The following is a 115343-nucleotide window of genomic DNA, read 5'->3' on the forward strand; positions in this document are numbered from 1 at the left end:
CCCACTCCATCCCCACGCGCGACGCCGAAGCAGCCGGCAGGTCCGAGGACGAGCCGCGCGAGTTCGCAGAAGGATCTGCCTACGCGGCACAGCACCTGGCAAACGCCCAGGCCATCATGGATGCCGTTGCCCCGAACGTGGCCTGGGACCTTGTGTACCAATCCCGCTCCGGCGCGCCGCACATTCCTTGGCTGGAACCGGACATCAACGATCACCTCGAAGAAATCGCCCCCGAAGGCGTACGCGGCGTCGTGATCGTTCCCCTCGGCTTCGTCAGCGACCATATGGAGGTTGCCTGGGACCTGGACACCGAAGCCTTGGAGACTTGCAGGAACCTGGAGATGGAAGCCACCCGCGTGCCCACCCCGGGAACGCACGCTGCCTTTGTTTCCGGGCTGGTTGACCTGATCTGTGAACGCACGGTGGATAACAACATCGCCGATCGTCCCCACGTTACGGACCTTGGTCCTTGGTACGACGTTTGCCGCCCCAATTGTTGCGAAAACTTCCGGGGAGCAAAGCCGGTTATTGCCGAGGTCGGCTCCACTATCGGCGTCGGACATGAGGCTTACACCTCCTCGGAGGTCAGCAAGTGAGCATCCGCATTGGCACCCGGGCCAGCAAGCTCGCGCTGACCCAGACCCAGCAGACGGCCGATCGGCTGGCAGCTGTTGGTGGCTTCCCGGTGGAGCTGGTGCACATCAAGACCGAGGGCGATGTCAGGACTGGCTCGCTGTCACAGATGGGCGGCACGGGTGTCTTCGTGGCGGCCCTGCGCGATGCCTTGCTTGCTGAAACCTGCGATGTCGCTGTTCATTCTTTGAAGGACCTGCCCACGGGGGCTGCAGTTGGACTGAGCATCGCCGCTACCCCCAAGCGCGTGGATGTCAGGGATGTCTTGTGTGCCCGGGATGGCCTTACCCTTGCCGAATTGCCCGGTGGCGCCAAGGTAGGTACGGGTTCACCCCGACGTGCTGCGCAGCTAAGGGCGGCCCGGCCTGACATCGAGGTGCAGGATATCCGTGGAAACGTGGACACGCGCCTGGGACGCGTCCCCGGGCTTCCCGGCAACGCCACGGACCAGGTTGTTCCCGGCAAGTCTTGCGACCTGGACGCCGTAGTGCTCGCTGCGGCCGGGCTGGAACGGATGGACCGGCTGGACACCGTGAGCGAGTTCTTCGAGACGGATGTCATGTTGCCTGCCCCCGGTCAGGGTGCGCTGGCCATCGAATGCCGCACGGAGGACGCCCCGCAGGTGGAAGGCTCCAATGGTGTTCTCGCCCAGGCTCTCGCTGCATTGAACGACGACGACACCCGGCTTGCGGTGACAGCTGAACGTGCCGTCCTGGCCCGGCTCGAAGCTGGCTGTGCCGCGCCGGTTGGCGCCTACGCCTTCAGGAAGGGCAGCATGCTGCACCTTGAAGCCGTTGTCTGCGCCGTTGACGGCACCAAGACTGTGCGCGAGAAGAAAGCCACCGATGGCCTGACCGAAGTAGGGGCGACGTTGCTCGGCATTGAAGTTGCGGAGCTTCTGCTCGCTGCTGGTGCCGCGGAGATCGCGGATCTTGCAGCGTCCTGATGTGACTCAAGCATCGGCTTTGGCAGGTCGGCGGGTCCTGATTACCAGGAGCGCCGACCGTGCGCGGCCACTTGCTTCGCTCCTGCACACGCTCGGAGCGGAGCCCTTGGTGCTTCCCCTCATCGATTTCGAGCGGGCGGAGGACCAGGCTTCCCTCGACGCCGCCCTGGACCAGCTCTCCGCTGGATTTTTTGACTGGATGGTGATCAGCAGCATCACCACCGTGCGTGTCCTGCTCGAAAAGGCTGCCGAGCGTGGCACGCTTCCGGCAAACCTCGTGCCGTCGCGGACGCGCGTGGCCACGATCGGTCCGTCCTCACGGCGGATCCTGGAAGCTCTCGGCCTGACCGTCTCCGTGGCACCCACTGATCTTCAATCTGCCGATGGCCTCGTCGCCCTATGGGAGCCGGCTCCTGGACGCGTTCTTCTCCCGCAAGCCGATATCGCAGGCCCCGGCCTGCGTGACGGATTGGCCGCCAAGGGGGCAGACGTAACGTCCGTGACTGCCTATCGCACGGTGGACTATCCGGCCCGGACGGGACTGCGCCTCGAAGCCGAACTGCCCGCCGCCGTCGTTCATTCCGGCAGTTCTGCCTCCGGCAGTTCTGCCTCCGGCAGTGCTGGTTCCCGTACCGGACAGCCGCAGGAGATGACTCCCTCGGAAGCTCGCGCGGCCATTGACGCCGGGATGCTGGACGCCGTCGTGGCCGCTTCCCCGAGTGCCGCCCGGCGGATTGCGGAGACCCTTCTGCCCTTGGGCAGGTGCCGATTCATAGCCATTGGGCGTCCGACGGCGGCAGAGGCCACCCACCTCGGAATCACCGTCGGAGCCACCGCCAAAGAACCTACCCCGGACGGCATCGCGGCCGCCTTGGAAACAGTATTCGCCAACGAAGGGAACCCCAGATGAGCTTTCCGAACCACCGTCCCCGCCGCTTGCGCACAACCCCGGCGATGCGCAGGCTCACGGCAGAAACACGTCTGGCCCCCGCAGACCTCATACTTCCGGCCTTCATCCGTGAGGGCCTCAGCGAGCCCAGCCCCATCAGTTCGATGCCCGGCGTCGTACAGCACACCACCGACACCCTTAAGCGCGCAGCCGCGGAAGCCGTGGAACTTGGCGTGGGCGGCATCATGCTGTTCGGCGTACCGGAGGTTCGGGACGCACGGGGCACCGCATCCTTGGACCCGGAAGGTGTCCTGAACAAGGCCATCCGGGACGTCAAGGCCGAAGTAGGCGATGACCTGGTGATCATGGGCGATGTCTGTCTGGACGAATTCACTGACCACGGACACTGCGGCGTTCTGGATGCCGAAGGATATGTGGACAACGATGCCACCTTGGAGATCTACGGCCAGATGGCCGTTGCCCAGGCGGAGGCGGGCGCCCATGTGTTGGGACCTTCGGGCATGATGGACGGACAAATCGCCGTCATCCGCCAGGCATTGGAGGATTCCGGCCACAAGAACACCGTTGTCCTGGCCTATGCCGCGAAGTACGCCTCAGCTTTCTACGGTCCGTTCCGTGAAGCGGTGGACTCCCAGCTGAAAGGTGATCGCCGAACCTACCAAATGGATGCAGCCAACCGTCGCGAAGCCATTCTCGAAGTGGAATTGGACCTTGAAGAAGGCGCCGACATGGTCATGGTCAAGCCAGCCATGAGTTACCTCGACATCCTCGCGGATATTGCGGCAATGAGCCCGGTACCCGTCTCGGCCTATCAAATCTCGGGGGAGTACGCCATGATCGAAGCGGCCGCTGCCAACGGCTGGATCGATCGGCGGGGAGCCATCACGGAGTCGGTTCTCGGCATCAAGAGGGCCGGAGCCGATACCGTCCTGACCTACTGGGCCTCCGAACTGGCAGGCTGGCTGAAGGAGTCCTGATGACCGCAGTGCCTTCCGAATCGGGATTTCCGTCTGCATCCAGGGCTGACTCCGACCCCACCGCACCGGTGGGCGCTGCAGAAATCCTGCTCGGCCTGAACACCTTCGGGGACGCGGGCCTCGATGCCGACGGTAATCCCAAGGAGCACGCCCAGGTCCTGCGGGAGTTGCTTGAGGAAGCAAAGCTGGCTGACGCCCTGGGCATTCATGCTTTTGGCGTGGGAGAGCATCACCGCCGCGATTTTGCTGTATCGGCTCCCGAGGTCTTCCTCGCGGCAGCTGCCGCAGTGACATCCCGGATCCGGCTCGGATCGGCAGTGACGGTGCTCAGTTCGGACAATCCGATCCGGGTCTTCCAACGTTTTGCCACTGTTGACGCGATCTCCAACGGCAGGGCAGAGGTCATGTTGGGCAGGGGCTCATTTATTGAGTCCTTCCCGTTGTTCGGACTGGACCTTGCAGACTACGACGTCCTGTTCGAAGAAAAGCTTGAACTGTTTGACAAAGTACGGGCCCAGAAGCCGGTTCATTGGGAAGGGCGGACCCGCCCCAACGTGAACGGACTCCAGGTTTACCCGCGTTTGCAGCACCATTTGCTGCCGGCATGGATAGGTGTGGGTGGGACGCCTGAATCCGTGTTGCGGTGCGCGGAATATGGCTATCCCATCATCTTCGCGATCATCGGGGGAGAGCCCCGCCGTTTCGCTCCGCTCGTAAATCTTTACCGTGAAGCGATGGCCAAATACGGTCACCCCATGCGACAAATCGCAACCCACTCACCCGGGTTCATTGCAGACACTGACCAGGATGCCCGGGAAGAACTCTTTCCGCATTGGCTGGAGCAGCGCAACAGAATAGGCGCCGAGCGCGGCTGGGGTCCGGGAAACCGGGGGGAATTCGACGCAATGTGCGGCCCGGAGGGCGCACTCTATGTGGGTTCTCCTGAGACTGTGGCCCAAAAAATCGTCCTGCTCAAGCGCAACCTCGGCGTGGACCGCTTCGACCTCAAATACAGCAACGGCACCCTGCCGCACGGATCCATGATGCGCTGCATCGAGTTGTACGGCACCGAAGTGGCCCCAAGGGTCGCTGAGCTGCTGGCGAACGCCTCATAGCTGCGCCTCTGAATCACCGAAAGACGCTTCTGAATGACTGAAAGAATAGGAACCATGACTTCAAACACCCCTGTGTCCGACCAACTTTTCGATCGAGCCCAGTCCCTCATGCCCGGCGGAGTGAACTCGCCCGTGCGTGCTTTCGGATCCGTTGGCGGCACTCCGAAATTCATGGTTTCGGCCAAGGGCGCCTACCTCACAGACGCTGATGGCAAGGAATACGTGGATCTCGTCTGCTCGTGGGGCCCGGCCCTGCTAGGCCACGCCCACCCCGCCGTTCTCGAGGCCGTGCACGCTGCTGTGGACCGGGGCCTGTCCTTCGGAGCGTCCACCCCGGATGAGGCCAACCTTGCCGAGATCGTGAAGGAGCGCGTGTCCGCCGTCGAACGCCTGCGCATGGTGTCCACGGGCACCGAGGCCACGATGACGGCGGTTCGCCTCGCCCGTGGTTTTACCGGCCGCAACCTGATCATCAAGTTTGCCGGGTGCTACCACGGCCACCTGGACGGCCTGCTGGCAGCAGCAGGTTCCGGCCTCGCGACGTTGGCCCTCCCCGGTTCGGCCGGCGTCACGGCAGCCACCGCCGCTGAGACACTTGTTTTGCCCTACAACGACCTCGCAGCTGTCGAAGCTGCCTTCGCCAAGCACGGCAACAACATCGCGGCCGTGATCACCGAAGCTGCCCCGGCAAACATGGGTGTCGTCACCCCGGGCGAGGGCTTCAACGCCGGGCTGTCCCGCATCACCACGGAACACGGGGCGCTCCTCATCCTGGACGAAGTCCTCACCGGTTTCCGCACCGGTTACGCCGGCTACTGGGGACTCACGGGCCGTCAGGAAGGATGGGCGCCGGACCTGCTGACCTTCGGCAAGGTCATTGGCGGCGGAATGCCGACGGCGGCCCTCGGCGGACGTGCCGACATCATGGATTACCTTGCACCCGTTGGTCCGGTGTACCAGGCAGGCACGCTGTCAGGAAACCCTGTGGCCATGGCTGCCGGTGTCGCAACGCTTACCCATGCCACGCCCGACGTTTACGCCTATGTGGACGCCCGTTCGCTGGAGCTGTCCGCTGCTCTTTCCTCGGCGCTTGATGCCGAAGGCGTGGACCACTCCATCCAGCGTGCAGGCAACCTGTTCTCGGTTGCATTCGGTACCTCGGCCCGCGGTGTGCACAACTACGACGACGCCCAAGGCCAGCAAGCTTACCGTTACGCACCGTTCTTCCACTCGATGCTGGACTCCGGCGTCTACTTGCCGCCGTCAGTCTTCGAGGCCTGGTTCCTGTCCGCAGCGCATGACGACGCTGCAATGAACAGGATCGTTGACGCCCTCCCGGCTGCTGCGAAGGCTGCAGCCGCCGCGATCGCCTAAGTCCGCGGTCGCCTGGGTCCGCGGTCGCCTGGGTCAAGGACAATGCGGTGCCCCGGCCGGCTGGTCGAAGCAGGCTGGCTGTTCGAAGCAGGCTGGGGCACTGACTTCCCGGGGTAGGCTCGTAAGGGAAACCCAACCCCAACGAATTCACGGTTTACCATGCGCAAGATCCAGTCAATTGCATCCCTTGGTGTGAGGGCCGCGGCGGCCGGAATCCTCGTCACAATGGTGCCTGGTTGCTCAAGTGGGAATGAAACCGCCAGCCCCACAACTGCACCGGTTACGCCGTCTTCAACCACCCCTTCGCCGACGAACACCCCTGTTCCGGGCAAGTCCACTCCGGGGGCTTCAACCGAACCCCAGGACTCCCGGGCACCTTCGGCAGCACCTACCCGTGAAGCGCTGTCCACGGCACAACAACAGCTTGCCAAGCTAAGCCTTGAGCAACGTGTCGGGCAACTCTTCATGGTTGCCGCGAAGGCGACGGGTGCAGAGCCGGGCACCATGGAAGCACTCACCAAATACCACGCAGGCAACGTTTACTTGAGTGGCCGCAGCAAGGCCGGCACTGCTGCCACAGCTGCCGTCGTGGCCTCCCTTACCGGGACAGTTTCCGCCGAAACCACCGGTGGGCTGCCTCTCTTCGTGGCCACTGACCAGGAAGGTGGATACGTCCAAGTCCTGGCTGGTCCGGGTTTCTCCGCCATCCCTGCCGCGTTGGTGCAAGCCGGAGCTGGTCCCGCGAAGCTGCGGGCAGACGCCACCGTTTGGGGGAAGGAACTCCGTAGCGCTGGCATTAACGTCAATCTGGCTCCGGTCCTTGACACCGTGACAAGCCCTGAATTCGCGCCGTCCAATGCACCCATCGGACAATTCCAACGCGAGTACGGATTTGTGCCGGGGCAAGTGTCCAACCTCGGAAACGCTTTTGCCCAAGGCATGAAGGACGCGGGGGTTGCACCGGTCGTAAAGCACTTCCCAGGACTCGGCAGGGTAGTTCCCAACACCGATGTCAGCCAGAACGTCAGGGACACTGAAACTACGCGGAATGATCCCGCCCTGGAGCCATTTCGCACAGCCATGACGAACGGCGTGCAATGGGTCATGGTGTCCAATGCCTACTACGACCAAATCGACCCCGCCAACATTGCGCCGTTCTCGCCCGTGGTGATGGGGCAGATGCTTCGCGGGGACGCTGGCTTCAAAGGCATTATCCTCTCGGATGACGTCTGTAGTGCAGCACAGTTGAAGCCGTGGACCACCGCGGACCGCGCCGTCAACTTCTTCGCAGCGGGCGGCACGATGCTGGTTTGCGCGGACCCGGGAAGCATCCCCGCTATGTATGACGCCGTACTCCAGAAAGCACAGTCAGAGCCGGATTTCCGCAATAAGGTAGATGCTGCGGTGTTGACTGTGTTGTCGGTGAAACTTGGGAAGTAATACTGGAAACAAGTCAAGGGGGCGGAGACTGGCCGGTGCCTCACCGCGGTTGCGCCTAATGCAGGAGACCCCGCCCCCTGACTTTTCACCACTAGGGCGACCGTCTGGAGGCGGGGTCTGCTGTTTGGCTGCATTACGGGGACTAGAGGACGTCCGAGAGGAAGCCTTGGAGCCGCTCTGTCCGGGGGCTGTTGAACAGCTGCTCCGGCGGACCGGATTCCACAACTACGCCAGCGTCCATGAACGTCACCACGTCTGAGACGTTGCGGGAGAAGCCCATCTCATGGGTAACCACCACCATGGTCATGCCTCCCTGTGCGAGATCGGTCATCAGGGCAAGTACGCCCTTGACGAGTTCCGGGTCCAGCGCGGAAGTGGCCTCATCGAAGAACATAACCTCGGGCTTCATGGCAAGCGCACGGGCAATGGCTACGCGCTGTTGCTGGCCACCCGAAAGGTTGGCAGGGCGGGCATCTGCCCTGTGCTTGAGGCCGACCAGGTCCAGTTGGGCCAAGGCCTCCTCACGCGCCTGTTCCTTGGACAGTCCACGGATCTTCCGCAGCGCCAGGGAGATGTTCTCGGCCACAGTCTTATGGGGGAAGAGATTGAACTGCTGGAACACCATGCCGATGCGACGCCGGAGTTCGTCCGGATTGTCCTTGAGGACGGAGCGGCCGTCCAACAGGATGTCACCCTGGTCCGGTTCGATGAGCCGGTTCATCACGCGGAGCAGCGTTGACTTGCCGGAACCCGAGGGGCCGATGACCGAAGCCGTGGTGCCCTTCTCAACGTGCAGGTCGATTCCCCGCAGGACATGGTTGGTGCCGAACGACAAATGGATGTTCTTTGCCGTCAACGTGCCCGATGTAAATTCACTCATGCGTGGGCTCCCTTCCCGACGACCGCCGCGGCATCGTCCGGTTCTTTCTTTTCAGGCCTGCCTGAACGGAAGCGGGCATCAATCCAGTTCACGAAGTGCGTGAGCGGAATAGTGAGTACCAGGTAGAAGATGGCCGCAGCCACATAAGGCGAGAGGTTGCCGCTGGTCGCAGCCGCGTCCTTGCCGATCTGGAAGATCTCGCGCTCCGTGGCCAGCAGGCCCAGGAGGAAGACGAGGGAGGATTCCTTGATCAGGGCAATGAATTGGTTGACCAAGGCAGGAAGCACCCGGCGGATGCCCTGGGGAACCACTACCAAGCGCATGGAAGCGCCGTAGCCGAACCCCAAGGCGCGGGACGCTTCGAGCTGTCCCTTGTCCACGCTCTGGATACCAGAGCGGAAGATCTCGCCGATGTACGCCCCCGACATCAAAGACAACGCTGCGATGGCCATCGGGTAGGGGCTCGTGGAACCGGTCAGTTCACGGATGATGGGGCCAAAGCCGAATCCGATGACCAGAATGGTCAGCACCGGCGGAAGCCCGCGGAGGACGTCCGTATAGATGCGTGCAATCCACCGGGCCGCGGCGTTCCGGGAAATCCCCATCAGGGCCAGGGCCATGCCCAGCAGGGTCCCGATGATGCCCGAAATGACAGCGAGCACCAGTGTGTTCGGCAGCCCGACGGCGAACATCTTGGGAACGACTTCGCCCATCGCCTCCCAGTCAAGGAAGGTGTCAGCCAGTTGCTTGAGGATATCCATGGAACGCCCGGGTTACTTGGCCGGGATCTGGACGGCCTTGCTGCCCGGCTTCCAGCCCTGCGGAGTCTGCTCGGCCGCGGTGGGACGGTCGGTGTACCACTGCGAGGTGAGCTTGGTCCACGTACCGTCAGCAATAACGGCGTCCAGGCCGGCGTTCAGTGCATCGAGGAGGGGCTGGTTGTCCTTGTTCACGGCGTAAGCCGTGAAGTTCTGCGTGTTGACAACCTTTTCGGCGATCTTGGTACCGTCGCCGTCCTTGACCTGGCCGGAAGCCTGCTGGGAGGGAGCCACCCAAGCGTCGATCTGACCGTTCTTCACGTTGCCATAAACGGTGTTGTAGTCAGGGAAACGCACGGGCTCGAGCTTGAGCGTGTTGGTGACATAGTCATCCTGAACGGTGCCCTGGACGACGCCGATCCGGACGCCTTCCTTGAGGTCGGCGAAGCCGGTGACCTTGGCGTCGCTCTTGGTCACGACGGCCATATAGCCAAAGTCGTAGCCGTTGGTGAAGCCGACTGTCTTGCGACGGGCATCCGTGGTGGAGATCGAGGAGGATCCGACGTCGAACTGCTTGTTTGCTACCTGCGAGAGCAGGGCGGAGAAGTCAGTCGACGCAAACTCCACCTTCAGGCCAAGCTTGTCGCCGATGGCGCGAAGGAGTTCGTTGTCATAACCGGTGAACTTGCCCGAAGGATCGATGAAGATGTTCGGCGGTGCGTCGGAAAGGGTGCCGACACGCAGGGTGCCATCGGTGACGAGGCCCAACTTGGACTTGTCGATCTTGTCCAGAGCCGTGACGTCCGCGGTGGTGTACTTGTCCAGCGTCTGCTGGTCGCTGCCGGCGAGGGCATCGGTGGGCGAGCCGCTGGGCTGGGAGGTTCCTCCGCCGCATGCTGCCAAGGAGATCACCAGGGCCGCTGCTACGGGAGCAGCAGACAGCCACTTGAGGGCTTTGAATTTCATGAAGAAATCACTTTCGTCGGGTCACAGAGACGTTCGCGGTGGGCGGGGAACGGGGCAGCAAGTATGGGGATGGCTGCCCTAGCAGACTTCAACCCGCCAAACTTAATTATGTCACCAGCCCACTGAAGCGCGGTGAATCGAACAAGTGATTGCTCCGGCTCGTTTTTTCCGAAGAAAGTTCCTGCCTTGACGTCTGAGCTCCCCGAACTATTCCGGCGATGGGCAAAGTGATGGAATCCCTGCGCACAACGCTCGTGCTGGAGGAGCATCGGAATTCTTGTGACTTGCATCCCAACTGCGGGTCGCCAGTGCCGAAGCGTGCCTCAGAAGCCGCCTCGGCTGGCGTCCTCGGGTGGCAGCACGGGCCACTCGCCTTCGATGACAGCGGTGGGTTTGCTTCGGCGCAGATACTGCTGGAAGTCAGCAGCTTGGGATGCGGCCCAGTCCACCTGCAAATGGTGCAGCTTGGAGGCAGGCATTTGCAACTTGGGGAATTTGCCAGCCATGGCATCCAAAACGCGCAGCGTCGCCAAGGCGTCCGCAGCGGAGGTGTGGGCGTTGTCCAGAATCACACCATATTCCTCGCATAAAGCTGTCAAGGTGCGCTTGCCCTTGCGGTACCGGTCCACCTGCTTGTTCATCACATAGGGATCCAGTACCGGGAAACGGGTCAATTGCGGGACACCATGCCGTGCTGATTCGGCAGCGAGCACCGTGAAGTCGTAGCTGGCGTTGAATGCAATGACCGGCGTGTCGTCGTCGAACAATGTCTGAAGAATGGCCGCTACCTCGCGGGTGACCTCGGCCGCCGGGCGGCCTTCAGCGCGGGCTTTCTCCGTAGTCACTCCGTGGACCTCGCTGGCCTCCAGGGGTATCTCCACCCCGGGGTCCGCCAGCCATTCATGCTCTTTGATGAGCTGTCCGTGCGCATCCACCACAGTGATTGAAGCCGTGACGATGCGGGCGGAACGGGAATTCTTCCCAGTGGTTTCGAGGTCGAAGGCAGCGCGGGGGAGGGTATTCCAGGAGCTCATGTTTTCACGCTACCGGCTGGCACTGACAGTACTGGGCACGACACTCCTGCGGCTACGCTGGAGCACATGCGGATGGAGTATGTGACGGCGGTACTGGCCGTCGTGGACCTTGTTCCGCCCGGCGCGGCCGTGTCATATGGCGACGTCGCAGAACTCCTCGGAGCCGGCGGACCCAGGCAGGTGGGCGCGGTGATGAGCCACTACGGCAGTTCCGTAGCCTGGTGGCGTGTCCTACGGGCAAGCGGGGATGCCCCGCCCGGCCACGAAGCAGAGGCCCTGCGCCAGTATGTGCAGGAGTCCACGCCCCTGCATGGCGCCTTTGAGGAATTCCTGCGGACCGGCGAGGGCCGCTGGCGCGTGGACCTTGGAGCTGCCCGATGGGCGCCAACTGATGCTGAGTTCGATCGTCTTGATGTGATCTCGGACCAGTTGGAGCGTCAGCTCCATATTTTGTCGGTACCCGATGATGAAATGACTGTGTGACCGCAACAGCTACCAAAACCCGCCAAGCCCCGGCAGCCCTCCGCCTGCTTCCGCCGCGCGAGATTCATTACGCGGCGCCTGACCTGTCTCCGGACCAGCGTGCGGTTGTGTCAGTCAGGCAAGGAGGCGGACCTGTCCTGGTCCCTGGAGGCCCTGGCACGGGAAAGTCCACAGTGCTGGTCGAATCAGCGGTCCGCCGTGTTAATGAAGACGGCGTGGATCCCGAACGGATACTTATTCTCGCTCCTGGGCGGCACGCCGCGGCCGCCTTGCGGGATACCTTCACCGGTCGCCTGGACAGAAGCCTCAGTACGACGCCGGCACGCACTTGGGCGTCGTACTCCTTCGACGTCATCCGGCGGGCCAAAGCCGAAGGCGTCCTGCCGTTGCCCCGGCCGCCCAAGCTCCTGTCCGGACCGGAACAGGATCTGATCATCAAGGAGTTACTGGAGGGCCACTCCCGCCCGGGCCATCAGTTGCCCTGGCCCGAAGACCTCTCCGCAGCACTGCCCACCCGTGGCTTCCGCCACGAGATCCGCCAATTATTTGATCGCATTATCGAGTCCGGCCGCACTGCAGAGGACCTGGTGGGGCTCGCCTATGAATGTGGGCGTCCGGATTGGATGGCAGCCGCCGAGCTCTACAGTGAGTATCGGGATGTACTGGACCTCCGAATGCCCGAGGCCTTCGATCCCGCGGGGATCATCACCACGGCGCGCCAGATTTTTCAGGACTCGCCCGCTTTCCTGGCCGCTGAGCGCGACCGGCTGCAGCTGATTCTCGTGGACGATGCCCAGGAATCCAATCCTGCCGTGTTTGAACTCCTCGCGGATATTGCCGAGGGCAAAGACGCCCTGGTTACATATTCGCCTGACACGGTGGTGCAGGGCTTTCGCGGAGCGCGGCCGGACCTTGTCGCTGAGCTGCCCTTGCTTCTGGAAGGAAGGTACGGGGTTCTTGAGCGGCCATTGTGGACCACGCATCGTCATCGCCCCGAGGTGGCGCAGGCCTGGACAAGCGTTGCCGCACGTATCTCCCAACGATCCGGGGGCCAAAGGGCGCGGCGCCTTGAACAGCCGGAGTCCATCGAAGGCGTTCAGGAGATCAGCAACGGCGGGCGGGTGGAAGGACATGTGCTGCCTTCTCCTGTCCATGAGCTCCGGTATGTTGCACAGCGGATTCTGGAAGCCCAGTTGCGTGAGGGCCGGGACTTCGGTGATATTGCGGTCATTGTCCGCAATGGTGGATTGATTTCGCAACTCCAGCGCTATCTCAACGGACAGGGAATTCCCGTGCGCGTTCCTGTGGCTGATTCTGCAGTCCGGGATGAGGTGGCCGTCCGGCCCCTCCTGGAGGTCTTCGCCGTCATCCTTGATCCGGCCAAGCTCACTCCTGAAACCGCTGTTTCCCTCCTGACTTCGCGCATTGGTGGAGCCTCCGCCATTGAGCTGCGCCGCCTCCGGCAATCCCTCCGACGCGAGGAGCTACTTGGCGGCGGCGGACGTTCCAGTGACGCTTTGCTGGTGGAGGCGTTGCTTGAACCGGGAGCGCTGACTTCGTTGGGGATTGAAGGCAACCCTGCCCGACGACTTGCACGGATGATTGCTGCCGGCACCGCCGCAGCAGCCGAGCCAGGGGCCAATGCGGAATCCGTCCTCTGGGCGCTATGGCACGCCACCGACTTGGCTTCGCGCTGGTCTGCCGCCGCGCTGGAAGGAGGGAGTGCCGGGGCCCGCGCTGACCGCGACCTTGACGCCATGATGGCGCTGTTCCACACAGCGGAGCGTTTTGTGGATCAACTGCCCGGCTCCGGCCCTGAACAGTTCCTCGATTACTTGTTGAACCAGGAACTTCCGATGGACACCCTTGCGGCGAGGGCCCAGCTTGAGGAATGCGTGGAAATCATGACTCCCGCCAGCGCTGCGGGCCGCGAATGGCCTGTGGTGATCGTGGCCGGCCTCCAGGAAGGTGTTTGGCCGAACACCCGTCTACGCGGAGAACTCCTGGGCAGTACCCTGTTTGCTGACGCCGTGGAGCATGGAGTTGACTACGCGCTGGGCCGCGGCCCCCTCAGCAGGCTGAGGGACATTCGCTACGACGAGCTCAGGAGTTTCTCAACTGCGGTCTCACGCGCCAGGGAGGTCCTCATCTGCACGGCTGTCTCTTCCGAGGACGAACAACCTTCGGCCTTCCTGGATTACGTCGCACCGTTGGCTTCTGGCGAATATCGGCGCGACTACACCCCGGTGGATCGTCCGATGACTCTGCGCGCGCTGGTGGCTGAGTTGAGACAGCATGCCCAGGTTGATGATCAGGACGCCAACGGAGAGTCGTCGACCGCGCGCGAAGCAGCGCGTGTGCTGGCTCGCCTCGCCTCGGTTGATCCACCAGTCGCGGGAGCCCATCCGGATACCTGGTGGGGTTTGGCTCCCTTGAGCTCCGAGGAAGCGGTGGTCCCGGCGGGAGGCACTGTATCGGTATCGCCATCCAAGGTGGAGGCCGTCCACAAGTCCCCACTGGACTGGTTTGTGCAAGCGGCAGGGGGTGAAGCTGCCACTGACTTCGCGCGGAGCCTTGGCACACTGGTCCACACCATTGCACAGGAGCTGCCGGACGCTTCAGGTGCGCAGTACGTTGCGGAACTCGTTCGCCGCTGGCCCACGCTTGGAATGAAAGACAACTGGGAAGGGAAGCTGGATTACCAGCGCGCGGAACTGATGGTTCGTAAATTGGCCCAATACGTACTTATCATGCGCAGCGAGGGCAGGAGCCTGCTGGCGGTGGAGCACGACTTCGAAGTCCAACTTCCTGACGTCCACCTACGTTCTGCACGTCTGGATGAGGATGCGGATGATTCCACCGCCACTCGGCACGCTGTGCTTCGCGGACAGGTTGACCGCTTGGAAATCGACGCCGAGGGCCGTTTGGTGATCGTCGATCTTAAGACCGGGAAACGCCAGCCGGGCAAAGCCGAAGTAGCCAGGCACCCTCAGCTGGGGGCGTACCAGGCAGCCGTGCTCAAAGGTGCATTTGAGGAAGCGGGCAAGCTTGGGGATATCGGCAACCCTGTTCCCGGTGGGGCCGTCCTTGCACAGCTGGGAACCAAGACCAAAAGCCCCGGGGTTCAACAGCAGGATCCGCTCGAGCCCGACGACAACTGGGCAGAGGCTTTGGTCAACGAGGCCGCTGAACTCATGGCCGGCGCAACGTTCGAGGCCCGGCACGATCCGAGCAAAGGGGGACACGGTGGACATGGCTGCCGTCTACCCGATATTTGCCCACTGTGCGCCAGAGGAAAGCAGGTCACTGAATGACTACCGATCTTCTTCAAGGATCCGAGACCAGGGACGCCGGAATCCTGGATGTGGAGTCCGGGCTGCCTGTTCCCAGGTTCTCCCCGTCGGAGTTGGCAGACATTCTTGGCGAAAAGAACCACCCCACCTCAGAGCAGGCAAGCATCATTGCTTCCTCGCTTACGCCACGGCTTGTGATTGCCGGCGCGGGCTCGGGAAAGACCGCCACCATGGCAGATCGCGTGGTGTGGCTCGTGGCCAATGGTTGGGTCCGGCCGGAGGAGGTCCTCGGCGTGACATTTACCCGTAAAGCCGCTGGCGAGCTGGCCAGCAGAATCCGGACAAAACTGGCCACCCTCCAGCGAATAGCGAATGAGGACGATGGCAGCATCGGCTTCCCGGAGGGGCTTCTGGGTGCTGACGACCTCGAGCCCAAGGTGTCCACCTACCATTCGTACGCGAGCGGAATCGTTTCGGACTATGGATTGAGGTTGGGCATCGAGCGGGACGTCGTCCTGCTGGGTGGGGCCCAGTCGTGGCAGTTGGCAAGCGAGGTTGTTGAGGCCTACGACGGCGAATATGAGCATTTCACCGCGGCAAAGTCGACGCTCGTCAATGCCGTCATCCAGCTCGCCGGCGAGTGCGCGGAACACTTGCAGGACCCCGCCACCGTCCGCGACTGGGTGCTGGAGCGCGTTCAGTCCTTCGAACAACTCCCCTATGTGGCCGGCGCAAAGAAGAACCCGACGCAGGCGGCAGGCGAGCTCGCTGCCATGCTGCGGACCCGGGCCAGCGTCGCAGATATGGTTCTCCGGTACCAGGATGCCAAACGACAAAGGGGAGTGCTGGATTTCGGGGACCTCGTGGCCCTTGCGGCCCGTATTTCGCGGGAAATACCGTTGGCTGCGGCCACTGAGCGGGCACGCTACAAGGTGGTGCTGCTGGACGAGTTCCAAGACACTTCGCATGCTCAGCTTGTCTTGTTTTCGCGCCTTTTCGGCCTCGGCCATGCCGTTACCGCGGTAGGGGACCCCAACCAGTCGATCTACGGATTCCGCGGTGCCTCGGCGGGGCAGCTCTTCCACTTTGTGCAGGAGTTCCCTGTGAGGCACAACGATCAAGAGTCAGGCGGCGAGGCCTATTCTGTGGCCCCAACGTCTTACCTGACCACGGCTTGGCGCAACGGCCGGAACATCCTCCAAGCGGCCAACACGATTGCGGCCCCGTTGAACAAAGCCGCGGCCACCGACGGTCCGGCAGGGGAGAGGGGGAATGCAAGTGGCGTTGCTGTTCCGCCACTGGTGCCGAGTCCGGCCGCGGCCGAAGGCAGCGTTGTTATCGGTCGCTTTGGCACTGACGAAGACGAGGCTGGCGCTATTGCCCGCGACATCCGGCGGTACCAGAGGACCGTCTTCGAGGAAGAGAAAGACGGTACTCCGGTCAAGCCAACCATGGCGGTTCTGTGCCGGCGACGTGCGCAGATGGAATGCCTTCGGAGGGAATTCGAACTTCAAGGAATTCCCTATGAGATCGTCGGCCTCGGCGGTCTGTTGGACACTCCTGAAATAGTGGACTTGGTGGCAACACTGCGGGTTCTGGCTGATCCTGGCCGTTCCGATGCTTTGATGCGGCTTCTCGCTGGAGCACGATGGCGCATTGGACCAGCGGACCTTATGGCCTTTAATGATTGGTCCCGTTTCCTTGCCAAGCGGAGGTCAGGACCTGGCAACACTCTTGAGGTCGCCGACGAAGACCCGGCTGCTGTCGTGATGGAAAGCGATATCACTGACGCCGCAAGCCTCGTGGAAGCTCTGGACTTCCTGCCGCGGCCGGGCTGGATATCCGGACATGGGAGAACGCTGAGCCTTTCAGCCCTGCAACGATTGACCAGGTTGTCGGAGGAATTGCGATCCCTTCGAACGTACATCGGGGATGACCTGACTACACTGCTCGGTGAGGTTGAACGTGCCATGTTGCTGGATATCGAGGTGGCGGCAAAGCCGGGAGTAAGCATTCATCAGGCACGGCGAAACCTGGATGCCTTCCAGGACGCAGCCGCCGGATTCCTGCAGACCTCGCAACGGATCGACCTCCTGGCATTCCTCTCCTGGCTGGAAGCGGCGGCCTCCGAAGAGGGTGGCCTGGATATTGCCCCTCTTGAAACCAACCGCGAAGCAGTCCAACTCTTGACAGTCCATGCCTCCAAGGGGCTGGAATGGGACGTCGTCTTTGTCCCCGGGCTCAACGCAGGTTCCTTCCCCAGCAACAGGGACTCACGGTGGAGCAGCGGCGCAGCTGCCTTGCCATGGCCGTTGCGGGGTGACCGAGCCGATCTGCCCCAGTGGGATCTTGACCACCAGGACCAAAAGGGTTGGCTGGACGCAGAGAAGGACTTCAAATCGGAAGTTCAGCATCATGGCGAAGCCGAGGAACGCAGGCTTGCGTATGTCGCCTATACGCGGGCCAAGTTCGTTTTGATGGTGTCCAGCTCCGCGTGGAATGGGTCCAGGTCCGGTATCGCAGGGATGTCGTCGTTCCTTTCCGAGCTGGCGCCACTCGCGGGAGTGCCCTCCTCGTCCGGGGACGCCATCGCCGTCGCGGCCGGGCGGAGCGTTGTGGTCCACCCTGAGTCAGTAGCCGAAGAATCACTGCCCGATAGCAGTCCGCTCACAGCAACGTTGGAAGTGGCTCAATTTCCGTATGATCCCCTCGAAGGCCCGTCCGATCCCCGTACCGGAGCCCGCATCAGGCTCGTTCCCGGCCGCCGTGCCGCCATGGACCGGGCTGCAGCCCGGGTGCTTGAATTCATGGAGGCATCCGCTTCCCAAGCATCACCGGAAGGTTTGACAGGCATCTCGGGCCGGTGGTCACACGAAGCCCAGCTGCTACTGGATCGCCGGCTCCAGGGAAAGCTTCATCAGGACGTGCACTTGCCCAGCCATATCTCGGCGTCCCTGTTCGTTGACCTTGGCGCAGATCCTGCAGCGGTGCTGGCCCAACTGCGCCGACCCGTGCCCCGGGAACCAGGCATTTCGGCCCGAAAGGGCACAGCCTTCCACGCCTGGGTTGAGGAGTACTTCGGAACAACCGGCATGTTGGACATCGACGAAGCACCTGGCTCGGATGCCCATATCGACGAAGCGTACGGCTTGGATCACATGGTTGAAGCGTTCAAGCAATCTGAGTGGGCGCATCGGGCTCCAGCCTTTGTGGAAGTGCCGGTGGAAACGAGGATCGGTGACGTGGTGGTCCGCGGACGTATCGACGCCGTTTTCCGCGACGCTGACGGGCGCTGGCAACTTATCGACTGGAAAACAGGTCGCCGCCCTGCAGGCAAACAGCTCGCAGCGAGAGCCGTGCAGTTGGCTGTGTACCGTCTTGCATGGGCGCGGTTGAAGGGCGTTCCCCTGGAGGAAGTCAGCGCGGCGTTCTATTACGTTGCGGAGGATGCTGTCGTGCGCCCGCATGACCTGGGCAGCGCCGAGGAACTCGAGCAGATCATCGGCAAGGCCCTCAAGAACGATCCCACGGGTGGGAGCTCCAAGTAGAAGGAGTCCTGGAGGCAGGGCCGGAAACTGAGGTCTGGAAGCGCTGGTCTAGGAGCGCTCGCCCGCATGCAGCGGTGTCACATTGACAACATTCAAAGCCGCAGTCGACGCGTCATCCTGAGGCCGGGAGTTGGATTCTTCTGCCACCTTGTCCGACGCGGTTCCGGCATCCGCGTCTGATGCCGCTTCCTTGCCAGGCACTTCCTTGCCAGGCGCTTCGGCGTCAGGCACTCCGGCGTGGGGGACTTCCTTCGAAGACGTGGGAGGCAGGGGCGTCACTGGGACTGAAGTCCCGGCGTCGGGAATCGGCACGACTGTAACGGCGGGCTGCTGGGTGCTCGCCCGTTGCTTCGACGCACCCTGCAGTGCTGCGCTTTCAGCCTCCGCCTCAGCCTCCGCCTCAGCTGCTGCTGCCTGCTCGGCGGCCAGAACGGCCTCGTCCTGCCTCGCTTGCTCTTCGATGTCGTCCGCGAGGGACTGCAGCATTGATACTGCCTCAGACGTCATATCCCCGTGCCCAACGGCCATTGCCTTCACCAGGTACTGTGCCAACGCGAATTCAGCCAGCAGAGCGGCCCGTCGAAGCAGATGGGCGTCAGGCGTGTCCCGGCGCGCCTCGGTATACCGGCTCAGCACGGCCTCAACAAACGAGGCTTCGTTGGACGCCACCAGCCAGGCGAAATCATCTGCGGGATCACCGATGCGGAGATCGGTCCATCCCGTCAAGGCCGTCACGGTATCGTCCTGGACCATCAGGTTGTCTTCGTGGAGGTCGCCATGAACCACCGACGGGTTGAATCGCCAGAGTGCGACGTCCTCAAGGGCATGTTCCCAGCGCCGCAGCAAAATGGCAGGAATCTTGCCGGTAGTGGCCGCTTGGTCCAATTCGTTGAGCTTGCGCTGCCGAAACTCGTTGGCCGAGTAGCTGGGCAGATCTGCGTTGTTGACCAGTGCCAGGGGGAGGTCGTGGATGGCGGCAAGGGCATTGCCAATATCACGGGCCAAAGCCGGGCTGCCAGCGGATAGCTCGTCAATGGACAGCGTGGAACCCTGCAGATGGGCGTACACGAACGTTGTGAGGGCGCCCTGCCGGACAGTGCCGGCCACGGTTGGCACATGGAAAGGAAGCTCGGCACGGATGGCGGGCGCGAAGGCCCGCAGGACCATGAATTCCGTTTCGAGGCGGGTACTGGCCTCGGGATGGCGCGGCGAACGGACGCGCCAGCGCTTGCCTTCCGCGTCGAGCAACAACGCCGAATCGAAGTCGGCGTCGTCGTCGGGGGAATAGGCTGTAGCCGTCGGTGCCAGTCCGGGCACCGCCGCGGTTGCTACAGCGGCCAGTTCGAGCGGTGTTCTTCTCACGTCTTCCACGGTAGATTGAGTGGCGCCCATGGCCATGATGCAGTGCGGCGAGTCTTCAGATCCGCACGAAAACAAGGCAGAAGTGGATCATCGGTCAGTTCAGCGGCCGGCAATGCTGCGATATGCACAAGCGGCCGATCCAAATGTTCTTTGTCGGTGCGAATCAGTACGGTAGATACATGAGTTATGCGGAGTCTCCGGCGCTGGCCAACCACTTGATGGAAACTGTTCTTCCAGTGCGCCCGGCGTTGGTGGACCGAGGCTCCAGTGAGCGCATGAAGCCTGGCATGGTTGAGGACCTCATCGTCTCCGGCAAGGCCAAGGCCATGGTCATTTCCCAACGCAAGGCGCTGGTGAGCAGGGACGGCCTCTGGTTCGGGGACGCTGGTCCACTGTGGGCTGCCCTCGGCGAAGCAAGAGCTGGCGCCCTGACTGCTATCTACCTGGGTACCACCTTGCGCCCTTCTTCCGTGGCCGAGGGTACTCCTGTTTTGCTGTTTACAGTTGCTGAGCCGCCCGTGCCGGGGACAGCCCTGATCCCTTCCGATGCGCAGTGGGCCGGGTTCCGGGAAGTTGCCGGACGCCTCGATGCTACTGACACCGCCTTGTTCATCGAAGCCAGTGCCATCTCCAACTGGCACGCGACACATACCCATTGCCCGCAGTGCGGCACGCCAACTGATATTGAAACCGGGGGCTGGGTGCGGCGGTGTCCCAAGGACAACTCTGAGCACTATCCGCGCACAGACCCGGCGATCATCGTTACTGTAGTCGGCCCTGATGGCCGCCTCCTGCTGGGTGGCGGCGGGCCTGCCGACGCCAGGAACTACTCCACCCTTGCTGGATTTGTTGAACCCGGGGAATCGCTTGAGCAGGCCGTTGTCCGCGAAATCGGCGAGGAAGTAGGTGTCCGCGTTACTGCATGCCAGTATCTCGGTTCGCAGTCGTGGCCCTTCCCTGCCTCGCTCATGTTGGGCTTTACGGCAATAACGAACGACGCCGTTGCCCGCCCCGACGGCGTCGAGGTCACCCGCGCGCGGTGGTTCAGCCGGGAAGAATTGCAGGAGGCCGTGTTGAGTGGCGAGATCACTATCTCCACGCGCCTGTCGATTGCACGCTCGTTGATTGAGCATTGGTACGGCGGCGTCATCGAAGACCTCCAGCCGTGACAGGAGGAATTTTCGACGTCGGGGGCTCACTTGAGGAGCGAATCCTCAGCGGCCTGGATGATGAGCAACGTGAAGTAGCCAGCACTCTGACCGGCCCCCTGTGCGTACTTGCAGGTGCAGGCACAGGCAAGACCCGCGCCATCACGCACCGCATCGCCTATGGAGTGCACTCCGGGGTGTATTCACCACAGAGGTTGCTGGCCGTGACTTTCACAGCCAGGGCGGCGGCCGAAATGCGCAGCAGGCTTCGGGATCTTGGCGTGGCCAATGTCCAAGCACGGACATTCCACGCTGCGGCCCTGAGGCAATTACAGTTCTTCTGGCCTCAGGCGATCGGCGGCACCCTGCCCAGCCTCCTGGACCACAAGGCGAACATGATCGCTGAGGCCTCACGCAGGCTTCGCCTCAGCACTGATCGCGCGTCCATCAGAGACTTGGCTGCAGAGATTGAGTGGGCAAAAGTCTCTATGCTCACACCTGCCAACTACCTGGAGAATGCACAAGGACGCGGGACTCCGGGTGGCTTCGACCTCACGGCTGTGTCCAGGGTGTTCCAGGCGTACGAGGATATTAAGACTGACCGCAACGTCATTGACTTCGAAGACGTCCTGTTGATTACCGTTGGGATCCTCCAGGAGGATCCCAAGGTGGCAGCGACCGTCAGGGAGCAATACCGCCACTTCGTCGTCGACGAGTACCAGGACGTCTCCCCGCTTCAGCAGCGGCTCCTGGATCTCTGGCTGGGTGGCCGTGACGAATTGTGCGTGGTGGGCGATGCCAGCCAGACCATCTACTCCTTTACCGGCGCCTCGCCCAAGCACCTGTTGAATTTCAAGGCACACTATCCAGGTGCCACCGTGGTCAAGCTCATCCGTGACTACAGGTCCACGCCGCAGGTCGTTAAGCTGGCCAATGATCTCCTCGGGTCTCGGCGATCTGGCGGACCGGTTGCCGATGCGGCGTGGGCGCCTCCGCTCAAGCTTGTCGCCCAAAGGCCTGCCGGCCCGGAGCCTCGGTTCATGGAATGTCCGGACGACGAAGCAGAGGCGGCGGTCGTTGCCGGCAGAATCCAAGAGCTACTCAACACCGGAGTTAAGGCCAGCGAGATCGCCATACTGTTCCGCACCAACGGGCAATCCGAAGCTTACGAGCAAGCCTTGGCGTCGGCGGGGATCGGTTACCAGCTTCGGGGCGGAGAGAGGTTCTTCGCTCGCAAGGAGGTCCGGGATGCCATCCTGCAGTTGAGGGCTGCAACCAGGGCTGTGGCGGAAGGCCCTCCGGAGCCCTTGGGCCAGATTGTCCGTGACATTGTTGCCTCGCTTGGCTACAGCGAAGCCGCGCCGCACAGCGGGGGAGCCCTTCGCGAGCGTTGGGAATCGCTGGCCGCCTTGGTGGCCTTGGCTGATGAGTTGTCAGTCACCCGCGGAGAGTCTTTCACCTTGGCTGAGTTCGTCAACGAGCTCCAGGAACGTTCGGTGGCCCAGCATGCTCCCACAGTTCAGGGTGTGACGCTTGCCTCCCTTCACTCGGCAAAGGGCCTTGAATGGGATGCCGTGTTCCTGGTGGGCCTCAGCGAAGGACTCATGCCTATCTCCTTCGCGGACACACCGGAGGACGTCGACGAAGAACGCCGGTTGCTCTACGTCGGGATCACCCGTGCGCGTGAGCATCTGAACCTGTCGTGGTCCTCTGCGCGTACTCCGGGTGGCCGCGCCAACCGCAAGCCCTCCCGCTTCCTCGATGGACTCCGGCCGGATTCGGTGGCGTCCGCGAACGCCAGGAGCCGGGCAGGTTCCACGCGCCGCAAAGCTGCCGCGCCGGCGTCGTGCAGGGTGTGTGGAAGCATGCTTGCCTCCGGAGCCGAGAGGAAAGTGGGTCGCTGCAACCAATGCCCGCCCACCTACGAGGAACAGACCTTCGACGCCCTGAGGCAGTGGCGGCGCGATGAAGCGCAATCTGCCGACGTTCCCGCCTACGTTGTCTTCACTGATGCCACATTAACCGCAATAGCCGAAGCCCGGCCGGCGTCGCTGGAGGAATTGGCCGGACTGGCGGGGGTAGGGCCCTCCAAACTGGAGCGCTACGGTGAAGCCGTCCTCGCCGTCCTCGCAGAGAGCACCAACCTCTGATGCCGCGCTCAACAGCCGGGCAGGCCGACGTTCCGATGCTCACCGACGACGGCGCTCCGGTAGTCGTCAGGCGCTCAGCCCGGCGCCGACGGACGGTAGCTGCGTTTTGGGAAGACGGTAATGCCGTTGTCGCGATTCCGGCAAGCTTTACCAAATCGCAGGAGCGCGAGTGGGTACGGCGCATGCTTGCGAAGCTGCAGAAGCAAGGTGAGCGCCGGGCGGGTAAAACAGATCGGCGCAGGCCTGCCACGGATGAGGCACTTGCCCAGCATGCAGGGCATCTTTCGCGGACCTACCTTGGAGGACGGGCGGTTCCGACGTCGGTCCGCTGGGTGACGAACCAGAACTCACGGTGGGGCTCGGCTACTCCAGCGGATGGAACCATCCGGCTTTCAAACAAGCTTCAGGCGATGCCCCAGTGGGTGATCGACTACGTGCTCCTGCACGAACTGGCGCATTTGTTGGTAGCTGGACACAACGCGCAGTTTTGGCGCTTGCTTGAGGCCTACCCGGAGACACAACGCGCCAAAGCATTCTTGGAAGGGGTCGCGTTCGCGACGTCCCGTGGGTTGAGCGGTGACGCCAACCAACCTGCCGGAACGGACGCGGAGGTAAGGGTCTAGAGACGGCAAAGGCCGCCATGAAATCCATGGCGACCATTTGCTGACTTTAGGTGGACGGTGACTTCGGGTCTGCGCTTCCCGAGTCTGGCCCGGTGTCGTCTTGCGAGTCTTCGTCCTCCGATACGGCGTCCTCAGGCTCATCGTAGCCACCGCTCAAGAGCTTCTGCAGAGCATCGTCAACTTCGGTGTCGCTGGCCTCGGCGAGCCTGCGGCGTTCGGAGAAGCCCTTGGGATCGTCCAGGTCTTCCCCGGTGGGCAGGAGATCAGGGTGGTGCCAGATGGCATCCCTGCCTGCAATACCGCGTTCTGCTTTCAGGGTTGCCCACAGGGTAGCGGCCTCCCGAAGCCTGCGTGGGCGCAGTTCCAGCCCCACAAGCGATGAGAAGGCATGTTCGGCAGGACCGCCGGTGGCACGCCGACGACGGACAGTTTCGCGCAGGGCGGTTGCCGAGGGCAGTACCTTGTCCGTGGCTTCAGCAGTGAGTTCATCCACCCAGCCCTCCACGAGGGCAAGTGCCGTTTCGAGCTTCTCAAGAGCGGCGGTCTGAACTGGCGTCCGCTCCGGAGTGAAGACACCCTGGGACAAGGCTTCCTGGATTCCTTCAGGATTGCCGGGATCCAGATCCCGGGCGAGATCCTCGATTCGGGACATGTCAATGTGGATGCCTCGTGCATAGGCTTCAATGGCGCCGAGCAAGTGGCCGCGAAGCCACGGCACCTGCACGAACAACCGGGCGTGGGCTGCTTCGCGGACGGCGAGGAAGAGCCGGACGTCATTTTCGGGGAGGCTGAGTCCTTCGCCGAACTTGGCGACGTTGGCCGGGAGCAGAGCCATCTCCAGGTCGGCCAAGGGAACACCAATGTCCGTGGAGCTGACTACCTCGGCCGAGAGTGCGCCAATCGCCTGGCCCAATTGCATCCCAAAAATGGCGCCGCCCATGTTCTGGAGCATTGACGAGGCCCCACCCATCATGGACTTCATTTCCTCGGGCATCTGCTGGGTCAACGCGTTGGACAAAGCATTGGCGATGCTGTTGGCAACTGGCTCAGTCAGCCGCTTCCAGGTTCCAAGCGTTGCTTCAACCCATTCCGCGCGGGACCACGCACGGCCAATAAGTCCAGTGGCGGAAAGATCTGTCACCGGATCCAGCCATAGTTCCGCCAGCCGGAGCGCTTCATCGATGTCCCGGGCCTGTTGGGCGTTCACTGAGGGATCGCTCCCGGACGCCGCCACGCGTCGTGCGTTCTCATGGGCCAGTTGCCAGTTCACCGGGCCCTCGGACGTTGAGCTCATCATGGCCTGGACCTGTGCGAACATTTGCTGCAGGAGCTGGGGATCGTTGGGCAGCCCCGCGGCCTTGGCCAGTTCGGCGGGATCGATGTTGCCCAAGCCCTGGCCGCCCATCAGGTTCTGCAGCATTTCCGCCAGCGGGTCCTTGGGCGTCTCATCGTCATCTGACGGGTTGTTGGGATTGGAAGTCATGGTGCCGCCGATCGTCGAACTGGCTGGTGATCACTTTCACCGTACCGCGCGGTGGGAAGGCTGTCTGCCTGTGTGCGGCGTCGTTCGCTGTAGGCAAAGCATCCCCACAACGTCCGACCGCGTAATGTGGATGTTTGGTATGTGCCCGTCGCCGCGGCCAGCGGCAGGAGCCAAAATGCCGGTCGCTCAGTGCCGGTAAAGAGAGGCCTCAATGCTTACTTCGCCCAGCCCGGAGGGCTCGCTCGATCCGCGTCAAACCCACGACGCCGATTCCTCCCCGGAATCTCCGGAACCTCCCGGCAGCGGCCGGTACATGATCATGGTGGTTTCGGGCCTGCTGGCACTGGGACTTGGGATCGGGGCGGCTGCTTTGCCGGTTCCCTACGTTGTTGAGTCTGCCGGACCGACCTTTAATACGTTGGGGCAGGATGGGGACAAACCGGTCATCAGCATTTCGGGACATGAGTCCTTCCCAGCCAAGGGGAACCTGGACCTGACGACGGTGGTGATGGCGGGCGGGCCGAAGACTCCTGCAACCATTTTCGAGGTCTTTCGGGCTTGGTTGGACAAATCGAAAGCCGTTTATCCCGAGGAATTGATCTATCCCAAAGGCACCACAGCGGAGGAGACGGTCCAGCAAGGCGAAATTGCCATGGAGACTTCGCAGGAAAACGCTGTTGCCGCAGCGCTGCGGCAATTGGACATCCCCTTTGAACAGAGGCTCAAGGTGGCGGGCCTCTCGGATCCGTCTCCTTCAGTGGGGAAACTTCAGGAGGGCGACCGGCTGGCCTCCATTAACGGAAAGCCGATCTCCTCCCTCAGCATGGTCCAGGCTGAACTGGCAGCCGGAAACGGCGCCCCGGCGGTCCTCGTCGTGGACAGGAACGGTTCCGCAGTCACGGAAACCATAACGCCCACCAAGAATCCCGCTGGCCGCTATGTCCTGGGCATCCTCCTGGGCAGCGACTTCACCTTCCCGTTTGACGTGAAGATTTCCTTGGACAATGTGGGCGGTCCGAGCGCCGGAATGATGTTTGCCCTGGGCATCGTGGACAATCTCACCCCAGGGGACCTCACAGGGGGAAAGCATGTGGCAGGGACCGGAACCATCACCGCTGATGGGGCAGTGGGAGCCATCGGCGGCATCGCGCAGAAGATGATTGGAGCGCGTCAGCATGGAGCCACCATGTTCCTGGCTCCGGCCGCGAATTGCGCCGACGTCGTAGGGCACATTCCTGATGGCCTGCAGGTGGTGAAGGTGGAAACCTTGGCCGATGCAACCGCGGCGGTGGAACGACTCGGTTCAGGACAGGACACGGCGGGCCTTCCCACCTGCACCAACAACTAGACTGACGGTGGAACTTAGCTCCACCGCCACTCGTGGCATATATGACGGACTCCGCCATCGCCCAGGGGCAGAGATCGTCGAACACACGCACACCGACTTTTAACTGACGACCACCAATGAGGTACAGAGTTTGTCCCGTCCCGCCAGCTCCAACCCGCCCGGAAGATCGCCGCTGAGACGAGGTGCCCTGACTCCGACACTCATCGTCGTGGCAGTGGCCGTCGTTGGATTCATTTTCTTCGCCAATGTGTGGACAGACGTCCTCTGGTACCAGCAGCTCGGCTTCTTCGAAGTTTATGTCCGCGAGAACCTCGCCAGGATCGTCACTTTCCTGGTCGGTTTCGCCATGATGTTCGCTGCCGTCTACTTCGCCATCAGGATCGCGTACCACGCCCGGCCTGTCTACGCTCCGGATGCTGAGTCACGTGACAACCTCAACCGCTACCAGGCCCAGCTTGAGCCTGTCCGCCGGGTCGTCATGGTGGGCCTGCCCATCCTGTTCGGGCTCTTTGCCGGCAGCGCCGCGGCAAGCCAGTGGCAGAAGGTCCTCCTCTTCTTCAACCAGGAACCCTTCGGCCAAACGGATCCGTTGTTCAACCTGGACATCAGCTTCTACCTGATGTCGCTTCCGTTCCTTGGCTTTGTTACCGGATTCCTCATCAGCATCGCTGTAGTGGCTGGCATTGCGGGCATCCTCACGCATTACCTCTACGGAAGCATCCGGCTCATGGAGCGTGGTGTATTCACCAGCCGTGCCGCCCAGATCCACATTGCCGTAACGGGTGCATTCTTCCTGTTGCTGCTTGGCGTGAATTTCTGGCTGGACAGGTACTCCACAGTGCAGAGCTCATCCGGACGGTGGGCGGGTGCCCTGTATACGGACGTCAATGCCGTTGTGCCCACCAAGGCCATCCTGGCGGTTGCCGCTGGCCTGGTTGCGATTCTCTTTATCATTGCTGCGGTTATCGGCCGCTGGCGCCTGCCCGTGATCGGTACAGCGATGCTGATCATCACGGCCATCCTGGCTGGTGGCGTCTACCCATGGGTTATCCAGCAGTTCCAGGTGCGTCCCTCGGAGAACACCCTGGAAAGGGAGTTTATTGACCGCAATATCAAGATGACCAGGGCCGCCTACGGCCTGGACAAGATTGATGTCTCCGCCTATAACGCCACAACAACGGCCACAAGCGGAGCTTTGGCAAAAGACGCCCAGACCGCGGCCAACATCCGCCTGCTGGATCCGAACCTCATCTCCTCGGCGTTCGCCCAGCTTGAGCAGTACCGTCCGTACTACCAGTTCCCTCAAACACTGAACGTGGACCGCTACACGGTGGATGGCAAAGTGCAGGACACCGTCATCGCTGTTCGCGAGCTGAACCCCGACGGACTGAGTGCAAACCAGCAGACCTGGGTCAACCGGCACATCGTTTATACGCACGGCTACGGTGTGGTCGCAGCGAAGGGCAACAAATTCACCGTTGATGGCAAGCCGGAATTCCTGCAATCAGGCATTCCATCCAATGGCGTTCTCGGCAACGACACCTCGTACGAACCACGCATCTATTTCGGTGAGAACTCTCCTGAATATTCGATCGTTGGAGCTCCCGAGGGTGCCCAGCATCGCGAACAGGACCGCCCAGCGGGACGCGAAGGCGGGGGAGAAACCCAGTACACCTTCACCGGGAACGGCGGTCCCGTCGTAGGCAACTGGCTCAACCGCATTCTGTACTCCATCAAATTCCAGTCCTCGGACTTGTTGCTGTCTGACGGTGTGAATGAGAAGTCCCAGATTCTCTACGACCGCAATCCGCGTGAACGGGTTGAGAAGCTCGCCCCATACCTGACGGTGGATGGCAACGCCTATCCGGCCGTCGTCGATGGCCGTGTGAAGTGGATCGTTGACGGTTACACCACCAGCCAGTACTTCCCGTACTCCCAACCCCAGCAGTTGCAGAACGCAACCGTTGATTCGCAGACCAGTGCAGGCCGGACGGTGACCCTGCCCAACAGCTCCGTCAATTACATCCGCAACTCAGTCAAGGCCACGGTTGACGCCTATGACGGTTCAGTCACGCTCTATGCCTGGGATGACCATGATCCTCTTCTGAAGGCTTGGCAGAAGGTGTTCCCTACCACCATCAAGCCCTACACAGAGATGTCCGGCGACCTCATGAGCCACGTCCGTTACCCAGAGGACCTTTTCAAGGTCCAGCGTGAACTTCTGGGTCGCTACCACGTCACGAACCCTGACAACTTCTACCAGAACAACGATGCCTGGAGTGTTCCGAACGACCCCACGGTCTCTGAAGCCGTCAAGCAGCCGCCGTTCTACATGTCTTTGCAGATGCCTGACCAAGACAAGCCTGCGTTCCAACTCACGTCATCCTTCATTCCGCAGACAGTCAACGGGAACGCAAGGAATATCCTCTATGGATTCCTGGCCGCGGATTCAGATGCCGGAAATGTCAAGGGGGTTAAGGCGGACAGCTACGGCAAGCTAAGGCTGTTGCAACTTCCAACGGACACCCAGGTTCCTGGCCCAGGCCAGGCGCAGAACAAGTTCAACTCGGATCCCACCGTCTCCCAGGCGCTTAACTTGCTGCGTCAGGGCGCTTCGGATGTTTTGAACGGCAACCTGCTGACCCTGCCCGTTGGCGGCGGCCTACTTTATGTCCAGCCCGTCTACCTGAAGTCAACAGGCGAGACCTCTTACCCCACCTTGCAGCGGGTCCTCGTGGCCTTCGGCGACAAGATCGGCTTTGCAGCTACCTTGGATGAGGCTCTGGACCAATTGTTCGGCGGTAACTCCGGTGCCAAGGCTGGCGACTCCGAGAACAATGGCCAGACGCCCGCAACGCCGCCTGGGACCACAACGCCTCCTGCCGGCCCGACCGACGCCAAGGCTGATCTCAAGGCGGCTCTGGACGACGCCAACAAGGCAATCGTGGATGGCCAGGCAGCTCTGGCCAAGGGAGACTTTGCCGGTTATGGCCAGCAGCAGACCAAGCTCTCCGACGCTCTCAAGAGGGCGATCGATGCCGAGACCCGTCTCGGCATAACGCCGGAACCGACAGCGACGCCGAGTGCTACACCAAGCGCCACACCGTCGCCTTCACCGAGCAGCTAGTACCCGGTGAATGGTTGACACAGCGTGACTAGAAGGGCCGTTGTCCTCTCCTCCTGGAGCGGACAACGGCCCTTTTCGGTTTACAGGAAATAGTTGCGGAAGCGGGCTGTTGGAAGTCCGGTTGAGCGATATTGATGGGGGAGATGCACATCACGTCGACAGGATTTGGTCTGCCATTCACCGGACGGTAATGTTGTTCTTGCGACGCGGGGTGGAGCAGTTCGGTAGCTCGCTGGGCTCATAACCCAGAGGTCACAGGTTCAAATCCTGTCCCCGCAACTGGAGAAAAGATCCGGATCAGTATTCACTGATCCGGATCTTTTGTTTTCCCCGGATGTTGTGATGTTTTCCCTGATGCTGGGTTCAGTTGATTGAGGGACCAGCGTTTAGGCCCCTGCTCTTTAGTCGCGCCCCCCTCCTCTTCCCGGCCCCATCCGCTTCCCGCGGGAGGCGCGTCCGGACAGGGCTGGAGTTAGCACGGCTCTCGCTGGGCTCCGACCTGTGCCCGGGCATCGGGGTTAGGGGCAGGCTCGTAAGGTCGATTCCGCCGCAGACCCTGGCGACGATTTGCCGGCTAACCCTGGGGGCAGTGATCTGCAGCACCTTCACGTCACTATGGTCATAAGCACCCTGCCTGGTGCGGTAGAGTTGTTCTTGCGACGCGGGGTGGAGCAGTTCGGTAGCTCGCTGGGCTCATAACCCAGAGGTCACAGGTTCAAATCCTGTCCCCGCAACTGGAGAAAGGTCCGGATCAGTTTTCACTGATTCGGGCCTTTTGTTTTGTGCTGCACCAGGCCCTGGAAGTGCCGGTGCTAGCATCAAATCCGGAACGGCTGCATGCCGGGAATGGATGGGAAGGCCGGATGGTCAAGGAAGACTACAACCAGGGCCTGGATCGACAGGCCCTGCAAAGGAACAGCCCCGTAGCGGTGTACCAGCAGGTTGCAGACGTACTGACTGATCAAGTCAGCCGGTTGGAACCGGGCGCACGGATCCCGACCGAAGAATCGTTGATGGACGAGTACGGGATTAGTCGTACTACGGTCCGCAAGGCGATAGAAACCCTCGTTGTGAAGGGGCTGCTTGTTCGCCGGCAGGGCAAGGGCACTTTCGTCATGGCCCAGCGTCCGGTCCGAATGCTGAACCGCTTGGCGCCCTTCATGGAGACGTTCACAGCAGCAGGAATGAAGACTGTCAAAGGCCTGATTGAATACAAATGGATGGAGAAGGACAGGTCGGTGCCAGCCAAGCTGGTGTCCGATGACAATCTTGTCCTCGTGATCCGTCGTTCCTATTCAAGCGGCGGTTGGCCCTATGCCATTGCGGAAATCTTCATTCCCTCGCACATTGGCCGTCACATCAGCCTCGCGGATGCCGAGCGCAATTCCATCTACCAGGTGATCCAGGACAGGACATCCAAGCCCCTCCAGCGTGCTGAAATCACCGTCACGATGCATGCCCCGCCGGAGCACCTCGCCGATGCCCTGAATGTCCGCGAATTCCCCATGGTTCCGCGCTTGGAAAGGACCACCCTGGGAGCGCACGGTGAAGTCCTTGAATGCACTGTGACATATTTCCACCCAAAGGGCTTCGAAATTCGTGCTGAAGTGGCTACAGATGTCAGTCCCAGCCAGGATCCGTTGGAGCCCTCCTCGCTCTAGGCAGGGTTGCCCTCAGAGAACGAGAATGGCCGGATCCCCAAGAGGGATCCGGCCATTTCTCATGCTTCAGCCAACATCAGAGGGCTGCCACGCCCTACCTGGTCAGAGCTTGTCGAAATCGGTTTCGTCGATGGTTGCGCCGCTGGATGCAGGGGCACCAGCCCCGATGGCCGGCTTGTTGCCGCCGGACTTCAGGGCCGCAAGACGCGCGTCGATTTCGGTCTGCTCCCCAAGGTCTTCCAGCTGGTTGAACTGGGCGTCCAAGCTGGATGCAGCAAGTTCCTGCTGGCCCAGGACCTTGGCCTCCTCGCGGCGAATCTTCTCTTCGAAGCGGCCAACTTCACTGGTGGGGTCCATGATGTCGATGCTCTTCAGGGCGTCGTGCACCTGCGACTGCGCAGCAGCGGTCTTGGAACGGGCCACGAGTTCATTGCGCTTCGCAGTGAGTTGGTTGAGCTTGTTCTTCATTTGGTCAAGCCCGCTCTTGAGCTTGTCCACAACCTCGGTCTGGGACGCAATGCTTGGCTCGGCGGCCTTGGCTTCGGACTCTGCCGTCATTTGGCGCTGGATGGCAACCTTGGCCAGGTTGTCGAATTTCGTAGCGTCCTCGGTATCACCGGCAGCACGGTATTCGTCGGCCTTGCGTGACGCGGCAAGGGCTTTGTTGCCCCAGTCCTGGGCGTTCTTGACGTCCTCGTTGTAGTCGGCCTGCAGCATGCGGAGGTTCCCGATGGTCTGAGCCACTGCGGACTCGGCCTCAGCAATGTTGTTCGTGTAGTCGCGGACCATCTGGTCCAGCATCTTCTGCGGGTCCTCAGCCTGGTCCAGCAAAGCGTTGATGTTTGCTTTGGCGAGCTGCGAGATCCGACCGAAAATGGACTGCTTAACCATGGTGTTGCCTTTCGTCCTGCTCAGTGGAAGCCACTGAAATCAGTGATCAGTTGTTGTACCGCTCCTAGACGGGGCATGGACCCCATCTAAACTGTGGGGCTAGAAACTTCCGGAGTCGCCGCCACCGAAGTCGCCTCCACCGCCGCCCCAGTCGCCGCCGCCGCCGGAGTCGCCGCCGAAGAATCCGCCGCCGCCACCGCCGTCGCTGTGGCCGCCGCCCCAACCGCCGCCACCGCTGTTGAAGATGGAGTTAATGAGAATGCCGCCGAGAATCGCGCCTCCAAGACCGCCACCTCCGCCGCCACCCCCGAACATGCCACCGCGGCCGTAGCCTTGGTCGGCATAGCCGAAGTGGTCGACGTCGGCCTGCGCCAGCTGTGCTGCCTGTGCGGCCAGTGAGTGGGCTTGCTGGGCGTATGTCAGAGCCGTCACCGGGTCATTGCGCGAGATCGACAAAGCGTAGTCGAGATTGCGCTGGGCCTCGGCGAGCCGGGTGCGGGCCTCCGTCCCAACGCCGCCCCGACGGGCCGTGATGTAATCCGAGGTCGCGCTGATCTGGGCCTGTGCCGCCATGATGGTTTGCTGCAAGGACGCTTGTGCACGGCGGGCCTGTTCCTGCTGGTCCCGGATGCCGGACAATGACTGATCAAGCGCCTGGTGTGCTGTTTCCACGCGGGTCAACGTAGCAATGGGGTCGATCTTGCCACCTTGGATTTCAGTCTTGACTTGACCCAGGGCCGCCTCCACACCAGCCACCGGGCCAGCGAGCTCAGGATGTTCACCCGACTGGATCATGGCCCTGGCCTGCGCGAGATCCTGGCTGGTCTCCGCAACCGCACTTTCCAGAGAGGCGCGTGCTTCGTCAAGGCTGCCTGCAGTCTTGGAGATCGCATCGATAAGGACGTTCGTCTGGTGCAGGCTCTCTTCGGCAGCCCGAACAGCTACGGCAGCCAGGCTGTTTTCGCCGGCAGCCAGTTTTTCCTGGGCGGTGGTGGCAGCGTTCTGCACGAACGCAAGGCGTTCCTTGGCCTGCAGGATGTTGTCTGAGACCTGCGTCAACGCAGATTCGGCGTACTTACTGCGGAGGCCCTCAAGGGATTGCTCTGCGGTAGCGATCCTGGAGTCGGCCTCCAGGGCGCCGGCCGTGACAGTGGCCAACGCCTGCGGGGCCTTCTTCTCGAGTTCACGAAGGGAGTCGAAGTCCGCTTTCTGGTCGCGCAGTGACGCGAGGGCTGCCTCTGAACGGCGAATAATCTCTCCGAGCCACGTCCGTTGTTGTTCCTCGGTGTCCGGGATATGGTCGTCCAGCTGCTGCTGCAACTTGAACGATTCGGTCATATGGGCTTTGGCTTCCTGCAGGGCCTTGGTGAAGTTGCCGATCGCCGAATCACCGTATTGGGCCTGGGCGAACCCGAGTTCCTGTTCGCTGGACTTGATGGCGTCATCAGCTTCGATCAGCAACGAACCACTCTTCTGGCGCAGCTCCGGAATGCTCAGGGCTGCCAGGGGGTCAAGCTCTTCTCCTTGCGGACCATAGCTGGCACTGGATGCTTGACCAACCTTCTTGCGGCGATTTCGCAGGTAGAGATAGGTGGCCGCACCGCCTGCTGCTACTACGCCAACCCCGACGAGGACCCCCACACCGCCGTTGCCGCTTGGCACGGTACCGCTTCCACCGCCGGCCGCGTCTCCAATGGCTGCGGCTGTGTCAATCGCTGCCTGGGCATAGTCTTTTTTACCGCCGGCAAGGTTGGCAACAACGGCGTTCTGCGCGATATTGGACTGCTTGGAGTAAATGGAACTCCCTGAGTTCAGGGTGAAGTTGTACTGACCAGCAGTGGAAATGGCCAGAATGGCATCGGCCTTGCCCATGCCCCTCTTGGTGGCAACGGCCTTAACCCATTCCGCGGGCGATGAAGGGTTCTCGAAGGAGTTCACCGTGACCACGTACAAGTTGTACTTGTGGTCCTTGAGAGTCTTCTGGATGGCTTCCTGAACTTCACCCTTGCGGCTGCCCAGGACATTGGCATCATCCACGATGTTTTGGCCTGACGGTATGGTCACCGGATCTGCAGCCCAGGCGGCGCCGGCCGGGAGGGCCAGCATTCCAGCCACGCCAATCACGGCGAGTACACGTTTCACTATTGACCGCATGTGCAACCCTTCAGCACGTCTGCGACTGGAACAAGGCGAACCAATCGTCACAGAATGCTCAGCGCCCCCACGCATGGTTTGTAAAGCCGCAGGTCGCTGTGGCAATTCCACTTGATTCTATGGTGCACCCCATACCCCGTCCACAGCCTTGAATATGCCACCAGCGAAACACGGGAGAAACGCGCGATGCCCGCGCGTTGAGGCTCTTTGTGTCGGCTGTGTTGGCCCGCCGTGCGGCTCTGCTGCACCATACCCCGCGGCTTTCAGGAAGCTCCCAGCGAACGTCCGATTTTGTTCCAGTAAAAGAGGCCATAGTTATGGAAGACAAGGATGAAAGGAAGTCCCATGACGGAGAACCCAGCGCAGGGCACCGCACCAGAGAATGATCCGTCCGAGCCGCGGGGTCCCGCTGCAAGGCCTGACGCCGCTGCCAGCCACCAGCAGCCACAGCAGCACGCTCAGCAGCCTGGTTGGAACTCCGGGCAGGGAACCGGTACGCATGCAACGACTCCGCTGCCGGCCTTTCAGCCGCCCGCCCAATCGGCACCTCACACCAACGCAAACCAAGAGGTGCATTCCAACTCCCAGCCCCAGCCCACCACGCGCCCTGAAGGCAACCCGGGTTCCCATGGAATCGCCGGACAGCCGCAGTACTACGGCGGTCCCCAGCACCAGGACCCGGGGCACCGTCCCAACTACCCGCAGCACCAGCCGTTTTATGGCGGAGGGACCAATCCTGGGAACCCGAACCTCCACAGCGCTCCGGGCCAGCAGTCCTCCGGTGGCACCAAGCGCAAGCCGGCATTCGGTATCGGAACGCTCATTGCCAGCATCCTTGCCGCCGGCCTCGTAGGTGGCGGTGTGGTGGCAGGCAGCTCCGCGCTTTTGGACAACCCGGCACCGGCGGCCTCAAGTGGCGGCCAGTCCAGCACGGTGATCGTGAACAACAAGGACGACGTCAACGTCATCACGGCAGCAGCAGCCAAGGCGTCGCCGAGCGTGGTCACCATCAAGGCAACGAGTGGAAACGAGGGCGGAACAGGGTCCGGCATCATTATCGATGACCAAGGCCACATCCTGACCAACACCCACGTCGTCACGCTGGATGGTGCAACATCCAATGCTGCCATCGAGGTCCGTACCAGTGACGGAAAGGTCCTCAAGGGCAAGGTCGTTGGAACTGATCCGCTCTCGGACCTTGCAGTTATCAAGGTGGACAATACTTCCGGTCTGGTGCCGGCCACACTCGGGGATTCCTCGAAAATCAACGTGGGCGACACCGCCGTCGCAATTGGTTCGCCGCTTGGCCTGACGGGCACGGTGACTGACGGTATCGTCTCCACGCTGAACCGCACCATCAGCGTTGCCTCCTCGGCCGCCCCGAAGGAAGGCACAGACAATTCCCAAGGCGGTGACCAAGGGTTCCAGTTTGCACCTCCAGGTGGCGGCCAGAGCCAGCCGAGCGCCAACGAGGGCTCGATTTCGATCAACGTGATCCAGACTGACGCGGCCATCAATCCGGGCAATTCCGGTGGCGCGCTGGTAAACAGCAAGGGCGAGATCATCGGCGTCAATGTTGCTATTGCTTCCGCAGGCAGTGGCACCGCGGATTCCTCCACTGGAAACATCGGTGTGGGCTTCAGCATCCCGATCAACCATGCCAAGCGCGTTGCACAGGAAATCATCGATAGGGGTAAGGCAAGCCATGGCCAGTTTGGTGTCTCTGTACGATCGAAGTCGTCCACGGGCAGCGACTCCGGATTCTCCGTTGGAGCCGAAGTGGCTTCGGTGACAACGGGTTCGGCCGCGGCGAAGGCCGGCATCAAGGTTGGCGACGTCGTCACCAAGTTTGGTGACTACCAGGTGACGGACCCCAACCAGTTGACCGCGGCGGTCCGCGAACAGTCCGCCGGTGCCAAGGTCAAGGTAACTATCCAGCGCAACGGCCAGTCGCAGGAAGTAGAAGTTACTTTGGACGCCGCACAGCAGTAACAACCCCAACAGCAGGAACCACTGCGATAGCAGGAACCTGCTGGCACAGCGGACGACGGCGGGCGGCACCTCAGCGGTGTGGCCCGCCGTCGGTCTGTGCCCGCAGTTGCCGTGGCGGATGAAACAGGCGTTAACGCACAATCGTTTTTCTGCGGGTTTCTGCGGGCAATATGCTTAGCTAGGGGAAGCCCACGCGCTGGGCAATTCACGGCCACGCTCCTGCGGTTGGCCGTCCACAAGCATGGAAGGCTGCTTCGAAGACAGTGGAAGAGACATTGAAGATTGTCGTTCTGGTCAAGCACGTCCCGGACGCGCAGTTCGACCGGCACATCACCGGACCCGGCAACACAACTGACCGCGATGAGAGCATCTTGTCCGAACTTGACGAGTACGCGCTTGAGGCAGCACTGCAGCTGGCTGAAGAGCGTGGCGGAGCCAAAGCCGGCAACGAGGTCATTGCCCTCAGCATGGGGCCCTCCGGTGCCGTAAACGCAGTCAAGAAGTCGTTGCAGATTGGCGCCTACTCCGGGGTCCACCTCAGCGATGACGCGTTGGCCGGTTCGGACGCCGCTGCGACATCGTTGGCGCTTGCGGCCACCATCCGCCATCTCTCCGCAGATGGACGCCCGGTGGACCTGGTCCTGACCGGCATGGCTTCCACGGACGGCGAGACCTCGCTCATCCCGGCTCAACTGGCCGAGCGGTTGTCGCTCCCGCAGCTTACGTTTGCTTCCAGCCTCGAGGTTAACGGCGGAACCGTGGTGGCACGTCGCGACGCCGGCTCCCACTCGGAAACAGTTGAAGCGCAGCTCCCAGCGCTCGTCTCGGTCACAGACCAGATCAATGAACCGAGGTACCCCAACTTCAAGGGAATCCTGGCAGCCAAGAAGAAGAAGATTGCCTCGTTGTTGCTTGCCGATATCGGTGTCGATCCTTCCGAGGTAGGCCAGGCAGGCTCGTGGACGGTTGTGGAGTCTGCAGCTGCCCGCCCGCCCAGGACCGCAGGTACGATCATCACCGACGAGGGCGACGCCGGCATCAAGCTCGTCGACTTCCTGGCCGCACAGAAGCTGCTCTAAAGGACTCCAACCATGGCAAATGCACTTGTTTTCATTGACAACCCCGGGGCTGCGCTCAAGAAGAGCAGCTTGGAACTCCTGACCCTTGCGCGGAAGCTGGGGGAGACCGCCGTCGCGATCAACGGTGAATTGACCGACGACGTCGCGGCCACCTTGGGTGCCTATGGCGTGGCGACGATCTACCAGCCCTCTGTGGCGGACCTGGACGACTACCTGGTTGCGCCGAAGGCCGCGTACCTCGCGGCTGCAGTGGCGGCTTCAGGCGCCAACGCTGTCCTGATCGAAAACTCGCCCGAGGGCAAAGAGATCGCGGGACGACTCGGCATTAAGCTCAACGCCGGAGTCATCACGGATGTCGTTGGTCTGGATGCGGACGGCACCGCCCACAAGTCGGTCCTCGCGGGTTCGTACAACACCACGGCGAAGGCCACCACTCCGGTGTCGGTCTTTTCCGTAAAAGCGAACATCGTGGAACCAGAGCCGGCAGGCGCAGCCACAGCTCCCGCGACAGCCAAGGTTGAGGTTCCTGCAGATGCTGCAGCGAATGCGGCCCGGATCTCCTCGCGCACGGAGAAGCCCGCCAGTGGCCGGCCCGATCTCAGCGAGGCCCGGATCGTTGTGGCCGGCGGGCGGGGCGTCGATGGCGACTTTGGCCCGTTGGAAGAACTCGCCGATGCCCTTGGTGCTGCGGTTGGTGCTTCGCGGGCAGCAACCGATGCAGGGTGGATTGGCCACGACGCCCAAGTGGGCCAAACTGGTGTGACTGTCTCTCCTCAGCTCTATATTTCGGCAGGCATCTCAGGAGCAATCCAGCAAAAGGCTGGAATGCAGACGTCCAAGGTCATTGTGGCCATCAACAAGGATGCAGAGTCTCCTGTCTTTGAGATCGCGGACTTCGGCATCATCGGCGATCTGTTCAAGGTTGTGCCGCAGGCAACAGCTGAGATCAAAAAGCGGAAAGGCTGATCCCTTTGACTTCTGGCGTTTCGTCAGCAAAGAGCCCGTTCAACGCCTCCACGGAGCGTGTTGAGCGGGTGCTTTGTTTTACTGCCCATCCTGACGACATCGACTTCGGAGCTGCAGGAACCATAGCTGCGTGGACTGCTGCTGGCGTACAGGTCACCTACTGCATCATGACTGACGGCGACGCCGGCGGGTTTGATCCCGTAGACCGGGAACGCATTATCGAACTCCGTGCCACGGAACAGCAACGCGCGGCAGAGTTGGTGGGAGTCAAAGACATCCGTTACCTGCACGAACACGATGGCTACCTCGAGCCGACACACAACGTCATCAAGCAGGTTGTGAAGCTCATCCGGGAAATCCGCCCGGACATCGTGTTAACCATGCACCCGGAACGGAACTGGGACCGCCTTCAGAAGAGCCACCCCGACCACCTCGCAGCAGGGGAAGCCGTCACCCGGGCGGTTTATCCTGCCGTGGAGAATCCCTTTGCCTATCCTGAGTTGGCCGAGGCCGGATTGGCAGCCTACAAGCTGCCCTGGCTCTGGTTTATCTCCAGTCCAGAGGACCGTGAGAACCATTTCGTGGATGTCACCAAGCATGTTGATGCCAAGCTCGATGCGATCCGGATCCACGCGAGCCAGCACCCGGACATCGAGGGGATGGAGCGCGTGGTCCGTGGCATGTTGATGGCCAACGGTGCGCGTGCAGGGCTTCCTGCCGGGGCCAGCGCTGAGAGTTTCCACGTGGTGTCCGTCAACGGATCCAGTACTATCGCCGGCTTCTGACATTGCCGTTATGTAACCTGTGTCATATGCTGGATCTCGGTTAAATCATATTTATTCGAGGAAGGCAGACTTTGATGGCGAAGACTGCACAGCAACCCGTACTGGTGATTATGGGAGTCTCCGGTTCGGGCAAGTCGACTGTAGCCGGCGTTCTGGCCGGAAAGCTTGGATGGGATCTCGCCGAAGGCGACGATCTCCATCCGGAAGCGAATGTGGCCAAGATGCACTCGGGGCAGGCCCTCAGCGATGAGGACCGGTGGCCTTGGCTTGGCATCATTGCCCAGTGGATCCGGGAACACACAGATGCCGGTACACCGGCCATCATCACGTGCTCGGCATTGAAGAAGAAGTACCGCGACGTGCTCCGGGGCGAAGGGGTTGTCTTCGTTTTCCTGCAAGGGAGCAAAGATAAGATCTCGGACCGGCTGGCGTCGCGGCACGGCCACTTCATGCCGCCGTCGCTCCTGGAGTCCCAGTTTGAAGCACTTGAGGAACCCACGGAAGACGAGAACTACATCTCGCTGTGTGTTTCGGCCTCGCCTGCTGAAGAGGCGGACGAAGTCATCGATCGGCTCGGCTTGCGTCCCCTGGGTGCCGGTACCGAAGCGGCAGCGTCATGATCGCACTGGAAACGTCCACACAGGTACAGGAGTGGTCCGCGCACGACACCCAACTCCTTGTGGTGGCAGCGTTGGGTATTGCGCTGATCGTGGTTCTGATCGCCAAGCTGAAACTCCACCCATTCCTGGCGCTGGTGCTGGGCTCGGCGTTTGTCGGCCTCGCCTCAGGCGTGGAACTGGGCAAGGTCATTACCAACTTCGAGGACGGAGTTGGCGGCGTCCTCAAGGAAGTCGGCCTCCTGATTGCCTTGGGCGCAATGCTAGGCAAGTTGCTCGCGGACTCCGGTGGAGCCAACCGGGTAGTGGACACCTTGTTGGCCAAGGCCACCGGCAACAAGATCGTCTGGATGATCACGCTTGTGGCAGTGATCATTGGCCTGCCGATGTTCTTCGAAATCGGTCTTGTGCTCCTGCTTCCTGTGATCGTCCTTGTGACGCAGAGATCCGGGATGAAGCTCATGCGCATCGCGATACCGGCTTTGGCGGGCCTTTCTGTGCTCCATGGCCTGGTGCCCCCGCACCCGGGACCCCTGATTGCCATCAGCGCTGTGAAAGCAGAATTGGGAACAACACTGGGCCTGGGCATCCTCGTAGCCATTCCCACGGTCATCATTTGTGGACCGCTTTTCTCCCGGCTGGCTGCGCGTTGGGTTCCCGTGGACGCTCCCGCCGTGGCGGGTGGCATCGACACCCAGCACCGCGCAGACCTCAGCGACGTCAAGCGCCAGCCCTCGTTCCTGGTGACACTGCTGACCATCATTTTCCCGGTAGTCCTCATGCTGCTGAAGGCTTTGGGTGACATCATCTGGCCGGACGCGGCGACCGCTCCGATGATCAGGATCTTCTTCGATTTCGTGGGCCAGCCCCTGGTCGCCATGACTTTGGCGGTACTCGCTGCCATTGTGAGCTTCGGGTATGCAGTGGGATTCACCGGCAGCAAGATCACTGCCAAGCTGGGCGACAGCCTGGGCCCGATCGCAGCGATCCTTCTGATTGTTGGGGCTGGCGGTGGTTTCAAGCAGACACTGATTGGCGCCGGCGTGGGCGACGCCGTCAAGAAGTGGGCCGAAGGGGCCAACATGTCCGTCCTCGTGCTGGGCTTTATTGTGGCGGTGGCACTCCGCCTCGCCACGGGCTCCGCCACTGTAGCGACCGTGACTGCTGCGGGCATTGTCGCGCCTCTGGCCAGCAGTTTGACCCCGACCCATGCGGCACTGCTCGCCTTGGCGATCGGTGCAGGCTCATTGTTCCTCTCGCACGTGAATGATGCCGGTTTCTGGCTGGTCAAGGAGCTCTTCGGCCTAACAGTCGGTCAGACCTTCAAGACCTGGTCCGTGATGGAGACCTTGATCTCCCTGGTTGGCTTCGGCTTCGTGATGCTGTTGTCGCTCGTGTTGTAGCTGCCGTCAACTGCAGGCAAGAACGACGGCGGCCGCCCCACCTTTCTCACGGAAGGTGCGCGGCCGCCGTCGGCTTTAAGCATTGACAGCATTAACGCCAGGCTTGGCTGACATCAGGCGCTCAGCGGAACCACCAACACAGGCGGCTGCGTGGGTGAGCTTGATCCGCCGGCGGGCTCCACCGTAATGGCTACTGAGGAAGCTGAGGACAATCCCTTCACCACCGCCGGCTTGGACAACGTCTCGGCGTCCATAGTGCCCTGCGGCACGGGGGCTGACCCATCCTTAGGCAACGTCCACAACTGGTAGACCTTACCGTCGGGGGCCGGGGCAACGCCGTCCATCAACACCACAAAGGAGTCCTTGGCGGAGGAAGCTGAAATGGTTGCCGTGCCGCCTCCGGGAACCTGGGCCGTCTTCTTCTGGACGTCCTGGGCCTGCAGGACCTGGTTCACGGGATCATTCTGGCCGGCTACGTACGCGCCTACTCCCACGCCACCCAAGGCGATGACGGCAGCAGCCGCTGCGCCCACCAGCCACGCGCGTCCGCGCCCGAGGCCGCGGCGTTCTCCGCGCTTGGTACGGGCGAGTGCCAGTTCGTCCACGACTGGCTCAGGCTTTGCATTAATGCCAGGCCTTGCGGGGGAGTCCATGTCAGATTCCCGGTTGATCCGGTCCATGATGTTGGCGAAGACGGCAGCGGGAGGCTCTTCTTCAGGAGCGAAACCTACCACCAGGGCCTCGCGGGCCTGGCGGACCCGCTCCTGGAACGCTGGACCTTCCGGAGCGTCCTTGACGTAATCGTCAATCAGGGCACGTTCGGATTCAGTGACCGCGTCCAAGGCATAGATTTCCGCGAGTTCGAGGACACGGCCCTCGGCTAAGTCGGTTGCGATGTCATTGGCGAACATTCTGCGGACAAATCCTCCACCGTTGTTTTCGCTCATTTCAGCCCACCCCCAAGCAGGTCTTCAAGCGCAGTAGTCCATCGCGGATGCGGGACTTGATGGTAGGGACCGCGGCACCAAGGTGCTCCGCAACCTCCCTGTAAGTGAGCCCACCGTAATAGGCAAGGCGGACAGATTCGCGCTGGGTATCCGTCAACGTGCCAAGGCACCGGCTGACGGCCTCGGCCTCAAAGTTCGTGTCGGCTTCCTCGGATACGACGTCGCGATCACGGTCCTGGCTCGCTGCGCCGTATCGGGCTTCGCGGTCCGTAGCTGCCTGCACGGCACGGACGCGGTCGATGGCACGGCGGTGAGCGATGGTCATCAGCCAAGCCATCGGGCTGCCGGACGCGCGATCGAACCTGGCGGCGCCCTGCCAGACCTGGATGAAGACTTCCTGGGTGGCGTCCTCGCTCAGCTCGGAGTCGATCAGGATGCGCCTGGCCATGCCAAAGACGCGTCTGGAGGTCAGCCGATAAAACTCGGCGAAGGCCACCTGATCGCCCGCAGCAATCAATTCAAGCAGGCGGGTGAGCTGCTGGTTCAGGTCTGTCGCCATGCCCGAAGTCTCGACGACCGGGGGACCGGGATTGTTGGGGATGTCCATCACTGTCCAGCATAAGTCGTGCGGTTTGAAACCCGCAGCACAAGGGCGTGGCGTTGTGCGCACGGCCGTGCAGCGGGTTGCCGCCACCACCAGGGCCTCCAGCGCGCTCACATCGGCTCCCTCATCGAATGTCCAAAGCAGGAATTGATCCTGCACAGGTTATTCGCAGCTGCGGGCGCCGCGGATGGGCTACACCTTGGCGCCGGCAAATCCGTTCTGGCGCCACGCCTCGAAAACGGCAATGGACGCGGCGTTCGCCAGATTCAGTGAACGCAGGGAAGGCCGCATCGGGAGCCGCACCCGGGCAGTGACGTGCGGATCCTTCTTCAGCCAATCCGGGAGGCCGACAGATTCAGGGCCGAACATCAGCACGTCACCCTCACGGTAGTTGATATCCGTGTAGGACGTTTCGCCGTCGGACGTAAACGCAAACACACGCTCAGGCTGCAGGGCTGCCCAGGCCGCGTTGATGTCCTTATGGACAGTGACGACGGCGAGGTCGTGGTAGTCCAGGCCCGCCCGGCGCAGCTTGGCATCGGAAAAGTCAAAGCCCAGAGGCTCCACCAGATGGAGTTCGGCGCCGGTGATGGCGGCCAAACGAATGGCGTTGCCCGTATTGCCCGGGATTTCTGGAGTGTGGAAGAGGATGCGGAACACCGTCCCATCCTAGTCAGTCCTGTCCCAGCCAGTCCCATCGCTCTGGCTTCATACTGGCTCAACCAGTGCCCTCAACCAGTGCCGGCGAAGGCAAGATGTCAGTGCATGCCGCGGAGCAAGCGGGCAAGAACTGGCACCACCACGGTGTTGGGTGCTGGTCCTGAACCAAGGAACTGCTTCAAACCGCGGACCAATCCTGCGCCATTGACTACCTCAACCGCGTTATGGCTGGACTGCCCTTTGCCGTACTGGTCAATGACTGGTTCGTGCAGGTTGCCGTCAGGACTGTGCAGGACCACCCAGCCGGTGACGTTCAACTCGGGGAAGATGTCCTGCATGTGGCGGACGATGTGGGCGAGCTGCGGTGGAGCCACCGACCGGCCGCCGTGGCGCAACGAATTGCCGTCCCATGCGTAGGCGCCCTTGGGCAACAGCATGGAACCAACCAATGCCAGTCGGTAGCCGGAAAGCACCGCGTGGTCGATGTGGTTGTTGTCAGAGGGGGAGCGGAGCCCGTTGATAAGCCGTGCGGCGGGGATGGCAGGAAGAACCTGCCTGCTGATGAGTTGAACAGTGCGCATCTCGCGCTGGATGCGGGCTTCGGCTCCAAAAATGCCGCGCTTTCGCGGCAAGCCATGGACCTTTTGGGCAGCTTCTGCCATCGAAATGAGGGGAACCTCAAGGGGGTCGTCAAAGGCGGGAACGTAAACGGGCGGATCGCCGGCCGTGTTGCGCGGGGCCTGCGGACGCCTGACCCCTGCGCTGGTCGCCGGACCCGGCGCTGGCGCGCCTGTGTAGTCGCCCGGACGCGCTTGGGAGCGGACGGAAGTGCCGCTGGCATACCTCCGGTCATACTCGGCCCGACGCTTCGGATCAATCAGGGTCTCATACGCGAGCGTTACACGGCGGAACATTTCAGCCTCGCCGCCGTGATCAGGGTGGGCCTTCCGGGCGGCCTTCCGATATGCCACCTTGATCTCCTTGTCCGTCGCAGTGACGGACACGCGGAGAACCTGATAGTGGGAACTGCTGCCCTCGGCCAAGCACAGGCCCTTCTCTAGGATGGTGGTCCGCTCCATTGGCGGGGCGGTATGGCCAGTTTATCCAGCCACTATGAGAACGTCGGCAGCGGGCGCGGTGGTTCCCGGCTGGCATAATTCAGCAGGTGAATCCTCCGGCGCCCAAGAATCCCACGCACGCGGCGGAGAAGATCGCCCTTGCCATCAATCCAACAGCGTCGTTCGGCCGTCACGGCCTTGCCGGGGACGAGGCCGCAGCCTGCCTTCGCGCCGGGGGTTGTGACGTCGTCGTGCTGGAAGCGGGAAGCTATGACGATCTCCGGACTCTGGTTGATGAGGCCCTGACTTCAGGCGTCCGTGCGCTGGTTGTGGTGGGCGGGGACGGCATGGTCCATTTGGGTGTCAATGCGCTCGCCGGAAAGGATGTTCCGCTGGGAATTGTTCCCGCAGGCACTGGCAACGATGTTGCCAGGCTCCTGGGCTTGCCACTCACGGACACGAAGGCGGCCTGCGATCGCTTGCTGGCGTCAATGGCATCGGGCGGGCGGAAGATCGACGCCGGACGCGTCACCGCCAGCGGGCGAAGCACCTATTTTGCGGGGGTCCTGTCTGCTGGATTTGACGCTGCCGTTAATGAGAGGGCGAACTCGTGGCGTTGGCCCAAGGGAAAAAGCCGTTACAACCTGGCGATGCTCCGGGAACTCGGTTCCTTCCGGCGTATCGAATACACAGTGACGGCCGACGGCGAGCAGTGGCGCCAGCCGGCGTTGCTGATTTCGGTGGCGAACGGCCAATCGATCGGCGGCGGGATGATAATTACGCCCGATGCTTTGCCCGACGACGGGTGGCTGGATTTGTTTATGGTCAAGCCGTTATCGCGGCTGAATTTCCTGGCAGTGTTTCCCAAGGTGTTCGCCGGCAAACACCTTGGCCATCCGGCCGTGGAGATCCGCCGGGTACGGAAGGTGCGGCTGGAGGCAGAAGGTGTAGTGGCCTACGCCGACGGCGAGCGCGTGGGCAGATTGCCTGTGGAGATTGAGGTTGTGCCCGGGGGTCTCTGCGTCCTTGCTTAGTTGAACTGCTGTTGCGGGCGGTTAGACTCGATGGCGGCAGAAGCGGCTCGCAGCAAAAGACTCGCCAGTAAGAGAGAGGATCGCCGATGACACGGGGTGTTGGACGACGGCAGGTCCCGGCGATGGTGGGCGCCATGCCTGGTTTGGCTGCTTTGGGTGCCTTGGGTGCGTTGCTTGCCGGATGCAGTGTGAACGTGCCTGATCCGGCAGCACCGAAGCCTTCACCTTCCGAGTCCACGCTGTCCACCCCAACCATCACGCCCGGACACGATGTTGAGGCTCTCGCCGCCAAGGATCTGCCCTTGAGTGCTGGAGGAACATTGGCGCCTGGAGATCCGGTAGCAGTGTCCAGCCGCCTGGATGAGGCGTCGGGATGGTCCGTTGTGCACTCCGGCTTGCAAGGTGAAACCCGGTACGCGAAGACAGATGGGTGCATGGTGGTTGTCCGGGTGAGCGTTAACCAGGGACCATTGGTGGTGCCGGGCGATGACGCCGCGTCCACGAAGGAACTGTTCCGCTACTTGGATCCGGGCATCGCTGTGGACAAGCTAACACCGGCCTCATTGCGCTGGGGCCAGGATTCCGGCAAGCCGGAGCACCGCGTGGAATTATTGGCCTTGGAATCAGCTCCAGCTTCCGGTGGCACCGCTGCCTTGGTCCTCGCCAGGCTTTTCAGCAGCCCGGCTTCCTCTGTGTATGTATCGGTTGCTTGTCCTGATAGTGGGACCTTGGCCAAGGCCAGGGCTGAGGTCCAGTCCCAGTTGGCTGTGGTCCCACCAGCCTGAGTTTTATTTCTTGAACGCGGTGTTGTTTCTTGAACGCGGTGTTATTTCCTGAACGCGGTGGCCAGGCGGTTCAACGCGAGTGCTCCAACCAGCAGGCCGAAGTCCCTCAGTGCGACGTCGAAGAACGAGCCAAGCACCAGCAGGTTGACGATGATGCCGAGCAGCCAGACGGCGACAATGAGGGATCCCCAGCGCGGCCGCAGGGCGACGACGATGCCGGCGATAATTTCGATGACTCCCACGCCGTACATGAAGGTCTGGGCTGAAACAGGTACCACGGCGGTGGCTGCGGGCGCCAAGTAGACAGTCCAGTCCACCAGGAGGTTGCTGAATTTGTCGAGCCCGAAAATGATCGGGGCAATCGTGAAGACCGTCCTCAGGAGGACAAAGGCCTGCCGGGAAGGGTCCCGGAGGTCGCTGTGGCTGGACTTGGGGCTCACGTGGGTGGTTGCGGCTTCCATGACGCATTCCTTTCTAAAAATGGATATCTTGATTTTAGATCTCCGCGGAAGATTAAGCAACGAATCTTGTTTTTAGAGATATTCTGGCGGTATGACCACTGCACGCCACTCTTGGCTCCAAAGGATTTCGGCGATCGCCTCCTTGGACGACGACAACCGCCGGGTGTTGTTCGCCTACGTGCGCGGTGCTGCAGACGCCGTAGGCCGGGACGAAGCAGCCCGTGCCTTGGCTATTCCCCGAAGCACGGCCTCCTTCCATTTGGATCGGTTGGTGAAGGATGGCGTCCTGCAAGTGGAGTTCAGAAAGTCCTCCGACAAAGCCGGGCCCGGTTCCGGCCGGCCTGCCAAGCTCTACCGCCCGGCCATGGATGAAGTTGTTGCCTCTGTCCCTGAGCGCCAGTACGATCTCGCCGGGGATCTGATGGCTACAGCTATCACGCGTTCCCTGAAAGGGGAGTTGCCCGTGCGGGACGCTTTGATGGATGTTGCAGGCCGCAAGGGCCAGGAAGCGGGCCGGCCCGGCGATTTCCTGGGTGCCCTGGCGGACCTTGGCTATGAGCCAACGGCTGATGGGGCGGGAGGGTACCGGCTGCTTAACTGCCCTTTCCATCGGCTTTCGCAGGATCATGAGGAGGTGGTCTGCGCCATGAATGGCGCGTTCCTCAAGGGCGCAGCCACCGCATCAGGTCTTAGTGCTGACAACGTCCTTCCGGAACCTGGCCCTGGTCATTGCTGTGCCCGGATTGGCAGCCTGGAACCGGGCCCCAAAACCTGACCCCAGGCCTGACCCCAAAACCCAGCGCTGACGCCGTCGATGGAATTACGCCGCCGGTAGAATTACAACGTGCCTGTATACCTCGACCACGCCGCCACCACTCCCATGTCGGCCCAAGCCCTTGCCGTCATGACGCGCGAGCTGGCGCGAACCGGCAACCCGTCCTCCCTCCATGGAGCCGGACGTCGGGCAAGGCGCGCGGTGGAAGATGCGCGCGAAACGTTGGCGGCGGCCGCTGGAGCCCACCCGTCCGAGGTAATTTTCACCTCGGGTGGGACTGAGGCCGACAACCTGGCCGTCAAGGGCCTTTTCTGGGCCCGCCATGACGAAAACCCTCGCCGGACCCGGATCCTGTGTTCCGCCGTCGAACACCACGCGGTCATGGACACGGTGGAGTGGCTTGAGCGTCATGAGGGAGCCGAGGCCGTGTGGCTGCCTGTCGATGCAGAAGGGGCGGTGCAGCTCGATGCCGTGCAGCGCGAACTGGAGCGCGACCCCGAGTCCGTTGCGCTTGTCACGGTGATGTGGGCAAACAACGAGGTGGGCACCATCCAGCCCGTTGCTGAGATCGTGGAGCTGGCCAGCCGATACGGGATTCCCGTACATTCAGATGCCGTCCAGGCTTTCGGTTCCGTACCGGTCGATTTCCGCGCTTCCGGGCTCGCTGCGATGTCAGTGTCGGGGCACAAGCTCGGCGGCCCCGTCGGAGTCGGAGCGTTGTTCCTCGGGCGGGCGATTAAGTTGACTCCGGTTCAACACGGCGGCGGGCAGGAGCGCGATGTGCGCTCGGGAACGCTGGACACGCCGGCCATTGCGGCCTTCGCCGCAGCTGCGGCGGCCGTCACGGCCAATCTGGCCGCGGAGGCCGAGCGAATCAGCAGGCTGCGGGACCGTCTTATTGCCGGGGTTCGGGAGGCCGTTCCGGATGCAGTGCTCCGGGGGGCACCTGGGGAACGCCGACTGCCCGGCAATGCCCACTTTACTTTTCCTGGTTGCGAAGGAGACTCACTGCTGTTCCTTCTCGATCTCGCAGGTGTTGAGTCATCCACCGGTTCGGCATGTACAGCAGGAGTGCCCCGTCCCTCCCACGTCCTCCTGGCCATGGGGCTGGATGAAGATACTGCCCGTGGTGCTCAACGCTTCACACTGGGGCACAGCTCAACAGATGCCGACGTCGATGCCCTGCTTAAGGCGCTGCCCGAAGCTTGTTCACGGGCTCGTCAAGCAGGCATGGCCGGTCATGAATCCAGCATCCAGACAGCGGCAACGGTAGCGCGGCGCGGCGCTGCGGAGTTTTAAGCAGTTTTAAGCAGGGGAGTTTTAACCCGGGAATCGCTCCGGGCAACAAGTCCAGGGTAAAAATCAGTCGCGGGGCAAGAGCTCCTCAAGGGGAACGTCGGGATTTGTCAGTCGGGTTACGTCCACGGGGACCCGCCCCGAAATCAGGGCCTTGATCGGCTTCTGCACGCGGCGAATGTTCACGCTCATGCCGCCAACCACCTCGCCGTGCTCCTTCTCGCCATCGCGCATCCAAAACGCGATGAAACTGCCGTCATCGAGGGACCCACGAATTACGGGCTCAACGCCGGAGGTCAGCGAAGGGAAACCCGAATACTCCATGCTGAGGGTGAACTGGTCCGTATAGAAATAGGGGACAACATCCAGGGCGGCATCTTGGTCCAGCATCGTCTTGGCGGCCACTTTGCCGCCGTTGAGCGCATTCGCCCAGTGCTCGCTGCGATGATGCTCACCGGTGAATGGATGCAGGGCGTTGGCAACGTCACCTGCTGCCAGGATGTCCGGGACGCTGCTGCGAAGCGCGGCATCCACCAGGACTCCGTTGTCCAGGGTCAGCCCTGCTGTTTCTGCCAATGATGTGTCAGGCACTACACCCACTGCAATGATGACGATATCCGCGGGAAGGACTTCTCCCGTGTTGGTTCGAACTGCGGAGGCATGGCCATCGTTCCCCTCGATGGCAGCAGCGCTCGCCGGCAGCCTGAAGCTGACGCCGTTCTCTTCGTGGAGTGCCCGGAAGTAGTTGCCTAGTTCAGGGCCGATGGCGGCACTGAGGGGGATTTCTTCCAAGCCGAGCAGGACCACATCATTGCCGTAGCTGCGGGCAGCCGCAGCCAGTTCCATGCCGATCCACCCGGAACCGACCATGACCACATGCTTGCCTCCGTCCCTGAGCAGGGACTGCAGGCGCAGGCTGTCCTCAAAGGTCCTGAAAGTCAGCACGCCTTCCAGGTCAATGCCGGGAAGCGGGATGTGCCGAGGCTGCGCCCCGGTGGCTATCAGCAGTTTGGCGTAGTCAAGGGTCCGGCCGTCCTTGAGGGTTACGGTTCGGTTTCCCACATCGATGCCCACTGCGGGGTTGCCCAGGAGGAGTTCGACGTCGTTTTCTTCGTACCAGCCGGCCGGCACCACCGGGACGCTATCCTCGTCGGCCTTGCCCAGAAGGAACTCCTTGGACAGAGGTGGCCGAAGGTACGGGATCCGCTCCTCGGATGCCAGGAGGGCGATGGGTCCAGCAAACCCCTCTGATCGAAGGGTTTTTGCTGTGGTCGCGCCGGCCAGGCCGCCGCCGGCGATGACCATTCGCTCATGTGTCATTTCAGCCCACCTCTGTCTTGGCATTTTCTAAAACAGCATACTTTGACTTTAGATTTCGTCCTATGCCCAGTCAAGGGATTTCGCGGGGGCATTGGTGCGGGAGATAGAATAGTTGGGCGTGCCGGCTCGCCTCAGCCGGAATCAATATCCAAAAACCCCTAAAACACGGAAAGCCAGCATGCGAGTACTTGCAGCAATGAGCGGCGGAGTCGACTCCGCCGTGGCCGCCGCCCGCGCCGTCGAGGCCGGACACGACGTCGTCGGAGTCCACCTTGCGTTGTCGCGCATGCCCGGCACCCTTCGCACTGGAAGCCGGGGCTGCTGCACCATTGAAGACTCCCGCGATGCATGGCGCGCCTGTGATGTCCTGGGGATTCCGTACTACGTGTGGGACTTCTCCGAACGCTTCAAGGAAGATGTCGTCCAGGACTTCATCGACGAATATGCTGCCGGGCGCACGCCGAACCCGTGCATGCGTTGCAATGAGCGCATTAAGTTTGCTGCCTTGCTGGAAAAGGCCATTGCCCTGGGCTTTGACGCTGTCTGCACCGGGCACTACGCCAAAGTAATCGAAGACGCCGACGGCAACCGCGAACTGCATCGTGCGGCGGACTGGGCCAAGGACCAAAGCTATGTCCTGGGCGTCCTGACCCACGAGCAGCTTAAGCACTCCATGTTCCCGCTGGCGGACACTCCCTCCAAGGCCGAGGTAAGGGCCGAGGCCGAAAGGCGGGGCTTGTCGGTGGCAAACAAGCCGGATAGCCACGATATTTGCTTCATCTCCGATGGAGATACCCGTGGCTGGCTGGCCGAGAAAATCGAAATGACAACCGGCGACATCGTGGACGAAACTGGCACGAAGGTAGGCGAGCACCCGGGTGCAAATGCCTTCACCGTCGGCCAGCGCCGAGGACTGAAGCTGGGCACACCGGCCTCCGATGGCAAGCCCCGGTTCGTCCTGGAAATCCGGCCAAAGGAAAACAAGGTTGTTGTGGGGCCGGAAGCGCTCCTTGCCATCGATGAAATCCGCGGAATCAAGGTGTCCTGGGCTGGTTTGCCCATCTCCGAGGTTGGGACAGGTGCGGAATTCGAGTGCCACGCCCAGGTGCGGGCACATGGTGACCCCGTTCCTGCCCGTGCACATATTGAGCCGGTCGTGGATGAAGAGGGTGTTGAACGCGCCGAACTCGTGGTCACCCTGACCGAACCGCTGCGCGGAGTGGCGCCTGGCCAGACCGTCGTGCTGTATCAGGGCACCCGGGTGCTGGGACAGGCAACCATCGACGCCGCGCGTTCCCTGCAGAGGGCAGTTCTCTAGCCGTTGCCGGATTATTGCCTCCGGGTTTGAGGGCCCCCATACTGGCCTAAGCAGCGCAACCGCTGCGGTGTGTTGGGGTCCGCACTCGGGATGGCGATGACTGTGGCATTTCCAAAGAAGAGCCCGGGAGACATCAAAGCCGGGCAGATGGTCTCCGTGATGGTCCTTGCAGAGGGGCCGATAGGCAGCGGCGGAGCGCCACCGCCGACAGCCCAAGTACGGATACCCGTGGAGCGGCTGCGGCGTGGCCCCACTGGACACCGCTACGCGATCCACATCCGGAAGTGGCGTGGAACCAATGTGTCGCCAGTTACCCTGACGCGCCAAGGCGACCCCTGGCAATTGATTTCAGAACCTCCGCCCACGGACCTTCGCGAACTCCTGGACGATACCCGTTTCCTTGCCCAGCACGTCTACGGCGTGGCCATGAGCACCCTGGATATCTTCGAATCCACGCTCGGCCGGCGGATGCCCTGGAATCCGGAGGGGCGGGTGGTCCTGAAGGCAAGGGATCGTGTCACAGCCATCGATACCGGATATGAGCGCGGTACCAACACCATCCGCTTCGGTTCGGTGGACCGCATGGGCTACAAAGTACCCACAGCGCTGTACAGGGACATCGTTGCCCACGAAGTCACCCATGCGATCCTTGACGGCTTCCGGCCTGCATGGGCAGACCAGCTGGCCACCATGGAGCAACTTGCCATGCACGAGGCACTGGCAGACCTGGTGGCCATATTGTCGGTGTTTTCATCCCGTGAGGTGGTCTTCCGTCAGCTTAAAGCTGCCGGCGACGGCTTCGAGGCAGGCCAGGTTGTGGACGACGCGATCCTCATAAGGTCCCTCTTTGACTTTGCGAGGGACCTTTTCGCCCGGGGTCCGTTGAGGGAGCCATTTGTTGGCGCTATTCCTGAGGGCTGGCAAACCATGCTGGAGCCGCACGCGCGCGGGGCTGTGGTGGTGGGGGCCGTACTCCGGGCCGTCCAGCGGTTGTGGTCGCAGAGAAATGCGCGTTTTGGGGACAACCAAAGCCTGCAACAGAAAGCCGAATCAGGTTCAATCGTGGCCATGAGGGTCCTGCGCATGGTGATCCGAGGCCTTTCCTACATGCCACCCGTGGACGTGACTTGGCGGGATCTCTTACGTGGCATCATTGCCGCAGACCTGGACATGGTCCCGGAAGACACCTACGGCTATCGGGATGCCCTGCAAACGGAATTCTCGGCCATTGGAATCCGTAGGGTGTCACTGAACAACATCAGTGGGGTGGATAACTACCAGGGGCTTCGCTATCCCATCCGGCTGTCAGCCCTGGGGTCAGACCCCCAGGAAGTCCAACGCTTCGTGTGGGAAAACCCGCGGCTCCTGGACGCGGCCCGCCTGGAGCGGCGTACTCCGCTGAGCTCCACCCGGGTACGTACGTCCGAACGTGTGTCACCGGACGGCTTCGTCATCTCCGAAATCGGGGCATCATTCATTCAAACGGTGCGGATGAGCCGCAAGGAGGCCTACGTCCGCCTCGGCCTGAAGACGCGGCGGGATTTCGTGGACGTCCGTGGAGGAGGAGTCCTCAGATTCGACGCCGGTGGCCGCCTGGTATATGCCGCCCTCAAACCAGTCATGGACCGGGAGCGCCAAGGAATGCTGTTTGGCTCCGATCAACAGCACGACGCCGAGGAAGCCGCGTCTTCCGGTGTCAGGGACAAGTTCCACGGCACGGGGGAATAAGGACGCGGAACAGGCACGCGGGAATAGCTGATGCCCCTGAGGTGACCCCAACGGAAGGTTAGCTGCCCCAGGCAGCCTTGCGTGCCGCCGTCGTGCCTTCCAATTGGGCGACTTGATCAAAACCGCCGCCTTTGAGCCCCTTGCTCACCAGCTTCAGGACTTCCGCCCGCCCTGCTGTGCCATTGCCCTGCAGGGACTTCACGAAGTGATACGTGAAGGCTCCGTTGTAGCGGCCCTCAATCAGCGCGTCCGCGGCCGTCTGGTCTGATCGGCAGGCTGCCATCAGCGCAGGCTTGGACAGCATGGGTGATTTCACAAGGTCGCGAAGGGTGCGGGCGTCGCTGAACTCGTTTGCGATCACAGCCCGGGGCGTTGGGGCAGGCAGGAAACGCGGGCGTCGGCCCGGTAAGAGGTCCAGGGACTTCAGCCCAGTGCCGCTGTGGCAAGTGTCCAGGACGACGTCCATGAGGACGCCCTCCGGCAGCCGCCCGAAGAGCGTAGCCAACTCGTCGTCACTGATCACTGTCTCCGGGTCCCATGAGTCGCCGGCGTTGTTGATGTCGTAGCAGGCGAAGGCCTCGTCCAGCCGATCCACCTCATCTCCGCTGGTATCGGGTATCTGCGTGCCATGGCTGGAGAAGGTGAAGACGATGTGGTTGGACTTTCCCTCCACCGCGCTATCGACCAATCTGTTGAGTTCTGCCATCACGGACTTTTTGGTGGCCTTGGCATCCCTCAGGACCTTGATGCTGGAGGAGGCGAAACCGTACTGCGCCTCAAGGAGGGCGGCCAGGTCTTCAGCGTCATTAACACAACCGTGAAGCCAGCTCGATTCGGGTAAATACTTGAACTTGTTGATCCCCACGCAGAGGGCTGCCTTGCTCATGTTCCTGTCCTTAGGACTGGTACTTGCACCCATTACCACGGCGGCCCCCTGAACCGCCGCCTGGATGCTGTCCACGGCTGCGTTCCGCCTGTCCGTGATCAGCGCTTATCAACTCGGAATAAAGATATTCCGGCGATCCTTCAGGGGCAATGCTTTGGCGTCCCCTGGAAAACCTACTCGTAGGTAAATATTGTGTCTCGAATCATAAAATCAAGGGCCCGGGGGTGCTGAAGTCTGATTGAATCGTGGAATCAAGAGTGCGCTCCGTCACAAATATCCCACGGCGGTGCGCCTAATCCATCGAACAGAAGGTTCACAGATGGCACTGAAGAAGAAGGCCCTGCATGGCGTTATCGCGCTGGCGGGCGTTTCCGCCCTCGCTTTGACTGCATGCACGGGCCCCTCCGGCGGCGGTTCCTCGTCCGCCCCGGCTGCCGCCGGCCCGATCGCCTACGGCACCACAGACAAAGTCACCGCATTGGACCCGGCAGGATCCTATGACAATGGTTCATTCATGGTGATGAACCAGATCTACTCGTTCCTGTTGAACTCCAAGCCAGGCGGTGCAGAACCGGTCCCGGACCTTGCGGAGTCGTCCTCGTTCACGGCACCTACCGAATACACCGTCAAACTCAAGTCTGGCCTGAAATGGGCCAATGGACACACGCTGGATTCCAAGGACGTCAAGTTTTCTTTTGACCGCCAGGTTGCCATCAACGATCCCGCCGGCCCCGCATCTCTGCTGACCAACATCGAGAGTGTCAGCACTCCTGACGCCACCACGGTGGTGTTCAAGCTGAAGAAGGCAAACGACCAGACATTCAGCCAGATCCTCAGCAGTCCTGCCGCGCCCATTGTCGACGACGAAGTTTTCCCGGCGGACAAGGTCCTTCCTGACGACGAGATCATCAAGGCTAAAGCCTTCTACGGCCAGTACACGATCGATAGCTACAAGAAGAACGAACTTGTCAGCTTCAAGGCCTTCGGCGACTACAAGGGTGTCCTTGGCAAGCCGGCAAACGACGAAGCGACCATCAAGTACTACGCCAGCCCCACCAACCTCAAGCTGGACATCCAGCAGGGCAACATCGACGTCGCCTTCCGCAGCCTCAGTGCCACGGACGTTGATGACCTGAGGAAGGACTCCAAAGTCAAGGTGTTGACGGGACCGGGCGGCGAGATCCGCTACATCACCTTCAACTTTGACACCATGCCGTTCGGCACCAAGGCAGCCAGCGCCGATCCTGCCAAGGCGCTCGCCGTCCGGCAAGCCGTAGCAAACCTCGTGGACCGGCAAGCCATCGCTGACCAGGTCTACAAGGGTACCTACCTCCCGCTGTACTCCAACGTGCCCAGCGGATTCCTTGGCGCCAACGAGTCATTCAAGGATGCCTATGGAGACAGCGGAAAGCCGAGCCTGGACAAGGCAAAGAAAGTCCTGACGGACGCCGGAATTACCGAACCCGTTGCGTTGAACCTGCAGTACAACCCGGACCACTACGGCGGCTCCTCAGGTGACGAGTACGCCATGATCAAGGAACAGCTGGAGAAGTCCGGCCTCTTCAAGGTCAACCTGCAGTCCACGGAATGGGTTACCTACAGCAAGGCGAGCCGCGCTGACGAGTACCCTGTGTTCCAGTTTGGGTGGTTCCCCGACTTCAGCGACGCCGATAATTACCTGACCCCGTTCTTCCCGGACGGCGGCTTCCTGAAGAACCACTACAACAACCCGACTGTGAACGACTTGATCGCCAAGCAGCTGACTGAGGCTGACAAGACCAAGCGTGAGGCAGACATCAAGGATGTCCAGAACGCACTGGCCAAGGACATCTCAACCCTGCCCCTGCTTCAGGGCGCTCAAGTCGCGGTGGCCGGAAGTGGCGTGAACGGCGTCGAGAAGACGCTGGACGCATCCTTCAAGTTCCGCCTCGGAACGATTTCGAAGTAACCACACCATGTGATGGAAAGGGGCGGGACACTGATCCGGTGTCCCGCCTCCTTTGCTGACCACGCTGGTGGCCGGCATGCATGAGCCAATCCCGCGCAATCCACGGGCAGGAAATACAGGTAACAATGACAACAGTTATAGAGGTACCCGAGGCGGAGCCCGGGATAGTAGCTCCCAGGAGCAAGTCCAAGGCCGGGGGAGGCCTTGGAAAGTACATCGTGATCCGGTTCTTCCTGATCATCCCCACCGTCTTCATTCTGGTGACGTTGGTCTTCTTCCTGATGAGGGTCATCGGAGATCCCATCACTGCTGCCCAAGGCGGACGTCTCCCACCAGATGTCCTGGCACAGCGAATCCACGATGCCGGCTATGACCGGCCCGTTCTGATCCAGTACTTCGAATACCTTGGCCAACTCATCACCGGCAACTTTGGCACGACGATCACCGATCGCCGTCCCGTCGTCGAGGTACTCACTACATTTGGGGCCGCAACACTTGAGCTTTCGATCAACGCACTGATCGTGGCGCTCGCAGTCGGCATCCCGTTCGGCCTCATCGCGGCCCAACACCGCGACAAGAGCTCCGACGCCGTTCTGCGGTTCTTCGCGATTCTCTGCTATGCCACACCCGTGTTTTTCTCAGGCCTGCTTCTCAAGCTGACGTTTTCCGTGTGGCTCGGATGGTTCCCCGTAGCAGGACGTGCCTCCACGCGCACGGAATTGACCATGAGCAGCCTGGGAGCTCCATCAGGCATCTATTGGCTGGACGCGCTTCGCAGCGGCAACTTCGCTGCTCTGGGAGACGTTGCATCCCACGCTGTCCTGCCGGCCGTGGCCCTTGGTTTGCTGACCGCCGGGGTCTTCCTGCGGCTGGTACGCACAAACGTCATTGGCACGCTGGGAAAGGACTACATTGAGGCTGGCCGGTCCCGGGGCGTTAGTGAGTTCCGGCTGGTTACCAAACACGCTTACAAGCCTGCGCTGATCCCCATCATCACTGTCATGGGCCTGCAAATTGCGCTCATGCTCGGCGGCGCCATCCTGACCGAGACAACCTTCGAGTGGAAGGGCCTGGGGTACCAGCTGGTGCAATACCTCAATGCCCGTGACTTTGTAGCTGTCCAAGGCATTGTCGTGCTTCTGGCCATCATCGTCGCCGTGACCAACTTCATCGTGGACATCATTGCCGCGCTCATCGATCCCCGAGTGAGGTACTGACCATGAGCACTCCTTCACTGACTGCTCCCAAGCAGCCCCTCTTCTCCCGGCTTCCGGTGGTGTCCCACCTCAGGAAAAGCGTTGGCCTCCAACGCGGCATGCTGGTGGTGGGCGTTGTCCTCAGCGGATTGTTCCTCCTGACAAGCATTTTCGCCCCGCTTCTGGCCCCCTACGGCTACTCCCAACTCAGCGATGCGTCCGGTTCCTTCCCCACCCAACAGGCACCGGGTGCCAAACACCTGCTTGGCACCACTGTGGGCGGCTATGACGTCCTGTCCCGCGTCCTGTGGGGATCCCAGACGGCCGTGACCGTCATTATCGTGTCCGTGGCAATGTCACTTTTCCTCGGCGTCGCCCTGGGCCTGCTCAGCGGTTACTTCGGCGGCTGGTTGGACAGAATCCTTGTAGTAGTGGCGGACGCCATCTATGCGTTCCCCACCCTGCTTTTGGCAATCGTCATCTCGATCGTGATCAGCCGTGGCCAGTCCAGTTTCTGGGGCGGTATTTTCTCCTGTGCATTCTCGATCACCGTCGTGTTCGTGCCCCAATATTTCCGGGTCATCCGCGCCGAAACCATCCGGCTCAAGGCTGAGCCTTTCGTCGAGTCGGCCAAGGTATTGGGTGCATCCAGCCTGCGTATCATCGGACGGCACATCTTCAAAAACGCAACGCGCACCCTGCCCCTGATGTTTACCCTCAATGCCTCCGAGGCGATCCTGACGCTTGCCGGCCTTGGCTTCCTTGGTTTCGGTATCGAGCCGACGTCCGCTGCAGAGTGGGGCTTCGACCTGAACAAGGCGCTGGCCGATACCTCCTCGGGTATCTGGTGGACCGGTGTCTTCCCCGGCATCGCAATCGTGCTGACGGTCCTGGGCCTGACCCTGGTTGGCGAAAGCATCAACGACCTCAACGATCCCCGGATCCGTGGACGCAAGCGCGCAGGCGCAACGAAATCCCCTGCAACTCCTACAGCTTCAGAAGCAGGTAAGCCATGACCACCAACCTCGGAAACATTTCCGATGCCGGGGCCGCGAGTGAACCGGTCCTCACCATTGACCGGCTCAAAGTCACGTTCGCCACGGATGGCGGGGATGTCTACGCGGTGAAGGATGTCAGCCTGGACGTCAAAGCCGGGGAGGTAGTGGCGATCGTGGGGGAGTCCGGCTCCGGCAAGACCGTGACGGCCAAGACCATCCTTGGCCTGCTTCCGGAAACTGCCATCAGCTCCGGCGCGGTGGTGATCAATGGCAACAACGTGATCAGCGTCAGCAAATCCGCACTACGAAAGATCCGTGGCCGCGACGTAGCCATGGTCTTCCAGGAACCCTCCACCGCCTTGAATCCCGTGTTCACGGTTGGCTGGCAGATTGCCGAAGGGATTCGTGCGCACGCCAAGGACGGTCACCGCGTGTCTGCCAAGGAGGCCAAGGAACGCGCCACGGAGGCGTTGCGCAAGGTGGGCATTCCGGATCCTGAAACCCGGGTCAACTACTACCCACACCAGTTTTCCGGCGGGCAAAAACAGCGCGTGGTGATTGCCGCTGCGTTGGCTTTGAACCCCGGCCTGATTGTGGCCGATGAGCCAACGACTGCCCTGGACGTCACAGTGCAGGCGGAAATCCTGCAGCTACTCCGGGATTTGCGGGACAACTACGGCACGTCCATCGTGTTGATCACCCACAACATGGGCGTAGTGGCCGACCTCGCCGACCGCGTAGTGGTCATGTACCAGGGAGATGTGGTGGAGGAAGCGCCCTCAAGGGTGTTGTTCGCGGAACCACAGCAGGACTACACGAAAAAGCTCCTCGCTGCGGTCCCGCACCTGGGCCGGAACTCAGCCTCTGAAGGCGCTCGCGCTCGACTGCATCAAGACGGCAAGGTCCTCGTCGAAGCGAAGAACCTCACCATTGAGTACCCGGGCCGGTTTGGACGCCATGGCTTCAAAGCCGTAGACAACGTCAGCTTCACAGTCTCGGAGAACGAGGTTTTTGGCTTGGTGGGCGAGTCTGGTTCCGGAAAATCCACCATTGGCCGCGCAATCGCAGGCCTGAACCGGACAACGGGCGGGAGCCTGAAGGTCCTCGGTTACGAGATGCTGGACTTCAAGGAGCGCACTTTCCGTCCGCTTCGGAAGGAGATCGGCTTTGTTTTCCAGGACCCTGCCGCCTCCTTCAACCCTCATCTCACCATCGGCGAATGCGTGGCTGAGCCGCTGATTATCCACACGAAGCCCAGCGCGGCTGAGGCGCGGAAAAAGGTAGGCGAACTGCTCGAGTCAGTCCAGTTGCCGGCGTCGTACGCGCAACGCTACCCGCACGAGCTGTCCGGTGGACAACGGCAGCGGGCCTCTCTTGCGAGGTCGTTGGCGCTCAATCCGCGCCTGCTGATTGCCGACGAACCAACCTCGGCGCTGGACGTCTCAGTACAGGCCAAGGTTCTGGACTTGTTCAAGGACATCCAGGAGCAGTTCGGTTTCGCTGCGCTCTTCATCAGCCACGACCTCGCAGTGGTGGACATGTTGTCGCACTGGGTGGGCGTGCTGTACAAGGGACAGTTGGTGGAGCAGGGCATCGGCAACCATGTGATGGGCTCGCCCCAGCACGACTACACCAAGCGGCTGATCGCCTCCTTGCCGGTTCCGGACCCTGACGAACAAGCACGACGCCGGGAAGCCCACCGCGCGCTGTTGGGCGGCTAGGCCCAACACTGCACTGACAAGGTCCGGCACTGACAAGGTCCAGAATATGCACCGAAGGTCCGTTCTCCACGCTGGGGAGCGGGCCTTCGGTGTCTCCATTGCGGAGGGTGGTTCCTGAGCTATTCCGAGACGATGGCGATGTTGAACATCTTTCCCTTCGGCTGCTGCATGAAGATCCTTAGCCACAAGGGCAGCCACATTTCCATGCCGCGGGCAGCGTCGAGTGCACCAAGGTCCCTGATGTGCTCGGGTGCCCAACCAAACTCCTGCAGCAGGCCTGACACTGTGGATTTGGCATCCGCGTCGTTTCCCGCCATGAACATGTCATGTGGGCCCGGAAGCCGCCCTGGATCCACCATGACGGGGGCGCTGACTGTGTTAAGGGATTTCACTACCCGCACCTCGGGGTAGGTCCGTTGAATGGTCTCGGCGATGCTGTCGGTGTTGCAGACTGTGAGAGATGGCGGGAAGCCGCTGGATCCATCAAGGACATTAGCCACGTCCAAGAGGATCTTGCCGTTCAGGGTGGCGTCGCCGGCTTCAGCGAGGACGGCCAGGGTCACAGTACCGGGTGTGGCATTCACGATCAGCTCGGACTGTGCGCACGCTTCCGCGAAAGAGCCCGCACTGGCGCGTGGACCAGCTTGCTGGGCCCACTCCTCGCCCTTGGGATTGCCGGATTCACGGGAACCCATGATGACCTCGTGGCCCGAGGACACCAGCTTGCCAGCGAGGGCGTGCCCCACCATTCCTGTTCCCAGAACAGCGATTTTCATGGAAGCTCCCTTGGTCGAGTGCAGTGATGCTGCCATTCTGCACCGATTCCCGCGACGGGAACACCGCTGGCGGGACGCCGTCAGGTAACACCGGCAACGCTACCGCCGCACCCCATAGACTGGGGACCATGACCGAGCAGAACAATGCCCTCCCCGAAGACGACGATTCCTTCAACCCGTCAGCGAGTTCCCTCGCGGGCCAGGTGGATCGCGGCGTCATGGATGAGCTGCTCTCCATCCGGTCCAGCATCGACAACATTGATGCCACACTCGTTTTCCTGCTCGCGGAACGCTTCAAGGCCACCCAGAAAGTAGGGGTCCTCAAGGCCACGCACAAGCTTCCCGCGGGCGACCCTGGACGGGAAGCAGCCCAGATCGCCCGGCTTCGCCGCCTGGCCGAGGACGCGCATCTCGACCCCGCATTTGCAGAGAAGTTCCTGAATTTCATCATCAGTGAAGTGATCCGCCATCACGAGGCCATCGCAGAGGATCACCAGATCTCCAGCCAGCAGGCCTGAAAGTATGTCAGGAGAAGTGCAAAGGGTCAGTGCTACGGCTCTTGGCCCATGGCCCGGGATTGACCCTGCAGAATCCCTGCGGATCATCCGCGGCGAATTGGGGGACCCCCACCTTCCGTTCCTGCCCGAACTGCCGGACCGTGGCGTGGGATCCGACGCCGTAGGCAGGACAGCTTCCCTCCTTGTGGATTTGGCCGTGGACGTCCAGCCCCACGGTTGGAGATTGGTGGACCGGCCGGGGAAGGACGCGCAACGAGGACGATCCGCGCTTGCCACTGACGTCAACATCCTGGCTGACGTCGCTGGAACAGAAGAAGTTTCAGCCAGCGGGATCAAGGTCCAGTTGATGGGTCCCCTGAGCCTCGCAGCCGGTTTGCACCTCCACAACGGCGAGAGAGCCCTCCTCGATTTTGGGGCGCGCCGCGACATCGCAGAGTCACTGGCAGCAGGAGTAGCAGGACACCTTCAGCGGATCTCGGGAGCGGTCCCCGGAGCGGGCGTTGTGGTCCAGTTGGACGAGCCGGACATTGCCGCAGTGATGGGCGGAACAATCCCGACGGCGAGTGGTTACCGCACTCTGCGGTCCATCCCCGGCGAGGAAGTTGCGGGCGCCTGGCGATTGGTGATCGATGCGCTCAGGGCAGCAGGCGCGGTCGAAATCGTGGTGGCCGTACCGGAGATAGAGGCGCCGATCGATCGCATACTCGAAGCGGGCGCCGATGGCATTGCCGTGCCGTTGAAGGCGTTGACAACCCGCCAGTGGGAGCAGCTTGCCGGGGCAGTGGAAGATGGCAAGCGCGTGTGGGCTGGCGCCATGCCCACAGCGGACACTGATGGCATGCTCCCGCGGACCGCAGACGTCGTTGACACCATTTGGCGGCCTTGGAGCCAACTGGGCCTCCCGGCGTCGGCGTTGTCGGCACTGCGGGTGACGCCCGCAACTGGACTCGCCCATCTGAAGCCCTCCACAGCTAAGGAAGTGCTCGCCCGGCTCACCCAAGTCGCCGATGGCCTGGACCAACTGTCACAGGGCTGATCGGCAAGGGCTAGATCCTCTTTTCCCAGCGATCCGGTTCTGCATAGCGGGGGAGCGATGTGCCTTGGGCGGCCCCGGGCAGGTAGGGCGCCAACCGGTAATCGAAGCGGCCTGCATAGACAAGCACTACGCCGATCTGGGGTTGGATGACCTTGACCTGGATCCGATGCTTGCCCTCGTTCTCGTCCCACCATTGCTCCGCGAAGGCCTTTGCGTCCAGGGTCGCCGGCAATGGAATGCGCAGTGGACCCAGGAAGAGCCGGCTGGCTTTGGACACGCCCCGCAGCCGGCCGTTGGGCGCGACACTTACGTCAAGGTCCGTGACAAGGCGGCGGTAGCGGCCAACATGGTCCACCAACCGAGTCTGCGAGGACGTGTCGGAGCTCGTTTGCGGCGTGGTGATAGCGCTCGTGGTGTCATGGAACAATCGCGTCCCGGACGGGAAGTAGATTTCACGCCGTGCCGTGAGGGCTTGCCGGCCAAAGGGATCCACATGGGCGTGGTTCTCAATGCGGAACGGAATGCCTTCGCCGTATTCAGGGAAGAAGGCCTCTTCGCTTCCCGTCAGGGCCAGCAAAGGACGCAACCATTTTTGCTGGCACCCTACGACGTCAAAGACCCCTTCGCCGATTCCATATGACCCGGAGCCTGCCGCCAGGGAGAAGTACTCCTGGAGTTCGGGGGCCAGCTTGGTGAAATCATTGCCGAGGGCGAGCCGGTAGATAGGTTCGTTCATTGGAGTCCTTCCTAGAGCCGTCCGGCCGCTTTAAGCCGGATGTAGGTGTCAGCAAGCAGGGGAGGGACCTCAGAGGGTTCGGCGTCCACCACTTCAGCCCCGAGTTGCCGCAACTGTTCTGTGACGGCAGCGCGTTCCAGCAGGGCGCGTTCCGCGGCGGCGGCACGGAAAACCTGGCTGGCGGTGGAACGTTCAGCTTTCATGGCTGCGAGTAAGGGGTCCCGGACAGATGCCACCACCACAACGTGCTGGCGGACCAGCTGGGCCACCATAGGGAGAAGGCCTTCCTCGGGGGCGCCGCCGTCGAGGGCTGTCAAAAGCACCACAAGCGAGCGGTGTGCCGAGACAGCCCGCACCTGGCCTGGGATCTGCTGCCAGTCCAGTTCGATGAGCTCGGCCTCCAACGTCGCCATGGCTTGAACGAGTTGGGCCAGGAGATTGCCTTTCGAAGCAGATTCGACCCTCGCGCGGAGCATCCGGTCGTAGGCGAGGAAGTCAACCCGATCCCCGCCCCGTTCCGCCAGAACCGCGAGCAGCAGCGCAGCCTCAATCCAAGTATCGAGCCTCGGCTCGTCGTCAATCCGGGCCGCTGCGGTTCGGGATGTGTCCAGAACGATCACAACGCGCCTGTCCCGTTCCGGACGCCAGGTCCGCACCACCACAGATGTGCGACGGGCGGTTGCACGCCAGTCAATGGATCGGACGTCATCGCCGCGAACGTAGTCCCGCAGGGAATCGAACTCCGTTCCGGTGCCCCGGATCTGCACAGCTGCCCTGCCATCAAGTTCGCGCAGCTTGCGTAGTTTCGATGGCAGATGCCGTTTGGAATGGAAGGGTGGCAGCACTCGAAGCCGCCCGGGAAGTGCCCTCGTTCGCTGCCGTGCGGCCAGCCGCAAGGGCCCATAGGAACGGATCGTCACGTGTGGGCTCTCAAGGTCGCCGCGGCGCCGTGGCACCAAGGACACCGTCATGCGGCGACGTTCGCCAGGTGGAACGTCGAGCGGCTGGGCTGGGTTTAGCGCTCCAGCGGAAGGTTGCCAACCATCCCGGACCATCGCCCGCAGCTTCCGGCGGCCCAGGTTGGTCACCGTGAGGACGGAATCAACGTGACTCTCCAAAGTGACATTGCCCGGTTGCTGCCGTGCCAAGCCCAGCTTGGCCGGGGAAGCCGCCAGGACAAGGTCAAGGGTCAGGAACAGGAGCAGCCCGATAGCAACGAACAGCACCGTGCTCCACACCGGAAACAGCAGCAACGGAACCAGCCCGGCAACTGCCAGCAACACAAAACGACCCGTGATGGCCATCAGGGCACCTTTGCCGTTGGCGTCATCGGCATCATCTGCATCACCGGCAGAATCAACGAGGCACCGGAACGGACGCGAGGATGCTGCCCAGGACGTCGTCAACGTGGATGCCATCCATCTGGGCCTCAGGACGCAGGCCTACCCGGTGCCTGAGGCAGGGCAAGGACAACGCTTTGACGTCGTCCGGCGTCACGAAGGGCCGCCCGGACAACCAGGCCCATGCCTTCGACGTGTTCAGGAGGGCAGTAGCGCCTCGAGGGGAGACGCCCAGCTGGAAGGACGGGGCTGACCTTGTTGCCCGGACTACATCCACAATGTAGGCCAGAATTTCCGGTGCGACGGCCACTTGCGCCACAGCCGCGCGGGCATTGGAAAGCTCGACGGCGCCAGCCACCGGCCGCACGCCCGCTGCGGCAAGGTTTCGGGGGTCGAAGCCACCGGCGTGCCGGCGGATCACTTCGATTTCCTCGGCCCTGCCTGGCAAGGGCATGGTCAGCTTGAGGAGGAACCTGTCCAATTGGGCCTCGGGCAGGGGGTAAGTTCCTTCGTATTCCACGGGATTCTGGGTGGCTGCCACGATGAAGGGTGCAGGGAGTGGCCTCGATACGCCATCCACGGAAACCTGGCGTTCCTCCATTGCTTCCAGGAGCGAGGCCTGCGTCTTGGGTGGCGTTCGGTTTATTTCATCGGCCAGCAGGATGTTGGTGAAAACAGGCCCTTCCCGGAAAGTGAATTCCGATGAATGCGAGTCGTACACCAAGGAGCCTGTGACGTCACCGGGCATGAGATCCGGGGTGAACTGTACGCGCTTGGTTTCCAGGCTCAGGGCAGTGGACAACGCCCGAACCAACAGGGTCTTGGCGACGCCGGGCACACCTTCCAGCAGGACATGGCCGCCGCAGAGAAGGGCGATAAGCATGCCTGTCACTGTCGGATCCTGCCCGACCACAGCCTTCCCAACCTCGTTCCGGACGTTCAGCAGGGACTGCCGGGCAGGATCCTCCATACCGCTGCGGTGGCCGCCCTGCTGTGGTTCATTCACCTGCGGTCCATTCGCCTGTGGTTCGCCTGCGTGTGCATGATTTACCTGGTGGGCCGCGCCACCGGAGTATTGGTTGTTGCTGTCCGTATAGTTGTTCGGCTGGTTGCTCATCGGGCCGTCGCCTCCTGTTCGATTCGTTCAATCTGTTGTGCCCACTGCACCAGTTGTCCTTCTGTCTGCGGCTTGGAATCAATCAACGCCCATCGGATTGCCGGTGCTTGCCGTCCAAGGCGCCGGGCCACGGCGTCGATAATGGCCTCCCCGGTGGCGTCCGTCCCCAGGTTGAAATGCTTGGCCAACCGGGCGAGGGCTCCTGCCCGCAGATTGTCGGCGGCACGTTCCACGGCCCGTGAATCCTGATAGAGACGTGCACGGCCTTCGGCTGTTTCTGCGGCCTGAACCACCACGGGAAGTGGTTCAAAGACCAACGGTCCCAAGCGTCGTCCGCGCCAGAGGATGGCAAGGATAGCTATGACAGCCAGCCATGGGCCCGCAAACGCCAGCCAGGGGGGTGCAAGCTCGTTGAGCGTCGGGGCGGATCTATCGGACGCTACATCCGTGAGGCCTGGTGTGTACCAGACCAAGTCGGGGGCGCTTCCCAGGGTCCGGATCGCCAATGCGGCGTTGCCTTGGGCAGCGAGGTGTTGGTTTTCCAGCAACCCGGTGCTCCCCAGCACAATGACGCGACCATCCTCCGAGGCCACATAAAGTCCAGGTCCATCGCTGCGGGTGGCGTAGCAAACTACCGGCCCCAGGTACACCGGTCCTTGTGCCGCAACGCCTCCCGCCTGCTCTGCATCTTCCTGGCCGCAGCCGGGTTCAAGGATTTTTGTTGCTTCGGGAACCACTCCGCCGGGACGGATGCCCGGATCGAGGCCGTTCAACGTGCGTAGCCGCGGTGCCACCACCACTACCCGCCCGGCCGCGGCCCTCACATCTTGCAACTGCGATCTGTTCAGGAAACCGCGGGGGTCATAGAGCAGCACGGTGGTGTCGTCGTCGGAAAGTGCTGCCAGGGTGTCTTCGAGGGTATCGGTGGGAGTTATGCCCACACCGTGACGCCCCAGTATTTCGGCCAGGGCCATGGCCCCGTCAGGAGCGGGATTACGGGTAGACAAGGCGCGGGAGTCGTTGGGTGCCGAGAACCGTTCCACTACCAGGAACGTCACGAATGCGGCAAACACTGCCCCCAGTGCAATCCAAACCAGGTGCTTTCGGAACCAACTCCATAATGCGCTGGTCCGCCGTTGAGGAGGAGTTCCTCCCTGTAAAGCTTCTGGCACCTGTTCCTGGAGGGTCATCGCGGCACCGCGAATCCCTGCTGGTCCTGGCCACTGAAGTCAGGTGTTAGGGCGAGGAGGTCCGTATCCAGCTTGCGCAATTCGTCATAATCCGAGGCTGTTGCGGCCTGTTCTCCGTAGCGGACCGCATCAAACAGGCGGGCGGCATCGACCAGCCGGAGTTGAGCGGGGGCGAAGGCCTGGCCTAACTGCCCTGCGGCTTCATCGGCCGTCCGTCCGGCCCGCGCTTCAATGACATCCCGTTCCTCCGCGGAACGTACCAAGGCCCGGAACTGATCGACGACGGCGGACGGCCAGTCGCCGTCGTCGGCCGCGGCCAAAGCGCGCTTCCGGTATGTGGCAGCGTCCACAACGGCGTCCTTGCCGTAAATGCCGGCAATGGAGGTTTTTCGCGTTGCATTCAGCCTGGGACGGACTACGAGGATAGCCACCACGATGAGCACGACAGCCAAGGAAATGATGAGGGGAACAGCGATGTTGCTCCCCGGGGAAGATCCGTCCCCTTCCAGGGAGCTGAGCCAGTCCAGGAAATCGCGCCAAAGCTGGTCCAGCCAACTGGGCCGGGCCTGGGCATACTGCGCCTTGGATAGTTCCTCCTCGGCCCAGCGACGTGCTTCGTCACGGTCCGGAGTCACCGGCGGTTCAGTGCCGGCCAAAGCGGGAATGACATGGATTAATGCTTCCCTCATGCCTGCGGCCGGCGCCCGGGAGGATTGCCTGGCCATTGTCCGCCGCCAGGTGGCCATGTGTTTCCTTGGACCTGCGGGGGAGGACCACCCGGGATTCCCTCGGGATCTGCACCGCTTTCCATCAGCCGCATCAACTCCACGTCCAGCCCATCCCGACGCATCCGAAGATCCATATAGATGAGCGCGGACACGGATGTTTGGAAAGCGAATGTCACAGACCCCACCAAAGCTCCAATGATCATCGAGATCACGGTCGTGAGGATCAGGGTGGAGGCCACTGTCTCGGCGTCCGGGTGGGGAGCGATTACAGATCCAATCGCGGTCGCGGCGAGAGAGGCAGGAATCTGCACTATCTGGGCGATGATTCCCACCATGACGCTCACCAGCAGCGTTATGCCGAAGATGCGCCACCAATTGCTCTTGGTCAACTGCCAGGATCGCAGGAGCCCGTCATAGACGCCGATCCGCTCCACGACGATGGCGGCGGGGGCGAACATGAGCTTCAGTCCAATCCAGACAAAGACGACGATGGCCCCGAAGCCCAAGGGAAAGACAATCAACAAGGCAGCCGGTCCCAAGGCCGTGAACAACAGCACGGCAATCCCGACGACGGCAGCTGCGGCCAGCAGTCCACCGAAAGTGAGCACGGCTGCTACTCCCAGGAGAGGCAGGATCCGCCCGACAGCCAGCTTCCACATCTGCCCGAAGCCCGTCCGTCGGTTGAGGACAGAACGGGAAACCGGAATGACCATGACGCCCTGGAGAACGGCGCCGAGAAAGCCGATCAACACGGAGACTCCCACCGAACCCGCCATGACGGCAAGGAACGGGCCGAAGAATCCAGCCGCGTCCGCGCTGAAATCCGTCGCTTCCAACGAATCCATAAGCTCGTACATGGCGACGGTCACAACGCCCAGGAGGGCAGCGGCGACAGCCTGGACGATCAGGGCTGAACCAAACATGGAGGCGGCATTCCGGCGTATGGTCTGGAAGGAGCCATCGAGCAGCTCGCCGAATTGCAGGGGTCGTAAGGGAATGACACCGGGCTTGGGTGGGGCAACATACATGGGCTGGCCATAGGGTGGTCCGCCGGGCGCAGCCGCAGGCCATCCACCCGCTGGTCCTGATCCTGGTCCTGGCGGAGGGTAGCCCGGCCAGTTGTTGCCGCCGCCCTGTGGGGCTGACCACGCGGGCGGACCTCCCCACTGGGGCTGGTTGCCCCACGCAGGCTGACCGCCCGGATATGGCTGCTGGCCGTGCTCTGGCTGTGACACGATTTCCTCCCCAAGAGATCCGGCCCGCCGACATCCGACGTCCCCCACATGGACCTTCGCCCCAAGCCTATAGTCCCGGTGTCCTCCCTCATAGCCTGAGCCCATACTGCCCGGACAGCAGATCCACATCGAGCCAAGTGCGGGCGTGGAGTACGGTGGAAGTGCCTTGGGGGACGCCATGCCGTGCGCCCGCCCAACAGGACAAAGGCTTGGCGATAAGGGAATATATAACTATGAAGGCACGGATTCTGGTAGTTGACGACGACGAAGCGCTCGCAGAGATGATTGGTATTGTCCTGCGCAATGATGGCTTCGAGCCCGTATTCTGCGCAGACGGCGGCCAGGCTCTTGAAGTGTTCCGTTCGTCCAAACCCGATTTGGTGCTCTTGGATCTCATGCTTCCGGGTTCGGACGGCATCGAAGTCTGCCGGCAGATTCGTGGGGAATCGGACGTTCCCATTGTCATGCTCACGGCGAAATCGGACACCTCGGATGTTGTCCGAGGGCTTGAATCCGGTGCTGACGACTACGTGCCCAAGCCTTTCAAACCCGCTGAACTCGTGGCGCGTGTCCGTGCGCGCCTTCGGCCGGGCGAGCAAAAGGCTCCGGAGACCCTGCGGATTGCTGATGTAACCATCGACGTCGCCGGCCACCTGGTCACCCGCGGTGGAGAGCGTATCTCACTTACACCGTTGGAGTTCGACCTCCTGGTGGCATTGGCCCGCAAGCCGTGGCAGGTCTTTACGCGCGAACTTTTGCTTGAACAGGTGTGGGGGTACCGCCATGCCGCGGACACCCGGTTGGTCAATGTCCATGTTCAGCGTTTGCGCTCCAAGATTGAACGCGATCCGGAAGCGCCCGAAGTTGTATTGACGGTGCGTGGTGTCGGGTATAAAGCAGGTTCCTGAGTCTCCTGCCGGCAACACCGGCACCCCGGACAAGGACCAGGCGTCCGGCACTCCGGAGCAGCCCGCCCAGGAGCAGACCACGGTCCAGGGGCAGAGCACTGACCAGCAGCAGAACGCGGAGCCCTCGGGGTCCGGGAGTTCACCCGCCGCCCCCAGCGATCCAGTACGAAGGAACCTTCCCTGGCTGATGTGGCGCGCCCGGATATGGACGCGACGTGGCCTGATTCTGGTTCTCAGGGTTTCCCGCCTCGTCGCGATCGGTGTCCGGCAGATACGGCCGGGTCTTCGCTTCCTCTGGCGTTCTTTGCTGAGGCGGTGGCGGCGGTCATTGGAGTTCAGGACCGTGCTGACGACGCTCCTGCTTGCCGTAACGTCTTTTGCGATCGTCGGAGCATACCTTTCCAACCAGATCGCCAATAACCTGTTCCAGGAAAGGCTGGCCCAGGCGGAGTCGGAATCCCGCTACAACGTAAAACAGGTTCAGGACACCTTCGACGGCGCACAGGTTACTGATCAATCAAGCGTCATCACGTTGGTCTATGACACGTTAACCGCCGTAGAGGGCCGGGGCTCGGTGATCCAGCGGCGGTACGTCTTCGAAGCCGTGCCGGAACAGACCAAACCCCGTAACCGCTGGGTAGAGTCGCGCGCCTCGGACCAGCTCACCGTCCGCGTCATCCCGCCGGAATTGCGAAAGGCTGTCCAGGAAGGCGGGAAGCAACAGTTCTGGGCCTCCATGCAGTTCCCGGTTGGAAACGAGGACCGCCCCGGTATTGCCGTCGGAAACAAAGTGACCTTTAACGGCACTGCCTATGAGTTGTATTTGATTTATGACCTGAACACGGCACAGAAGACCCTGGACGAAATCCAGAACGTGCTGTGGGCCGGTGGTGCGGCGCTCGTGCTCATGATTGGTGCCATCGCATGGTACGTCACGCGCAATGTCGTCAGCCCTGTGAGCCATGCTGCCGTGGTGTCGGAAAAGCTGGCTGCGGGCCAACTCCAAGAGCGCATGGTGGTCAAAGGTGAGGATGAAGTAGCCAGGCTTGGTGCTTCGTTCAACCATATGGCGGCCAGCCTGCAGGAGCAGATCACCCAGTTGGCCACGTTGTCCCAAATGCAGCAAAGATTCGTCTCGGATGTCTCGCACGAACTTCGCACCCCCTTGACCACCGTTCGCATGGCGGCGGAGGTCCTTTACGACGCCCGTGAAGACTTCGATCCTATGAACAAACGCTCGGCCGAACTCCTCTATCACCAGGTGGAGCGGTTCCAGTCCTTGTTGTCGGATCTGCTGGAAATTTCACGCTTCGATGCTGGTGCTGCCGTCTTGGACGCCGAACCCCAGGACATATTCCAAGTGGTCTCGCACGTCATGGAGGGCGCAGCACCCGTAGCTGCCGAATACGGCTCTGAGGTCCGCCTGAACGCCCGTCAGAAGAGCATCATTGTCGAAATGGACTCCCGCAGGATCGACCGGATCCTGCGAAACCTGCTCCTCAACGCCCTCGAGCACGGCGAAGGAAAGCCGATCCACATTTCTGTGGCAGCAAACCATGACGCCGTGGCCGTGGCCGTGCGGGACCACGGTATTGGAATGAGCCAAGCGGAAGCTGCCCGGGTTTTCGACCGCTTCTGGCGGGCCGACCCGGCACGCGCCCGAACTACCGGTGGCAGCGGTCTGGGCTTGTCCATCGCCGCCGAAGACACCAAGCTCCACAACGGCTGGCTTCAGGCATGGGGTCGCAAAGGGGCGGGCTCAAACTTCCGGTTGACATTGCCGCTCAAGCAGGGCGGAACCATCCTCAAATCGCCCCTTCAGTTGGAACCTGCGGACATCGACTTGCCCGGAGCCGGCAGCGAACGCCAGATGCTTGTCCTGGGTGCGGGTTTTGGCACCACAGACGGCAAATCCGACGTCGGAACGCCTCCTTCGGGTGACGACGGAAAGGGCGATGCATCATGAGGACCCTTTGCACCGCACGCAGGCGGGCTTTTGTTGCCGTGCTGGCGGCGCTCATGGTCTTGCTGGCTTCGTGCGCCCAGATTCCCCGGTCCGGACCAGTGGGAAAAAGCCAGGATGAGGGAGCGGGAAACCCCAACGCCCCTGTGTTCTTCCCCGCAGCACCACGCGCAGGCTCCACACCTGAAGCCGTCATTGAGGATTTCTACATGGCTGGCAGCGGTTATGAGGACGACTATCCCGTAGCGCGGCAATATTTGACCCAAGCCCAGGCCGTAACGTGGAAGCCGGATAAGCGGGCCATCGTTTTCCGCGGGGCCCACGTGGTCAAGACAGCCGTGGAAAATGAATACCTCTACGAGGTCGACCTTGCCTACACGGTGGATGCGGACGGAATAGCCACGCAGTTCCCACCGGGGACCAAGGAGACCATCCCCGTCTCGCTGGAGAAAGTGGAGGGGGAGTGGCGGATCTCCAAGGTTCCGGATGGCACTGCGATTCCGGAAGAGACGTTCAAAGTCATCTACGGCGCCTTCCCCATCTACTTCTATGACCCGACGTTCACGTATGCGGTGCCGGACTACCGATGGTTCATCAAGAAGAAGACTGTCAAATCCATGACCAGCGCCCTGCTTGCTGGGCCTGCGCCCTACTTGCGTGGGGCAGTGGTGAGCGCCTTTCCCTCCGGGATGAAGTTGGCCCGGGAATCTGTCCCTGTCGTTTCAGGAGCAGCCCAAGTGGATTTGTCGGCCAAGGAACTGTTCGATGCATCGGCAGAAGACCGCCAACGCATGCAGAACCAGCTGGCACTAACCTTCAGGGGGCAACCGGACGTCATTAACGTCCAGCTTCGCGCCGACCAGGACCTGGTCCGGGTCGAGGACAACGGGACTGTTCTGCCGCCGGTTGTGGACAAGAATGTGCCTGCCCGCCAGATTGCCGTCAATAACGGTGACTTGGTCCGCTATGAGAACAATCGCGTTTCACCATTGCCTGACATTCAGTCGGTTGCAGGGCTCGGCCCCCATTCACCCGCCGAGTCGCCTGTATCCCAAACCGTTGCCTTCCTCAACGGTGACAAAACCACCTTGTACTCCATCGAGCCGGGGCAACCGGCCCGCCAGCTGACCACCCGAAGCACGTTGACCGGGCCTTCGTTCAGTCCTCATGATTGGGTTTGGACGGCGGGACCAGGTGCCACCGGAAATACTGAGGTTGTGGCTTTCAAGCCCACGGGCGTTGCCCCCGGCATGGCTGTACCCACGGCGACAATTTCTCCCACGTGGCTGTCCGGACGGATTGTCAAGGATTTCCGGATTTCGCGCGAAGGTACCCGCGCGCTGGTGATATCCGAGGCGAACGGTAAATCAGTGGTTCAGGTGACGGGCATCGTCCGGACTGCAGACGGCGCGCCGAAGGATCTTACGGCTCCGATCACTCTTTTCACGTCCACCTCGCCTGACCAGGGAGTGTGGGTCAACGGATCCACCGTTGCCGTCATGGCCAGTTCGGCTACGGCTACCGTGGTTCCGGAGTTGCTCTCGCTTACCTCGGGGGAGCCACAGCAGCTGGCGCCGTGGGACGGCCTCATGAGCCTGAGCGCAGGTAACGGGTCAGAACAGATCTACGGCCAGTCCACAGCGGGAATTTTCCAACGTGTCGGAAATGGTTGGGAGCTTCAGCTCAAGGGCCCAACGGAGCCGGCCTTCCCTGGCTGACCCGGAGCACCCTGGAGGCGCTGCCCCAACCAAGCGATGGTTGTTCACATAGCGGGCCGTGGGGCTGTTGCCGGAACAAAAAGTGCCTAAGGCTACCAGCATGATTGTTTCCGTGAACAACCTCCCGTCTGCCGTCAAGGGTCCTCGATCTGCCCAACGCATCGGGCGTCGGCTTGACCCCGATGTTGGCGCCCCGGACCTCTCAGGACCCCGACGACGCGGCAAGGACAGGAGCCTGCTTGGGCGCCTGATTGCCCACATGCAAGCGGCATTGATGGAGTTGGTTGCACTCCTGGTTCCCGTTGAGTGTGTCTGCTGCGGTGTGGAAGACACCGTCTTGTGCAGGCATTGTGCCAAGCGTGTGCGTCAGCTTTGCAGGAAGCCCTTCAGGGCCGAACAAGAATCGCCTGCGCTCGTCGATGTTGATGGCACTGTAAAGCTGGGCGTGGTGGCCGCGGGTCCCTATAGGGATGAACTTTCGCAGTCCCTGTTGTCGTTCAAGAGCTTCGGCCAGTGGCGACTGGCTGAGGTGTTGGCGCCTTGCCTCGGAAACGCGGTTCGGCTGGCCATTGGTGACCAGCCAGAGTTTTGCGTTGTTCCTGTTCCCAGCAGCGGCAAGGCCTTCCGAAGCCGGGGTTTCAGCCCCGTACACGTTCTGCTCCGCTGCATGAAGAGACGAGGCATGTTGTCCCGGTACCCGGGTTTTAACGCTCTTGAGAAGACCGGGAGTCTCCTGGAAAACCAGTGGCTGTCCGCAACGTGCAAAGACCTGATCGGATATGGCGTCAGGGCCATCCTTGGCACGGAGAGGAGAGATGGTTCCACCGGCCAAAAAGGACTCGGCAGGGGTGAGCGTGCCAGGCGTGTCCGGGGTTCCATGAGGGTTCGCCCCCGTTACAGGGAAAAGATCCGCGGGCAAAGATGCCTGATTGTGGACGATGTTCTCACCACTGGAGCCACCCTTGCGGAGGCTGCCCGGGCTGTTTCTGCGGCCGGAGGGATAGTCTGCGGCGCCGTTGTTCTCGCGGCCACGAGGCCACCAGCCTACGCCTCGCACACCACCGGAGACGAGCCCCATGGTGGGGTTAAGACGCAAACAAAAAATAAGTGGCCAAAGGGTGAATAACTCGTGCCGATGAACTAACGTCGGTTGTGGGTACCAAGAACAGATGTACCTGTCGATAGCGGCTCGGAAAGGGGCTCGACTGTCCGTCAGACCAGCCCCCTACAGCGTCGTTGTCGTGTCACCTGAGTTATTTGGAGGGCACCATGGAGTTCATGATCAGCGGACGAAATCTGACAGTTTCTGACCGCTTTCGCGAATATGCCGGCGAGAAAATCTCAAAGATTGAATCGCTGGGGGACAAAGTCCAGCGAGTCGACGCCAAGGTTTCCAAGGAGACCAACCCCCGGCAAACGCCGGGACAGCTCACCGTTGAAGTGACAGTCCTGGGCCGAGGCCCTGTTATCCGTGCCGAGGCCACAGCCGCTGACAAATTTGCTGCCTTCGATCTTGCGTACAACAAGCTGCTTGAGCGGTTGCGTCGCGCAAAGGACCGGAAGAAGGTGCACCATGGGCGACACACGCCCAAGGCCGTTCGGGAAGCAACGGCCTCCCTTGAGCCCGCGAGTGCCAGCGAGCCAATTTACGTAGAGGCCAACAGCCACCAGGAGCCTGCACCGCAGGCCGATGAGCGGTCGCCCTACGAGATCGAGAACGACATTCCAGCGGGAGATTCACCCGTTTTGATCCGTCGTAAGGTTTTCCCTGCAGCATCCCTCACGCTCGATGATGCAGTGGACAACATGGAACTGGTGGGACACAACTTCTACCTGTTCCTGGATAAGGAAACCAATGCGCCCTCGGTTGTGTACCGGCGCAGTGGCTGGACTTATGGTGTCATAACCCTGGACTCCACCTGCGAGCCCGGCGAGGAAGCCGTGGAGGAGAAGATCCACGCGTACCGCTCGGATGACCAGGCGGCCACCGCCAAGTAAGGCTTGATCGCACGTGAAAGGACTTCAATGACCGCTTCGCTGAGCCTGTCACAGGCACGGCGGATCGCATTGGCAGCCCAAGGATTGGCGAAAGTCCGGCCCGCCGGCCCCGTGACCCTACGGGCGGTGGGCCGGACTTTTGCCCAGATCCAGCTTGTCCAGATCGACTCCGTGAATGTGCTGGCCCGGAGCCACTATCTGCCATTCTTTTCCCGTCTGGGAAACTATGATCCGGCAATCCTTCACTCCATGGCAGGCCGAAAACCACGCAAAATGATGGAGTACTGGGCTCACGAGGCCAGCTATATCCGTCCGGAGCATTTTCCCGACCTGCTTCTCTGGCAAAAGCGGGCGTGGGTGGGAGCGCATCACTTGGAGCCCGCGGTGCGGATCGCCATGGAGGAACGAATCCTCGCAGCCCTGGAGGCCGGACCGCCGATGACGGCGTCTGCCTTGACTGCACATCTTGGGCACACCCAGGACGCCGAAAGCGGAAATTGGGGCTGGAACTGGAACACCGTGAAGCGCGTTCTGGAGCATCTGTTTGAAGAAGGCCGCGTTTCGGCGGCTTCGCGGACACCCCAATTCGAACGTCTCTACACACTTACTTCCAGGGTTCTGCCGGGCTCGGTAGACGGCGGGTCGGATTCCGATGCTGCCCTTGACCGGCTCATGGATACAGCCGCCATGGCCCACGGGATCGGAACGGTCCGGTGTTTTTCCGACTATTTTCGGACCCCGCTGAAGGCTGGGGAGGCATCGGTGCAGCGCCTTCTCCAGGCAGGCCGGCTGGAGCGCGTCTCCGTTCGCGGCTGGGACCGGGAAACCTACCGGCACATTGAGGCCAGATTGCCACGCAGGGCCGAAGGCCGAGCGCTGCTGAGCCCTTTTGACTCGCTGGTCTTCGAGCGGCGCCGCTTGGAAGAGTTGTTCGGATTCCACTATCGGATAGAGATCTACACCCCGGCTGCCAAGCGCCGTTTCGGCTACTATGTTTTGCCCTTCCTGCTCAGGGAAGGCATCGTGGCTCGGGTCGATTTGAAGGCAGACAGGGCCGCAGGCCAACTCTTGGTTCGGTCCGCCTTTGGTGAGCCAGGAGCGCCACCCGATACCGCCGTCGAGCTTTCCGCCGAATTGTGGCTCATGGCCCAGTGGCTCGGCCTTCAGGAAGTTGTTGTGTGGCCGGTGGGGGATCTCTCGGGTCCACTCTCCGAGGCAGTGGCCTGGGGACCCATCGGGCCTCGTGAACCAGATGGGCAAAGCAGTCCGCTCACAGGGGAACCGGATAACGTGGCGATACTCTCTCCCGTAGACTGAAACAGCCAGAATTCGGCAGCATGAGACTGGGAGCAATTTCACGTGGCATCACTAATCGAAAAACTTCTCCGCACGGGTGACAAGAAAACACTCAGGCAACTGCGGAACTATGCCGATTCCATCAATGCCCTGGAAGACTCTTTCAAGACGTTCTCTGACGCTGAACTTCGGGAGGAAACGGACCGTCTGCGCTCCCGGCACCAGGACGGCGAGACCCTGGACGCTCTCCTGCCGGAGGCATTTGCAGCAGTCCGCGAGGCTTCATCCCGAACGCTGGGCATGCGGCACTTTGACGTCCAGCTCATGGGTGGCGCCGCCCTCCATCTGGGCAACATCGCCGAGATGAAAACCGGTGAAGGCAAGACCCTCGTGGCAACTGCGCCGGCATACCTCAATGCCCTTACGGGCAAGGGCGTCCACGTTGTCACAGTGAATGATTACCTTGCCGAATACCAGTCCGAGCTCATGGGACGCGTCTACCGCTTCCTTGGCCTCACAAACGGCTGCATCCTCTCCAACCAGGATCCGTCGGTGCGTCGGCAGCAGTACGCCGCAGACATCACCTACGGGACAAACAACGAATTTGGCTTCGACTATTTGCGCGACAACATGGCCTGGGACGCCAGTGAACTCGTTCAGCGGGGCCACAACTTCGCCATTGTGGATGAAGTTGACTCGATTCTGATCGATGAAGCGCGAACCCCCCTCATCATCTCGGGTCCGGCCCAAGGCGACACAAACCGCTGGTACAGCGAATTCGCGAAGGTCGTACTCCGGCTTCAGCCGGATGTTGACTACGAAGTCGACGAGAAGAAGCGGACTGTTGGTGTCCTGGAAGCCGGAATTGAAAAGGTGGAAGACTACCTCGGTATCCAGAACCTGTACGAATCGGCCAACACCCCACTCATTGGTTTCCTGAACAACGCCATCAAGGCGAAGGAACTCTTCAAGCGCGATAAGGACTACGTCATCCTCGACGGCGAGGTCCTGATTGTTGACGAGCACACAGGCCGTATCCTCGCCGGGCGACGATATAACGAAGGCATGCACCAGGCCATCGAGGCCAAGGAAAACGTCGAGATCAAGGCCGAAAACCAGACCCTGGCAACGGTAACGCTGCAGAACTACTTCCGCATGTATTCCAAGCTGTCCGGCATGACGGGTACGGCCGAGACCGAGGCAGCCGAGTTCATGAGCACGTACAAACTCGGAGTTGTGCCCATCCCCACCAACCGGGACATGCAGCGCATCGACCAATCGGACCTCGTCTACAAGAACGAGATCGTCAAGTTTGACGCCGTCGTCAAAGACATCGCGGAACGCCACGAAAAGGGCCAGCCCGTACTGGTTGGCACCACCAGCGTTGAGAAGAGCGAATATCTCTCCAAGCTGCTGGCAAAAGAAGGAATCCGCCACGAGGTCCTGAACGCCAAGAACCACGCACGGGAAGCCTCGATCGTGGCTCAGGCCGGACGTAAGGGTGCCGTCACAGTGGCAACCAATATGGCAGGCCGTGGTACCGACATCATGCTTGGTGGCAACGCCGAATTCACTGCTATCGCAGACCTCGCCAAGAGGGGCCTCGACCCGGAGGAGAACTCGGAAGAGTACGAAGCAGCATGGCCCGAGGCACTCGCAGCGGCCAAGCAAGCGGTTAAGGACGAGCACGAGGAAGTACTGGACCTTGGCGGCCTCTACGTGCTGGGCACCGAGCGCCACGAGTCCCGCCGGATTGATAATCAGTTGCGGGGCCGCTCCGGACGTCAGGGCGATCCCGGGGAGTCCCGTTTCTACCTTTCACTGACCGATGACCTCATGAGGCTGTTCAATTCCGGTGCTGCCGAGCGGCTCATGAACAGTTCTGTGCCCGACGACGTCGCGCTGGAATCAAAGCTTGTTTCCCGTGCCATTGCCTCGGCTCAAGGGCAGGTGGAAGCCCGCAACGCGGAGCAGCGCAAGAACGTCCTCAAGTACGACGACGTCTTGAACCGCCAGCGTGAAGCGATCTACGGGGACCGTCGTCGGATCCTGGAAGGCGATGACCTCCACGAAAAAGTTCAGTTCTTCCTGGAAGACACCATCAACGCCCTTATTGAAGCCGCCACGGCAGAAGGCAACGGCGATGACTGGGACTTCAACCAGCTCTGGTCCAACCTGAAGACGCTTTACCCTGCCACCGTAACTGCCCAGGAAATCATCGATGAAGCCGGCGGTAAGTCCAGGGTCACTGCCGAATTCCTTAAGGAAGAGATCCTCTCTGACGCGCGGCTTGTGTACCAGGCCCGTGAAGAGGCCATTGGCTCTGAAAGTATGCGCGAGCTGGAGCGCCGGGTGGTTCTGTCGGTGCTTGGGCGTAAATGGCAAGAACACTTGTACGAGATGGACTACCTCAAAGAGGGCATCGGCCTGCGGGCCATGGCCCAACGCGATCCGCTGGTGGAGTACCAGCGCGAAGGCTTCGTGATGTTCCAAAGCATGATGGAAGCCATTCGCGAGGAAAGCATTGGCTTCCTCTACAACCTTGAAGTTGAGGTGACCCCCGCCGAAGATGTCGTTGTTGCCGACGATACTGCGGCAGGTGCACACACCGAGCACCACGATCCCCAGATCCGCGCTTCCGGTCTGGAGACACCCGAAAAGCCTGCGCAATTGCAGTACACAGCCCCAGGCGAGGACGGTGCGAGCCAGACCCGCATCGAAGGTCGCTCCTCGGGCCGATCCGGTAATCCTGCCAAGGCAGCCACCCAGGAGCAGCGCAAAACTGCCAAGAAGAAGCGACGCTGATCTAGTCCTCTTGAGAAAAGACCCCGGACACAAGTCCGGGGTCTTTTTTCGTAGATCCGCCGACTCCTGGTCGAGGCAACCTGCTTGGCTCACGGGTGCCTAATCACGCGTGCCTAGCCAACCAGGTGCCTAGCCAATCTCCAGTGCGGTGACCTGCCACGTCCCGTCGGAGTGTTCCAACCTCATGGCAATAGCGCGCGAGCGATGCTCCTCAGAGACGACGATGCTGACCTCGTAGATGGAGTCTGAAATCGCGCAAGCCCGGACGGAGCGGACCATTGGGCTTCTGTGAACCTGTAGCGAGCCGCGGGTACGTGCAGCGTGTTCGCGGGTAAGGGCGGCCCGATGCTGGAGCGAAAGAAAGCATTGCGCATCGAGGGATCTGGACAGCTGGACAACGGACCTTGTCCCGGCAAGTACCTCGACTGCAGCTTGGGCGATGCTTCGCGCCACTAACCTTACGTCAAGGGTAGAAGCATCGGCTCCGGCATTCGTTGCGGGACGTTTGGTTCTTTGGCGGTCTGCGTGGCGGCGTGCAGTTACAACAGTCATGGTCAATCCTCATGAGTTCACTCTGTGAGCCGTTGCGCGGGCATCGCTTGGCTCAGGTTGCTACGTCTGGGATGACAATGGGACTGGTCTTACGTCTTGAACGAGTGCCCCTGAGTGGGTGTCGTCCATTACAGTCGGATTCCTTACGGGCGGCGAGGACCTTAGCCCGGCGTTGGGGGCTGCAGTACTTGCCCCGGGCGCAGGGTCGCAGGGTCGTTGCCAATGATCCTTCGGTTGGCTGAATACCAGCTCGGCCAATGGAGAGCGATGTCAACGTCTGTCGCGAAGGGTCCAAGGTTGTCTGCGGCAATGGACCACAGCGTGTCACCCGGCTTGACGACAACGCTCGCCTCAGCGGGGTGTTCAAACGTTATCTCCCGAGAGCCTGGGCGCGACAGGAAGCCGGGCTCCACCATGGGAGGGCGTGGCTGCCAGGCAGGCCCTCGCCGGCTTGCCTCGTGGCTTTCTTCGGTGCTTAGTGCTGGAGCCATTCCCACAGTGGGCAGGAGTCCTTGTGCGCCAGCTGATGGATGCCACGCTGCCGTGCCTGAGGCGCCACTGGCACTGGCTTGCCATTGAGGTTCGGGCGTTGCGGCGGCCTGTGCGGCCTGAATTCCAAGGAAATTCAGGCTTAGCAGGGCAAACGCCAGCCTTAGCATGAAACCTGGACTGAACTTGGCGATGGCGTTGGCGCTGCCGCTCCTTCCCGCGCCATGCAGAACCGCAGCCCAAGCTGCGAGGCAAAGTGAGAGGATCCACCAAGACACAATGGCAATTCCCGAGGCACTGGATGCAAGGGCGAGGAGGTGGTCGAACGTACTTCTCTGCCCGTGGGCCGCATCCACCTGCCACTGCCCCACTAGACTCTGCCCAACGATGACCAGCAAAAGTCCCAGCGCGAGGAGCACGGCGGCCAAGGCGGCATCGTGGCGGATCCTTGAGGGATCGCTGCTCATTCTTACCCTTTCGGCTCTTTAATGCTGTTTGATGTCATTTGATACTGTTTGCCAATTCTGAGCACAGTCGAAGGGCTTTGTCCAATCATGACGGGAAAATCCAATTGCAGTTGGCGCCACGCGCTACGGGCCCTATTGTGACGATATGAGATGGGACTCTCTTTTTGAAGATCTGGAAGCGCAGTTTTCTGCTGAGCGCGCCTTGGTCCGTGAATCGGAAATATCCGAACGTGTGCGGGTCGAGCTTGCCGGCCTGGACCTCGCGGACAGGCTTCGGGGCGTCGCCGGAGCTGAGATCACTTTGGTGCTGAACAGCGGTATTTCTCTCCAGGGGACCCTGGGCCACATTGGTGGGGACTGGTTTGTGTTGATCGACAACGGACGGCAATGGCTCATTCCATGCGCCTCGGTAAGTCATTACGACGGACTGGGAAGATTGGCCAGGAAACCTGTTTCCCAGGTTCAAAGTTCGCTAAGGCTTGCCAGCGCACTCCGGGGGCTCTCCCGAGACAGGGCGCCGGTGACAGTGGTCCTGTCTACCGGTCGGGGCGGAGACCACAGGCTCCATGGCGTCATCGACAGGGTGGGACGGGACCATTTCGATTTTGCCGATACGCGGGGCGAGGTGCGGCGGGGCAGTGCAGTCGCTGCGGTGAGGACTATTCCCTTTACATCACTTGCGGCCCTGTGCTCAAGCGGGAACCAAGGACTCTAGCCGTTCATAGGCCTGTAGCCGTCAACGCTAACTCGACTTGGACTTGGCCTCTTCAATCATGCGGCTGGCCTCGGCATACCGCTCCTCGATGTATTGCTCCAACATCTTTTCCTCGATGCGCCATTGCCCGCGTCCTCCGACCTGAATGGCTTTCAACTCACCGCTGCGTACCAGGGAATAGGCCTGCGGCGAATTTATTTGCAGTTGTTCGGCGACGTCCGCCAGAGTCAGGAATCGGGGCATGCGACTATTTTGGCACCTGTTGGCACCGTTTGGCACAGTTATCCACAATTTCCCATGATTTGGAGTTCTTGACTTTGGCTTGCGCCGGGTCACGGCAACAATGAAGAGGCGGCGCGGGTAACCATGCCATGAAACTTCAATGGGGGAGCAGGAAAAATGGATCCGAGTACAGGCGTCGCTGGCAACAGGTTGAAGAAGCCGTCTTGGAAGGATCCACGGCTACTGGTGGGAGTGCTGCTCATGCTGGTATCCGTCGCCGGAGTCATCTCAGTTGTCAGTACCGCTGATCGGACCACGCAGGTTTATGCCGCACGGGAGGGTATTGCGGTTGGCCAAACCGTGGGGCCCGAGGACCTGGCCGTCGTCCAGGTTCGCTTGGACGACGTCGAGTCCGGCTACGTAACCGTGGAAGGCGGAATTGCCCAGGGCAAGGTGGCGCTACAGAGAATTGAAAAGGACCAACTCGTTCCACGGAAGAGCCTCGGGCAGGCTGACGTCCTGAACCGCAAGCCTGTGGCCATATCAATGGATGAGTCACTTCCAGCGCAGGCAGTTCCCGGGGCGAAGGTGGACGTCTGGGTCGCCATGCCTGGCTCGCAAAACGCTTTTGAAGAACCACAGCTATTGCTGCCCGGCGCCGAAATCGCAGAGGTAACAGCGGGTTCCGGTGCTCTCGGTGCCTCAAAGACAACGGTCGTGCTGGTGCTGGTCACGGACAAGCAGATGCCCAAGCTGCTGGGTGCCAAGGCCAACGCCGCCAAGGTATCTGTTGTTTGGAACCCCGCGGGCATTAGTCAATGAGCATCCCGGTCATAACTGTTGGCCAGGCACAGGAAGCGGTGGTTGGCGGGCTGGAGCGCTTGCATGGCCCCGTCACGGTGGTCCGCCGGTGTTCAGAGCTTGCGGAGTTGATGGCTGCCTGCCAAAGCGGCCTTGCCCTGGCGGCAGTCGTTGCCGAAGGCTGCGAAGAACTAACCGCTACATTGGTGGATCGGCTGGCTGCTGTAGGTGTGTCCATTCTTGCCCTGACTATGGACCCGGTGGAAGTCTCGAGGCTCACCGCCATTGGTGTAGTAACAGCGTCCACCGATATTGACCCCGCTGCCCTTGCCGTGAGGATTTCCGATGCAGTGGGTCGCCACGGTGGGCCCGTCGGCGCCCGCAAGTTTCCAGACGCCGGCTTCGCAGGCTCATCTGCGGGATTCCAGGTGGCGCCGGAAACGCGAGAACCCGAAGCGGCCGGCTCAGGGAGGGTGATAGCAGTGTGGGGACCAACAGGAGCGCCGGGAAGAACTCTGGTTGCGGTCAACATGGCTGCCGAGTTGGCGGCCGAAGGCAAGTCCGTGATTCTTGTGGATGCTGACAGCTACGGTGCGAGCGTGTCGGCCATGCTGGGGCTGTTGGAGGAGTCGGCCGGCCTCGCCCAGGCCTGCAGGCTCGCTGACCAAGGATTGCTGGATTCGGAGGCACTGGACCGGGCTGCTACGCCTGTCTTCACCAAGAGTGGTGGATTTCGAGTGCTCACTGGAACCACAAGGGCGGACCGCTGGACTGAACTGAGGGCCTCTGCGCTCTCGCTTGTCCTTGAAAGGGCCAAACAGGTGGCCGAGGTAGTTGTCGTGGATACCGGTTTCTGCCTGGAAGCAGACGAGGAGCTGAGCTTTGACACTATGGCGCCACGCCGCAATGGCGCTACCCTGCGCAGCTTGGAGCTGGCAGACGAGGTTTTTGCCGTGGGGGCTGCGGACGCGATCGGCGTCCCACGGTTGGTCCGTGGCCTGGCCGAGCTCGAAGCTGCGGTTCCACAGGCAGCGCCACGCGTGCTCCTCAATAAGGTAAAACGGGCGTCGGCGGGCCGTTCGCCCAGGCAGCAGTTATCCGAGGCCTGGGAGCGCTTCGGGCCTGGCCATGGCGTTGATGCCTACTTACCTGCAGACGCGGAAGCGTGCGATGCCGCGCTGTTATCGGGGTCTGTCTTGTTGGAATCATCACCCGACTCTCCCTTGCGTAAAGCCATTGCGGGGTTGGTATGTGCACCTATCCAGCAAAATCAGAAATCCCTTGGCCGATCTTCCAGAGCCTTCGGTCTGCTTAAGCGCTAGGCTCGCCATGTGGGCTGCAGAGTCGCAGCAATCAACATGTGATGGAGGCGTTTGTAGATGTCGTCAGGATCCAGCGTGGAGGATCGGTCCGATGCAGCAGTTGTCCGTGAGGGGTTCTTCGGTGACTACTATGAGCATCTCGCAGAGGAGGACTCCCGGGCGTATGCGCCTGAGCTGCTGATTTCGCGGGCAAGCACACATAGGAAAGTTGCTCAGTCCCGGCGACCTGGAAATGCCATTGTGGAAATCGGCGTCGAGGCTGACCGAAACGTTGTCTACATCGTTACTGATGACATGCCGTTCCTCGTTGATTCCGTTAACGCCGAACTCGTTCGCCAAAACTGCGCCATCCGGCTGGTGATGCACCCGCTGTTCGTGGTTACCCGCGACCGTGTCTCGGGCGAACTCAGCAACGTTTCCAGGGTCCCGTCAAATATCGGCATCTCCAGTGGCGACACCGCGGCACTGCCCAGCGTCGCCCACCTGCTCGGCGACAACGACAACTCGTCGCACATGGAGTCTTGGATCGCCGTCGAAATTGACCGCGTAAGCGAGGAAGCCCGCGCAGAATTGGTTGCCGGCCTTCAACGTGTCCTCGGGGATGTTCGCGCGGCCGTTGAAGACTGGTCGAAAATGCGCAGCAAGGCACTGGAACTTGCAGAAGCGCTTGGAAGCGTCTCGCACCCTGAGCAGATTGCCGAACTCAGGCAGGCGCAGGACCTTTTGCGCTGGCTGGATGACGGCAACTTCACCTTCCTTGGGTACCGCGAATACGACCTCGTGAACGAAAACGGCGAGGACGTCCTGGAGCTTCGTGAGGACAGCGGACTTGGCTTGCTCCGCGCCGGCGACAACACCCGGCAGATCCAGCACCTCACCGACGCCGGCCGCAAGCGCGCCCGTGAAAAGCGGGCACTGGTGATCACAAAGGCCAACTCCCGCTCAACCGTCCACCGTCCGGCGTACCTGGACTACATCGGAGTCAAGAGCTTCGACGCAGCGGGGAACGTCAATGGTGAGCGGCGCTTTATCGGGCTTTTCGCCACAAGCGCCTACACCGGATCGGTCCGCAACATTCCCATTGTCCGGGACAAGGTCGATGCGGTGTTGCGTAACGCAGGCTTCCCCATGGATTCACACTCGGGCAAGGACCTCCTGGGCATCCTGGAAACATACCCCCGCGACGAACTGTTCCAGATCGAAATCCCGGACCTTGCGGCCACGGCCACCGGGATCCAGCGACTCCAGGAACGGCGCCGGACCAAGCTTTTCCTGCGCCCCGACATTTACGGACGTTTCATGTCCGCAGTCGTATACCTGCCGCGTGACCGGTACACCACGAGTGTCCGGCTCCGTATTGAGCAGGAACTACGCGAGACCTTCCAAGCTGAGAGCATTGACTACGAAGCCAGGATCACGGAGTCGGCCCTTGCGCGCGTCTTCTTCAGGATCAGGCTGCCTCGCACCGCGGAACTTGCCGATGTCAACGTAGAAGAACTCGAACACCGGCTGATGCGTGCCTCCAGGTCCTGGAGCGAAGGCATCGCCGAGGTACTTCGGGAGAACCGTCCCGCGGAGAGCGCTGACGTACTGTCCGCCTTGTGGGCTGAAGCGTTCCCTCCCGGTTACCGCGTCGACTACGAGGTTGAAGACGCGCTGGAGGACATCGAACGGTTTGAAAAGTATGGCGCCCAGGCCGAACGGGCAGGGGAAGCGAGCAAGGAACTCCGCCCCGGCGTGCACGTGTACCTTCCCGAAGGTGCCGGTGACGCATTGGAGGAGGATGCTCGGGTCAAGCTCTACTTAATGGAGCCCAAGAGCCTGAGCCAGATCCTTCCCTACTTCCACAACCTTGGCCTCGAAGTCCTGGACGAACGGCCCTTCGAAATCGAAACCGCTGACCACCGCGACTTTTTCCTGTATGACCTTGGGCTGAAGTACCCGGCTGGCATAGACCCGCTCGCCACCGGAGATCTCCTGGCTGACTCATTTGGTGCTGCAGTCACAGGGGCCGTCGAGTCTGACAACTTTGACCGCCTTGTGCTCCGCGAAGGCATGCACTGGCGCCAAGTGGTGGTCCTCCGGGCCTACGCCAAGTACATGCGCCAGATGGGCAATACCAACTCCTTTGGGTTCATCGCCGATACCCTCTTGGCCAATCCGGATGTTGCACGGGGTCTGACCGTCCTGTTTGCCGCCCGCTTTGATCCCAGCGTCGAGGAAAGCAAGCGTCCCCAGCAGCAAGGTGCCGCAAGAGCTGCCCTGGCAGAAGCTATCGAGCAAGTCGCCACCTTGGACGCGGACCGCGTGCTTCGGACCTTCGTCAACCTCATTGAGTCCACGTTGCGCACCAACTTCTTCCAAAACAAGGGATACCTGAGCTTCAAGCTGGATCCCACCACCATCGATGGTCTGCCGTTCCCGCGCCCCATGTTCGAAATCTGGGTTTACTCTCCGCGGGTGGAGGGCGTCCACCTCCGCTTTGGCAAGGTGGCGCGTGGTGGTCTTCGCTGGTCCGATCGCAGGGAGGACTTCCGTACTGAAATCCTGGGCCTGGTGAAGGCGCAGACCGTGAAGAACGCGGTGATCGTACCCACCGGCGCCAAGGGTGGCTTCTTCGCGAAGAAGCTGCCCAACCCCGCAGTTGACCGCGCCGCCTGGATGGCCGAGGGGGTTGAAAGCTATAAGACCTTCATTCGCGGCTTGTTGGACATCACTGACAACCTCGTTACCACAGCGGAGGGCGAACGGCTTGTGCCGCCGTCGGACGTTGTTCGCCATGACGGCGATGATTCCTATCTGGTGGTGGCAGCCGACAAGGGAACCGCGACGTTCTCAGACACAGCCAACGGATTGGCTGCCGAATATGGATTCTGGCTTGGCGACGCCTTCGCATCAGGCGGATCCGTAGGCTATGACCACAAGGCCATGGGTATCACCGCCCGCGGCGCCTGGGAGTCAGTGAAGAGGCACTTCAGTGAACTCGACCTCGACACCCAGACCGAAGAGTTCAGCGTCGTCGGCGTGGGCGACATGTCAGGTGACGTTTTCGGCAACGGCATGTTGCTTTCGCGCCACATCCGGCTCGTGGCGGCATTTGACCATCGTCATATCTTCCTGGATCCCAACCCGGACACGGCCGCATCGTACGCGGAGAGGCAGAGGCTCTTTGAGCTCCCGCGGTCTTCGTGGGATGACTATGATCGGACCCTCATCAGCGAAGGGGGTGGCGTCTACCCACGTCAAGCCAAGACAATCCCCGTGTCGGACCAAGTACGAAAGGCCCTGGGGTTGCCGGACGGAACAACCCAGCTGAGCCCTCCCGAATTGCTTCGGGCAATCCTGCTTGCCCCGGCGGACCTTCTGTACAACGGTGGCATCGGCACCTACGTCAAGGCCAGCACGGAGACACATGCTGCTGTAGGGGACAAAGCCAATGACGCCATCCGCGTGGACGGCAAGGACCTGCGCGTCAAGGTAGTCGGTGAAGGCGGCAACCTGGGGTTGACCCAGCGTGGACGTATTGAAGCCGCATTGCAGGGTGTCATCCTCAATACGGATGCGATTGATAACTCAGCGGGCGTTGACTGCTCCGACCACGAGGTCAATATCAAGATCTTCGTTGACCGTATGGTGGCGGCCGGGAAGCTTGAGGCCACAGAACGCGCAGCATTCCTGGCTGATATGACCGAGGAAGTCGGCCGCCTGGTCCTGCAGGACAACATCGACCAAAACATCCTGCTCCTTAACGACCGCACCCGGGTTGCGGACTGGAGCCCCAGCTACGAGCGCCTGATGGACTGGCTGGAAAAATCAGCCGACCTCAAGCGTGACCTGGAGGCACTGCCCACTACCGAAACATTGCGCCAGCGCCTGGAACAGGGACAGGGTCTGACGTCTCCCGAGCTGTCTGTCCTGGCTGCTTACGCGAAGATCGAGTTGGCGGGTGCCCTCCGGGACAGCAACCTGGCCGACGACCCCTGGTTCAAGGAGACGATCCGGGCCTACTTCCCGAAACAGTTGCGGGAGAGGTTCGACGCCGAACTGGACACCCACCCGCTGCGGCGCGAAATCATCGCTACGGTGGTGGCCAACGACATCATCAACCTCGGTGGCATCACGTTCGCCTTCCGGGCGATCGAAGAAACGTCGGCCAACGAGGTAGCGGTAGCCAAGGCATTCGTGGCGTTGCGTGAAATCTACGATCTCGATCCGATGGTTGAGGAATTGAATGCCCTTCCGGCATCGTTCCCCACCGAGCACTGGAGCGAAGTCCACCTGGATGTCCGCCGACTCCTGGACCGCGCAGTCCGGTGGGTGCTCGGGCAGGGCATGGCGTCCCGCCCGATTGCCGACGTCGTGAAGTCGTTCAAGCCCATGATGGCGCCTCTTCGGGCCAAATTGCTGGACTACCTGCGTGGCGATGACAAAGTTCGGATCAGCGGCTGGCTGGAAAAGGCGCGTGGCTGGGAGTTGCCGGATCACCTGGCGCACAGGTGGGCGGAGCTGTTCGAGAGCTATGCTTTGCTGGACATCGCAAGGATTGCCCAGACCGGGACCAACAGCGTCGAGGAAGTGGCGCATGTCTACTACACGGTATTCAACCGCTTCCACGTGGACTCGCTGCTGGAACGGATCAGCGCACTGCCCCGAGACGACCGCTGGCAGGCACTTGCCCGTGCGGCGCTCCGGGACGACCTCTACTCAACCGTCGCAGATATGACGACGTCGGTTCTTGAGTCGAGCACGCCCGGCACCCCCGCAGAGGATCGCCTGAGGACGTGGGAAGGCCTGAACGCCGAACAACTCGGACGGGCGAAGACCATGTTTGATGAGGTCAATTCCCTCGAAGCCGATGACATGGCTTCACTATCGGTAGCATTAAGGCTCTTGAGGTCAATCGTTCGACGCTAAGGGTTGGTCCCAGCGTCGCAAATGGAGGTGCAGTGGCAATCTTTACAGACCCCATCAGGGAACACGCTGATTTCGGGCCTGGAGATGCTGAATGGCTGCACCTCCTGGTAGGCGATTGGCAAATGGTCGCCGACCTGGCGTTTGCGGACCTCGCCTTGTGGTTTCCGCATCCGGAGTTTGGGTACATCGCCCTCGCCCACGTACGTCCGTCGACATCGCATACGGTGTTTCACGCGGACTTCGTGGGTGAGGGCATCCGCTCGGATCTTCGTCCACTCGTGGAAAAGGCCTGGAACAGCCGCTCCATTGAGCGCTCCAGTGAAACGAGTTGGAGCAGCGAGATGGCGCTGCGTGTCGAAGCCGTGCCGATGGTGCGCAACGGCAGGACCCTCGCCGTTGTCACCTCCCATATGGACCTGTCCAGTTCCCGTATGCCATCCAGGCTGGAACTCACGTATCGGCAATGCGCCTACGACCTCCTTCGCATGGGAACTCTCGGGTTGTGGCCTGATTTCGCATCGCCAACCGGATCCCGCAGAGGTGCCCCGCGTGTAGGGGACGGACTCATCCGGCTCGACGCCGAAGGCATTGTGCAGTACGCAAGCCCCAACGGGGTGTCTGCTTTCCGGCGCCTGGGCGAGGTCGAGTCCCTGGAAGGACGTTCCCTCGCTGAAGTGACGGCCGGATTGCTGAAGGATCGGCGCATGGTGGACGAGACACTGCCGTTGGTTGTCACGGGCCGAATGCCATGGCGCAGCGAGATTGAGTCCAGGGGGGTCAGCCTTTCCCTGCGTGCCATTCCTTTGCGCGACGAGCAACATCGCTTTGGTGCCCTTGTTTTGTGCCGCGATGTGTCCGAATTGAGGCGCCGCGAAATGGAGCTGGTCACTAAGGACGCGACGATCCGCGAGATCCACCACCGGGTCAAGAACAATCTCCAGACCGTTGCTGCCCTGCTGCGTATGCAGTCCCGACGGATGGTCAGCGACGAAGCAAAACAGGGACTGGAACAGGCCATGCGGCGCGTGGCTACCATCGCGCTTGTTCACGAGACACTGTCCCAAGGCCTGACTCAAAGCGTCGACTTCGATGAACTCATTGGGCGCCAGTTCAGGCTTTCTGCCGAAGTCGCTTCACCTTCCCAGCAAGTACGCACCGAAAGGTCCGGGATGTTCGGCGAACTGCCCAGCGATTTCGCCACGCCTCTGGCCCTGGTCATCAACGAACTGGTCACGAACGCTGTGGAGCACGGTTTGGAGGGACGGACGGGAACTGTTTGGTTGCTGGCTGACCGTGCAGCGGGAGACGGAAATGACGAGTTCTTGACAGTGACAATTGCCGATGACGGCGTTGGGTTGCCGGACGGCCAATATACGGAAGGCCTGGGTCTGCAGATCGTGCGTACCCTGGTTACAAGTGAGCTTGGGGGATCCATTCAATGGAGCCCACGGGACGGTGGCGGTACCGCCGTCGAAATTGTCCTGAATCTCGCGCGCGCATAGCGCTTCCGGAGGTGGAGGGGTTTAACAGGCGGCTGTCTAAAAGCAGAAGGCCTTATTAAGGCAGAAGACTCCATTAACGCAGAAGGCCGCGGACCAYRTGGTCCGCGGCTCAAGAGCCCACTGAAGGCAAGTGTCCACGACGGGGCACCGGCGGCAAACGCTCTTTGCTTCCTCAATCTGCAGAAGTGCTGGTCCCGTGTTGCCGACTGGGAAAAAGAGCTCCGGGTCCTTGTCGAGGCAGGCTGCGCGATTACGCCAATCCATGCTGATCAGTCACTCCATTCGTGAGAACTAGTTTGAGCCTTTTGTGAAAACATTCACGAGAGGCTCCAAAGGAAAGGGGCCCGCATGGGCCCCCTTGGTCGTCTGAGTCAAGCGTTTCATGTTAACGCCTTGTAAACAAGGGGTATTAGTCGTTGAAATGCCCTGAATCCGTGAGCGATGCATCACATCAGCCGCCAGTGCCCTCACTGCTAGATGACTATGTCCGGTAGTGTGCCAGTGTGTCAAGACCTCCTGTTAACCCGGCCCAACCAAACTCTGGATCAGATGGAAACAACGGTCCAGTGAGACCTTTGCCTGAGGGCCCCATAACTCGAGGGCTGGAATCCGGTGGCAAGAAGCCCCCTGGAATCCTGATTATTTCGATCGTTGTCGTGCTGGAAGCACTGGCCCTCCTGGGTGCTGCGGCTTGGTACGCGTTCGAACTATTGACCGGAGCTCCTGTCCTGACGTTTTGGGGAGCGGTCTTCACCCTGGGCCTCTTATTGGCCTTCTCGGCCTGGCTGTTCGCAGTGGGCCATTTCCTGTTCCGCGGGTACCGATGGACCCGCGCGGCAGCCCTGGTGGCTCAGTTGTTCGTCCTTACCATTGGTTTCCCAACCATGACCGGCGGCTTGGTTCTGCCAGGGTTGGCTATGATTTTGCCTGCCCTGGCCGCGATCGTGTTTCTCTTCCATAAGAGCGTTATCGCATATGCGTCACGAGCGGGAGGGACGCAGGGCGCGCTCTAGCGAATGCTGCCATGACCTCCGATGGCGCTGATGTGCGTCGAGGAGTCGCTAGTGAACGCCACCTGCACCTGGACCACACGGTTTCCCCGGACAATTACACCCCGACCAGCACGCGGTGAGGTTTCTGTTTCCAACCTCACGCCGAGGATGTCGCCGTCCAGGGGAGTCCTCGGAGCCAGAATGAGGCCCATGCCATTGGCCTGGACCTCTCCAGCCAGTGGCAAGCGCTGAAGCAATGCGGGACCCGACGTGGCAGCCATGATCACGCCTCGTGTCCGGCCAACCAGGACGGCGAGAGCTGCCCGCCCCTCCGGATCCAGGAGATCGGCGTCATCGACGCAGAGGATGCTTGCAGGATCCAGCGATCCCGCGGTGGCTGAGCGGGCCACGGTTGCCCAGAAAGCGCCGGCAGCAGTTCCAACTCCCGGGAAGACCCACGGAACCTGGGGATTAAGGGACGTCAGGGATGCCAACACTGAAGTCTTGCCGGAGCCATGGCCCCCAATGACGATGCTGACTCCACACGGCCCAAGGGGAAATGACATGGGAACCGATTCGTCACCCCCAAGGCCGATCCACAAGGGAACGGAGTCCGGGGATATCCCGCTATCCAGGTCTTCAGCTGCAACGCGGTAGTTGCCGGACTGCGCCGATCCCGAGGATGGCCGCGATGGTCTTGGGATAGCTGCCATCGCGACATCGAAATCAGACGTGCTGAGGGATTCGGGGAGGGGCCGGACCCGGAAGGGTGGTTCCGACGAAGGTTGAAGATCAACGAACGGCCAGTCCGTCCCGCTTGGTGCAGTGCGGAAATGAACCACCGTGGCTGCGCCCTGAACAAATCCACCCATGGCAACAGCGCGCCCGGGGACAGACTCGACTTCCGGAAGGCGGGGCCAGTGATAGCGCGATTCCTCCGTGGCGCCTGTTGGGAAAAATGCCCGGTTTGGGATTGCGGAGAAAAAGCGTGAGCTGACGAGTTCGCGTTCGCCGGAGATCAGGACTGTGACGCCAAGGGGCGTCCCGTCCCGGATGATGTCCCTCAAAAGGTCCTCTGCCCACGCGAAACGCCCTGATCGGAGGGCTGCGGCCCAGGAGCACCAGCCAGTAACCACCAGGACCAAACGGGGACTTGTGGACACGTCCTGGCCCTCGGCGCGTCGACGTGCCATTTCTTCCGTGAGCCGCTCAAGGACCCGTACCGCCAATGCCAACTGATGCAGGCCCAAGGTGGCGCCATAGCTGCCGCCTTGGCGGGGCTTTCCGAGCATTCCAGTCGAATCCAGGATGTACAGATGCTGTGGGGTCCCGTGCGCCGCCAGCATCGCCGACGCAGCCTTGAAACTTTCGTGCATTCCACTGGAACTGCTGCCGATCATGGCGAAGTGACCATGGTCGGTGGGTGACCATTGCAGGGCCTCAACTGACTGCTGTTCCGGTCTGTCCACGATTCCCAATGGACCCACGGCGGCCATCGAAGCGCCCGGTACGTCTTCAACATCCTTGCCTGCCACACCGAAAGCGGATAGCTCTTCATTCCATGCAATGGATGCCGGCAACAGTGGGGCTACAGGTTGCCTGGGGTCGGTCCGCCCCAAGGAGCGCCAGACGGTTCGGGTTGCCGAGACCACCGCTTCCGCCCTTGCTTCCGCCTGTGCCGTGGACTTCCCGACCATTGGCTGTATTTGCTGCGGAGGGTGCAAGGCCCCTATGGCCGACTGAACGATTGCTGCCCCCGGGGCCCACCGGCTGACCGTGGCTGGCACAGCAAGGGACGCCGTCTGGAATTCCTCGGGGTTACCGGTGGCCCTCACAAGATACGCCCGCCCAGGGACATCGACTCCGATGGATGCTGCGGCTTTGGAATTGATGATGTCCATCGACTCCGCATCCGACTGAACACGCAGGGCGATGCTTGACGTGACGTTGGCGCGGATGTCGGCGGTCAACGCACCCTGTGGCCTTTGTGTAGCCATGACCAGATGAATGCCCAGGGACCGTCCAATGGCGGCAACGCGCATCAGCTCACGAAGCGCTCCGGGGGCTTCGTCGACCAACATTCGGAACTCATCCACAACAAGAACCAGGTGGGGGATCGCCGCCACTGTAGCAGCAGGTGAACGTTGATATGCAGCCAAGTCTGAAGTCCCAGCGTCCGCGAACAACTCCTCGCGACGTCGGATCTCGCCTCGCAGGGAAGTAAGCACCCGGTCAAGATGATGACTTCCAAGGTCAGTAAGAAGGCCCACGCAGTGCGGAAGCCCAAGTAAAGGGCGTAGTCCGGAGCCGCCCTTGAAATCGACAAACAGGAAGGTCACCTGGTCCGGCGAATGATTCAGCGCCATGGACGCCACGATCGTCCGCAGGAGTTCTGACTTCCCGGCGCCGGTCGTTCCGGCTACCAGGAGATGGGGTCCGTCGACATGGAAGTCAAACGTCAAGGGGCCGTCCTGGCCCTGCCCCAGAATTGCCTGGAGCTCGTTTGGCCCGTTCTCGCCAACCCATCGCCGGAGTATGCCTCGAGGTCCGCCTGGAAGCAGGTCATTCAAAGAGCAGGATCCTGGTATGCCGTCGTCGGCAGGACCTTCCCGATGCGGATTGGACGCCACTGTGCGGCAAAACTGTTCGAAAGCCTTCAGCGGAACCATATCCGGGATGAACTCCTGCCGGCCACCGGGGACCTGCAAAACGGCGGATGTACCAGACTGTCCCATCTCGATGGCCACACCAGTGGGTTCGGCATGGGAGCCGGAATGCCGCAACACCTGCCACGAAGCCTCCAAGGCGGCATCCAGGAGTTTGGTATCGCGGTCATCCCCCGGCGAGTCATCGAGAACGATGAGCCTGCCATTGTTGGTTCCCTTCAACCTTCGAAGAGCTGCCGTTGCGGCCGCATCATTCGTGGCAAGCGTCAGGTACGGCAGGAACCGGGCGCTGAGAGGCAGCCGGCCTATCGGTCCAAGAAAAATGATCGGTGTGGACGATGACCCTGGGAAACTTGCCAGTTGCATGACGATGAAACGGATCAGGGCGTCCACGTGCTCGGCCTGGCCATGCAACGCAACAATCGCGGGGTGCAAGCCCAGCGTCACTGGCATGGCGCCGATTGCTGGTGGACGGAAATGGGGATCTGCAGGGACGAGCCGCACATTGGCCAGCGTAGGCGCCGTACCTAGCCGGACCCACGTTCCGGAGCCGGCGTCCGTACCTTGTCGTGATGCATCAGGCGATCCTGCCCCAGGGACGGGCAATGTCAGAGGTGCCGGAGACTTCAGGACCAAGCCTGCCGCCGGGGCCAAGGTGGCAACGATGATCTCTGCCGCAGACGGCGAACATCGGCGGCGGCGTTCGGCGTCCTGCAGTGCCGCCGTTGCGACGGCAAGCCTGAACTCCCGGCGTCCCTTCCTTCCGCTGATCATCGGAACAAGGAGGCTCAGCGCGGAAACGGCCGTAAACCCAAGGAACATCCACATTCCCGTTGCGAGTGCAAGACCAACGCCTGCTACCAACGGGAGTCCCGCCGCAACCGCAACTGACCACCGGTTCAAAGAGCTCGTCTGACGCTGGACTTCAAGTGGCACTTGAACAGAACGGCCGGCATCGGCATGAATCCCGGCAGTGGAGCTGTTTGACGTAACGATAGTGAAGGTGGTGTTGCCGCAGCGAATTCTCGACGACGATGTCACCGTCTTTTCCCGGACTCGCTCCCCATCAACAAGTACCGAGTTCCGGCTCCCCGTGTCTGTGACGCTCAATGCGGTGCTGGACACCTCCAACACGGCATGCTCACGGGACATCCCCGGATCAGGGATGCGAATGTCGACAGCGCCACGGCCAAGGTGGTGGTAACCGCGCTGGAGTGCAAAGACTGAGCCGGCCCCCGGTCCGGTGTGTGCCAGGAGCAGGAGCGGCGTTGCCGGAGAGTCTGACTTTTCCGCGGAACAGTGTCCGTCCACCAGGACTGCCCCGGCCACGAGTGGCGGGTGTCCGACAGTCAGGGCGGATAGGTCTTCCCCTGCAACTGACAGGGGCCCGACCCCCCGGGCCTCCTGCAATTGCCGCTGGAGTTCTGAGCCCGGCATTCCGCCGAAGGCAGTGATTGTCAGCTCTTCCGGGAGCTCCGGTGAACCGGCTTTCGGGCCGCGTACCAGTGTGCACTCAAAGATCATTTCCCCATTCCTTCCTGGATTCCCGCAGCCGTCCAGAACTGAGGCTATGGAATTTCCGGGCAGGTTGCTGCCCCTTTCCCGGGCTATGTGGACAACTGTTGGCGATACCAGCTGAAGACGCTGGCTTGACGCGAGGACATGGCGTCTCGGCTAAGATGAAACTCGTTGTCGCGTGTGCTCAATGAGAAGGGACCTTCACCGGTGATAGTGGTTGCAGAGAGCGCCGATGTTTCAGACGAGGCGGTAATTGGTGATGGATCCAAGATCTGGCATCTGGCCCAGGTCCGCGAGAAAGCCGAATTGGGCGTCAATTGCATCGTCGGACGCGGTGCCTACATCGGCACCGGCGTCAAGATGGGGGACAACTGCAAAGTCCAGAACTATGCACTTGTCTACGAGCCCGCAGAACTGGAGGCCGGCGTGTTTATCGGTCCGGCAGTAGTGCTGACGAACGATACCTATCCCCGTGCTGTAGGTCCGGACGGAAGTCTGAAGAGTGCGCACGACTGGGAGCCTGTGGGCGTCACTATTCGTGAAGGAGCGTCCATTGGTGCCCGCGCCGTGTGCGTCGCTCCCGTGACCATCGGACGCTGGGCCACCGTAGCCGCCGGAGCGGTTGTTGCCAAAGATGTCCCTGATTTCGCGCTGATGGTCGGGGTTCCGGCCAAGCGGCGGGGCTGGGTCGGTAAGGCGGGCTTCCCGCTGCAGAACATTGGCGGGAACTGGGTATGCCCGGAAACCGGCGCCATATATGTTGAACAGAACGAGACACTTCGAGAGGTAGAGGCATGAGCCCCGAATTCATTCCCCCCGCCAAACCCATCATTGGCGACGACGAACGCAAGGCCGTAGAGGCAGTTCTGGCCTCCGGCCAGCTTGCCCAAGGCTCGGAGGTTGCGTCCTTCGAGCAGGAATTTTCCCAAGTACTTCTGGACGGCCGCGCAGCTGTCGCCGTCAACTCTGGCACCTCAGGGCTGCACCTTGGCCTTCTGGCCGCCGGCATAGGCGCCGGCGACGAAGTCATTGTTCCTTCCTTCACCTTCGCAGCAACGGCCAACTCGGTCGCACTGACCGGAGCCACGCCAGTCTTTGCCGATGTTGACCCGGATTACTACACGCTGGATCCTGCCTCTGTTGAGTCGAAGATTACCGACCGCACGGCGGCGATCATGCCGGTCCACCTTTATGGGCACCCCTTCGACGTCGATGCCATTGGCGCGCTCGCTGCGAAGCACGGGGTCAAGGTGTTCGAGGATGCGGCCCAGGCTCATGGTGCCGCTGTCAACGGCCGCAAGGTCGGAACCTTCGGCGACTTCGCCATGTTCAGCCTTTACCCCACGAAGAACATGACCTCCGGCGAGGGTGGGATGGTCAGCACAGGCCTGGCCGACGTCGAACGTCGCCTCCGTCTCTTGCGCAACCAGGGCATGGAGCGCCAGTACGAGAATGAGTTGGTTGGCTTTAACGCCCGCATGACCAACATCCATGCAGCCATCGGCCGCGTCCAGCTGACAAAGGTCGAAGGCTGGACCAAGACCCGGCAGGAAAACGCAGCCTTCTTTGACGCAAACATCGAAGGCGTCATCACCCCGAAGGTAGCCGAGGGGTATGAGCACGTCTACCACCAGTACACCATCCGCATTACCGATGACCGCGATGGTTTCGCTAAGGCATTGCGTGAGGAGTACAACGTCGGCTGTGGCGTGTACTACCCCATCCCGAACCACCGCCTTGCGCCCTTCCAGACATCGGATGAGCTGCCTGTAACTGAGGAATCTGCAGCCAGCGTGCTGTCCCTCCCGGTGCACCCATCGTTGAGCCAGGATGATCTGGACCGTATCGTGACGGCCGTCAACGCCATCGCAAAGGCAGGAAGCTAGTGGCAAACCTCCGCGCAGGCCTCATCGGACTGGGTATGATGGGCCGCCATCATGCCCGCGTCATCCGCGAGCTTGACGGCGTTGACCTGGTGGCTGTCGCGGATTCGTTCGGCGATCCACACAATGTTGCTGATGGCCTGACTGTCTACAACACAGTTGAGGAACTGATTGAGCAGGGAATCGACATGGCAGTGGCTGCCGTGCCGACCATCCTGCATGAGGAAGTGGCGTTGCGGCTTGCTGAGGCTGGTATCCACTGCCTCGTCGAGAAGCCGATCGCGAACGATTCCGAGTCGGGCGGACGCATTGCCAAGGCCTTCGAAGCCAATGGCCTCATCGGCGCGGTCGGTCACATCGAGCGCTTTAACCCTTCCCTGCAAAGCCTTCGCGAGCGACTCGGGAATGGTGACCTTGGTGACGTTTACCAGATCAGCACAAGACGGCAGGGACCCTTCCCGGCGCGCATCGCCGACGTCGGGGTGGTCAAGGATCTTGCGACGCACGATATCGACCTCACCGCATGGCTGGCGCAGAGCAACTTCGTGAACGTCGTAGCGCACACGACCTCCCGCAGTGGCCGCGAACATGAAGACATGGTTACAGCCATTGGCCACCTCAAGAGCGGTGTCGTGACCAACCACATCGTGAATTGGTTGTCACCCATGAAGGAACGTACAACGGTCGTTCTGGGCGAACGTGGGGCATTCATCGCCGACACCATTTCTGCAGACCTGACCTTCGTGGAAAACGGAACGTTCCAGACGGACTGGGATTCCGTTGCGGCCTTCCGGGGCGTATCTGAGGGATCCTCGACCCGCTTCGCCCTTGCCAAGCGGGAGCCGTTGAAGATGGAGCATGAGGCGTTCCGTGACGCAATCCTCGGAAAGTCGATGAACATCGTGACGATGGCGGAAGGCCTTGAGACCCTGCGGGTCGCTGAGGCAGTGCTGGACTCCGCCAAATCGGGCTCTGTCATCAGCCTCTGAGACGCCAAATCAAGCATCGCCTTTGGGGGAGGCTGGCCACGAGCCAGCCTCCCTCTGGTGTTTGTTGACCCCAGCCGCCCCTGCTTGTCCAAGGGCCCGGATACGGGGAACGCACGCCATGTCGGGTAGCCTTGACCAGTAGACGTGGGCACTTCTGTGCCCGCACGCCAATACACAGGAGAGTTTGTGAACGCTGATCTCGTCGTCGTCGGCTCGGGTTTCTTTGGCCTGACCATTGCAGAACGCGCCGCTACCGAGTTGGGGCTAAAGGTCGCGGTTCTTGATCGCCGCCACCATATTGGAGGAAACGCCTACAGCGAGAATGAAGAGAAGACGGGAATCGAGGTGCACCGCTACGGAGCGCATCTCTTCCATACTTCGAATGAACGTGTCTGGGAGTACGTGAACAGGTTCACCAAGTTCACGAGCTACCAGCACAAGGTTTACACCAGCCACAAGGGCGAGGTGTATCCCATGCCGATCAACCTCGGTACCATCAACCAGTTCTTCCGTGCAGCAATGAGCCCCACCGAAGCTCGTCAGCTCATTGCGGAGCAAGCGGGCGAGCTTGCCGGCACTGATCCCCAGAACCTGAATGACAAGGGAATACAGCTGATCGGGCGGCCCCTGTACGAGGCGTTCATCAAGCACTACACCGGCAAGCAGTGGCAGACGGATCCGAAGGACCTTCCCGCGGAGATCATCTCCAGGCTCCCCGTGCGCTATAACTACGACAACCGCTACTTCAATGACTCCCATGAAGGGCTTCCGGTCGACGGCTACACGGCGTGGATCGAGCGCATGGCGGACAACCCCAACATCGAAGTTATCCTCAACACGGATTTCTTTGACGATGGCGAATTCGGCCGGTCCTCGGTCCTTGGCCAGGTTCCGGTGATCTACACAGGCCCCGTAGACCGCTACTTCGACTACGCCGAGGGTGATCTCTCCTGGCGCACGATCGACCTCGAAGAAGAAGTGCTGCCGATTGAGGATTTCCAGGGGTGCTCGGTGATGAACTACCCGGACCCGGAGACTGCTTTCACTCGCATCCACGAGTTCCGCCACTTCCACCCTGAGCGCGACTACACGAAGGACGCGACGGTCATCATGCGCGAATTCTCGCGTTTTGCGGAGAAGGGGGACGAGCCTTACTACCCCGTCAACACATCAGAAGACCGCAGCAAACTGCTCGCATACCGTGATCTTGCGCGTGGCGAGAAGTCTGTACTGTTTGGCGGGCGTCTTGGAACGTACAAGTACTTGGACATGCACATGGCCATCGGTTCGGCCCTGTCCATGTTCGACAACAAGATCAAGCCGCACTTCACGGGCGGCGCCAAGCTGGAAAGTGGTGGAGTGGACGCATGACCGCCACAACAAACGAAAGCCAGGAGACTGCCATGACGGCCACAACAGCCGCAGACAGCCCGGCGTCGACTGAGCAGAACCTTCGAATAGTCCAGCGTGTGGTTTTCCCGGCCAACCGCGACCTCGATACCCTGCCGCTCTATGTCGATCCGGACACCAATAAGGTCCGCAAGCAGGACGACAACGGCACAGCAGTTGTTCAGGCAGTGGGCATGGCCCGCAAACTCCACCCGGAGGACATCCTGGACCGCGGGTCGGTGCAGGTGCGCCGGGGCGAGCGTCTTTCCTTTGGTTCCTACTTCAATGCCTTCCCGGCCAGTTACTGGCGCAAATGGACCATCGCCACAAAGACGGTTCTCCACATCGAGACCGAGGGCGAAGGAACGGTCATCGTTTACCGGTCGAATGCGCGCGGCGCATCGCAGCGCGTGGACTCGATCCTCGTTGAGGGAACTGCGTCGAACGAGTTCGAACTTACGCTCGCTCCCTTTGGCGATGGCGGTTGGTACTGGTTCGACCTCATTGCCGGCGGCGATGGAATGACGCTTAAGAGCGCCCACTGGGCTGTTCCTGATGAAGGCAGGCCCCAGGGGAAAGTCACGCTGGGTGTTACAACGTTCAACCGTGCCGACTACTGCCTTGAAACCATCAAGTCAATCGATGCCGACTCCGGTCTCCGTGAAATCCTCGCGGAACTGATCATCGTGGACCAAGGCAACAAGAAGGTGGCCGACGAAGACGGGTTCGACGCCGTCGCCGCATCCATGGGCGAGCAGCTGCGCATCATCAACCAGGGCAACCTTGGTGGTTCGGGTGGGTTCGCCCGCAACATGTACGAGATGCTCGTCTCTGACAAGAGCGACTACGTCATGCTTCTCGACGACGACATTGAACTTGAAACCGAAGGTGTGCTGAGGGCGGTCGCATTTGCCGACCTATGCCGTAAGCCCACCATCGTCGGCGGACACATGTTCGACATGTATAACAAGTCCGTTTTGCACGCCTACGCCGAAGTAGTGAATTTTTACCGTTTCCTCTGGGGACCCGTGGAGGGCCTGGGAAATCACGACTTCTCCGCAGAAGGCCTTCGTTCAACGCCACTGCTGCACCGCCGCTGGGATGCCGACTACAACGGTTGGTGGATGTGCCTCATCCCCAAGACCGTCGTGGAAAACATCGGACTCTCCCTTCCCGTGTTCATCAAGTGGGACGACGCCGAGTACTCCTTGCGTGCCCGCGCGGCAGGTTTCCCGACCGTTACCCTGCCGGGTGCAGCGGTGTGGCATGTCTCATGGGCTGATAAAGATGACTCTGTGGACTGGCAGGCTTACTATCACGAACGCAACAGGCTCATCGCGACTCTTCTGCATTCGCCGTTCCCCAAGGGTGGCCGGATTTTCCGTGAAAGCCTGAACACGGACATTAAGCACTTGGTATCGATGCAGTACTACCCAGAGCAAGCTCGTGTGATGGCTCTCCGGGACGTCTTGGAGGGGCCAGGCAAGCTCCACGAGCAGCTGCCCACCACAATGCCCAAGCTCCGTGCCATGCGCGAGGAATTTGTTGACTCCCAGATCAAGACCGATCCCGGTGCCTTCCCTGAGTCCTTCCGCAAACGTCCGCCGAAGAAGCCCCAGAGCTACAAGCAGCCGGGTGCTCTTGGCCTGCTGCCCTGGGCGGTTAAGACCGTCCTGAAGCAGACCCTTGCTCCGGTTCGCGATTCTGCCAAGACCAACCCTGAGGCCCATGTTGCACATCAGGACGGCAAATGGTGGAGCTTGGCGCATCTGGACAGTGCCGTTGTCTCCAATGCCGATGGCACAGGAGCGTCGTGGTACCAGCGCGATCCCAAGTTGGCACGCCGGCTTCTGGTTGAAACGACCCAGCTGCACGCGCAGCTTTTCTCGAATTGGGAGACGCTCCGGGCCCAGTACCGTGCGGCGCTGCCTCAGATCACATCGATGGAGTCCTGGCGAGAGACGTTCGATGCCTCGGAGCCCAAAAAGTAGCGATGGCCAACTCCACTGATATTTATGCTGTTCCAGGGGTAGGTGCCGGTCTGCTGGATGTGTTCCGGCGCCGGTACCTCCTCAAACTGATCGTCCGCAAGGAACTCAGGGTCCGCTACCGGGGTTCTGTGCTGGGCTTGGCTTGGTCATATGTGAAGCCGTTGGTCCAGTACTTGGTCCTGTTCTTTGCCCTGGGCATCGTCCTTCGCGTGGGGGACCAGATTCCCAACTACGCCCTGTACATGTTCTCCGGCGTCATCGTGGTCAATTTCTTCACGGAAGCGTTTTCGAATGCTACGCGCTCCATCGTGTGGAATGCCGCGTTAGTGAAGAAGATCTACCTGCCTCGGGAACTTTTTCCCGTGGCGTCGGTCTGGGTCGCTGCCGTGCACTTCCTTCCCCAACTGGTCGTCCTTCTGGCTGCTGCCCTTTTCAACGGGTGGCGACCAGATGTGATGCAGCTGGTGGGTGCAGCGCTGGGCTTCGTCATTGTGGCCGTAACCGCCACCGGCCTGGGTCTCCTGGCAGGTGCCATCAACGTGTTTTTCCGCGATGCAGAGAACATCGTGGACATGTTGATGATGATCGTCACCTGGACTTCACCCGTCCTCTATGACTGGACAATGATCCGTCGTCTGGCCCCGGACTGGGTCTTGACGATCTACCAGCTCAACCCCGTGACCGTGGCGGTGGAATTGTTCCACTGGGCGTTCTGGTACCCGACGGTCACCAAGCCTGTCGAACTGCCCCCTCACCTGATGTTGACGGGGTTGGCTGGACTGGGGATGGCCGCAGTTTTCCTTATCATCGGCCAGCTGGTGTTCCGCCGGCTCGAAGGCCATTTTGCGCAGGAGGTCTGAGTGGGCGCCGCCGTCATAGTCAAGGGCTTGAAAAAGACCTTCAATTTGCGTCACTCGCACTCCCTTAAGGAGACGCTTGTGTGGCTCGTCAAGGGACGCAAGGGTGACCTCACCAAGAAGTTCGATGCCCTGCACGATGTCAGCTTCGAGATACAGGATGGGGAGACCGTGGCCCTTCTGGGTTTCAATGGCTCCGGTAAGTCCACGTTGCTTAAGTTGATTTCCGGTGTCATCCTTCCCGATCAGGGCACTGTGCGGACCAAAGGCCGCGTTGCCGGCCTGATTGAGGTTGGGGCCGGGTTTCACCCGGATTTGTCCGGCCGTGAGAACGTCTTCCTTAACGCCGCGATCCTTGGAATGACAGAGCAGGAGATCAACGAGAAATTCGACGAGATCGTCGCTTTCTCGGAAATCGAGCAGTTCATCGACACGGAAGTGAAGTTCTATTCTTCCGGAATGTTCCTGCGCCTTGCTTTTGCGGTGGCAGTTCATACGCAGCCGGATATCTTCCTTGTGGACGAGATCCTGGCTGTTGGCGATGAACCCTTCCAGCGGAAGTGCCTGGCCAAGATTAAGCAGCTGTCCGACGAAGGCAGGACCCTCGTGGTTGTCAGCCATGACCTGGACATGATTTCGCGGATCTGCGACAGGGGAGTCGTCTTATCCTCCGGCACTGTCCAATTCGAAGGTCCGGCTGACCAGGCTGTCGCCTGGCTGCGGGAACGCAACTAAGTCCGGCATCCAATAGCAAGAGTCGTCTGTCAAGGGATGGCTAGTGGAAGCATCTAAGAAAGGCGATCGTAGGAATGGGTATCGGCCCGCTGCTGTTGTGTGTACTCCTGATCGTTGTGTTGTGGTGGGGTCCAGGCTGGCTTCTCGGAGAAGCACTGGGAGTGCGGCGAACCCTCCTGCCCGTCGTGGCACCATTGTTGAGCATGGGTGCCCTGACGGTCATCGGTGTGATGGGCAATTCCTTGGGGTTGAGCTGGCAGCTGCTTCCTGTATCCGCCGTTTTGCTGGTGTTGGCTGCTGTCCTGCTGGCTCTACGCCTCCTGTTGAGGCGTAGATTCCCTGACAAGTTCCAGACTCCCCTCCGAACACAGCCAAGCATTTTCGGTAAGCATCGATTTGCCGGCTCCTGGTGGATCCTGCTCGTAGGCCTTCTTGCAGGCGGAGCCGTCGCCGCCGTGTCATGGTTTGTCGGTACTGAGGGCCTCCTGGGGATAAATCAGGACTGGGACATTCCTTGGCATGCAAACATGATCCGGCTTATCTCGGTGAATCATGAATGGGATCCCGCCATAGCGGGCAACTTCGCCTACTATGACACCACTATTTCTGATGCGCCCATCAGGAGCTACCCCATTGCGTTCCACGCAGTGCTATCGCTGTTCTGGCCGATGAGTGGTGTCAGCATCCCGGTCTTCCTGAATGTTTTCGTCCTGGTGATGATGGCCGTTCAGTTGCCCCTGAGCGCCATGGCCTTGACTATGATCCTCACCCGCCGCCCGATTGCCGTCGCTGCCGCGGCTGCGGTTTCGGGATGGTTCACGGTCTACCCCTATGACTTACTGTGGCGTGGCCCGCTGATTCCATTTTTCGCTGGCATGCTGTTGGTGGGTCCATTCGTCTTCCTGGCAGTCAAAGGTGCCTTGGAGCGGCAAAAGTTCTGGGTTCTGGGCATTGCCTTCGGAGCAGTGGGCCTTATTGCCGTGCACCCCTCCCTGGCATTCGTAGTACTGCCGGTTCTTTTCTTCTGGCTGCTCTCCGCGCTGATTCGGCGCAAGGGCAGGATCCTGGGCATTACTGTTTACCTGGCGGTGTCAGGGGTTCTCGCGGCGATCATCGGCCTGCCGATCATTACCCAGATGCTCAAGGAATCTGAGCGCGTCTCCAAGATGATGTGGGCACCGGATACTGATCGCAACGGTGCCATCCAGAACATTGTTCTCCTGAACCATGGCTCCATGGCCATGCCGATCCTGACAACCCTTGTTGCCCTTGGCTGCCTCGCTGTTGCCTTCAGGATCCGCATGTGGTGGTACTTTGGCCCGGTCCTGGCTTTTGCGTTTCTGTCTGTTTACACCATGGGCAGCGAGAGCCCCCGTTTCCTGAACCTGACAGCACCTTTCTACGACGATCAATGGCGCATTTTCGGCGTCCTTGTCATGCTCCTCGTGCCGCTTGCGGGCTTGGGCGTTGCCCAGTCCGGAGAGGCAATCGAATGGGTCGTCCGGCGGTTCCGCAATCGTCGGGCAGAATCCCACGAGTCCGGCGGCACGAATGGGCGCAGGCCGAACCACGTCGTCACGGCAGCGGCCGCCGTCGCGGTTTTGTTGGTATGCGGGGTCGGCGCGATCCCATATTTCAAGCAAAATGCCCAGCGCATCAACATCAATACAAAGATTGATGGCCCCACCCTCAGCTCATCCGAAGTGGATCTGCTGAGCAAAATTGACCAGTATGTTCCCCAGGACGCCACCGTGCTGAATGACTCCTGTGATGGTTCCGTATGGATGTACGCACTCGGGAACCGAATGCCGATGATCCGGCACTTCGAAATACTTCCTACCAACCGCCAGCTGCTTGTCCTTCAAAAGCTCCCTGAGTTGGCGACTGATCCCGACGCACGGGCGGCCGCATCGGAGCTTGGTATCGAATGGGTGTACATAGCTGACGGTCGGATCCGGGCCTGGGATGAGCCCAAGTCGGGGTTGACCCATCCTGATTCCATCCCTTACTTGAAGCTTGTTGTGCGTGATGGAAACGCAGCCTTGTACCGGATCGATTGGTCCCAGCTGCCAGGTGGCAAACAAGCCTTCGACGCCGCTGCCAAGGACCGAGTGCAGCTTGACGGAGTCCCGGGAATCCTCGAGAACCGGAAACCCGATGGCATCGCCCCGCTTGGAAGGATCTGCTAACCAATGAAGGCATTCATCAAAAAGTTCCTCTCGTCCAGTTTGTTCAGATTCCTCGTGGTGGGCGGTCTGAGTTTCATTGTGGACCTCGGTCTGCTGGCGCTCTGCTTCCAAGTCTTTGGTTGGCCGCTTTGGTTGGCCACGGGCGCAGGATTCTGGGGTAGTTTCTTCTTCAACTACTTCCTGCAGCGCCACTTTGCCTTCGGGGGAGGCGGAACGGCTCTCGGTGGAGTGCTGCGGTACTCAGGACTCCTGGCCTTCAACACTGTGGCGGTCATGGGAATCGTGGAGCTCTTCCAGTTCCTGGGTGCCGGATATGTTGCCGGTAAAGTGGTTGCGACGATTGTGACCATGGGATGGAACTACTTCATTTACAAGCACTGGATCTTCCCGCAAAAGAAGCAACCGAAGAGCGCCAGCGGACAGACAGATGGCGCGTCGGGCACTGACGCGCCAGCACAGAAATTCACACCTAACAGCAGCGAAGGATAATCGATGTATCGAGGCGTTCGAATTGCCGCGGTAGTACCGGCCTATAAAGAAGAGAACCACATCGCACAGGTGATCGAAACGATGCCTGATTTCGTCGATGACATTGTCATTGTTGATGACTGCAGCCCCGACGACACCTCCGGGGCTGCCCTTCGGGCGGATGACGGCAGGGTCACCTTGATTCGGCATGAGGTCAACCAAGGCGTGGGTGGCGCCGTTCTGACGGCGCATAAAGCGGCAATGGAGTTGGGCTCCGACATCAACGTTGTGATGGCCGGCGATGCCCAGATGGATCCGGAGTACCTGCCGCAGCTGCTCGATCCGGTGGTGGATGGTTACGGTTTTGCCAAGGCCAACCGCTTCTTTTCAGGTGAGTCTTTTGCCGGCATGCCTGGCTACCGCATCTTTGGCAACATCGTTTTGTCGTTCATGACAAAGCTGGCCTCGGGTTACTGGCACATCTTCGACCCCCAGAATGGTTACACGGCGATCCGGACGGAAGTTCTTCGTCGCCTGCCAATGAATAAGGTGGCCGCACGCTACAGCTTTGAGAACGACCTCCTGATTCACCTGAACATCCTCGATGTACCGATTGTGGATGTCCCAATTCCTGCTGTTTACGGCAATGAGGTTTCCAGCATCAAGCTCCGGAAGGTGATCCCCGAGCTGCTGGCCATGCTCTTTGGCGGCTTCTGGCGCCGTGTTTGGTGGAAGTACATGGTCTGGTCCTTCTCAGCGGTGGCTCTTCTGCTGATCGCAGGCATCGCCCTTATTGTCATGGGTCTCGTGGCAGGGATCTGGGTTCTCGCCGCAAGCGTAGGATCTCCTACCGCGGGATCGGTGATGTTGGCTGTTGTGCCCTTTGTGCTGGGAGTCCAGATGCTGTTGGTATCCCTCCAACTGGACATACAGGCAAGTCCAAACAGACCCACGATGCATCCCATGAAGGAACGTACGTAGGGAATTCCTGTAACAAGAAGGGGAGGGTCAGGACGCTTGGCGTCCTGACCCTCCCTTCTCTTTCCTGCCGGGGTCACGTCCTTGCTGCTAGGGGAGCGACGTGAACCCTCCCCAGCCCCACCCGACCTGGCTCCGGGAGAGCCATCCTGATGTTCCGTTACCGGGGTACAGGAAGAGGTTGCCACCGGAGTCGCGCGCAAGGACATCGTTCTTGCCGTCTCCGTTGAAGTCGCCGGGGCCCAGGATTGCAGTCATCCCGCTCCAGCCGCTTCCAACTTGGACCCTGCTCAGCCAACCGCCGGTACCGTTGCCTGGATAGAGCCATAGGATCCCCGACGTGTCCCTGGCCAGGACATCGGTCTTGCCGTCGCCGTTGAAATCGCCGGTACTCAGGATGGCCGTCATGGAGTTCCACCCAGTGCCAATCTGGGCGCTTGATACAAAGCCCCCAGTGCCGTTTCCGCGGTACAGCCACAGGACACCAGCCGAATCCCGCGCCAACACATCGGCCTTGCCATCGCCGCTGAAGTCCCCTGGCGCGAGGATGAGCGTCATGCCCGACCAAGCCGTGCCGGCCTGCACCCTGGGCTGGAGCCCGCCGGCCCCGTTTCCCGGATAGAGCCAGAGGACGCCATTGGTATCACGCGCCAGGACGTCGCTTCGTCCATCACCATTGAAGTCCTTGGTGGGAACGATCGCGTTCAGCAAGTTCCAACCAGTTCCCAGCGAACGTTGCGTCAACCAACCACCGCTTCCGTTACCCGGGTAAAGCCATAGCGTGCCGCCATTGTCGCGTGCCACGACGTCGTTCTTTGCGTCGCCGGTGTAGTCCTTCCATGTGTTGGCCGGTGGCGCCGTCACGATGTAGGCCTGGCTGATGATCGCCGAACTGTTGTTGGACGGATCCACCGCGAAGTACTTCAAGGTCATCGCGGCCGTCAGCGTGATGGCTGTGGAGTACTTGTTGGCGGCTGTGGCAGTCGGAGTGGTCCCGTTGGTTGTGAAGTAGATGCTCGAACCCGCTTCATTCACCGTGAGGGTGATCTGCTGGTTCGCCGGGTAACTGCCCGCAGGTGGAGTCACGGTGACCACCGGTGGGGTGGTGTCCAAGACCGTGTAAACGCTGGTAGTGACTGCAGAAGCATTTCCATACGCGTCCACAGCAAGGGCCTTTACGGTGGTGTTAGCCGTGAGTGCGAATGGACTCGAGTATGCTTTCGTGCTTCCCGCCACTGCAGTAGCGGGCGTGGTGCCATCCGTTGTGTAGAAGATGCTTCCAGGTTCGCTGGAAGTCATGGTGACAAGCTGCCCTGATGCGTAGGCTCCGGCAACGGGTGCAACCGTCAGAACCGGTGCAGTGTTGTCAAGGACGTACGTCTGGGTCGCTACCGTTGAAGAGTTGCCCGCGGTGTCGCGTGCAAAGTACTTCAACGTCATCGACGACGTCAACGCGATCGGTCCCGAGTAGACAGGACTGGACGTTGTCGGCGTCGTGCCATCGGTGGTCACGTAGATGGTGGCTGCTTCGTTCACGGTGAGGCTGATGGTTTTGTTTGCCCCGTACGTTCCTCCGGCCGGATCGACAGAGACCACAGGTGGGGTGGTGTCGGCAGCGAAGACAGTGACATTCCTGGTTGCGGTGGAGGTGTTCCCTGCGTTGTCCATGGCTTCCACCGTGAACGCGACAGGACCGTTGGGTACGTTGGCATAGGACTTTGGCGATGTGCACGCTGTGAAGGCGTTGGCGCCCAGCTTGCACCTGAACCCGGCAACGTCAGTGGACGTTGAGGCAAAGACGAACGACGGCGAGATGCCCACTGTTGCGCCTTCTGCAGGAGAACTGATGGACACCTGCGGTGCGGTCAGGTCGGTGGTAACAGTCACCGATGCCACGGCGCTGATATTGCCTGCCATGTCTGTCGCCCGGACCCGTAGGACGTGCTGTCCTGCGGTTGTGAGGTTGAAGACATAGCCGTTACTGCAGGCCGTGAAAATGGTGGTGGAATCGACCGAGCAGGACAGGACGGAGTCCGCCTCCGAGGTCACGCCCAGGACAGGCGAACCGTTGACTGTAGCTCCAGCAGCGGGTGAGGTGATCACCGGGGCGGCTGGGGCAGTCAGATCAACCGTGAATGCCCGGGATACGGGCAGCCCTGTTGGTGCCGCACGAACGGAGAATGTGTAGGCGCCGTTGGTCAAGGCGGTTGCAGGCGTAAACGTTCCACTCGTGCACACTTGCCAGACAGGTGTTGCGGTACTCAATTGGAGACTGCATTCAAGGGCACCGCCCGGAGGCGTTGAGGCCACAGTGAAAGTAGGAGTGGAATCATTGGTGAACGCCGGGTTTGCTGCCTGGGTTCCGTTAGCCGCCGTCGGACCGCTCACAATCGAAGGTACGACGCCACCGAGGCTGAGCAACCTGCCCTGCTGGGTTGGCTTGGCAGGATCCAGCTGACCTGGGTCTTCCATGAGCAGGAGCTTGCCGTCGCGCATGTTCAGTCCACCGATCTTGCTGAAACCGAGCGCCCATTGGTTGGTTACGGTGTCGGTGCTTAGGTCGATACGCGAGACGGTGTCCTTGCCGGCGTCGGCTGTGGTGGTTCCGCCACCGGTTCCCGTGTACAGCACCAAGGGCGACTGCCAGTCGTAGTAGATGGCCGTCGGCTTGCCGACGTTATAGAGCGGTGCTGGTACGAAGTTGGTCAGCACTCCGTCCTCGGGTGCGGTGAACACGGTCAATCCTGAGGTTTCAGCGACATAAACCACTACGTTGCCGGCACTGTTGCGGTGCGTGGCGGCAAGGCTCAAGGAGCTTGAGTTAACCGAAGCGATTGATTCGATGCTGGGATGGAGGGCCGTCGGATCCACGATCTTCACAATCGACCGGGCATTGCCGAACGACAAATAGATGTTGCCATCGGGGCCGTCACTGACCGCGTTCGGACGGAGGTCGCCGTCGAAAATGGTCAACTGGCTGTCATAGTCGAATACGCCTGTGCTGGGCTTCCAAACCGCGCGGACTACCTCGGAACTTCCGACGGCGGCATCCGGAATGAACGCGATTTCGTCGCCCGAGCCGTGATTGGCAGGCGACGGATCAATCATTGCGGGAGTTCCGGCCAGGGCCGGTCCACTCTTATGGCCAGCCAACGTGCCTCCAAGGCAGGTGCCTGTTTCGAGCCCGCCCGGGGTGGCGCCCGCAGCTTCGGTCACGCGGCAGAATCCGGCACGCGCATCTGAGACCCAGATCCTTCCGGCCGGGTCCACCACCGAACCTGCGGCTTTCGTGAGACCAACGGCGACGGTTTGGCGGGCTTGGTCAGCGCTGGCGGCCCCCGCTGTGAATACACCTGTGAGCGCTGCTGTAGCCAGGCTCGCCGAGGCGATCAGTGCGGTGACTTTGTGGCGATGCCGTCCTTCAACCGTCCCGCTGATGGCGGAGGGATGGGAGTTTCCATGAGATGTTCTCGAGCGACCGGCGAAGGCAAGACACGCCAAACCAAGCTGAAGAACACTGCGATTGCGCGTGTCCACCGAGGGATCCCCACTTCATTCGGATGCTCCCCAGCTCCGCATGCATTGGTTATTCGCCCCACGCCGTTTCCGGCTGCGTCTACGTACATCTTCCCCCAATTTTCACATTTGTCACTAGGTACTTTTCGATGCGGGACATTTTTTTGGTCCCCTTTCGCCTTTCCCGATGTCTTGACCGGGCAATCGCAGCCCCGCACGATTGAGGTGGAGGTCACAATGCGCAGACTGTTTCCGATGGTGGTGCCGCTGGTGATGCTGTTGGTCGCCTGTACGCCATCGCCACAACCACCCCCGGGAACGAGTACCTCGTCGACAACAACCGGCACGGCAACCACCAGCGCCACAGCGGAGCCCAGCCCCTCGCCGTCGACGGTTCCCAGCACTGGCACCACGGGTGACGGCGAGCCCTTGGGCGACGGTGATGAACCTGGCCGCTACGCCTATCGATGCACAAGCCTTGACGCCTCGCCGGAAGTCCAGTTGTCGAGTCTCGCCGAGGTCTGGGCTGCCACCAACTACACGCGGATGGGCTCCTGCGAAGTCACTTACACCGGAACGGATCCGTTCGAGCCAACGCCCCGGGAAGCAGAAGCAATTTCGACGGCGGCGCCACAAGGACCGGGGGACGATGGAGGCCTGGCAGTGTTGTTGGACGTCCTCCGGCTCTGCACGCGGGTCAGTGATGAAAGCGGTCCGGGTGGATTTGAGGAAGCCGGACACGGGACGTTGCTTGCCGCGGCCTCACTCTGTGCGGATGCTCCGCAGGGCAAAATCATCGCAGCCTGGGCCGAGGGCACAAGGATGGCTGATGGCAGCCATTTGGTGGGCGATTCGGTGCAACCTGGCAAATATCAAGTCGTCAAGCAAGGCCCTTCGGCAGCGGATTGCAGGTGGTCCTTAGCCGGCGCAGGGGGTGCAATTGCCGCCGAGGGAGGACTTCCAGCGGTGGGCGAAGGCGTCGATCTTGCTGCCGGCCAAAACTTTACTAGTGACAAATGCGGAATTTGGGGGAAGATGTACTAAGACGCAGCCGGAAACGGCTTGGGGCGAATAACCAATGCATGCGGAGCTGGGGAGCATCCGAATGAAGTGGGGATCCCTCGGTGGACATGCGCAGGCGCAGTGTTCTTCAGCTCGGCGTGGCAGCTATTGCCTTGGCCGGTTGCTCAGGAACCAATGTAGATACTTCCCAACCAGCCGCACTTGATATGGCGCCTGTGGTCGCGAACGACGACAAAATCCCGCGGGAACGCCCGGAACCTTTGATACGGTATCAATTCACGTGCACAGGTGCTGATGGCAGCCTGATAGGCAAGTTCTCGAGCCTTGAAGAGGTCTGGGCATCCACGCGCTACATGCACGTCACCGACTGCCAAGTTGACTATGTCGGAAAAGGACCACATATCCTGACTCCGGAGGAGACGGCCGCCGTCAATGCCGCCCTTGCAGCGGGTGCCGTTCCCGGCGACGCCTCTGCTCTCTGCTTGCGCATCATTAAGGCATGCACCCGGACGGACCCCAGGACGCTTGCAGCCTCGCTCGCCGCTTATGGGGTTCCCGTTGTGAAAGGCGCCCTGACGCTTGCTCCGCTGGCGCCGCAGGCGGCTGTGCTCACCAAGTGGCTTAAGACGGCAGTGTCCGGATAGGTAGGCGGCTGCCAGGAGGGCAGACACGGAAAGGCGCGGACCACGATTGGTCCGCGCCTTTAGTCCGTCTGTTCAGGCAAGTAATGAATTCATGGCATTGATAAGTGTGGTCTCCACGCCATTCGTGCCCGCCTTGAAATGGGCCAGATGGCCATATACGGTCATTGAACCACCAGCAATTCCTGGGAAATCGGGTTCCCAGCCGCCCTCATAGCTGCCAAGTGGCATGGAAGGGGGAAAGAATTCATTACTGGGTATATAGCAGCAGGACTCATTCGCATATCCGCCAACGATGATTCCGTTGGTCCCACCGTTCCGATTCCGGAAATAGGCCGCATATCCACTAACGAGTTCGCCACCGATCATGGCGATCTTCAGCTGGGGGCTGCCGTTGAACTTCCACACTTGGAAGGGGGATGGCACTGCGGTTTTGTAGCTATTGCTGTCAATTCGTCCGATCATGACTTGGGCATGACGCTGGTACCACTGCGGCTGGCCATTGGGGTTCGGCAAACGGGCCACGTATGCGGCACGTACGGCGGCCAGATTTCCCGCAGTCGGTGTGATGTCCAATGGAAGCTGGACCTCCTGGTAGCGCGTCACCATGGGGCCGCTGAGCGCCCTGCCGGCAGACTGCATGTTTGAATTTACGGTCGCGCCGAGGGCGTCCCCATGCTGGTCTCTGAGTTCCCAGCTGCGGACCCCTCCTGGATCCTGGTCCCCGGCGGGTCCCTGCACAAACATGGCGAAACAGTTCGGGTTTCGGTTCTCGATGTAGTTGCAGGCGCCGGCTGCGAAATCTCCATCAAAGAGCGTGCGCAAACCTGCGCTGATGGGGTGGCAGCCGTAGCTGAAGATCACAGCCGCCGGTGTGCCGTTGCCCCGCCTGGCTACCAGAATGGGGACCGCGGTTTCTGTGTAAGGGAGCCCCACCCTGTTCGCGGAAAAATTCTGGGTTGAGACTTTGTAGTCGAAGGTCACGGCCTCCTCGTTCGCGTCCAGTGCTTCCTGGGCAAGGTCAACGATTGTGTCTTCCAAGTCATCACTGTACGAGCGGACCAACCCGAGGTCTGCCAGTCCGTAAGCCATGAAGGGATGCAAGGTGTCGATCAGCGCGGGACCGTTGTGTGTATGTGTCGCTTGGATCAGGATGTCGCTGCTGGACCAATCCGCGAGTTGAATGATCCTGTCGCGGATCCGTTGATGCATGGCCCGGGGCACTGCCAGGACATCCAACGAGATGATGATGTGGGGATGAGCGTCTTCCCAGATGAGGATTGCCCGGGCATAGAGGGGCTCGAACGGCGAACTGCTGGTGGCCTCCCGTCCGCCATCGGTGGTGCCATATCCGGCCATATACGGATTGGTGCTTAGCGACGGCGTAATGTCTGCGCTTGCAGTTGCAACTCTAAACGCCATAAAAGATCACTCCTTGATTGTGCGCAATGGGTGATCTTCGCTTGCCCCCAAACAAAGTCCGTACCCCGAATGCGCTGAACAGCCAATACGTGAGACCACCTTCATTAGACCATGTGATTCAGCAATTTTGGCCGCTCCGAGGCGATATTTATCGCCTGCGCGTATCTGGCAGGGGCCCGGAATCAACCGAGGGCCCCGTTCATGGAAGATTTCCACGAAAGGGCCCTCGAAAGTGGGCTGCGTGCCTGCTACTTTGCCGCTGGTGAGAGAATCGTCAGGGAATTCCACCCTGTGCCGATTCGAGTTGGTGTTCCCCACGAGCTGTTTGAACCCACCGGGTAGTACCGGAGCTCGCCTACGGTGGTTCGGGCGATGACACCGCTGGAGCCTGCTCCGGCAAATCCACGGACTGCACCGAAACTTGTGATGACGTTCCAACCTGTTCCGACCACGCGCGCTGCTTCCTGCATGAAGTTGCCGGTGCCGTTGGAACGGTACAGTTTCAGATCGCCCGCTGCGTTTTTTGCCAGGAGATCGGCATTGGAGTCTTTGTCAAAGTCCATTTGAACTATGTCCAGGCCAGTCCAACCGACTCCGATGGAGATACCGGTGGACACCGTCTTTCCAATGGGGTTGCTGAAGTAGTACAGCCGACCCGTGGAGTCGTATCCTACGATTCCGGGATGTGCATCAGCCTTTTTCCACGTCCCAACACTTAGCGTCCAGTCCTTCCAATTGCTGCCGAGGGCGATGGGGGCCCCAAAGCCGCTGCCGGTCCTGCCCGGGTACACGTTTAGCCGGCCGTCGGACCACTGCGCCACAATGTCCAGGGCGCCGTCTCCGTTCCAATCCGTGACGAACCCGGCTTTCAGGCCGGCCCACCCTGTTCCGATGAGATCCTCGGGCAGTAGCGCAGTGGTACCCGTGCCGGGATAGCGGTAGAGGTTGGCATCGGCGCGGACCGCGACCACATCTTCCTGGTCGATGCCGAGTGTTGTCTCAACATCCAGGGGAGCGTCGCTGATCCGGATCGCGTCATCCCAGCCCAGTCCGATGAGGCTGCGGTCGGCCCACGAACCCGAGACGGCTGGGTAATAGTAAAGGTCACCGTTGGCGGTGCGGGCATGGAGTCCCTGGGACCCGGCACCGCTGAAGCCGATTGCTGAACTTACCGACGTCATGCCATTCCATCCGGAACCGATCACTTGGGCGGCTTCGTTGAGGAAGCTACCCAAGCCATTCGAACGATACAGGCGAAGGGTGCCGTCAGAGGTGCGCGTGACAATGTCCTGGCTACCGTCGCCGTCGAAGTCGATCTGGTTCAACTGGTGCCCGCTGAAGCCGGTCCCGATCAGGACCCCGGCCCCCAGCGCTCCACCCCCGGTATTCGGGTACCGATACAAATTGCCCAGATAGTCCTGTCCTATAACGCCCGGATAGCCGTCTTTGGAGTTCCACCACCCGACTGTCAGGGACATTTCCTGCCAGCCGGAACCGACTTGGATGGGAGCATAGAAGCTGCCGCCAGGAGCACCGCGGAAGACCTTCAGCGTCCCGTCGGACCACTGCGAAAGAATGTCCTGGACGCCGTCCTGGTTCCAATCGACGACGTACAGCGATTTTGCACCGGTCCACCCCGAACCGATGGTCACTGGACCCGTGATCCGGCCGCTTCCGTCGGCCGGAAATGCATCGAGCCTGCCGGTTGAGCTTGTAGCCAGGAGGTCGGCACCGGACTTGATGGATGGGTTGGAAGGGGCTGAGGCACCACGGGCGAAGGTCCGCAGCTGATCGTAGCTGCCGTTGAAGATGTTCGAATCACCTTCGAACGGCCCGGTGCTGCTGTACTGCCACATG

At 61.2% G+C, this 115343-nt stretch carries 88 protein-coding genes, 2 tRNA genes and 1 pseudogene (2 of these 91 cut by a window edge); 61 read left to right on the top strand and 30 right to left on the bottom strand.

What is annotated here, in order from left to right; all coding sequences use genetic code 11:
• The 7 genes from AC1DD7_RS10855 to AC1DD7_RS10885 form a co-directional block, all read left to right on the top strand.
• Positions 1-596, top strand: the 3' end of a protein-coding gene (locus tag AC1DD7_RS10855; protein WP_477514972.1) for a ferrochelatase. It extends 628 nt beyond the left edge of the window; only the last 596 of its 1224 coding nucleotides appear in the window; the start codon falls outside the window, past its left edge; the stop codon is at positions 594-596.
• Positions 593-1579: a hydroxymethylbilane synthase gene (gene hemC, locus AC1DD7_RS10860; RefSeq protein WP_477514973.1), complete on the top strand. Its 987-nt coding sequence runs from the start codon at positions 593-595 to the stop codon at positions 1577-1579. Before AC1DD7_RS10855 ends, hemC begins: the two co-directional genes overlap by 4 nt.
• A gap of 1 nt (position 1580) precedes the next feature.
• Positions 1581-2489 (top strand): uroporphyrinogen-III synthase, encoded by a 909-nt coding sequence (locus tag AC1DD7_RS10865; protein WP_477514974.1) that lies wholly within the window; start codon positions 1581-1583, stop codon positions 2487-2489.
• Positions 2486-3466, top strand: a complete 981-nt coding sequence (gene hemB, locus AC1DD7_RS10870; RefSeq protein WP_216924085.1) for a porphobilinogen synthase — start codon at positions 2486-2488, stop codon at positions 3464-3466. Before AC1DD7_RS10865 ends, hemB begins: the two co-directional genes overlap by 4 nt.
• Positions 3466-4581 carry an LLM class flavin-dependent oxidoreductase gene (locus tag AC1DD7_RS10875; RefSeq protein ID WP_477514975.1) on the top strand — a complete coding sequence of 372 codons (1116 nt, stop codon included), beginning with the start codon at positions 3466-3468 and terminating at the stop codon, positions 4579-4581. The genes hemB and AC1DD7_RS10875 overlap by 1 nt, the downstream gene beginning before the upstream one ends.
• A 54-nt stretch (positions 4582-4635) precedes the next feature.
• Positions 4636-5955: a glutamate-1-semialdehyde 2,1-aminomutase gene (hemL, locus tag AC1DD7_RS10880; protein ID WP_477514976.1), complete on the top strand. Its 1320-nt coding sequence runs from the start codon at positions 4636-4638 to the stop codon at positions 5953-5955.
• A gap of 159 nt (positions 5956-6114) precedes the next feature.
• Positions 6115-7395, top strand: a complete 1281-nt coding sequence (locus tag AC1DD7_RS10885) for a glycoside hydrolase family 3 N-terminal domain-containing protein (RefSeq protein ID WP_477514977.1) — start codon at positions 6115-6117, stop codon at positions 7393-7395.
• A 142-nt stretch (positions 7396-7537) separates the two neighbouring features.
• Here the strand turns inward: AC1DD7_RS10885 and AC1DD7_RS10890 are convergent, their stop codons facing one another.
• From AC1DD7_RS10890 to AC1DD7_RS10905, 4 genes are all read right to left on the bottom strand, one after another.
• The gene (locus AC1DD7_RS10890; RefSeq protein ID WP_431115782.1) at positions 7538-8275 is read right to left on the bottom strand and encodes an amino acid ABC transporter ATP-binding protein; all 738 of its coding nucleotides are present in this window, start codon (positions 8273-8275) and stop codon (positions 7538-7540) included.
• The gene (locus AC1DD7_RS10895; RefSeq protein ID WP_477514978.1) at positions 8272-9036 is read right to left on the bottom strand and encodes an amino acid ABC transporter permease; all 765 of its coding nucleotides are present in this window, start codon (positions 9034-9036) and stop codon (positions 8272-8274) included. The genes AC1DD7_RS10890 and AC1DD7_RS10895 overlap by 4 nt, the downstream gene beginning before the upstream one ends.
• Before the next feature lie 12 nt (positions 9037-9048).
• On the bottom strand, positions 9049-9999 hold the full coding sequence (locus tag AC1DD7_RS10900; RefSeq protein WP_431115780.1) for an ABC transporter substrate-binding protein: 951 nt from the start codon (positions 9997-9999) through the stop codon (positions 9049-9051).
• A gap of 323 nt (positions 10000-10322) precedes the next feature.
• A complete protein-coding gene (locus AC1DD7_RS10905; RefSeq protein WP_477514979.1) occupies positions 10323-11033 on the bottom strand; it encodes an exonuclease domain-containing protein in 711 nt (236 codons plus the stop codon).
• 66 nt (positions 11034-11099) lie between these two features.
• Here AC1DD7_RS10905 and AC1DD7_RS10910 point away from each other — a divergent pair, with 66 nt between their 5' ends.
• The 3 genes from AC1DD7_RS10910 to AC1DD7_RS10920 are packed head-to-tail and all read left to right on the top strand — an operon-like array spanning position 11100 to position 18357.
• A complete protein-coding gene (locus AC1DD7_RS10910) occupies positions 11100-11516 on the top strand; it encodes an MGMT family protein (protein ID WP_477514980.1) in 417 nt (138 codons plus the stop codon).
• Entirely contained in the window at positions 11513-14830 is a 3318-nt protein-coding gene (locus AC1DD7_RS10915; RefSeq protein WP_477514981.1) for an ATP-dependent helicase, read from the top strand. Before AC1DD7_RS10910 ends, AC1DD7_RS10915 begins: the two co-directional genes overlap by 4 nt.
• Complete coding sequence (locus AC1DD7_RS10920; RefSeq protein ID WP_477514982.1) at positions 14827-18357, top strand: ATP-dependent helicase; 3531 nt, start codon at positions 14827-14829, stop codon at positions 18355-18357. Before AC1DD7_RS10915 ends, AC1DD7_RS10920 begins: the two co-directional genes overlap by 4 nt.
• Before the next feature lie 48 nt (positions 18358-18405).
• On the opposite strand, the gene AC1DD7_RS10925 is transcribed toward AC1DD7_RS10920, so the two are convergent.
• A complete protein-coding gene (locus AC1DD7_RS10925; protein WP_477514983.1) occupies positions 18406-19719 on the bottom strand; it encodes a macrolide 2'-phosphotransferase in 1314 nt (437 codons plus the stop codon).
• A gap of 179 nt (positions 19720-19898) precedes the next feature.
• Between AC1DD7_RS10925 and nudC the strand changes: the two genes are divergently transcribed.
• The 3 genes from nudC to AC1DD7_RS10940 are packed head-to-tail and all read left to right on the top strand — an operon-like array spanning position 19899 to position 23640.
• Entirely contained in the window at positions 19899-20888 is a 990-nt protein-coding gene (gene nudC, locus AC1DD7_RS10930) for an NAD(+) diphosphatase (protein WP_477514984.1), read from the top strand.
• Positions 20885-23017 carry an ATP-dependent DNA helicase UvrD2 gene (locus AC1DD7_RS10935; protein WP_477514985.1) on the top strand — a complete coding sequence of 711 codons (2133 nt, stop codon included), beginning with the start codon at positions 20885-20887 and terminating at the stop codon, positions 23015-23017. The genes nudC and AC1DD7_RS10935 overlap by 4 nt, the downstream gene beginning before the upstream one ends.
• A complete protein-coding gene (locus AC1DD7_RS10940) occupies positions 23017-23640 on the top strand; it encodes a M48 metallopeptidase family protein (protein ID WP_477514986.1) in 624 nt (207 codons plus the stop codon). The genes AC1DD7_RS10935 and AC1DD7_RS10940 overlap by 1 nt, the downstream gene beginning before the upstream one ends.
• A 46-nt stretch (positions 23641-23686) precedes the next feature.
• On the opposite strand, the gene AC1DD7_RS10945 is transcribed toward AC1DD7_RS10940, so the two are convergent.
• The gene (locus tag AC1DD7_RS10945) at positions 23687-25123 is read right to left on the bottom strand and encodes a zinc-dependent metalloprotease (protein ID WP_477514987.1); all 1437 of its coding nucleotides are present in this window, start codon (positions 25121-25123) and stop codon (positions 23687-23689) included.
• Between the two features lie 211 nt (positions 25124-25334).
• On the opposite strand from AC1DD7_RS10945, the gene AC1DD7_RS10950 reads away from it, so the two are divergent.
• From AC1DD7_RS10950 to AC1DD7_RS10970, 5 genes are all read left to right on the top strand, one after another.
• Positions 25335-26471, top strand: a complete 1137-nt coding sequence (locus AC1DD7_RS10950; protein ID WP_477514988.1) for a YlbL family protein — start codon at positions 25335-25337, stop codon at positions 26469-26471.
• A 130-nt stretch (positions 26472-26601) separates the two neighbouring features.
• Positions 26602-29598 carry a UPF0182 family membrane protein gene (locus AC1DD7_RS10955; RefSeq protein WP_477514989.1) on the top strand — a complete coding sequence of 999 codons (2997 nt, stop codon included), beginning with the start codon at positions 26602-26604 and terminating at the stop codon, positions 29596-29598.
• Positions 29599-29803: 205 nt separating this feature from the next.
• Positions 29804-29877, top strand: a tRNA-Met gene (locus AC1DD7_RS10960).
• A gap of 381 nt (positions 29878-30258) precedes the next feature.
• A tRNA-Met gene (locus AC1DD7_RS10965) sits at positions 30259-30332 on the top strand.
• Positions 30333-30461: 129 nt separating this feature from the next.
• A complete protein-coding gene (locus AC1DD7_RS10970; protein WP_442003739.1) occupies positions 30462-31259 on the top strand; it encodes a GntR family transcriptional regulator in 798 nt (265 codons plus the stop codon).
• 102 nt (positions 31260-31361) lie between these two features.
• On the opposite strand, the gene AC1DD7_RS10975 is transcribed toward AC1DD7_RS10970, so the two are convergent.
• Together AC1DD7_RS10975 and AC1DD7_RS10980 are read right to left on the bottom strand one after the other, a co-directional pair.
• A complete protein-coding gene (locus tag AC1DD7_RS10975; RefSeq protein WP_477514990.1) occupies positions 31362-32150 on the bottom strand; it encodes a PspA/IM30 family protein in 789 nt (262 codons plus the stop codon).
• Positions 32151-32249: 99 nt separating this feature from the next.
• Complete coding sequence (locus AC1DD7_RS10980; RefSeq protein WP_477514991.1) at positions 32250-34304, bottom strand: TPM domain-containing protein; 2055 nt, start codon at positions 34302-34304, stop codon at positions 32250-32252.
• A gap of 345 nt (positions 34305-34649) precedes the next feature.
• Between AC1DD7_RS10980 and AC1DD7_RS10985 the strand changes: the two genes are divergently transcribed.
• The 6 genes from AC1DD7_RS10985 (at position 34650) to AC1DD7_RS11010 (ending at position 41146) form a co-directional block, all read left to right on the top strand.
• Positions 34650-36296 (top strand): S1C family serine protease, encoded by a 1647-nt coding sequence (locus tag AC1DD7_RS10985; protein WP_477514992.1) that lies wholly within the window; start codon positions 34650-34652, stop codon positions 36294-36296.
• Between the two features lie 275 nt (positions 36297-36571).
• Positions 36572-37375, top strand: coding sequence for an electron transfer flavoprotein subunit beta/FixA family protein (locus AC1DD7_RS10990; protein ID WP_477514993.1), 804 nt, complete (start codon positions 36572-36574; stop codon positions 37373-37375).
• A 12-nt stretch (positions 37376-37387) separates the two neighbouring features.
• Positions 37388-38341, top strand: coding sequence for an electron transfer flavoprotein subunit alpha/FixB family protein (locus AC1DD7_RS10995; protein WP_477514994.1), 954 nt, complete (start codon positions 37388-37390; stop codon positions 38339-38341).
• 5 nt (positions 38342-38346) lie between these two features.
• On the top strand, positions 38347-39126 hold the full coding sequence (locus tag AC1DD7_RS11000; protein WP_431115761.1) for a PIG-L deacetylase family protein: 780 nt from the start codon (positions 38347-38349) through the stop codon (positions 39124-39126).
• A 74-nt stretch (positions 39127-39200) separates the two neighbouring features.
• Positions 39201-39746: a gluconokinase gene (locus AC1DD7_RS11005; protein ID WP_431115759.1), complete on the top strand. Its 546-nt coding sequence runs from the start codon at positions 39201-39203 to the stop codon at positions 39744-39746.
• Entirely contained in the window at positions 39743-41146 is a 1404-nt protein-coding gene (locus AC1DD7_RS11010; protein ID WP_477514995.1) for a GntT/GntP/DsdX family permease, read from the top strand. Before AC1DD7_RS11005 ends, AC1DD7_RS11010 begins: the two co-directional genes overlap by 4 nt.
• Positions 41147-41259: 113 nt before the next feature.
• Here the strand turns inward: AC1DD7_RS11010 and AC1DD7_RS11015 are convergent, their stop codons facing one another.
• The 4 genes from AC1DD7_RS11015 to AC1DD7_RS11030 form a co-directional block, all read right to left on the bottom strand.
• Positions 41260-42093, bottom strand: a complete 834-nt coding sequence (locus tag AC1DD7_RS11015) for an anti-sigma factor (RefSeq protein ID WP_477514996.1) — start codon at positions 42091-42093, stop codon at positions 41260-41262.
• A gap of 1 nt (position 42094) precedes the next feature.
• Complete coding sequence (sigK, locus tag AC1DD7_RS11020; protein ID WP_477515174.1) at positions 42095-42700, bottom strand: ECF RNA polymerase sigma factor SigK; 606 nt, start codon at positions 42698-42700, stop codon at positions 42095-42097.
• Between the two features lie 189 nt (positions 42701-42889).
• Positions 42890-43357, bottom strand: a complete 468-nt coding sequence (locus tag AC1DD7_RS11025) for a tRNA (cytidine(34)-2'-O)-methyltransferase (protein ID WP_224088121.1) — start codon at positions 43355-43357, stop codon at positions 42890-42892.
• Between the two features lie 98 nt (positions 43358-43455).
• The gene (locus AC1DD7_RS11030; protein ID WP_477515175.1) at positions 43456-44400 is read right to left on the bottom strand and encodes a J domain-containing protein; all 945 of its coding nucleotides are present in this window, start codon (positions 44398-44400) and stop codon (positions 43456-43458) included.
• Positions 44401-44522: 122 nt separating this feature from the next.
• Here AC1DD7_RS11030 and AC1DD7_RS11035 point away from each other — a divergent pair, with 122 nt between their 5' ends.
• Together AC1DD7_RS11035 and AC1DD7_RS11040 are read left to right on the top strand one after the other, a co-directional pair.
• Entirely contained in the window at positions 44523-45449 is a 927-nt protein-coding gene (locus tag AC1DD7_RS11035; RefSeq protein WP_477514997.1) for a diacylglycerol/lipid kinase family protein, read from the top strand.
• An 86-nt stretch (positions 45450-45535) separates the two neighbouring features.
• The gene (locus AC1DD7_RS11040; RefSeq protein WP_477514998.1) at positions 45536-46234 is read left to right on the top strand and encodes a hypothetical protein; all 699 of its coding nucleotides are present in this window, start codon (positions 45536-45538) and stop codon (positions 46232-46234) included.
• A 41-nt stretch (positions 46235-46275) separates the two neighbouring features.
• Here AC1DD7_RS11040 and AC1DD7_RS11045 read toward each other — a convergent pair whose 3' ends face one another.
• Positions 46276-46695 (bottom strand): hypothetical protein, encoded by a 420-nt coding sequence (locus AC1DD7_RS11045; RefSeq protein ID WP_477514999.1) that lies wholly within the window; start codon positions 46693-46695, stop codon positions 46276-46278.
• Positions 46696-46786: 91 nt separating this feature from the next.
• Between AC1DD7_RS11045 and AC1DD7_RS11050 the strand changes: the two genes are divergently transcribed.
• Together AC1DD7_RS11050 and AC1DD7_RS11055 are read left to right on the top strand one after the other, a co-directional pair.
• Positions 46787-47470 carry a helix-turn-helix transcriptional regulator gene (locus tag AC1DD7_RS11050; RefSeq protein WP_477515000.1) on the top strand — a complete coding sequence of 228 codons (684 nt, stop codon included), beginning with the start codon at positions 46787-46789 and terminating at the stop codon, positions 47468-47470.
• Positions 47471-47539: 69 nt separating this feature from the next.
• Positions 47540-48769, top strand: coding sequence for a cysteine desulfurase family protein (locus AC1DD7_RS11055; protein ID WP_477515001.1), 1230 nt, complete (start codon positions 47540-47542; stop codon positions 48767-48769).
• Between the two features lie 63 nt (positions 48770-48832).
• Here the strand turns inward: AC1DD7_RS11055 and AC1DD7_RS11060 are convergent, their stop codons facing one another.
• Complete coding sequence (locus tag AC1DD7_RS11060; protein ID WP_477515002.1) at positions 48833-50086, bottom strand: NAD(P)/FAD-dependent oxidoreductase; 1254 nt, start codon at positions 50084-50086, stop codon at positions 48833-48835.
• 196 nt (positions 50087-50282) lie between these two features.
• Here AC1DD7_RS11060 and mnmA point away from each other — a divergent pair, with 196 nt between their 5' ends.
• Entirely contained in the window at positions 50283-51404 is a 1122-nt protein-coding gene (mnmA, locus tag AC1DD7_RS11065) for a tRNA 2-thiouridine(34) synthase MnmA (RefSeq protein WP_477515176.1), read from the top strand.
• Positions 51405-51500: 96 nt separating this feature from the next.
• Positions 51501-53132, top strand: a complete 1632-nt coding sequence (locus tag AC1DD7_RS11070) for a gluzincin family metallopeptidase (protein ID WP_477515003.1) — start codon at positions 51501-51503, stop codon at positions 53130-53132.
• 58 nt (positions 53133-53190) lie between these two features.
• Here the strand turns inward: AC1DD7_RS11070 and AC1DD7_RS11075 are convergent, their stop codons facing one another.
• Complete coding sequence (locus tag AC1DD7_RS11075) at positions 53191-54018, bottom strand: caspase family protein (RefSeq protein WP_477515004.1); 828 nt, start codon at positions 54016-54018, stop codon at positions 53191-53193.
• 319 nt (positions 54019-54337) lie between these two features.
• Between AC1DD7_RS11075 and AC1DD7_RS11080 the strand changes: the two genes are divergently transcribed.
• The 4 genes from AC1DD7_RS11080 (at position 54338) to AC1DD7_RS11095 (ending at position 59881) form a co-directional block, all read left to right on the top strand.
• Entirely contained in the window at positions 54338-55966 is a 1629-nt protein-coding gene (locus tag AC1DD7_RS11080; RefSeq protein ID WP_477515005.1) for an ABC transporter substrate-binding protein, read from the top strand.
• Positions 55967-56091: 125 nt separating this feature from the next.
• A complete protein-coding gene (locus tag AC1DD7_RS11085; protein WP_477515006.1) occupies positions 56092-57183 on the top strand; it encodes an ABC transporter permease in 1092 nt (363 codons plus the stop codon).
• 2 nt (positions 57184-57185) lie between these two features.
• Positions 57186-58178 carry an ABC transporter permease gene (locus AC1DD7_RS11090; RefSeq protein WP_477515007.1) on the top strand — a complete coding sequence of 331 codons (993 nt, stop codon included), beginning with the start codon at positions 57186-57188 and terminating at the stop codon, positions 58176-58178.
• Positions 58175-59881 carry an ABC transporter ATP-binding protein gene (locus tag AC1DD7_RS11095; RefSeq protein ID WP_477515008.1) on the top strand — a complete coding sequence of 569 codons (1707 nt, stop codon included), beginning with the start codon at positions 58175-58177 and terminating at the stop codon, positions 59879-59881. The genes AC1DD7_RS11090 and AC1DD7_RS11095 overlap by 4 nt, the downstream gene beginning before the upstream one ends.
• A gap of 119 nt (positions 59882-60000) precedes the next feature.
• Here the strand turns inward: AC1DD7_RS11095 and AC1DD7_RS11100 are convergent, their stop codons facing one another.
• Positions 60001-60657: an NADPH-dependent F420 reductase gene (locus AC1DD7_RS11100; RefSeq protein WP_477515009.1), complete on the bottom strand. Its 657-nt coding sequence runs from the start codon at positions 60655-60657 to the stop codon at positions 60001-60003.
• 128 nt (positions 60658-60785) lie between these two features.
• Between AC1DD7_RS11100 and AC1DD7_RS11105 the strand changes: the two genes are divergently transcribed.
• Positions 60786-61175: a chorismate mutase gene (locus tag AC1DD7_RS11105; protein WP_431115729.1), complete on the top strand. Its 390-nt coding sequence runs from the start codon at positions 60786-60788 to the stop codon at positions 61173-61175.
• 4 nt (positions 61176-61179) lie between these two features.
• The gene (locus AC1DD7_RS11110; protein ID WP_477515010.1) at positions 61180-62211 is read left to right on the top strand and encodes a uroporphyrinogen decarboxylase/cobalamine-independent methonine synthase family protein; all 1032 of its coding nucleotides are present in this window, start codon (positions 61180-61182) and stop codon (positions 62209-62211) included.
• A 10-nt stretch (positions 62212-62221) separates the two neighbouring features.
• Here the strand turns inward: AC1DD7_RS11110 and AC1DD7_RS11115 are convergent, their stop codons facing one another.
• The 6 genes from AC1DD7_RS11115 to AC1DD7_RS11140 form a co-directional block, all read right to left on the bottom strand.
• A complete protein-coding gene (locus tag AC1DD7_RS11115; RefSeq protein WP_477515011.1) occupies positions 62222-62947 on the bottom strand; it encodes a DUF4166 domain-containing protein in 726 nt (241 codons plus the stop codon).
• Between the two features lie 11 nt (positions 62948-62958).
• Entirely contained in the window at positions 62959-64251 is a 1293-nt protein-coding gene (locus tag AC1DD7_RS11120) for a DUF58 domain-containing protein (RefSeq protein WP_477515177.1), read from the bottom strand.
• A gap of 52 nt (positions 64252-64303) precedes the next feature.
• A complete protein-coding gene (locus AC1DD7_RS11125) occupies positions 64304-65404 on the bottom strand; it encodes an AAA family ATPase (RefSeq protein ID WP_477515012.1) in 1101 nt (366 codons plus the stop codon).
• Entirely contained in the window at positions 65401-66477 is a 1077-nt protein-coding gene (locus AC1DD7_RS11130; RefSeq protein WP_477515013.1) for a DUF4350 domain-containing protein, read from the bottom strand. The genes AC1DD7_RS11125 and AC1DD7_RS11130 overlap by 4 nt, the downstream gene beginning before the upstream one ends.
• 113 nt (positions 66478-66590) lie before the next feature.
• Positions 66591-67283: a DUF4129 domain-containing protein gene (locus AC1DD7_RS11135; RefSeq protein WP_477515014.1), complete on the bottom strand. Its 693-nt coding sequence runs from the start codon at positions 67281-67283 to the stop codon at positions 66591-66593.
• The gene (locus AC1DD7_RS11140) at positions 67280-68557 is read right to left on the bottom strand and encodes a DUF7847 domain-containing protein (protein WP_477515015.1); all 1278 of its coding nucleotides are present in this window, start codon (positions 68555-68557) and stop codon (positions 67280-67282) included. The genes AC1DD7_RS11135 and AC1DD7_RS11140 overlap by 4 nt, the downstream gene beginning before the upstream one ends.
• A 233-nt stretch (positions 68558-68790) precedes the next feature.
• Between AC1DD7_RS11140 and mtrA the strand changes: the two genes are divergently transcribed.
• The 7 genes from mtrA (at position 68791) to secA (ending at position 79245) form a co-directional block, all read left to right on the top strand.
• Positions 68791-69465, top strand: coding sequence for an MtrAB system response regulator MtrA (gene mtrA / locus AC1DD7_RS11145; protein WP_144649950.1), 675 nt, complete (start codon positions 68791-68793; stop codon positions 69463-69465).
• Between the two features lie 187 nt (positions 69466-69652).
• Complete coding sequence (gene mtrB / locus AC1DD7_RS11150; RefSeq protein ID WP_477515178.1) at positions 69653-71431, top strand: MtrAB system histidine kinase MtrB; 1779 nt, start codon at positions 69653-69655, stop codon at positions 71429-71431.
• Complete coding sequence (locus AC1DD7_RS11155) at positions 71428-73146, top strand: LpqB family beta-propeller domain-containing protein (RefSeq protein ID WP_477515016.1); 1719 nt, start codon at positions 71428-71430, stop codon at positions 73144-73146. The genes mtrB and AC1DD7_RS11155 overlap by 4 nt, the downstream gene beginning before the upstream one ends.
• 877 nt (positions 73147-74023) lie before the next feature.
• On the top strand, positions 74024-74272 hold the full coding sequence (locus AC1DD7_RS11160) for a phosphoribosyltransferase family protein (protein WP_477515179.1): 249 nt from the start codon (positions 74024-74026) through the stop codon (positions 74270-74272).
• Between the two features lie 143 nt (positions 74273-74415).
• A complete protein-coding gene (gene hpf / locus AC1DD7_RS11165) occupies positions 74416-75144 on the top strand; it encodes a ribosome hibernation-promoting factor, HPF/YfiA family (protein WP_431115718.1) in 729 nt (242 codons plus the stop codon).
• 27 nt (positions 75145-75171) lie between these two features.
• The gene (locus AC1DD7_RS11170) at positions 75172-76461 is read left to right on the top strand and encodes a winged helix-turn-helix domain-containing protein (RefSeq protein WP_477515017.1); all 1290 of its coding nucleotides are present in this window, start codon (positions 75172-75174) and stop codon (positions 76459-76461) included.
• Positions 76462-76503: 42 nt separating this feature from the next.
• On the top strand, positions 76504-79245 hold the full coding sequence (gene secA, locus AC1DD7_RS11175; RefSeq protein ID WP_477515018.1) for a preprotein translocase subunit SecA: 2742 nt from the start codon (positions 76504-76506) through the stop codon (positions 79243-79245).
• 129 nt (positions 79246-79374) lie between these two features.
• Here secA and AC1DD7_RS11180 read toward each other — a convergent pair whose 3' ends face one another.
• Complete coding sequence (locus AC1DD7_RS11180; protein ID WP_477515019.1) at positions 79375-79797, bottom strand: Rv3235 family protein; 423 nt, start codon at positions 79795-79797, stop codon at positions 79375-79377.
• Positions 79798-79958: 161 nt separating this feature from the next.
• Positions 79959-80753, bottom strand: coding sequence for a LysM peptidoglycan-binding domain-containing protein (locus AC1DD7_RS11185; RefSeq protein WP_477515020.1), 795 nt, complete (start codon positions 80751-80753; stop codon positions 79959-79961).
• Between the two features lie 145 nt (positions 80754-80898).
• Here AC1DD7_RS11185 and AC1DD7_RS11190 point away from each other — a divergent pair, with 145 nt between their 5' ends.
• The gene (locus tag AC1DD7_RS11190) at positions 80899-81468 is read left to right on the top strand and encodes a hypothetical protein (protein ID WP_477515021.1); all 570 of its coding nucleotides are present in this window, start codon (positions 80899-80901) and stop codon (positions 81466-81468) included.
• Between the two features lie 27 nt (positions 81469-81495).
• Here the strand turns inward: AC1DD7_RS11190 and AC1DD7_RS11195 are convergent, their stop codons facing one another.
• Entirely contained in the window at positions 81496-81711 is a 216-nt protein-coding gene (locus AC1DD7_RS11195; protein WP_477515022.1) for a helix-turn-helix domain-containing protein, read from the bottom strand.
• Positions 81712-81867: 156 nt separating this feature from the next.
• On the opposite strand from AC1DD7_RS11195, the gene AC1DD7_RS11200 reads away from it, so the two are divergent.
• From AC1DD7_RS11200 to AC1DD7_RS11215, 4 genes are read left to right on the top strand one after another with little or no spacing between them, the layout of a single operon-like run.
• A complete protein-coding gene (locus tag AC1DD7_RS11200; protein WP_477515023.1) occupies positions 81868-82512 on the top strand; it encodes an SAF domain-containing protein in 645 nt (214 codons plus the stop codon).
• Positions 82509-83813 carry a CpaE/TadZ family protein gene (locus AC1DD7_RS11205; RefSeq protein ID WP_477515024.1) on the top strand — a complete coding sequence of 435 codons (1305 nt, stop codon included), beginning with the start codon at positions 82509-82511 and terminating at the stop codon, positions 83811-83813. The genes AC1DD7_RS11200 and AC1DD7_RS11205 overlap by 4 nt, the downstream gene beginning before the upstream one ends.
• Positions 83814-83870: 57 nt before the next feature.
• Positions 83871-88727, top strand: a complete 4857-nt coding sequence (locus AC1DD7_RS11210) for an NAD-glutamate dehydrogenase (RefSeq protein ID WP_477515025.1) — start codon at positions 83871-83873, stop codon at positions 88725-88727.
• 32 nt (positions 88728-88759) lie between these two features.
• Positions 88760-90229: a sensor histidine kinase gene (locus AC1DD7_RS11215; RefSeq protein ID WP_216924023.1), complete on the top strand. Its 1470-nt coding sequence runs from the start codon at positions 88760-88762 to the stop codon at positions 90227-90229.
• 108 nt (positions 90230-90337) lie between these two features.
• On the opposite strand, the pseudogene AC1DD7_RS11220 reads toward AC1DD7_RS11215, so the two are convergent.
• A pseudogene (locus tag AC1DD7_RS11220) lies at positions 90338-90493 on the bottom strand (WhiB family transcriptional regulator); the annotation flags it as partial.
• Positions 90494-90795: 302 nt separating this feature from the next.
• On the opposite strand from AC1DD7_RS11220, the gene AC1DD7_RS11225 reads away from it, so the two are divergent.
• The gene (locus tag AC1DD7_RS11225) at positions 90796-91242 is read left to right on the top strand and encodes a hypothetical protein (protein WP_477515026.1); all 447 of its coding nucleotides are present in this window, start codon (positions 90796-90798) and stop codon (positions 91240-91242) included.
• On the opposite strand, the gene AC1DD7_RS11230 is transcribed toward AC1DD7_RS11225, so the two are convergent.
• Complete coding sequence (locus AC1DD7_RS11230; protein ID WP_477515027.1) at positions 91239-95411, bottom strand: FtsK/SpoIIIE domain-containing protein; 4173 nt, start codon at positions 95409-95411, stop codon at positions 91239-91241. The genes AC1DD7_RS11225 and AC1DD7_RS11230 overlap by 4 nt on opposite strands.
• Before the next feature lie 174 nt (positions 95412-95585).
• Between AC1DD7_RS11230 and AC1DD7_RS11235 the strand changes: the two genes are divergently transcribed.
• From AC1DD7_RS11235 to AC1DD7_RS11280, 10 genes are all read left to right on the top strand, one after another.
• Positions 95586-96203, top strand: a complete 618-nt coding sequence (locus AC1DD7_RS11235) for an acyltransferase (protein WP_477515028.1) — start codon at positions 95586-95588, stop codon at positions 96201-96203.
• Entirely contained in the window at positions 96200-97291 is a 1092-nt protein-coding gene (locus AC1DD7_RS11240) for a DegT/DnrJ/EryC1/StrS family aminotransferase (protein ID WP_477515029.1), read from the top strand. Before AC1DD7_RS11235 ends, AC1DD7_RS11240 begins: the two co-directional genes overlap by 4 nt.
• Positions 97291-98277 (top strand): Gfo/Idh/MocA family oxidoreductase, encoded by a 987-nt coding sequence (locus tag AC1DD7_RS11245; RefSeq protein ID WP_477515030.1) that lies wholly within the window; start codon positions 97291-97293, stop codon positions 98275-98277. The genes AC1DD7_RS11240 and AC1DD7_RS11245 overlap by 1 nt, the downstream gene beginning before the upstream one ends.
• A 186-nt stretch (positions 98278-98463) precedes the next feature.
• On the top strand, positions 98464-99648 hold the full coding sequence (glf, locus tag AC1DD7_RS11250; protein ID WP_431115700.1) for a UDP-galactopyranose mutase: 1185 nt from the start codon (positions 98464-98466) through the stop codon (positions 99646-99648).
• Complete coding sequence (locus AC1DD7_RS11255; protein WP_477515031.1) at positions 99645-101657, top strand: glycosyltransferase; 2013 nt, start codon at positions 99645-99647, stop codon at positions 101655-101657. The genes glf and AC1DD7_RS11255 overlap by 4 nt, the downstream gene beginning before the upstream one ends.
• Positions 101658-101659: 2 nt before the next feature.
• On the top strand, positions 101660-102517 hold the full coding sequence (locus AC1DD7_RS11260) for an ABC transporter permease (protein ID WP_224088060.1): 858 nt from the start codon (positions 101660-101662) through the stop codon (positions 102515-102517).
• Positions 102518-103249, top strand: a complete 732-nt coding sequence (locus tag AC1DD7_RS11265; RefSeq protein WP_216924014.1) for an ABC transporter ATP-binding protein — start codon at positions 102518-102520, stop codon at positions 103247-103249.
• Between the two features lie 74 nt (positions 103250-103323).
• The gene (locus tag AC1DD7_RS11270) at positions 103324-105438 is read left to right on the top strand and encodes a DUF6541 family protein (protein WP_477515032.1); all 2115 of its coding nucleotides are present in this window, start codon (positions 103324-103326) and stop codon (positions 105436-105438) included.
• A gap of 3 nt (positions 105439-105441) precedes the next feature.
• On the top strand, positions 105442-105927 hold the full coding sequence (locus AC1DD7_RS11275) for a GtrA family protein (protein WP_224088056.1): 486 nt from the start codon (positions 105442-105444) through the stop codon (positions 105925-105927).
• Between the two features lie 3 nt (positions 105928-105930).
• Complete coding sequence (locus AC1DD7_RS11280; protein WP_216924011.1) at positions 105931-106887, top strand: glycosyltransferase family 2 protein; 957 nt, start codon at positions 105931-105933, stop codon at positions 106885-106887.
• Positions 106888-106974: 87 nt separating this feature from the next.
• Here the strand turns inward: AC1DD7_RS11280 and AC1DD7_RS11285 are convergent, their stop codons facing one another.
• The gene (locus tag AC1DD7_RS11285) at positions 106975-110421 is read right to left on the bottom strand and encodes a chitobiase/beta-hexosaminidase C-terminal domain-containing protein (protein ID WP_477515033.1); all 3447 of its coding nucleotides are present in this window, start codon (positions 110419-110421) and stop codon (positions 106975-106977) included.
• A gap of 216 nt (positions 110422-110637) precedes the next feature.
• Between AC1DD7_RS11285 and AC1DD7_RS11290 the strand changes: the two genes are divergently transcribed.
• Both AC1DD7_RS11290 and AC1DD7_RS11295 read left to right on the top strand, forming a co-directional pair.
• A complete protein-coding gene (locus AC1DD7_RS11290) occupies positions 110638-111444 on the top strand; it encodes a hypothetical protein (protein ID WP_477515034.1) in 807 nt (268 codons plus the stop codon).
• Positions 111445-111530: 86 nt separating this feature from the next.
• Positions 111531-112067, top strand: a complete 537-nt coding sequence (locus AC1DD7_RS11295) for a hypothetical protein (protein WP_477515035.1) — start codon at positions 111531-111533, stop codon at positions 112065-112067.
• Positions 112068-112139: 72 nt separating this feature from the next.
• On the opposite strand, the gene AC1DD7_RS11300 is transcribed toward AC1DD7_RS11295, so the two are convergent.
• Together AC1DD7_RS11300 and AC1DD7_RS11305 are read right to left on the bottom strand one after the other, a co-directional pair.
• Positions 112140-113486 (bottom strand): hypothetical protein, encoded by a 1347-nt coding sequence (locus tag AC1DD7_RS11300; RefSeq protein WP_477515036.1) that lies wholly within the window; start codon positions 113484-113486, stop codon positions 112140-112142.
• A 248-nt stretch (positions 113487-113734) separates the two neighbouring features.
• Positions 113735-115343: the 3' portion of a GH25 family lysozyme gene (locus tag AC1DD7_RS11305; protein WP_477515037.1), read on the bottom strand. The gene runs 1112 nt beyond the window's last position; only the last 1609 of its 2721 coding nucleotides appear in the window; the start codon falls outside the window, past its right edge — the gene reads right to left on this strand; its stop codon occupies positions 113735-113737.

The organism is Paenarthrobacter sp. 10L412 (assembly GCF_056395565.1).

Coding starts and splice junctions, on each gene's coding strand:
- AC1DD7_RS11110 (WP_477515010.1), top strand. CDS start 61,180: ATGTCAGGAGAAGTGCAAAGGGTCAGTGCTACGGCTCTTGGCCCATGG.
- AC1DD7_RS10900 (WP_431115780.1), bottom strand. CDS start 9,999: ATGAAATTCAAAGCCCTCAAGTGGCTGTCTGCTGCTCCCGTAGCAGCG.
- AC1DD7_RS10885 (WP_477514977.1), top strand. CDS start 6,115: ATGCGCAAGATCCAGTCAATTGCATCCCTTGGTGTGAGGGCCGCGGCG.
- AC1DD7_RS11085 (WP_477515006.1), top strand. CDS start 56,092: ATGACAACAGTTATAGAGGTACCCGAGGCGGAGCCCGGGATAGTAGCT.
- AC1DD7_RS11075 (WP_477515004.1), bottom strand. CDS start 54,018: ATGAGCAAGGCAGCCCTCTGCGTGGGGATCAACAAGTTCAAGTATTTA.
- AC1DD7_RS10940 (WP_477514986.1), top strand. CDS start 23,017: ATGCCGCGCTCAACAGCCGGGCAGGCCGACGTTCCGATGCTCACCGAC.
- AC1DD7_RS11080 (WP_477515005.1), top strand. CDS start 54,338: ATGGCACTGAAGAAGAAGGCCCTGCATGGCGTTATCGCGCTGGCGGGC.
- AC1DD7_RS11205 (WP_477515024.1), top strand. CDS start 82,509: ATGAGCATCCCGGTCATAACTGTTGGCCAGGCACAGGAAGCGGTGGTT.
- AC1DD7_RS10975 (WP_477514990.1), bottom strand. CDS start 32,150: ATGGTTAAGCAGTCCATTTTCGGTCGGATCTCGCAGCTCGCCAAAGCA.
- AC1DD7_RS11135 (WP_477515014.1), bottom strand. CDS start 67,283: ATGAGGGAAGCATTAATCCATGTCATTCCCGCTTTGGCCGGCACTGAA.
- AC1DD7_RS11300 (WP_477515036.1), bottom strand. CDS start 113,486: ATGGCGTTTAGAGTTGCAACTGCAAGCGCAGACATTACGCCGTCGCTA.
- AC1DD7_RS11275 (WP_224088056.1), top strand. CDS start 105,442: ATGAAGGCATTCATCAAAAAGTTCCTCTCGTCCAGTTTGTTCAGATTC.
- AC1DD7_RS10910 (WP_477514980.1), top strand. CDS start 11,100: ATGCGGATGGAGTATGTGACGGCGGTACTGGCCGTCGTGGACCTTGTT.
- AC1DD7_RS11070 (WP_477515003.1), top strand. CDS start 51,501: ATGACTGTGGCATTTCCAAAGAAGAGCCCGGGAGACATCAAAGCCGGG.
- AC1DD7_RS10945 (WP_477514987.1), bottom strand. CDS start 25,123: ATGACTTCCAATCCCAACAACCCGTCAGATGACGATGAGACGCCCAAG.
- AC1DD7_RS11255 (WP_477515031.1), top strand. CDS start 99,645: ATGACCGCCACAACAAACGAAAGCCAGGAGACTGCCATGACGGCCACA.
- AC1DD7_RS10970 (WP_442003739.1), top strand. CDS start 30,462: ATGGTCAAGGAAGACTACAACCAGGGCCTGGATCGACAGGCCCTGCAA.
- hpf (WP_431115718.1), top strand. CDS start 74,416: ATGGAGTTCATGATCAGCGGACGAAATCTGACAGTTTCTGACCGCTTT.
- AC1DD7_RS11200 (WP_477515023.1), top strand. CDS start 81,868: ATGGATCCGAGTACAGGCGTCGCTGGCAACAGGTTGAAGAAGCCGTCT.
- AC1DD7_RS11105 (WP_431115729.1), top strand. CDS start 60,786: ATGACCGAGCAGAACAATGCCCTCCCCGAAGACGACGATTCCTTCAAC.
- AC1DD7_RS11240 (WP_477515029.1), top strand. CDS start 96,200: ATGAGCCCCGAATTCATTCCCCCCGCCAAACCCATCATTGGCGACGAC.
- AC1DD7_RS11185 (WP_477515020.1), bottom strand. CDS start 80,753: ATGAGCAGCGATCCCTCAAGGATCCGCCACGATGCCGCCTTGGCCGCC.
- AC1DD7_RS10875 (WP_477514975.1), top strand. CDS start 3,466: ATGACCGCAGTGCCTTCCGAATCGGGATTTCCGTCTGCATCCAGGGCT.
- AC1DD7_RS11115 (WP_477515011.1), bottom strand. CDS start 62,947: ATGAACGAACCTATCTACCGGCTCGCCCTCGGCAATGATTTCACCAAG.
- AC1DD7_RS10950 (WP_477514988.1), top strand. CDS start 25,335: ATGCTTACTTCGCCCAGCCCGGAGGGCTCGCTCGATCCGCGTCAAACC.
- AC1DD7_RS11120 (WP_477515177.1), bottom strand. CDS start 64,251: ATGGCCATCACGGGTCGTTTTGTGTTGCTGGCAGTTGCCGGGCTGGTT.
- mtrA (WP_144649950.1), top strand. CDS start 68,791: ATGAAGGCACGGATTCTGGTAGTTGACGACGACGAAGCGCTCGCAGAG.
- AC1DD7_RS10980 (WP_477514991.1), bottom strand. CDS start 34,304: ATGCGGTCAATAGTGAAACGTGTACTCGCCGTGATTGGCGTGGCTGGA.
- hemB (WP_216924085.1), top strand. CDS start 2,486: ATGAGCTTTCCGAACCACCGTCCCCGCCGCTTGCGCACAACCCCGGCG.
- AC1DD7_RS11210 (WP_477515025.1), top strand. CDS start 83,871: ATGTCGTCAGGATCCAGCGTGGAGGATCGGTCCGATGCAGCAGTTGTC.
- AC1DD7_RS11005 (WP_431115759.1), top strand. CDS start 39,201: ATGGCGAAGACTGCACAGCAACCCGTACTGGTGATTATGGGAGTCTCC.
- AC1DD7_RS11090 (WP_477515007.1), top strand. CDS start 57,186: ATGAGCACTCCTTCACTGACTGCTCCCAAGCAGCCCCTCTTCTCCCGG.
- AC1DD7_RS11050 (WP_477515000.1), top strand. CDS start 46,787: ATGACCACTGCACGCCACTCTTGGCTCCAAAGGATTTCGGCGATCGCC.
- AC1DD7_RS11260 (WP_224088060.1), top strand. CDS start 101,660: ATGGCCAACTCCACTGATATTTATGCTGTTCCAGGGGTAGGTGCCGGT.
- AC1DD7_RS11180 (WP_477515019.1), bottom strand. CDS start 79,797: ATGACTGTTGTAACTGCACGCCGCCACGCAGACCGCCAAAGAACCAAA.
- AC1DD7_RS11160 (WP_477515179.1), top strand. CDS start 74,024: ATGAGGGTTCGCCCCCGTTACAGGGAAAAGATCCGCGGGCAAAGATGC.
- AC1DD7_RS11040 (WP_477514998.1), top strand. CDS start 45,536: ATGACACGGGGTGTTGGACGACGGCAGGTCCCGGCGATGGTGGGCGCC.
- AC1DD7_RS11195 (WP_477515022.1), bottom strand. CDS start 81,711: ATGCCCCGATTCCTGACTCTGGCGGACGTCGCCGAACAACTGCAAATA.
- nudC (WP_477514984.1), top strand. CDS start 19,899: ATGAGTTATGCGGAGTCTCCGGCGCTGGCCAACCACTTGATGGAAACT.
- AC1DD7_RS10995 (WP_477514994.1), top strand. CDS start 37,388: ATGGCAAATGCACTTGTTTTCATTGACAACCCCGGGGCTGCGCTCAAG.
- AC1DD7_RS11095 (WP_477515008.1), top strand. CDS start 58,175: ATGACCACCAACCTCGGAAACATTTCCGATGCCGGGGCCGCGAGTGAA.
- AC1DD7_RS10920 (WP_477514982.1), top strand. CDS start 14,827: ATGACTACCGATCTTCTTCAAGGATCCGAGACCAGGGACGCCGGAATC.
- mtrB (WP_477515178.1), top strand. CDS start 69,653: ATGTGGCGCGCCCGGATATGGACGCGACGTGGCCTGATTCTGGTTCTC.
- AC1DD7_RS11010 (WP_477514995.1), top strand. CDS start 39,743: ATGATCGCACTGGAAACGTCCACACAGGTACAGGAGTGGTCCGCGCAC.
- AC1DD7_RS11125 (WP_477515012.1), bottom strand. CDS start 65,404: ATGAGCAACCAGCCGAACAACTATACGGACAGCAACAACCAATACTCC.
- AC1DD7_RS11045 (WP_477514999.1), bottom strand. CDS start 46,695: ATGGAAGCCGCAACCACCCACGTGAGCCCCAAGTCCAGCCACAGCGAC.
- AC1DD7_RS10895 (WP_477514978.1), bottom strand. CDS start 9,036: ATGGATATCCTCAAGCAACTGGCTGACACCTTCCTTGACTGGGAGGCG.
- AC1DD7_RS11270 (WP_477515032.1), top strand. CDS start 103,324: ATGGGTATCGGCCCGCTGCTGTTGTGTGTACTCCTGATCGTTGTGTTG.
- AC1DD7_RS11230 (WP_477515027.1), bottom strand. CDS start 95,411: ATGATCTTTGAGTGCACACTGGTACGCGGCCCGAAAGCCGGTTCACCG.
- mnmA (WP_477515176.1), top strand. CDS start 50,283: ATGAGCGGCGGAGTCGACTCCGCCGTGGCCGCCGCCCGCGCCGTCGAG.
- AC1DD7_RS11295 (WP_477515035.1), top strand. CDS start 111,531: ATGCGCAGGCGCAGTGTTCTTCAGCTCGGCGTGGCAGCTATTGCCTTG.
- AC1DD7_RS11100 (WP_477515009.1), bottom strand. CDS start 60,657: ATGAAAATCGCTGTTCTGGGAACAGGAATGGTGGGGCACGCCCTCGCT.
- AC1DD7_RS10890 (WP_431115782.1), bottom strand. CDS start 8,275: ATGAGTGAATTTACATCGGGCACGTTGACGGCAAAGAACATCCATTTG.
- AC1DD7_RS11190 (WP_477515021.1), top strand. CDS start 80,899: ATGAGATGGGACTCTCTTTTTGAAGATCTGGAAGCGCAGTTTTCTGCT.
- AC1DD7_RS10905 (WP_477514979.1), bottom strand. CDS start 11,033: ATGAGCTCCTGGAATACCCTCCCCCGCGCTGCCTTCGACCTCGAAACC.
- AC1DD7_RS11015 (WP_477514996.1), bottom strand. CDS start 42,093: ATGAGCGAAAACAACGGTGGAGGATTTGTCCGCAGAATGTTCGCCAAT.
- AC1DD7_RS11280 (WP_216924011.1), top strand. CDS start 105,931: ATGTATCGAGGCGTTCGAATTGCCGCGGTAGTACCGGCCTATAAAGAA.
- sigK (WP_477515174.1), bottom strand. CDS start 42,700: ATGGACATCCCCAACAATCCCGGTCCCCCGGTCGTCGAGACTTCGGGC.
- AC1DD7_RS11155 (WP_477515016.1), top strand. CDS start 71,428: ATGAGGACCCTTTGCACCGCACGCAGGCGGGCTTTTGTTGCCGTGCTG.
- AC1DD7_RS10985 (WP_477514992.1), top strand. CDS start 34,650: ATGACGGAGAACCCAGCGCAGGGCACCGCACCAGAGAATGATCCGTCC.
- AC1DD7_RS11060 (WP_477515002.1), bottom strand. CDS start 50,086: ATGACACATGAGCGAATGGTCATCGCCGGCGGCGGCCTGGCCGGCGCG.
- AC1DD7_RS11170 (WP_477515017.1), top strand. CDS start 75,172: ATGACCGCTTCGCTGAGCCTGTCACAGGCACGGCGGATCGCATTGGCA.
- hemL (WP_477514976.1), top strand. CDS start 4,636: ATGACTTCAAACACCCCTGTGTCCGACCAACTTTTCGATCGAGCCCAG.
- AC1DD7_RS11290 (WP_477515034.1), top strand. CDS start 110,638: ATGCGCAGACTGTTTCCGATGGTGGTGCCGCTGGTGATGCTGTTGGTC.